Here is a 115343-nt window from a genome sequence, read left to right as displayed (position 1 = left end):
GAAGTCAGGACGCGGCCCGCGGTTCTTCAAGCGCAGTGGTGACGACCTGACGCTCAAGGACGCCGAGGGGCACAAGCACCGGGCCGTCCTGGAGCCCGTCGACGCGGACAACGTGCACGAGGAGGGCGCCTTCATCCTCGGCTACTGCAAGAGCTGTGACTGGACGGGCCCAGCCCGTCGGGCGCGTGACAAGGCCCGCAAGGACGCCCTCGCCCACGTCGACGAGTGCCCGAGCAAGGGCAAGGTCCGGCTCGGCGTCAGCGGCGACGACCCGCGCTGACCCCGCGCTGACCCCGCGCCGGCCCGGAGGGCCGCTCCGTCGGTTCGGTCGAGCAGCACCGTCCGTTCACCCGGCGGCACTAGGTTCGGCAGGGTGGCGGTCCGCGTAGGGCGGCGGCCCGGACGAGGAGGGCGCGTGGTGGATCCCCTGCTGGCCGGCGACCGCGCACCGGCGCCCCGGACCCTCGTCGACGTCCTCGCCGACGTCACGGCGCGCCACCCGGACGCCCCCGCGCTCGACGACACCCGGACGGTCCTGACCTACACCGAGCTCACGGAGCGGGCGCGGCGACTGGCCGTCGAGCTCGCCGCAGCGGGCGTATGCCGTGGCGACCGGGTCGGCGTGCGGGCGCCCTCGGGCACGGCCGACCTCTACGTCGCCGTCCTCGGCATCCTGCACGCGGGCGCGGCCTACGTGCCCGTCGACGTCGACGACCCGCCCGAGCGGGCCGACCTCGTCTTCTCCGAAGCAGCCGTCACGGCCGTGGTGGGCGCGCGTCGACAGGTCACCGTGCCGGCGGACGTCAGGGCGTCGCGGCGCTCTGCGGGCCGCCCTCCCCGCGGCGCGCTCCCGGAGGTGCGCACCGACGACGACGCGTGGGTCATCTTCACGTCCGGGTCGACCGGCGTGCCCAAGGGGGTCGCCGTGTCGCACCGCTCGGCGGCGGCCTTCGTCGACGCCGAGGCGCGAATGTTCTTGCAGGACAGCCCGATCGGTCCGGGCGACCGGGTGCTGGCCGGTTTGTCGGTGGCCTTCGACGCCTCGTGCGAGGAGATGTGGCTCGCCTGGGGCCACGGGGCCTGCCTCGTGCCCGCGCCGCGCAGCCTCGTGCGCACCGGCATGGACCTCGGTCCGTGGCTCGTCGCACAGGACGTCACCGTCGTGTCGACGGTGCCGACGCTCGCGGCGCTGTGGCCGCCCGAGGCGCTCGAGCCGGTGCGGCTGCTCGTCTTCGGGGGCGAGGCCTGCCCGCCCGAGCTCGCCGAGCGGCTCGTCACCCCCGAGCGCGAGGTGTGGAACACCTACGGGCCGACCGAGGCGACCGTCGTCGCGTGCGGGGCGCGTCTCGACGGGACGGCACCGATCAGGATCGGTCTGCCCCTCGACGGCTGGGACCTCGCCGTCGTCGGCCCGGACGACCGGCCGGTCGGTGTCGGCGAGACGGGTCAGCTCATCATCGGCGGGGTCGGTCTGGCCCGGTACCTCGATCCGGCCAAGGACGCCGAGAAGTACGCCCCGATGCCGACCCTGGGCTGGGACCGCGCCTACCGCTCGGGCGACCTCGTCGTGAACGACCCCGACGGCCTCGTCTTCGTCGGTCGCGCCGACGAGCAGGTCAAGCTCGGCGGACGGCGCATCGAGCTGGGCGAGGTCGACGCCGCCCTGCAGGCGCTGCCCCACGTCTCGGGCGCGGCCGCGGCCGTCAAGACGACGACGGCCGGCAGCCAGGTCCTCGTCGGCTACGTCGTGCCCGACCCTCCGGAGGCGTTCGACCGGACCGCGGCGCTGGCTCGCCTGCACGAGGAGCTGCCCTCGGCGCTCGTGCCGGTCCTCGCGGTCGTCGACACGCTGCCCACGCGCACGTCCGGCAAGGTCGACCGGGCGGCCCTGCCCTGGCCGCTTGCGGGATCCGCGGACGACGACGAGCCGAGCGACCTCTCGGGCACCGCCGCGTGGCTCGCCGCACAGTGGACGGCCGTGCTCGGCACGACGGTGCGCTCTGGCACCGCCGACTTCTTCGACAACGGCGGCGGGAGCCTCTCGTCGGCGCGCCTCGTGTCACTCCTGCGCGAGCGCTTCCCGACCGTCACGGTGGCCGACGTCCACGCCCATCCCCGGCTCGGGGCGCTGGCCGAGCTGCTCGACACGATGGACTCCGCCGACGCGTCACGGGTCGACCGCACCGTCAGGCGCATCCCGCGCCGGACCCAGCTCGTGCAGACCGTCGTGTCGGTCGTGCTCCTCACCGTCAAGGGCCTCCAGTGGCTCGTCGGGCTGGCGACCTTGACCGAGCTGCTCCGGCTCTCGGGCCTCGCACCCTGGTCGGTGCCCGTCTCGTGGTGGGCGCTCGGCGTGGGCTGGGTGGCGTTCATCACCCCGCTCGGTCGAATGGGTCTGTCCGCGTTGGCTGCTCGCGCGCTGCTCGCCGGCGTGCGCCCGGGCGCCTACCCCCGCGGCGGCAGCGTCCAGCTGCGCCTGTGGGCGGCCGAGCGCTTCGCCGACGCCATGGGAGCCATCACCATGGCCGGAGCCCCGTGGATCATCTACTACGCACGCATGCTGGGAGCCTCGATCGGACCGGGTGTCGACCTGCACAGCGTGCCGCCCGTCACGGGCATGCTGACGATCGGCGCGGGGGCGAGCATCGAGCCCGAGGTCGACCTCTCGGGCTACTGGATCGACGGCGACCTCGTGCACGTCGGCCCCATCCACATCGGGCGCGAGGCCGTCGTGGGCGCCCGGAGCACCATCGGGCCCGACGTCCACATCGGGCGCGACGTCGTCGTCGAGGCCGGCTCCACCGTGCTGAGGTCGGTGCGTCCCGGGCGTGTGGTCACCGGCTCGCCCGCTCAGCGCGTCACGTCACCCGTCCGCCCGGGCTGGCCCTCCGCCCGACCCCCCGAGGCGCGGGCCTGGCTCGCCGTCTACGGGCTCTCCGGCGTCGTGCTGTCGGTCCTGCCGTTCCTCGCGCTGCTCCCGGGCGCGCTCCTCGTCGGTGGCGCGGTCGGGCGGGCCGAGGCCGGCGCCGCCGTCGTCGCGGCCTACGCGGCCGTGCCCGCCGTGACGGTCATCGCCCTGTTCACCCTGGCGGCGGCGACGGTCGTCCTCGTCCGGCTCCTCGCGATCGGTCTGCGCGAGGGCTACTTCCCCGTGCGGAGCAGGGTCGGCTGGCAGGTGTGGGCCACCGAGCGGCTGCTCGACCAGGCCCGCACCCTCCTCTTCCCGATCTACGCCAGCCTGGTGACGCCGTCGTGGCTGCGGGCCCTCGGCGCGAGGGTCGGCCGGGACGTCGAGGCCTCGACGGTCCTGCTGCTCCCGTCCATGACGTCCGTCGCCGACGGCGCCTTCCTCGCCGACGACACGCTCGTGGCCGGCTACGAGCTGGCCCACGGCTGGGTGCACATCGCGCCCGCCAAGGTCGGCAAGCGAGCCTTCCTCGGCAACAGCGGGATGACCGCACCGGGTCGTCGCGTGCCGAAGCACGGTCTCGTCGCCGTCCTGTCGGCCGCGCCGCACAAGGCCAAGGCCGGGTCGAGCTGGATCGGCAGCCCGCCGGTGCGGCTGCGTCGACCGCCACAGGGTTCCGACGGCGAGCGGACCTTCGCGCCGCCCTTGCGGCTCAAGGTGATCCGCGGTCTCGTCGAGCTCTGCCGCGTCGTTCCGGTCATGGTGACCGTCGCCATCGCCGTCAGCGTCCTCGTCGCGCTCCAGTGGCTCGTCGGGCTCGTCGGCCTGGGCTGGGCCGCAGCTCTCGGCGGTGTCGTCCTCGCCGCCGCGGGCGCCGTCGCGGCCACGGTGACGACCGTCGCGAAGTGGGTCGTCGTCGGTCGCATCGGCGCCGTCGAGCACCCGCTGTGGAGCTCCTTCGTCTGGCGCAACGAGGTCGTCGACACCTTCGTCGAGATGGTCGCCGGGCCGTGGTTCGCCTGGACCGCGACCGGCACCCCGGCCATCAACGTCTGGCTGCGAAGCCTCGGGGCCCGGATCGGGCACGGTGTCTGGTGTGAGACCTACTGGCTGCCCGAGGCGGACCTCGTGACCCTGGGCGACGGTGCGACCGTCAACCGGGGCTGCGTGCTCCAGACCCACCTCTTCCATGATCGAATCATGAGCATGGACACGGTCACGCTCGAGGACGGAGCCACGCTCGGCCCCAACGGGGTGATCCTCCCCGCAGCCAGCATCGGCCGGTCCGCCACCGTGGGCCCGGGCTCGCTCGTGCTGCGTGGCGAGGCCGTGCCCCACGGCACCCGCTGGACGGGCAACCCGATCGCGTCGTGGAGCGGCCAGGGCCTCGCCGTCGAGGAGGTGGCCCGCACCGCTCCGGAGCCCGGGCCGGTCCCGGCCGACGCCCCATGAGCGGCAGCCTCGCCCACCAGGTCCACGCGCCCACCGACACCTACACGCCGGACCGCGGCGACCCGGCATACGTCGTCACGCACTACGACCTCGACCTCGACTACAAGGTGTCGACCAACCGGCTCGCGGGCCGCGCGGTCCTCGACGTCACCGCGGTCGAGGACGTGCGCCGGGTCGTCGTCGACCTCGTCGGCCTGCGCGTGCTCAAGGTCGCGGTCGGCGGGCGGCCCGCCAAGTGGGTGCACCGCGGCCCGCGCGTCCTCGTCACCCCTCCCGCGCCCCTCCCGCGCGGCTCGCGCACGCAGGTGATGATCACGTATGCCGGCACGCCCGGCCCCACGCGCACGCTCTGGGGCGACGTCGGCTGGGAGGAGCTCACCGAGGGCGCCCTCGTGGCCGCCCAGCCGAACGGCGCGCCGACGTGGTTCCCGTGCAACGACCACCCGAGGCACAAGGCCACCTACCGCATCGCGTTCGAGTCCGACTCGCCCTACGACGTCGTGGCGACCGGGACCCTCGTCGAGACCCGGGTGCGCGGGTCCCGCACCCGGCGGGTCTTCGAGCAGCACGTCCCGATGGCGACCTACCTCGCGACGGTCCACGTCGGGCGCTACGTCCGGCGGGCGCTCGCGCCGGCCGACATCCCGATCACGGTGCTGCTCCCGGCCCTGCACGAGCGGCCGGTCATGCACGACCTCGCGCGGCTTCCCGAGATGACCCGTCTCTTCGGGGCCCTCTTCGGGCCCTACCCCTTCGCGGACTACACCGTCGTCGTCACGGCGGACGACCTGGAGATCCCGCTCGAGGCGCACGCCCTGGCGACCTTCGGACCGAACTGGCTCGACGGGCGCCGACGGCACGAGCGGCTCGTCGCCCACGAGCTCGCGCACCAGTGGTTCGGCAACAGCCTCACCCCGCAGGCGTGGGCCGACATCTGGCTCAACGAGGGCTTCGCCTGCTACGCCGAGTGGCTCTGGGGCGAGCACGCCGACGGCGTCCCGGTCGGGACCAGCGCCGGGAACCACTGGTCGCTGCTCGCCCGGCTGCCGCAGGACCTCGTCCTCGGCGACCCCGGGCCTGACCTCATGTTCGACGACCGCGTCTACAAGCGCGGCGCCCTGACCCTGCACGCACTGCGGCTCGAGGTCGGCGACGACGTCTTCTTCGACGTGCTGCGCGACTGGACCGAGACCCACCGGCACGCGTCGGTGTCCACCGACGAGTTCGTCGACCTCGTGGACGTGCACGTCCGACGTGCCCACGGCGGCTCGCGCGGCAGCTCGGGCGGCGGTCCTGGCGTCGGGGCCGACACGGCGGCCGCGCGCGCGGCCGACCTGCTCGAGCAGTGGCTGTGGGGCACCGACCTGCCGCGCCTCGAGCCGGCAGCGCAGCAGCGCTGAGTCGAAGGGCACGACCCCTCCCCGGCAGCGCCGGTGGCGGCTCAGTGGTGGTGGACCTCGAACCGTCCGACCTCCGACCCGAGGGCGACCGCGGCAGCGCATCCCGGGGGCGCGTCGACGTCCACGACCGTGACGGACGGCATACCGGGAACGACCTGCGTGGGCTCGCCCGCACGGGGGGTGACGAACGACGCGGGCTCGACGCGCAGACCGACACCGAGGGCCTTGAGGCAGGCCTCCTTGCGCACCCACGCCGTGGCGCCGTCGACGGCGCCGTCCCTCTCCGAAGGATGCAGAGCCACCTGCCCGAACCCGGGGAAGGCCGCCCCGGAGACGTGCTCCACATCCACCCCGAGCGGCCCCGACCGGCTCAGCCCGAGGGCGACGACGGACCCCGAACGGCTCAGGGACACCTGGACCCCGGGCTCGTCGACGAGGACCGGTCGACCGTGCTGACGGCCGCAGTCCGGGCAGGTCCGGTCGAACCCGAGCGACTCCGGGGGCCGGCCCAGCAGGGCGCCGACCTGCTGCCGCGCCAGCACGTGCAGGACCGCGTAGGCGCGCGCCGAGGGGACGTCCACGAGACGGGAGAGGCGCTCGCGTTCGTGCTCGTCGAGCACGTCGGTGTCGTCACGCGAGGGGGAGCCGACGGCCGTGTCGCGCACCCAGAGGTCGACGACGGCGTCAGCCATCCGTCGCCGCGGCCGGCGTGGGACCACCACCACCCGTGTCGTCGCGCACGGCGAACGCGAGGCGGTCCCGAGCCGCGTGCTCGACGAGCACGGGCACGAAGTCGCGCACCGGACCTGTCAGCTCCGAGTGGGCGAGGCGCACCGCCGCCTCGACGACGTCGGCGTCCAGCTGCGGGAAGTGCTCCTGCAGACGGGCTCTGACGTCGGTCAGGGCCCTCATCTCGTCGGCACGGTCCACGAGACAAGAATCGGGACGCCGCGCCCCTCGCGCAAGACCTGACCACGACTCGGTCGGGCTCGTGCCGCCCAGGACCCCGGAGAGGACGGAGACAGGTCGGACGGACGGGCGGGCGGGCTGGCGGCCGGGGGCTGCGGGGGGTCAGACGCGTCCGCTCCCCCGCAACGCTCGGCCCTGGCCTCCCTGGCCTCCCTGGCCTCCCTGGCCTCCCTGGCCGCCCTGACCGCCCTGACCGCCCTGTCCGCCCTGCACGAGCCAGCGCAGCTCGCTGCGGTGCTCGAGCCCGAGCTTGGCCAGCACCGAGGCCATGTGGGTCTTGACCGTCGCCGTGCCGATGCCGAGCGCCGCCGCGATGGCGGCGTTGCCCGGGTCACCGTCGGGTCCGGTCACGATCTCGACGACCCCGCGCTCACGCGGCGAGAGCCGGTCGAGCGGGTCCGCACGCGGCTCGGGGGTCCGCGGGTCGTGCTCGGCGTGGCCGCCGAGGCGCGTGACGAGCGCTGCCTGGATCTCGAAGCAGCGGCGGCTGAGCCGGGCCAGCGCTGCCGCGCGCTCATCCGCGTCGTCGATCCGACCCACGACCTGGATGTCGGCCGCCATGGCGGTCAGGGCCGCCGCCGTGCGGTTGACCGCCGTGAGCGTGCCGGCCCGGCCGGAGTCCTGAAGCTCCGGGTAGACGGCGGCGAGGTTGAGCCCCCGTCCCGGTCTCGTCGCGTCGATCCGGTCCCGGACGACGGCGGCGAGCCACGTCAGGGCGTCGACGACCTCGTCGGTCATGGTGTGCGGGGTGTCGGACAGCGCCCCCAGCACCCCGACGACGCCGTCCTCGGTCAGCATCGGCACCATGACGGCATCGGCGGAGGGCTCACCGTCGCCGAAGCGCACGCCTCGGTTGAGCAGTGCCCCGTCGTCGTCCTGGTAGCGGTACGGCCTCTTCGACGCGACCACCCAGGCGACCACCCCCGCCGGGCCGTAGGTCATGGTCCCCGCCTCGGCATAGCTGCCGTTGCTGAAGAGGTACGGGTAGGAGATCCGGCGGTCGGCCTCGCGCAGCAGGGCCACGTAGAAGTCGTCGAGGACGGTGATGGCGCCGATCGCGGCGCGGCAGGCGTCGTAGACCGTGAAGACGTCGGCACGATCCGCCTCGTGCATGACCTGGTCGGCGAAGCGCAGGGCTCGGATCGTCGGGTCGCTCAACACCATGGCCTGGCCATCCCTCCGCTGATCGGTCTGCTGCCGCCGCTGCCGGGCGAGCGGGGCCACGCTAGTACGTCCCCGTGGTCCGCGTGGCCCTTCCTCCCGACGTCGCCGCCGGCGAGCCTCCCCCTGAGGATGACCCCAGAGGTCCACCTCAGGGGGATGCCCACTCACCATTGCGAGACGGCACCATGACAGGGCCGACTGCTGGCTCGAGCCCCAGATGTGGGATGACGGGGTCTCGGACCGCAGTGGCGGTGTGCGTGCCACAGGGGGGCATGCCGCCACCGGCCCCGTCTCGCCCCAACGCGGGCGAGTCACGACTGCCCCGGTTCTCGGCCCTCGGGGAGGGGCGCCGAGGACCGGGGCGTTGCCGTGTCCCACGACGCCGTGCCGCTCGGCCGCACGGCCGCACGGCACGGTGGGGACCTTCGCCCCTGCCACCGGGCCTCGTGGTTCGCGAGGCTGGGGGCAGGAGGCAGCCATGACGTCACCGAGCAGCAGGCGGCCCGCTCGTCGGTCCAGGTCGCGGGCGGTCCCCGTCGTCCTGGCGCTCGGGCTCGTGGCCGCAGCGTGCAGTCTCGGCTCACCCGGGGGCATGGTCGTCGGGTCCGGCGACGCCGGCTCCGAGACACGCAGCGTCGCGGCGTTCACCGAGGTCAGCGCCGGCGCCGGGATCCAGGTGCGTCTGGCCACCGGCCCCCGGGAGGTCGTCGTCACGGCCCAGCCCAACATCCGCGCCATCACCCGGACCGAGGTCTCCGCCTCACGCCTCACCGTCGACACGACGAGCGGCTACGTGTCGACGCAGGGTCTCGTCGTCGCAGTCACCGTGCCCGCCCTGACCAGCGTCGAGCTGTCGGGCGGTGCGAGCGCGTCCGGACGGGTCGGCACGCCCGAGGCACTCACGGTGCACCTGACGGGCGGGGCCCGGGCCACCCTGTCCGGGACCACCGACACCCTCACCCTCGCCGCCAGCGGTGGCTCGCTTCCCGACCTGGGCGACCTGCACGCGACGAATGCGGCCGTCGACCTCAGCGGCGGCGTCGTGGGCTCGCTGACCGTCAGCGGCACCCTGACGGGCACGGCCTCCGGGGGCGTCGTGCTCACCCTGACACGCCGCCCGACGAACACCCGGGTCGAGACCTCCGGCGGCGCCGTCCTGCGCCAGCCGTGACCCCCCGGACGGTCGTCGTCGACCGCCACGCGGTCTCGACCGGAGCCCCTCGATCGCGCTCAGGCCGGCGGAGAGCCGGGGGGAACGGGCGCGTTGAGGTCGAAGCGGATCCCGACCAGACGGATGAGGAAGCACGCGGCTGCGCCCACCGACGTCACGACCCAGACGCCCGCGCCCGTCCCCGGGCCCACCTCCGCTCCCACGACGGTGATGGCAGCCCCGACGAGTGCAGGGACGGCATACAACCCGCTCGTCAGCACCGTGGGCACCCGGCCGATCATGACGTCGCGCACCGTGCCGCCCCCGACGGCGGTCACGGCTCCCAGGATGACGGCCTGGAGCGGCCCCAGGCCCGCGCCGAGCGCCTTCGTGGCCCCCGCCACGGCGAACAGGCTGAGGCCGACGGCATCGAGCACGTCGACCGCGAAACCGACGCGGTCCAGGCTCCGCCCCAGCACGAACGCGACGAGCGCGCCCGCCGCGGCGACGACGAGATAGCGCCAGTCCCGGAACGTCGCCGGCGGCAGCGAGTCGATGATGACGTCGCGGATGATCCCGCCGCCCAGGGCCGTCATCATCCCCAGGGTGAGCACTCCGACGATGTCCAGTCGCGCGGCGCGGATGGCCGTGAGCGCGCCGTTGAGGGCGAAGACCGCAGTGCCGGCGAGGTCGACGATGAGCAGGGCGCCGGCGCCGGTCATCGAGACTCCTCCGCAGCGCGTGCTCTCGCCATCTCGCCACGGTACTGCTGGGCCGGTGGCCCACAGCCCTGCTGGGTAAGTTCGAGGGAGCAGGGCTCACCGGGAGGAGCAGCGATGAGCGCGACGGATGAGGTGCTGGGCGGGCTCGAGCGCACCCGGGCCTGGCGGGAGGACTTTTACCGTGACCTCCACGCCCACCCCGAGCTGAGCGGGCAGGAGTCGCGCACCGCAGAGCGGGTCGCGGCCCGGCTCGCGTCCTGGGGCTTCGAGGTCCACCGTCCGGGCGGCGGCGTCGTAGGCGTGCTGGCCAACGGGAGCGGCGCGACCGTGCTGGCGCGCGCCGACATGGACGCCCTGCCCGTGACCGAGCGGACGGGCCTGCCGTATGCGTCGACCCGGACGACGGTCGACGCCGGCGGAGCGACCGTCGGGGTCTCCCACGCCTGCGGTCACGACGTGCACGTGACCTGCCTGCTCGGCGCCGCGGAACTGCTCGCCGGACGTCGTGACGTGTGGAGCGGGAGCCTCGTCGCCCTCTTCCAGCCGGCCGAGGAGACGGCTGCCGGGGCGAAGGGGATGCTCGACGACGGGCTCTTCCGAGTCGTTCCCCGTCCCGACGTCGCCCTCGCCCAGCACGTGCTCGGCCTCGAGGCCGGCACGATCGGGACGACGGTCGGACCGGTGATGTCCGCCGGCGACAGTGTGCGGATCACCCTCTTCGGCAAGGGATCCCACGGGTCCATGCCGCATCTCAGCGTCGATCCCGTCGTGCTGGCGGCATCGGTCGTGCTGCGGCTGCAGACCATCGTCGCTCGCGAGACCAAGCCCGGGGAGTTCGCGGTCGTGACGGTCGGAAGCAGCGTCGCCGGCACCAAGAGCAACATCATCCCGGACCGAGCGGTGCTGCTGCTCAACGTGCGCACCTACGACGACGCCGTGCGCCGGCACGTCCTCGAGGCGATCGAGCGCATCGTGCGCGCCGAGTGCGAGGGCGCGGGTTCACCCGAGCCACCGACGTTCGAGTACTACGACCAGTACCGCCTCACCTCCAACGACGCCGACGTCGCCGCGCGGGTCGGCGCGGCCTTCGCCGAGCACTTCCCGGGTCGGGTCGTGGACCTCGGCCGCGTGACGGCAAGCGAGGACTTCAGCCGCATCCCCGATGCCGTGGGCGTGCCCTACTTCTACTGGGGCGTGGGCGGATTCGCGGCCGGCAGCGACGCGCCGCCCAACCACTCCCCCTTCTTCGCACCCCTCGTCCAGCCGACTCTCGACACGGGCACGGCAGCCCTCGTCGTCGCCGCCCTCTCGTACGTCGGGCCCACACCGGCGGGAACGCCTCGTCGACGGGACACCGAGGGAGAGGCTGCTGGGGCGTGAGTCACGACGCCCCCCTCTCCACCTAGGCTCGACCCCGTGAGCTCCTTCGTCTACGCATCGGCCCGGACCCCCTTCGGCAAGTTCAACGGCAGCCTGTCGGGCGTCCGGCCCGACGACCTTGCGGCGCATGCCATCTCGTCCCTGCTGTCCCGTGTCCCCGGCCTCGACCCTGCGCAGATCGACGACGTCGTCTGGGGCAACGCGAACGGCGCCGGTGAGGAGAACCGGAACGTCGGCCGCATGGCCGCACTGCTCGCGGGCCTGCCGGTGAGCGTCCCGGGCACGACGGTCAACCGGCTCTGCGGGTCGAGCCTCGACGCCGTCCACTCCGGCTCGCGCGCCATCGAGACCGGCGACGCCGACATCGTCCTGACCGGCGGCGTCGAGTCGATGACCCGCGCGCCCTGGGTGCTGCCCAAGCAGTCCCGGCCCTTCCCCGCCGGTGACGTCACCGCCGTCTCCACGACGCTGGGCTGGCGCCTCGTCAACCCGAGGATGAACCCGGAGTGGACCGTCTCCCTCGGCGAGGCCAACGAGCAGCTGCAGCAGAGGTTCGGCATCTCCCGCGAGCGCCAGGACGAGTTCGCGGTGCGGTCGCACCGGCTCGCCCACGAGGCCTGGGAGGAGGGCTTCTACGACGACCTGGTCGCACCCGTGCCCGCGCCCCGCGGCGCCGAGCCGCTGGCGCGGGACGAGGGCATCCGGGAAGGCAGCTCGACCGAGAAGCTGGCAGGACTGCAGCCGGTGTTCCGGAGCGACGGCACCATCACGGCCGGGAACGCCTCACCGCTGAGCGACGGCGCCTCCGCCGTGCTGCTGGGCTCAGAGGCCGCAGCGGACACCATCGGCGTGGCGCCACTGGCACGCATCGCCGGCCGGGCGGCATACGCCCTCAGTCCGCAGGACTTCGGCTACTCACCCGTGGAGGCGGCGAACCTCGCGCTGCGACGAGCGGGCATCGGCTGGGAGCAGGTGGGCGCCGTCGAGCTCAACGAGGCGTTCGCGGTCCAGTCGCTCGCCTGCCTCGACGCATGGCGGGTCGATCCCGACATCGTCAACACGCGCGGAGGGGCCATCGCGATCGGGCACCCGCTCGGTGCGTCCGGGGGACGCATCGTCGGGACGTTGACCAAGGTGCTTCGGGAGCGGGGCGAGCGCTGGGGGGTCGCGGCGATCTGCATCGGCGTCGGGCAGGGACTGGCCGTCGTCCTCGAGAACGTCGACGCGGGCTGAGGAGACAGGGGGCTGAGGAGACCGGGGGCTGACGCGTCCGACGGGCGACCTCGTCGCTCAGGCCGACAGCGGCGACCGACCCACCCGGCGCCGTCGTGCGGTCGAGAGGAAGCGCTCGAGCAGCCGCCAGTCGTCCTCCTCGTCGAAGCCCCCAGGTCCACCGGCCCCTCGACCGGGTGGGACGAGGCTCGTGCCGTCGGGTGACGAGATGACCAGGTGCAGGCGGACGACCGCGTCCACCAGCGCCGCCAGGGGATCGTCGTCGACCTTCCTGACGCTGTCGAGCAGCCGCTCGAAGGTCTCGCGGACGCCAGGTCCCGGGGTGCAGCCCAGCTCCGCGGCGAAGATCCGTCGGCACTCGTCGTACGCCCGGAGTCCCTCGGCGTGGAGACCGCGTCGTCCGCAGCACTCCAGGACCACCCGCCAGGCCTTCTCGTCGAAGGGATCCCAACCGATGGCCCGCCGCGCCCACCGGTGGGCGCGGTCGAGGTCACCCGCGGCGAGAGCGGCCTCGGCGGCCTCGTCGAGGACGTGCAGCAGCTCGGTGCCGAGGCCGACGCGCGCATCGTCGACCCAGTCGAGGTGCTCGTCCGGCAGCAACGTGCCACCCACGACCTCCAACGCCTCGGCATAGTGACGCACGGCTTCGGCACCCTTCCGGGTGCGCGCGCCGGCACCGAGGTCCCGGAAGCGGTGCACGTCGACCTCGATGCCCGTCAGCTCCAGGAGGTAGCCGCCCGGCACGGTGCGCACTGCGGTGCCCAGTCCGGGTGACACGGCATCGAGGCGCTTCCTCAGCAGGCTGACGTACCCCTCGAGCGTGCTCATGGCACCAGCCGGTGGCGAGTCGCCCCAGAGCAGGCCGACGAGACTCGCCTTGCACACGGCCTGCTCCCGGCGGAGCAGCAGCGCGACGAGGATCTGTCGGGGCTTGGCCCCGCCCAGCTGCCTCGGGCCGGCGGAGCAGCCGCCGGCCGTGACCCGCAGGCCCCCGAACATCTGCACCCGCACCCGTGCCGCTGATGACGCCCGAACCTCTTGTCCTGCACTCTCTTCCACCGGCGCCACCGGCGCCACCGGAGCCACCGGAGCCACTTGAGCCACCGCGTGCGGCTCTCTCACTGACCGGACGGACACCCCTGCCCGTCCCTCCCCGATCGTGAATTCCATGTCAACCCTCCCTTGACCCGTCCATGGTGGGCCTCGGGGCGGCGGGGTTCGACCTCCACGTGTGGGGAGCAGCGGACCCGAAGATTGGGGGTGAGCAGTCACCCTACTTCGCGAACGCCGGGCTCGTTCATCTGCTAGTCATCGTCGACCCGGCGGCGTCGGAAGCCTGGACCAGGTCGAACCATCCCTCCTGGGTCGCGGCGAGCCCGATGACGGTGACGGCCAGCACCGCCGTGACGACGAGACGGCCCACGTGGTCCGACAGCCGGGGCCGGCGCGCGAGCTCCGCACCCCTGCGCAGGAGGACGACCGCGAGGACGACCGCCGCCAGCTCCAGCACGCCGGCCGCGCAGTCCGGGAGCCCCACCGGTTCGGGGACACCGGGCTCCGGGCCGAGGGGCAGCCCCCACACCCGCGACCACACCCACACCGCGACCGGACCCGCCGAGACGGCGAGGACGAGGAGGAGGACGCCCCGACGGGGACCCCGTAGCAGCACGGCCGCCGCCCCCGCCTGGAGCGCGGTCAGGACGATGAAGAAGGCTCCCGCTGCCGGCCATTCGTCGAGGTGCTCGGGGACGACCGCGACGTGGATGAGCGCGCCCCCGACCAGCGTCGCGGCGAGCAGGAGCCGGACCTCGGCCCCGGCCGCGACGGGAGTGGTGCGCAGACGGCGCAGGGGGCTCACGGCATACGGCGCACGTCGGACCGCGGCACCGTGGACACGTGCCCGAGGACGACCGCGACGGGCGGCGTCCAGGCGCCCACCGCAGAGCATGGCGAACCAGGCCACGACGCCGAGGTTGGTCAGCAGCAGCAGCCCCGCACCGAGCCCGGTCGCCCGCACCTGCAGCCACATCGTGTCCTGTCGCAGGCGCTCCAGACAGTCCACCCGGCAGTCACCCCGCATCGTCGCCATCATCTGCAGCTCGCCCGACTGGACGTGGTAGTCGTAGGCCGCCCCGGCGGCCATGACCACGACCGCGACGAGCGTCGCCGCGAGGACGACGAGCCCGCCGGTCGCGAGCAGGCCGGCGCGTGCGCCGCCGCCTCGTCGGGACCACCGCAGGGCGAGGGCGAGGGCGCCGATGACCGCACAGACGTAGAGCGGGACGAGCACGGTCGACTGGTGCCACCACGTCGTGAACGGGCCCTGGCCGCGGCCGACCGCGCCGACCGCGCCGCGCATCGAGGTGACCCAGAAGCCGTCCGCGTAGGCGATGACCACCGCGACCGGGACCACCGTCGCCCAGGGCACGCCGGGACGGTGGGTGGTCGTGGCCTCGGCTGCGAGCGTGGATCGCGTGGACGTCGTCATGGGAGCACCTCTTCTTGCTGGACGGGACGAGACCCGGCGGGGCGACACTCGACGGGACCCGAATCGACGGACCGGGAGCGGCTCGCGCACCACCTCGAGCACGGGCGTGACCCGGCGCGCGGACTCCTACGGGGTGATCTCCCAGCCGAACATCATGGCGTGGTCCTCGTGGGCCAGGTTGTGGCAGTGCGCGACGTACGGCCCGACGAAGTCGCGGAAGCCGCGGTAGACGATGACGGACTCTCCCGGGTCGAGCGCCGTCAGGTCCTCCCTGGAGACGTCGTCGGGGTGGCCCGGACTGCCCTTGGTCGCGTCCTGGCCGTTGCGCATGACGACCCGGTGCTCCTCCATGTGCAGGTGGAACGGATGCACCCAGCCACCGCCGCCGTTGCGGATCTCCCAGAGGTTGAAGCTGCCGACCTTCTGCTGGGCGAGCGGGGTCCTGCCCGCGGGGTTCTTCAGGCTCACACCGTCGTGCGACGGGTCGAAGGGAGTGCCGTTGATGAGCCACTCCACGTCCGCCGACGAGCTGCCGCGCTCGACCTCGAAGATGAGCCGGTTGTCCAGCATGCTCTGCCAGTTGCTCGGCAGCGGTGGGAGCTGACGCAGCAGCTGACCGGGCTGGGGCACGAGGCTGTTGTCGGGGACGTCGTCGCCGATGACGAACTTCAGCACCGGCACCTTGTACTTCGGGTCCGGGGAGAAGCGCGACGAGCTCGCCCACATGCGCCCGTTCGGCATCTTCATGACGTTGGTGAGGTAGATGACGTCGCCCTTGGTCGTCGGCGTGCCGTCCTGGTAGCGCGTGAAGTCGACGATGACCTCGCGCCGCTTGGCCGGCCAGAGCTCGAACGAGTCCCGCCTCAGCGCGAACGGCAGCAGGCCTCCGTCCGAGGCGATCTGGGTGAACTGCATGCACTGCTGGCCGTCGGGGATCCGGTACTGCCCCTCGAGCTCGTCGCCGCCGTAGCCCAGTGACGCCGAGGACTTCGGCCCCTGGGTCGAGGCCATCAGCTTGAACTCGTAGATGCGGGCGATCGACGCGTCGAGGAACCGGAAACGGTACTTGCGCCGCTTGACCTCCATGACGGGGTATGCCGTGCCGTTGACCGTGAAGATGTCGCCGACGAAGCCGTGGTTGGGGAAGTGCTTGTAGAACGTCTTGCCCCACCACTCGGGGTGGGTGGCCGGGTTCTTCGCGGCGGGGAACTCCCCCATCCCGTCGTGGACGTCCTGGTGCGTCGTGACCCCGTCGTCGAGGCGGCAGTCGTAGAACGCGAGCGGGACGTCGTAGTCGACGTCGAAGGACCCGTCGGGGTTGTCGTGACGCACGCCGGGCAGCCTGAGGCCCCGGGTCTCGTCGCCCATGTCCGTGCCGTTCTTGGGGTCGTAGATAGGGTAGAGGCCGACCATGCCCTTGTAGACGTTCGACCCGGTGTGGTCCATGCGGTGGTCGTGGAACCAGAAGAAGCTCTGCTTCTCCCGGTCGTCGCCGCCGGCCGGCCAGTTGAGGTAGAGGTTGTCGCAGAACGTCTTCGGCCCGTAGCCGGTCGACTTGGGACCGTAGGTCATGCAGTAGTGCGGGTTGCCGTCGCTCTCCGGGGCGGTGTGCCCGTTGTGCAGGTGGGTGAGGAACGACCAGTCGGGCGATCCGAAGTCCTGGCGGTCGAGCCCGAGCGGGTTCTCGTCGAGGTGGTTCTCGAAACGGACGAGGCACGGCTTGCCGTACTCCGCGTTGATGCGCGGACCGGGGAAGGTGCCGTTGAACCCGTAGATGGTGCTCATCGGCAGCCAGCGCTTGGTGCCGGCCGCATACCTCGCCCCGAACGCGTCGAAGGAGACCGTCGGTCTGCCGTCGGCGTCGATGGGCAGCACCTGCGAGGTCGTGAACGAGTGCGTGCGGAGCAGCAGGTCGATCTTGTACACGATGGGATCGGGGTAGCCGATCTTGCTCGGCCAGATCTGGTGCTGCTCGCTCCCGAACGAGTTCTGTTGTCCCACACCGGGGCCGGGCGGCTTAGCCCAGGTGCTGAAGGTCGACACCGGGACCGGGGCGAGGGCCTTGGGAATGGGCAGCACGTCCCTGAACGGCGAGAGGATCAGCGGGCTCGTCGGAAAGGCCTCGACGTAGAAGAGCAGGTCGCCCAGAGTCGTCGACGACTCGGCGAAGGCGCCGTCGGGCGAGAGCAGACCCTGCTCCGCGAGGACGGACCCACCGAGCCCGCGCGCGGCGAGCAGGGCCGCGCCCAGGCCTCCCGCCGCCCCGAGACGCAGCACGGTGCGTCGACCGATCCCCCCTGCGTCGGGTACTCGCGGTTCCTCCGCTGAAGGCGTGAATGCGTTCATGCCGGCTCCTCAGGTGACGACCGTCGAGGCTTCCCCCGGCGGGGGAACGCCCATCGACGTCCAGCTCGAAATCGACTGCGGCCCAACGACCCACAGATTGCGGGGCTCGGCCTCAGGCACCATGGTGGGGAGCAGTGCTCGGGCAAACCTCGGGGTCGTCACGGGCTGTCGACGCCCGCCGGTGCACTCGGGCCTCGAGCGCGAGAAGACGCATATTCGTGAGACAGCGCCGACGTCGTGCCTGATACTGACCGAGAGACAAGCTCCTGGGGGGAGGTGCTCATGAAGACGTCACCGTGCGTCGACAGCGCCCAGACATCCGTGCTGGTCGTCGATGACCACCGCGTCGTCGCGGACGCCATCGGGATGGCGATCAACGGTCAACCGGACATGCACTGCGTGGCCACGGCCCACGACGCCGCCCAGGCCCGAGCGCTCGCCAGGCACTGGAGGCCGGACGTCATCATGATGGACGTCAGGCTCGGCGGCGACGACGGGATCGACCTGGCGGCCGAGCTGATCCACGACGCCCCGAGTGTCCGAGTCATCGTGCTCAGCGCCTACATCGACCAGGCGCTGCTGACCCGGTCGCTCAACGCCGGCGCCTGCGCCCTGCTGCCGAAGGACGGCTCCCTGGACCAGATCCTCGGCGCCCTGCGGTCCTCCACCCGTGGGGGGTTCGACATCGACCCGACGGTGCTGCGGACGCTCGCCCGTTCCCGGGCCGACCACCACGGGGCGCCGGTGCCGCGCCTCACCCCGCGCGAGGCTGACGTGCTGCGGAGCCTGGCCGACGGCGCCGACGCGGTGATGATCGCCAAGGCGCTCGGCATCTCCGTGCTGACGTGCCGCGGCTACGTCAAGACCCTGCTCCGGAAGCTGCACGCGCACTCGCAGCTCGAGGCCGTCGTCACGGCCAACCGGCTCGGGCTCATCTCCACGACCAAGCATGGCTAGCCTTCGGCGTCGAAGCGGAGAACTGCCCACCGCCCCACGGCCGATCGTGCGCGAGGCGATCTCGCGGTTCACCCTGTGGACCCTCGTCGCGTTCCTCATCGTCACGGTCGGCGCGGTGCTCGTGGCTCGTGCCCTCGCGGCCGACCTCGCGCTGCGCGAGGCGAGCCTGCGGGGACGGACCTTCGCCCTCAACGTCGCGGCGCCCTTCGTCGACCGGGCGGTGCGCGCCCGGGATCGCGAAGCCACGGCAGGGCTGGTGACCGTGGTCCAGGCACGGCTGCGCGACGGCTCACTCGTGCACGTGAAGCTCTGGTCCGTCGACGGCGAGGTCATCTGGTCGGACGAGCAGGCGCTCATCGGCCGCACCTACGCGATGGACGACGAGGTCAAGGCGCTCTTCGGCACCCAGCAGGTGTTCGCCGACCTGTCCGACCTGACGAAGGTGGAGAACGCCGCGGAGCGGGCCTCCGGACAGCTGCTCGAGGTCTACGTCGGCGCCTTCGACGCCGAGAACCACCCCATCGTCATCGAGTCCTACTGGTCCACGGAACGGCTGGAGAGCGACACGAGGCTGGTCCTGATGCGCCTGACCGCGCTCACCGTCGGCTCCATGCTGGTCCTCACGCTCTTCCTCCTCCCACTGGCGGTGTCGCTCGCCCGTCGGGTCGACCACGCCCGGGCCGAGCGCAACCGCATGCTCCGGCATGCCCTCGCCGCCTCGGACCTCGAGCGACGTCGGATCGCCGAGGAGCTGCACGACGGCGTGATCCAGAACCTCGCCGCCCTCGGCTACGCGCTGCCACTCATCGCCCGCGAGCTGCCCGAGAACTCGACCCGGGCTCGCGAGATGCTCGCCACGGCGGCCCCGAGCCTCCAGGGGGACATCGCTGCGCTCCGAGGTCTCGTCAGCGACCTGTATCCCGCAGACCCCTCCCGCAGCGGACTTCTCTCCGCGCTGGACCTCCTCGCCACCCGCGCCGCCGAGTCGGGACTCACCGTCGACGTCGACGTCTCGGAGGACTACGCGTCCGTGTCGAAGGAGGCCATCCAGCTGACCTACCGCGTCCTTCGGGAGGGCCTGCGCAACGTCGTCAAGCACGCTGCCGCCTCCCGGGCGATCCTGACCGCCCACGTCGACGGTCGGGACGTCGTCGTCACGGTCAGGGACGACGGCGTCGGCCCGCCGGCGATCCTTGATGCCGCAGGCCATTTCGGCCTGCGCCTGCTGGAGGACACGCTCAAGGACGTGGGTGGGTCGCTCACTCTCGCACGGCTCCCGGACCGAGGAGCCGAGCTCGTCGCGCGCTTCCCCCAGAACTTCCAGAGCGCGTTTCGGTCCTGACCCGCAGCCCGGCGCCGCCGGCTCAGTCCGGACCATCCGTCGCGCGACCGTCCCAGGCGCGCCGAACCGCCTCGAGAACCGTCGCGGGGACGGCGTCCTTCACGACGTAGTCCGCCGCGCCCGCCTCGAGCGCAGCCAGCCTGCTCTCCTGCGACGGCTCTCCCGTGAGCACGACCACCCGGGTCCGCGGGAGCTCCCGAACGATACGACGCGTGGCCTCGACGCCGTCGAGACCCGGCATACGGATGTCCATCAGGACGACATCGGGACGCGTCTGCCGCGCGACCGTCAACCCCTGTTCGCCACTCGCGGCGGCCCCGCAGACGTGGAGATCGGGCTCGAGACTGAGCAGCGAGGCGAGGCCGATGCGCATGATCTGCACGTCGTCGACGATGAGTATCCGGACCAAGTCCCCACCACCTTCGCGGCTGTTCGGTTCGTGGCCCTGTCCACGCGGAGCGACAGATGACGGGGCCGCGCCTTCGAGACGCTCTCGATGACACCGACCCCGAGTCCTCCCCATTCTCGCAGCATCCTCTCGGGGCCACGACGACCCACAGGAGGGGTGACGTACCCCCAAAACTGGGGGTTTGACCGCAATGACCACCGCGTGGAAGGCACGTTCCACGCCGTGACCCAGGCCAGGTGGGGCCACGTAGCACGTCCCCGGGCGTCGCGCAGACGGAAGGACGGAGCGGCATCCCCCCAATTCTCGGGGAGGGCGACCCCCCACGGTGGCGCATGTCGCCCGGTCAGGTCGAACCGACCATGGAGTCACATCCCGGAGGGGGATCCTCGTGACGCACGGAGATGACGTTTCGACAAGCACACCGAATCGCCGTGCCCGCCGAGCCTCTTCCCACCTTCACCTGCGACGCCGGTGAAGGAGTCCATCCCACGCCAGCGCGTGCCAGCTCAGCAGAACGGACGGAGGACGGCAATGTTTGATCAACCCGGAGGTGCGCCCACCACGCGCTTCACCAGCAGACCCGGGGCGAAGGGTGGCGGCACCCGACGTCGCCGCCTCGTCTCCGCCCTCGCTGCGATCGGACTCGCTGCCGGCCTCGCGCCGGTGGCGAGCCTTGCCGCGACCGGGGCCGTCGCCCCGCTCGTCGCCCCGGCGGTCAACCCGGTCGTGGCCTCGAGCACGCAGTTCGACATCACGGGCTTCCTGCAGTCGGCCACGCTCGACACGCCCTCCGACCCGCACTCGGGCGGAACGCTCACGGTCAACGGCCACTCCGTCGTCGTCCCGAAGGAGACCATCGTCATCCTCCCGGCGAGCGCCCTGACCTGGCAGGAGCTGTTCACCCACGCACCCGCACCGTACGGTCCGAGCCAGACCGGGCTGGCGCTCGGCGACTCCCCGAAGCCCCTGACCACCTATGAGGTGCACGTCGTGGGCAACCGCGTCATCAACAACAGCGGTGACCGCTACATCGCCGGCCTCGTCCACATCGCTCAGCAGGACCTCAACTCGGGAGCCGGCTACGTCAACTTCATCGACTACGGCACGGGCGAGATGGAGGTCGGCGGGACGCCCGGCATCGCCGGCACCGGCACGCGGGTCCGCATCAACGACCCCGCCGTGGCCCCGTCCACGACGTCCGGCCGCTACGGCCGGGCGATGTCCCCCGACGACCGCTTCCAGGTCGACCAGGACAACCCCACGATCCTGGCCGAGACCGGGTTCCCGATGTGCATCCCGCGCAGCGCTCCGACGCCGACGAACGACGACCCGCTGTGCCCGCAGGCCAACCGGCCCGTCTACACGGGAACCGACACCTCGGGGATCACCCCGCAACCCGCCCTCCCTGCACAGGGCGCGGCCTACACGTTGTTCCGGATGGACTCGCCGGCAGACGTGGACGCCAACACCTGCGCTCGCGGCACCTGCGCCGACCCGCGCAAGCAGGCACCGTTCGAGATCGGTGACTACGTCACCTTCGCCGGCAACCTCGTCCAGGACGGTGGCGCGAACGGCGGCCAGTACATCTCCGCCCACACGATCGTCGCGAGCCTCGGCATCTACACCCAACCGGGCATCGACCCTGCCTACGTGTCGGTGGACGTGTCGCTGATCGGCACGGGCGGCCTCACCGTCTTCGGAGCCGGCGAGGCGGCCGTGCGCACCCGGTTCGAGGGCATGACCACCGACGAGTCGCGCATGATCCGCCTCTACGGCATCGACATCAACCCGGTCACCGGTGCGACGAGCGACCGCGAGTGGGGCACGATCATGCCCGACCCCGGCCCTCCCGGTGGTGCGGTTCGAGGACGCTGGCGGTTCCGGCCCCCCTGCACGGCGACGGTGGCCACGCAGAAGGCCTGCACGCCGCCCCCCGCCGGCCAGTTCATCCCACCGACCCGTGAGGTGCGTGCCGTCGTCGACGGTCTCTCGGAGTTCCTCCCGGGCACGATCAACGCCAACCCGGCGAGCCAGGTCCCCGGCACCCCCGGCGCCAAGACCGCGGCCAACGGCATCTACTACGGGCAGTACCACGCCCCCATCGGCGAGTACATCTTCCCGGAGAACGTGCCCGGCACGCCTGTCCCCGAGAACAACTTCAACGCCATCCCGTTCCTGGCCTACGGCGGCTACACCTCGCTGACCGGCGTCAAGGCAGGAGTCCTGTCGCCGTGGCCGAGCAGCGTCGCCGCGCCCGCAGTCGTCTGCGCCACGCCCACGATCAACGGAGCTCCCTACTCGGTCGCCAGCGGCGCCACCATCCCGCTGTCGGGCAGTGTCACCAACGGTGCATCGAGCCCCGTCACCCTCCAGTGGACCGCCGGGACAAGTCCGGGAGGCACGGATCTCAACGGCGCTCTCACCGGCGCCACGACGACCACACCGACGTTCAAGGCGACGGGACTCGCGGCGGGCACCTACCACCTGACGTTCACGGCCTCGAACACCTGTGGCGTCGCGTCCACGGCGACCACCATCACGGTGCAGCCGGCGCCCCCGCCGACGATCGCCCCCATCCAGAACCAGACGGTGACGGCCGGCAACCTCGTGACGCTGACCGCGTCCAGCAGCTCCCTGCCCGCGCCGACGTGGAGCTGGAGCCAGACGTCAGGCCCGGGCAACCCGGCCCTGACGCAGACACCGGCCGCAACCACCGCCGCGGGGACCTCGCAGCTGAAGTTCACGCCCACCGTCGCAGGCACCTACGCCTTCACGGTCAAGGCGACGAACGCCAACGGCTCGTCTCCCGACACGACGGTGACGGTCACCGTCACGGCTGCGGTGCCGACGAACGTCACCCTGACGCCCGTCGAGTACCGCACGACGAAGCAACGGCTGGTCGTCACCGCGACCTCGACCGACACCACGGTGAGCTCGATGCGGCTCCTGCCGTACCTGACGGAGACGGGCACCATGTTCGACCCGTCCACGTTGGGCGCAGCGAACCTCACGGTCTCGCTCGTCGCGCCGGGCTCGTTCACCGTGACGGCTGTCGGTGCTCCGCCACCGGCCTGCAACCTCGGCGGGACCTATGCCACGCCGTGCGCGCAGACACCGCTGACGGTCAAGTCCCTCAATGCCGCAGGCACGGTGATCGGCACGAGCCCACCGTCGCGGCTGGACAAGATCAGGCAGTAGTCGCGGAACGGCAGCTGTCGGGGTAGCCACCCCCCGACCCCGGCACCTGCCACGCCGTTGCTGCCAGGGCGCTCCCGGCCCTGGCAGCAACGGTCGTGCACGCAACGGTCGTACACGGGGGGCGACCGACCGGAGGAGGCCGGGATGCACCGTGGGGCGCGGATCCGCCCGCTGGCTGCCCTCGTCGCCGGGGTGGCCTCAGGGGTGCTGTGCACGCTGGCGTCTGGCTGTGACGCCGCGGTGGTGGCACCCCAGCCCGTGGCCGCCGCCGCGAGCGCTGCCGGCCCACACGCGTCGGGCCTGGCATCGCGGCCACTGTCCCGGCCTGCGACCTCGCCGACGACCGGGCCGACGACCGGGCCAGCCACCCACGCCGGTCCAGGCGTGGACCACCTCGAGGTCGACAAGTGCTGGACGAACGCCACCGCCACCACGGGTGGGCAGCTGCTGATCAGCGCGAGAAGCTCGGACCCCGCAGCGCGGCTGCAGGCCTATCGCTCGGACGGCACCCTCATCGGCGAGGTGCACAACGGGGGTGGCCAGCGTTACGGCGGCACCGTCTTCGCCTACGAGCGCCACGACCCGGGACCGGTGACGATCCGGAGCAGCAGGGGCGCGAGCATCACCGTCCCGACGACGCCTTTCCGTCCGGAGAACTGAACTGACGCGTGGACCTGGACGGCCGCTTCGAGACGCCCAGCGTCGCCCGACGGACCGTCGCCCGCGACCCCGAGGTTTGCCAGAGCCGGGTGCGCCACCATCGGGTCAATGGTCGCGACACGACGTCGAACGCCCGTGGAGGGTGGCGGTGCACGACCGCTCGAGGGGGGTTCGATGCTCATCCGACGTTTGCTCTACGTGCTCATCGGCGTGCTCAGCATGCTGGCCCTACTCGTGACCACGGACGGCGTGACGGCGCTCGCCAAGGGTGGCGGCGGCCTCGGCGGGGGTGGCGGCGGCCTCGGCGGGGGCGGCACGGCCAAACCCCCGCCCACCCGTCCGGCGCCCGGGGCCGCAGGCGTCACGCGGTCCTTTCCCGCCCTCGTCCCGCCGGTCTTCACCGGCGACCCGTCGCACAGCGCCCTGCACCAGTTCGACGTGACCGGTTTCATCCAGGATGCGACCGTCACCGACAACTGTCCGGCCGGGGTCGACGCGCTCCACGACGGAGGGGAGCTCCTCGTCAACGGGCTGAAGGTCGTCGTGCCGTGCAACTCGGTGATCCAGATGCCGGCCAGCTCGACCACGTGGCGCGGGTTCGTGGACCCGCCTGCCGACCAGCCGTCCCTGCCGATCAGCCTCGAGCAGCTGGGATCGAGCCCGGGAACCTTCCCCTCGTTCGAGATCCACGTCGTGGGCAACACGGTCGCAGGCCGCTACGTCGCCGGGCTCGTCACGGTCTCGCAGCAGTCCCTCAACCAGGGACAGGGTGTCATCACCAGCATCGACTATGCCGCCGGCCAGCTTCACGTCGGCGCGGCGGTGGGTGCCCCGGACCAGGCGATCGTCGAGATCAACGACCCCGAGGGCCGGTTCGGCATCAAGCACAGCGTCGACGCGCGCTTCCGGGTGGACGACCAGAACCCGACGATCCACGCCGCTACCGGCTACCCCATGTGCATCCCTCGCCGGGCTCCCGTGCGTGACGCCGTGACGAACGCGTTGGTCACCGACAACGACCCGCTGTGCCCGCAGGCCAACCGCCCCGCCCCTGTCGCACACCACTGCCGGGACTTCATCGACGACGGTCTCGGGTTCAGTCTGCCCAAGGGCCTCAACCTCGTGCCGCCGAGCGGCAACCCGGCCTTCTGTGGACACTTCGTCATGCCGCCGGCCCCGGATGCCTCCGGCGGCTCGGGTATGCCGTCCGACCCCGACCCGCGCCAGCAGGCTCCGTTCGAGGTCGGCGACTACATCACGTTCGCCGGGACGCTCCTGCGCCCGGCCGGCACGTCACCGAGCCTCGTCTCGGCGCACACGGTCGAGGCCTCGGTCGGGATCTTCACGAGCCACGGGACGCTTCCGAGCTACCTCGCGATCGGCCAGTTCGGGGTGGGCTCGGCCGACCCGTCCGCCGTCTCGGTGAACGGCGCCGCCCAGGAGACCGTCGACCGGATGTTCCTCACCGCGGAGACGACCGACGTGACGACGCCTGTCGACATCTACTTCCCCGACATCGATCCCCGCACGGGCGCCGTGTCGTACCGGTGGATCACCCCGTTCGAGATGTCCGGTGAGTCGAACCCCGAGATCACCCCGGACGGCCCGGGCGCGCCCATCGGCGGCGGCATCACGACCCAGTTCACCGGTCCCCAGTCGCAGCGGGTGCGCCTGCGGGCCCGCAAGGCTCCGCCGGGGCTGCTGACCTCGCCCACCCGTGACGTCCTCGTGGTCAGCCGGCTGCTCTGCAACCCGGACACGACCGGTACGCCGTCCTCGGTGTCGCAGAACTCGACCTACCACAACATCGCGACGTCGCCGGGCTGCCTGACGAGCCAGGTCGTGGCGAACGGGCTCGCGTCCGGCCGGTACGAGGCACCGAACTTCGACTTCATCTTCCCCGAGAACGTCCAGGTCGGCGACACCGTGGTGCCCAACGACCTGTGGGCGCTCGGGTTCCTCAGCAACGGGGAAGGAGGCCCGCACGGCCAAGGACCGCTCTACCCGCCGCCGTGGTGACCGTCAGCAGGACAGCAGCTCGGCATCGCGTCCGACACGCAGATCGGAGGAAGAGATGAGACTGAGACGGCACCCCGTGACGTCAGCCGCGACGAACGGGCCGCACAGCGAGGCAGGGCCTGCTGCCCCGACAGACCCCGGACGGCTGACCCGCCGGAGCCTGCTCGTCAACTCGGCAGGGCTCGCGGTGGTGCCGATGCTGGCGGAGGCGACTGCGTCGGCGCCCGTCCCCGCCGGGAACGTGTCGACCCCGAGCACTCCGGCGCCGCCCCCCAGACCGCTCACCCTCGCCGGGGGCCGCGGTCACGGAGTCGGCGACCCCCGTGGCTCGGACATCGCCGTGACGACCAAGCGGAGCACCCAGGCACGGTTCGGGCTCATGTTCCCCCAGCTCGAGCCGTTCGCCCCCGACGACGACCTGCTCGTCGCCCTGGCCCGCCAGGTGATCGACCCGCGTCCACCACTCGATGACGTCTCCATGAGCAATGACGGCTTCGACAACCCGTACATCCCCGCCGGCTACACCTACCTCGGGCAGTTCATCGACCACGACATGACCCGGGATCCCACGCCACTGCCTCAGCAACGCGTGGACCCGCACGCCCTGCTCAACTTCGACACCCCGTTCTTCGACCTCGGCTCCGTCTACGGACGCGGACCGACGTCGGACCCGCAGCTCTACGACCCGGACTACCCGGGGATGCTGCGGCTCGGACGAAGCCAGGGCGGCCCGGTCGACCTCCCCCGCGCAGCGGACGGCACGGCATACATCGGCGACCCCCGCAACGACGAGAACCTCATCATCGCGCAGCTGCAGATCGCCTTCATCCGGTTGCACAACCAGTTCGTCGCCGCCGGCAACGGCTTCGCGGCGGCGCAGCGTCTGACCCGGTGGCACTACCAATGGGTCATCGTCCACGACTTCCTGCCCCACATCCTCGGCTCGGGTGTCGTCGAGCAGATGCTCCGGAGCGGTCCGCACGGGACGATTGCCGTCGACAACCGCTTCTACCACCCCGACGACAGCCGCCGCCCGATGATGCCCATCGAGTACTCCGTCGCCGCATACCGCTTCGGGCACAGCATGATTCGTGCGGAGTACGAGATGCACGAGAGCACGACACTGCCCGTGTTCGGCCCCGACGGTGGTGACCTGCGCGGCTCGAGGCCGCTCCCGGGCAACGCCTGGGCGGACTGGAACTACTTCTACGAGATCCCCGACGTCGAGGCGCCGGACGACCGCAACATGACGCGAACGATCGACACGCAGCTCTCACTGCCGCTGAGCAACCTGCCGCCCACGGTCGTCGCCCACATCGACGGGGCGATCCTCTCGCTGGCCGAGCGCAACCTCCTCCGGGGCAAGCGACTCGGTCTCCCGGCCGGCCAGGACGTGGCCCGGGCGATGGGGATCCCGCCCATCCCCAACCAACGCCTCGGCCTCGCCGACCCGCGTTGGGGCGGTCGGGCGCCACTGTGGTTCTACGTGCTCAAGGAGGCCGAGCTCGGCGGGGGCTGTCAGCTGGGACCGGTGGGGGGACGGATCGTCGCGGAGGTGATCCTCGGCCTGCTCGCGCGAGACCGCAACTCCTACTTCAACGCGGAGAGGCCGTGGAGTCCGGCGTCGACCCCCTTCTCGATGGGCGACCTGCTCGTCATGGCCGGTGCCGTGTGAGCCCGTCCTCGCCCGTCGCCCTGCCGCGCACGGGGTGGCGACGTCAGCCTGCGAGGACGGCGGGGCGGGAGCCCTTCCGGCCCCGGACCATCGTGACGAGGCCGGGCACCGCGGAGACGACGAGGATCGCGAGGAGGATCAGACCGAGGTTGTCGGCCACGACGGGGATGTCACCGAGCCAGTAGCCCCCGCCCAGCATCAGCGCGGTCCAGAACGCCGCGCCGAGGACGTTGTGGAGCGCGAAGGTGCGGCGGTCCATGCGCACGACGCCGGCCAGGACCGGCGTGAGCGTCCGGGCGAGCGGGACGAACCTCGAGAGCACCACGGCCCGGGCTCCGTGCCGCTCGAAGAGCGCCCGCGCCCCGGCGAGACGGTCCGGGGACAGGAACCTCGACGTGCGGCCCTGCTCCAGCCGGGGCCCGATACGGCGCCCGACGAGGTAGGCCACCTGCCCACCCGCGACCGCGGCGACGGTGACGGCGAGCACGGACAGCCCGACCGGCAGCTTGAGGGCCCCTGCCGCGACGAGCACCCCCGCGGTGACCAGCACCGTGTCGGCCGGCAGGAGGAAGCCGGCGAGCAGCCCGGTCTCGGCGAACGCCACCGCCATGAGCAGGAGCAGGGCGAAGGGGCCGAGCGGGGTGAGCAGGGCGAGCAGAAGGCCGTTCACGGTGCCACCTCGGTGCGTCCGGGGTCGGATGGCGCCTGGTCCGTGGCCGGGTGTCCGCAGGCCGATCCCTCAGGACGAGCGTGGCCGGTCCTGCTGTGCCGACCCCCGCCCGCCCCTGTGCCGCGGCTGTGGGGAGGGACCCGCGCACGCCACCGACCGGCCGAGCGGACCCGCCTCTCCCGACGGCGCGGGTTCGCCTCTGCGTCAAGCCAGTCCGAGGACCTCCTTGGCGATCCGTGCCAGCGTCACCTGGCCCACGGCCCGGAACGGGTGCAGCGGGTCCGGCGCGACCGACCCCGTCGGGCCACCGAGCTCGGTGTGCGCGAGGGCGCTCATGACCGTGTACGCGTCGTGCGCGCCGTAGCCGTGCTCCTCGGTGAGCACGGCGAAGAGGTCCTCGTAGGCGCGGTCGATCGAGTCCTGGACCGGGTCGCCGAGGCCCACGCACACGAGCTCGTCGCCCGTGTCGATCCGCGGGGCGCGCAGCCCCTTGCCCTTGACGAGGTCGACGCTGACCGTGGCGCGGCCGGCGATCTCGATGGCGACGAAGGAGCTCTCGCCGCGGCTCATGACCGCGTGCAGGTCCCCGATGGCGAGCCTGGCCCCCTCGACCTCGACCGGGAGGTAGACGGTGCTGCCGGGCCGGGCGTCGGTGAGGTCCATGTTGCCCCCGGTCGCGTAGGAGGGCATGACGGTCGACATGACGCCGTCCCCGGGTGCCACCCCGATGCAGCCGATCATCGGCGCGACCGGGCAGCTGACGCGGTCGGTGAGCTGGACCGTGCCGTCGCGCACGGGGACCCGACGCACGTACCACTCCTCGCCCATGGGCCTGGCCAGGGCGCCCGCACCCGGGATGTAGACCGACCAGCCGTGCTCGGCCATCTCGATGTCGTGGATCGTCACGGCGAGCGCGTCGCCGGGCTCGGCCCCGACGACGTGGACGGGCCCCGTCACGGGGTTGATCGTGGCCGTCACCCTCGCGAGGTCGCGCAGCTCCTCCATCTGGGCGTATGCCGCGTCGTCCGTCTCGAAGGTGATGCGCTCCCCGGTGCCGGGCTCGACCGTGAGCACCGGCTCGTGGGATGCCGAGTAGTCGGCCTGGGCGTGGTCCTTGGTGATGAGGTGCGCGGTCATGCTCAACCCTTCGGCTCGGAGGCGGTCTGCAGGTGCGCGGTCTCCACGTCGGCTGGACCCGGGGCCGCGTCGGCCCGGTGCTCGGGCAGGATGCCGATCCCCTTGCGGCTGTAGTAGGCGAGCACGGCGACGCCGATGACGAGCCACACGATGCCACCGATCTTGGCGGCGGGCTCGGCGTTCCAGAGGACGAAGCCGATGATCGCGAAGCCGATGATCGGTCCCACCCAGTGCATCAGGATGTTGGACGACCTGCGGCGCACGCCGTAGTAGGTCACGACCGACACGTGCAGCAGGAGGAAGGCGGTCAGCGCGCCGAAGTTCACGAGCGAGCTGATGAGGCCGATCTGGCCGACGAAGAAGAGCCCGAGGACGAGGGTGATGCCGGCGACGAGGAGGATGGCTCGCTCGGGGACCTTGCTTCGGGTGTTGATGTGCGCGAGGAAGCGCGGGAGCTGGCCGTCGCGGCTCATCGAGAAGAGCAGTCGGGAGGTGGCACTCTGCGCCGCAACGGCATTCGCGATGCCGACTGCGAGCGCGTTCATCGCCAGGAACGCGATCTGCCACCCGTTGTTGCTGATCCGGCCGACGATGTCGAAGAACGCGTTGCCTGCCTCGGCGTCGGGGAAGGAGGTGGTGTCCGGGATGAGCATGCCGGCGAGCCAGGTCTGGCTGACGAAGAAGAACGCGACGAGGAAGAGTCCGCCGATCATGGCGATGCCGGCCGAGCGGTGGCCGCCCTTGCTCTCCTCCGACAGGGTGGCGATGCCGTCGAAGCCGAGGAACGACAGCACCGCGATCGACAGCGCCGTCCCGACGAGCGGCGCGGAGAAGTGGGCGGCGTCGAAGAGGGGTTTGGCGGTCACGTGCGCGCCGCCGGTGCCGTGGGCGATGGCGACGACGGCCATGACGGCGAAGATGACGAGGAAGAGCACCTCGGCGGTGAGGAAGAGCCGGTTGACGACGGCCGTGAAGGAGATGCCGACGTAGTTGATCGCCGTGTTGACGGCGAGGAAGAGCAGGATCCAGGCCCACTTCGGCACGGCGGGGAAGATGCCCGACATCGACTCCGCGGCGAAGACGTAGAGCAGCGTGGGCACGAGCAGGTAGTCGAGCAGGATCGTCCATCCGGCGATGAAGCCGAGCTTGGGGTGGATCCCGCGACCGACGTAGGAGTAGACCGATCCGGCGATGGGGAAGGCGCGGCTCATCTGCGCGTACGACAGGGCGGTGAAGATCATCGCGACGAGACCGATGAGGTAGACGAGGGGCACCATGCCCTTGGCCTCGTTGTAGACCGTCCCGTAGATGGCCCACGGCGCGATGGGCACCATGAAGACGAGCCCGTAGATGAGCAGGTCGGTCGTGGACAGGCCGCGGTTCAGCTCCTGCTTGTAGCCGAACTGGGTGAGGTCTCCCTCACCCTGGACGTGACGATCTGGGGTGGACATGCGTGACCTCCGGGTCGGGTGGGCGCGCGGCGGCGGGGCGCGGGCGAGTCGGTGGGGATCGGTCGGGATCGGTGGGGATCGGTCGTGATCAGTCGTGCTGGCCCAGGAAGGACTCGACGACCTCGAGGAAGGCCTCGGGCTCCTCGACGTGCGGCATGTGGCTGGAGTCGGGGAAGACGTGCGACCGCACGTCCGGGATGCGGTCGACGAAGGGCTCCCACACGGCGGGCATGGCCTCGTCGTGCGCGCCGGCGACCACGAGCGTCGGGACGCGTATGCCGTCGAGCCGGTCGACGACCGACCAGTCCTTGAGCGACCCGACGACGTGGAACTCCGAGGGCCCGTTCATGGTGTGGTAGACGGTCGGCTCGGCCTCGATCTGGGCGAAGGAGTCGGTCACCTCGGGCGGGTTGGGCACCACCCGGCATACGTGCCGGTCGTAGAAGACCTTCTCGGCCGCCGCGTACTCCTCGGAGTCGGTCGTGCCGGCCTCCTCGTGCTCGAGCAGCGTCTGCTGCACGGCGTCCGGCAGCTGGGCGCGGAGCGTGTTGGCCGCCTCGAGCCACAGCGCCATCGAGGCCGGCGAGTCGCAGATGGTCAGGCTGCGGATGCCCGTGTCGTCCGCGAGGACGACCTCGGGGCCGAGCATGCCTCCCCACGACTGACCGAGCAGGTGGAAGCGCCGGTCGATGCCGAGCGCCTGCACGAGGTTGCGCAGCTCGTCGACGAACAGCTGTGGTGTCCAGAAGTCGGCGGGGGCCTCGGGCAGGTGGGTGCTGCCACCACAGCCGAGCTGGTCGTAGTGGATGACCGAACGCCCTTGGCACGCAAGGTTGGCCATGGTCAGCGTGTAGTTGTGGGCGGCGCCGGGGCCGCCGTGGAGCACGACGAGGGGCGCCCTCTCGGCGTCGGGGTCCAGCTCGCCGGTGACCCGGTACCACGTCCGGTGCCCCCTGAAGTCGACCTCACCCTCGGTCGTGGGGTCGGGGAAGCGCGCGTCGCGCGTCGTTGCCATGGATCCTCCTCGGTGACCGGACACAGTCGACCATGCAAATGGTCTGCTGACAAGACCTTTCTCGCCGGGACGCCTAGACTCCTCCCGTGGACAGTCATCGGGAGCCGGGGGACGACCGGGAGGCCGTCGCCCTCCTCGGTGGCGAGCCGCGCACCAAGGCCACGACCCTCACGGACCGGCTCGTGACGGCCATCGCCGTCGGGGAGTACTCCCCCGGTGAACGCCTCCCGTCCGAGCGCGACCTGGCCGCCTCCCTCGGCGTCAGCCGGCAGACGGTGCGCCAGGCGCTCCAGCAGGTGACCGAGCTGGGACTCATCGAGACCCGCCGCGGCCGGTCCGGCGGTGCCTTCGTGGCGCAGGTGTCGTGGGAGGACGTCGCTCCCGACGTCGCCCGTCGCACGCTCGAGACCGAGATCCCCCGACTGCTCGACCTCTACGACTACCGCTGCATGGTCGAGGGCATGATCGCGCGAGCCGCCGCGGAGCGTCGCACCGACGGCGACGTGGCCGCCCTCGAGAAGGCCCTCGAGGAGTTCCGGGCGGCCACGTCGATGACCCAGGCGCGCAACGCGGACCGCCGGCTGCACGGGCTCGTCACGGCGGCCGCACGCAACCCGCACCTCAGCTCGCTCAGCGCCCACCTGACTGCCGCAGCCACCCTCGGCTTCGGCGTCGAGCCCTACACCCCGGAGTTCTACGACGAGGCTCTGGCCCAGCACACGGAGCTCGTCGGGCACGTCGTGCGCGGTGACGCCGAGGCCGCCAACCGCAGCGCCCAGCACCACTTCACCCTGACGCTCGAGACGATGCAGGCCGGCCTGCGTCGCGCCCAGGGCTCCTGACGCCGCCGACCCGGGCCTGCTCCCAGCGCGGCCCGGCCGCGGATCCAGTCGTCGTCACCGGGATGCAGTCCCGCGTGGGCGCTGGTCCCCACCGCCCCTGGCGCGAGACCTACCCGGGTTGGTGGGACCACTCGAGCCGCTCGGTCAGCAGTGGGAGCCCATGGGTCACTTCCCGGTCTACCAGGTCCTGCTGCGCGGCCCGACGAAGATCGAGTACCTGTTCCTCAGCGAGTCCCAGCATCCCGTTCCGTCCCCGGCTCCCAGCGCAGAGACCCTGGCGTCGATCAACACGCATTCTGGGACTGGATCTGGTGGATCACCACCAAAGGCAGCGATCGCCCGGTTCGACCTCGTGTCGGAGCATCTGACCCAGCTGCACGCCCACCTCCTGCGACCCATGGGTGTCGAGACACCTCCCGCCGACATCGCGGCCGCCGTCGAGGCCTTCGTCTCGAGACGAGACGCGCTGGAGCAGACGTTCGGCGTCTCCGTCGACCGCGCTCTCGAAGAGGAGGTCCGTCGCAGCATCGACCGCGTCCTCGCCCCCGGCAGTCGAACTGACGCCTCTCCGGCGCGGGGCCGTCTGACCGCCGGACCCCATGGCCAGACGGCCGGAGGGCCCCCGACTGGCAGCTCTGCTGTTCGGGGGCCTTTCCGAGCAGGTGGCTGGTGAAGGATTCGAACCTTCGTAGCTCTCGCGACGGATCCACGGTCCGCAGGTGACCGTGGCATCAATGCTGTTCAGCGAGTTGCACTGTCGTTCATCCGACGGTGTCGCTCGGGCCCTCATGACGTGCGTCAGAACGGGCCGAGGATCTGGGTATCGAGAGGCCTTCCGGACGTGAGGCAGGTCATCGGACTCGCCGCTAGCGCGCGAAGGTGACGTGGATGGTGCCGCTCTCTGCGGTCTCCGAACTGACCGTGTAGGACTCCTCGAGCCTGCGAAGGTCGGACCAGAGTCGAGGACCGGTGCCGAGGAGTACCGGCGCGATGGCAACGTGCAGGTGGTCGACGACTCCGGCTCGCAAGAACGCGCGCGCGGTCCCGACTCCTCCGCCAACCCGCACGTCCAGTCCTCCCGCGGCATCGAAAGCCTCAACGAGGACACGTTGAATGCTTCCGCCCCGGAAGTGGAAGACAGTGCCACCCTCCATCGGGATGGAGGGCCGCGGCGCCGTGTGCGTCAGGACGTAGACCGGGGAGCCGAACGGTGGGCGGTCGCCCCACCAGCCCTTCCAGTCAGGGTCGGGGTTGGCGTGGAGCCCGAACATCCCTGCGCCCATGATCTCTGCGCCGACACCCTCGAACTGGGCCGCCGCATACCGGTCGTCGACACCAGTGGTGCCGCCACCGCTGGTGTCTCCGAAGACGCGTTCGCGCATCGTCCGGGTCGCGACATGCGCCTCGGTCAAGAGGTTCCAGTCGGCGCCCATGGGGTGCTCCGGGCTCGGTTCGCCGGCCGTACAGCCGTCCAACGAGGCGAACATGTCGATGCGGACCCGAGTCACAGCTTCTCCTTTGTCGGGTTGCCGACTGAGGCATCTCCCCAGTCGTCGGTCATCACTTCCTGGGCGGAGATCCCGCCGTGAACTCCAGGAGCCAGTGGCAGCACGCTGAAGGAGGACGGTGGACGATCGGGCACGGAACGAAGTGGTCAGTGCGCTCCAACCGCGACGTCGTTCTCACTCCCCGGACTGAGCGGCTCGCTGAGGTCGTGCGACGTCAGCGCGAAGTGGGACGAGCGGGATCTCGCGGTTGGAGTAGTGGGGAGCCTCGAACGCGTACTCCTTCTCGGCCCAGTAGCGGAGCGCGCGATACAGCGTGGCGTACTGACCTCGGGCGTAGGCGCCGGGGGTGACCCACCAGGAGATGTCGACATCGCAGTCGAGCAGCTGCTCGGTGAGCGGGGTGCGACATCCCAGCGGTGCCAAGTAGCAGCAGCCGACGTAGCCGCCCGCCTGGTCGTAGACAGCGTAGGTGAACGAGGTCTGCTCCCGGAACTCCTGCTCGTGCCAGACGAGGTCGACGTAGTTGTGGTCCTCGCTGACCGGCTCGGTCGGCCAGCCGCCACCGCGTGTCCTGCGAATGAGCTCGATGCTCTGGTTGATGCCGCGAACGTCATCATCGAGGTCTGCGCGGCTGATCGCGCGCGCCTCGAGCTCTTCGAACCAAAGCCGCGACGGAGCCGCAAAGCCCGGCGGAAGTCGTAGCGGCTTGATGAATCGGGCGTAGTTCACGACGGTTCCTTCCTGTCATTGGCGCATCCTCGTGCCGTGCGCCCCGGAGGTCGACCAGGTGTACTGATGCCCTGGTTGCGCACCGCTGTGGAACACACAGCGCCAGCACCCGTCACTGAACGTTGTTCGTGGTCGGAGCCGTTGGCAGCTCATTCAGCGTGCGGTAGCGCATGATCGCCGCGCCGCTGTCGAAGATGCGAGCGGAGTCGAGGGTGAGTGCCAGGTCGCATGAGACGTGGTCGAACAGCCGGGGCCCGGACGCGAGGACGGCGGGGTGGATGATGAGGAAGTACTCGTCGACCAGGCCCGGCGCGTCGGCCAGCGGGCCGAGTGTCTCCGGACCGAAGCAGGCGATGATGTCGGTGCCGTCCTGGTTCTTGAGCTCCTCGAGGTGACCGACGGCGTCCCCCGACCTCACCTCCCGACGCGTCTCTGGAGCGTCCTCGAGCGTGTGTGAGAGCACTACCTTCCTCATGCCGCCCAGAAGGCGAGCGAACTCGAGGCTGGCGGGGCTCTCGAGAACCTCGACGTCGGGCACGGTGCCTGCGGCCACCTGCTCCCAGTAGGGCACGACAACCTCGTACAGCCTGCGAGACATGGCCAGGGTGTCCGCGCGGGCGTACGTCTCGTTGACGTATGCCGTCTCTTCCTCACCCCACGCGAACGGCTGCCAGAACCGTCCGTCCGCGTGGCTGATCCGGCCGTCCAGGGTGACCTGCATGAGGACGATGAGCTTGCGCATGGAACTCTTCCTTCCTGGGTTTTCTGGTGGTCGTCTGATCAGGAGCATCGCCAGGGCGCGGTTGCGGACACCGAGCGCCGGGCGGACCCGGCTGGGGTGAGCGCCGGACACGTCCGGTGCTCATGGATCGAGTCTGCCGAGGCAGCGGTACAGTCAGGAGGTCCATTCGTGGGCTGACGGAGTAGACCATTTGGTTGACTGGACCCATGCCCGTCTCCTGGGGCCGCCGTGGGCCTGACCTGACGATGACGTTGGATCGCACCGGCGCGCCGCTCCTCGTCCAGATCCAGGAGCAGCTGCGCGCCGCCATCCGCGATGGTCGGCTCACGCCGGGCGAGAGACTGCCGTCCACCCGACGGATGGCCGAGCACCTGCAGGTCTCGCGCGGCACGGTGGTCGAGGTCTACGAGCAGCTGGTCGCCGAGGGGTACCTCGACGCGGTCGTCGGATCCGGTACTCGAGTCACTCAGTTCCCGGAGGGAGACCGACGTCGGCAGCTGCACCCGTCCTCGGCGCCACCGGCCACGTCCGTGGTCCGGTTCGACTTCGAGTACGGGATCCCGGACCTCAGGTCGGTGCCCCTGAGGGACTGGGTCTGGGCCGTCGGGGAGGCCACCAGGACACTGCCGACCGCCGGACTCGGGGACGAGGAGCCTGCTGGTTCCCCTCACCTGCGCGAGGTGATCACGGCCTACCACCGTCGCATCCGTGCCGGATGCGCCACGGCGGACAGCGCCATCGTGGTCGGCGGCTTCCGTCAAGGGCTGGCGTTCACCCTGGGGGTGCTCGCGCGCACGGGCGTCGGCGCGATCGGCCTCGAGGATCCCGGGCCACGTGAGCACGATCGGATGGCCGAGCGAGCCGGCTTGGCGGCACTGCCCATCCCGGCCGATGCCGAGGGCCTCGACGTCGCTGCGCTGCACAGGACCTCCGCGCGGGCGGTCCTGGTGACGCCGGCGCATCAATGCCCCGCGGGAGTCGCTCTCAGCCCGGCCCGGCGACGCGCCCTCATCGCGTGGGCCGACGAGGTCGACGGCGTGATCCTCGAGGACGACTACGACGCCGAGTTCCGCTACGACCGACACCCTGTCGGGTCCCTGCAGGGGCTGGCACCCGAGCGGGTCGTCGCTCTGGGCTCGGTCAGCAAGACGTTGGCTCCAGCCATCCGGATCGGCTGGCTCCTTGCGCCGCATCGCTTCCGGGACGTGTTGATCGAGGAGAAGCAGCTCAGCAGTCGCGGGGCCCCCGGCTTGGACCAGGAGGCGCTCGCGCTGCTGATCGAGTCCGGCCGCTTCGACCGTCACCTGCGGCGCATGCGCGAGCTGTACCGAGGGCGCCGTGACGTCCTGGTTCGCGAAACCACCGCCCTCTTCGGTCCCGCGAGCCTTCGGGGCCTTGCCGCAGGTTGCCACGCTGTGCTCTCGCTGCCCCCCCCGATGTCAACGAGGATGCCGTCGTCGAGGTCGCTCGAACGCTGGGGGTCCGCGTCAGCGGCCTCGGGAGATACCGACTGACCCCATCACCTGCCGATCCTGCTCATCTGATCGCGTTCGGCAACCTCACCGAGGGCCAGCTCGTCTCCGGCATCCACGCCATCGCCGAGGCCGTACGCCGTTGCAGACAGACAGCGGACCCGGTCATACCCCTCGACGTCGGTGGCTCGGCGTAGCTTTCGTCGGGTGACACCGAACAGGACTCGAGCACCCCGCGTCGTGATGATGTGCGGCCCGGGTGGTGCGGGCAAGAGCACCTACGCCAAGCGCCTCGAGCGCGAGGGCTGGACGCGTCTGTCGTTCGAGGTGGAGTTCTGGAGTCGCGGAATCACGACGATGCCCTCCACCCGCGTCGTGGCCGCGGTGGCCGCAGACCTGAAGGCCCGGCTGCTGCGCCATGTCGTAGCGGGAGACGATGTCGTGCTCGACTTCGGCTTCTGGTTCCGGCGACAACGCGATGAGTTCCGCGCGCTGCTCGCACCCCATGCCATCGTGCCCGAGACGGTCTACCTGGCAACGACTCTCGAGACCATCCTGAGCCGAGTGGGTGACCGGCATGGCAGGTGGGCGGATGACTGGCCGCTCACTGAGCAGTCAGCAACGGAGTACTTCGAGCGATTCGAACCTCCGACGCCCGAGGAAGGACCGCTCGAGGTGGTCCGCTGGTCCGGCGACGGCGTCACGAGCGCCCGCCGGCCACCGACTCGTTCAGAGCCGGCCGTGTCTGACGCGTGCTCTGGCCGGTGACGTCAGCACGACAGCGCGTCCACGACGTACGACCCGGCATCCGTCGGCGCCATCCGGGGCCGGACACCGAGGACGAGCAGCAGAAGGGCCTCCGACCGACGTTTCCGCTGGTCAGAGGCCCTTCTGAGCACTGGGTGGCAGGTGAAGGATTCGAACCTTCGTAGCTCTCGCGACGGATTTACAGTCCGTTTCCATTGGCCGCTCGGACAACCTGCCTTGGTGCGTCTGGAAGGATAGCAAGAGATCGGGCGCGGCCCGAAATCGGGGCCGGGGCGATGCCTTCGCCGTGTCCCCGGACGCCCGTGCACCCGCCCGACGGACCAGACAACAGCATGCGGAAGGACCCCACCGATGGCCGACTCGTCGTTCGACATCGTCAGCAAGTTCGACAAGCAGGAGATCGCCAACGCCGTCAACAGCGCCAGCAAGGAGATCGCCACGCGCTACGACTTCAAGAACGTCGGCGCCACCGTCGACCTCGCCGGCGAGGTCATCAAGATGAAGGCGAACACCGAGGAGCGCTGCCTCGCAGTGCTCGACGTCGTGCAGACCCACCTCGTCAAGCGCAAGGTCAGCCTCAAGCACCTCGACGTCCCCGAGGCGGGTCCGCGCCTCTCGGGCAAGGAGTACCACCTGGACGCGCCCCTCAAGGAGGGCATCTCCCAGGAGAACGCGAAGAAGATCAACAAGCTGATCCGTGACGAGGGCCCCAAGGGTGTCAAGAGCCAGATCCAGGGCGACGAGCTGCGCGTCTCGAGCAAGTCCCGCGACGACCTCCAGGCCGTCCAGCGGATGCTCCGCGAGGCCGACCTCGACGTGGCGCTGACCTTCACGAACCAGCGCTGACCGGCCGGGTCCGCCTGCGCGACAGGCGAACCCACAGCTCAACATCACGGATGCCGTCCACTGCCGTGGGCGGCATACGTGCGTTCAGGAGGGGCGGGCGAGGTCGCGCAGGTCCGGGAACACCTCGACGGCGAGGGCCCACCAGAACAGGTGCCCGCACAGCCCGGCATACTCCTGCGGCGTGACCCAGCGGGTCTCGTGGATGCCGTCGTCGCCGTCGTTGAGGGCGGGCCGCACGTCCTCGAGACGGGCACGGAAGACCTGCAGGTAGGGCCGCGACGAGCCGATGACGTTGTCGTCGGTCCGGGGCGTGAACCGTTCGTAGCCGCAGGGGAACACGTCTCCGAGGCGTAGCCGCAGCCCGGTCTCCTCGAAGGTCTCGCGCACGGCGTTCTCGATCGGTGTCTCGTCGGCCTCGCGCCAGCCCCCGGGCGAGCCCCACTCGTCGCGACGCACGCTGTGCACGACGGCGAAGTCCCCGCGTCGGTCGCGCACGAAGACCATGGCAGCCATGACGCGCTCCTGCGCCATCGGCTCGTCCGAGGCGACGAGGTCGACGTCGCTGGCACCGTTGGGGAACGGGACGTCGAGGATGCGCCGCACGCCACGGTCGCGCTTGCGCTTGCGCAGCCGCAGGCCCGACGCGTTGAGCCGCCGGGCGAGGTCGACACCCGTGGTCGGCGTGGCACCCGCCTCGACGACGTCCTGCCACCGGCCCTCCGGCACGTCGTAGTGGTCCCCGTCGAACGAGCGCGGGTGCAGGCCGGCTGCCCGCGCGACCACGTGCAGCTCCGCGTAGGAGGCGTCGCTCACGAGGTGGGCGAAGAGCCGACCGTGGGCGGGCCAGATCGGCTGGTCGATCCACACGGTCATGGCTCGCAGCCTAGGCCAGCCCGACGACGCCTGCCGCGCCCTCCCCTGTGGATGACGCCCTCAGCCGCTCCCGGGCCCGACCTAGCCTCGAACGCACGTGGCCACCGTCCGGTCGGCCCACCGATCGAGGAGGAGACCCATGTCCCGTTCCGTCGTTGACACCGAACGCATCGCCGCCGCGGCGGCCGACATCAACCGGCTCGCCGACACCATCACGTCGAGCACCTCCGAGCTGCGGGGACGGCTCGCCGGCATGGGCGCCGACTGGCAGGGCCCGGCGAAGGTCGAGTTCGAGCGCGTCATGCACGACTACCAGCGCATCCAGGCCCAGATGACCGAGGCGCTGGCCGACGTCGGCCGGCTGACCCTCAAGGCGTCGTCGGCCTACGCCGAGCACGAGAACGCGACCCGCGCCCTCTTCGCGCGCTGAGCCCGCCGAGCTCGCTCGCGCCCGCACACAGGCCGAAGGGCGGCTCCCCCGTGAGGAGGAGCCGCCCTTCGAACGGTGTCGTGCAGTGCTGCGACGAAGCAGCGGTGCAGCGAGCAGGTGGGCTCAGAAGCCCATGCCGCCCATGCCGCCCATGTCGTCGCCACCGGGCATGGCCGCAGCGGCCTTCTCGGGCTTGTCGGCGATGACGGCCTCGGTCGTGAGGAACAGCGCCGCGATCGAGGCTGCGTTCTGCAGCGCCGAGCGCGTCACCTTGACCGGGTCGATGATGCCGGCGGCCAGCAGGTCGACGTACTCACCCGACGCGGCGTTGAGGCCGTGGCCAGCCTGCAGGTTGCGCACCTTCTCCGCGACGACTCCACCCTCGAGACCGGCGTTGATGGCGATCTGCTTGAGCGGGGCCTCGGTCGCGACGCGCACGATGTTGGCACCGGTCGCCTCGTCACCCTCGAGCGCGAGCTCGTCGAGCGCCTTGGCAGCCTGGATGAGGGCGACGCCACCACCGGCGACGATGCCCTCCTCGACGGCAGCCTTCGCGTTGCGGACGGCGTCCTCGATGCGGTGCTTGCGCTCCTTGAGCTCGACCTCGGTGGCCGCGCCCGCCTTGATGACGGCGACGCCACCGGCGAGCTTGGCGAGGCGCTCCTGGAGCTTCTCGCGGTCGTAGTCGGAGTCCGACTTCTCGATCTCGGCCTTGATCTGGGCGATGCGGCCCTCGATCTGCGAGCGGTCCTCGGCGTCCTCGACGATGGTCGTCTCGTCCTTGGTGACGACGACCTTGCGAGCCTTGCCGAGCAGGTCGAGGGTGGCGTTCTCGAGCTTGAGACCGACCTCCTCGGAGATGACCTGGCCACCGGTGAGGATGGCGATGTCGGTGAGCATGGCCTTGCGGCGGTCGCCGAAGCCCGGAGCCTTGACGGCGACGGACTTGAACGTGCCCTTGATCTTGTTGACGACGAGCGTCGCGAGGGCCTCGCCCTCGATGTCCTCGGCGATGATCAGCAGCGGCTTGCCGGACTGCATGACCTTCTCGAGCAGCGGGACGAGGTCCTTGATGCTGCCGATCTTGGAGTTCGCGACGAGCACGTAGGCGTCGTCGAGGACGGCCTCCATGCGCTCGGTGTCGGTGACGAAGTAGGCGGAGATGTAGCCCTTGTCGAAGCGCATACCCTCCGTCATCTCCAGCTCGAGGCCCATGGTGTTGGAGTCCTCGACGGTGATGACACCTTCCTTGCCGACCTTGTCCATCGCCTCGGCGATGAGCGCACCGATCTCCTCGTCGGCCGCCGAGATGCTGGCGGTCGAGGCGATCTGCTCCTTGGTCTCGATCTCCTTGGCCTGCTCGAGCAGGCGCGCCGTGACGGCCTCGACGGCCTTCTCGATGCCGCGCTTGAGCGCCATCGGGTTGGCGCCGGCGGCCACGTTGCGCAGGCCTTCCTTCACCATGGCCTGGGCGAGCACGGTGGCCGTCGTCGTGCCGTCACCGGCGACGTCGTCGGTCTTCTTGGCAACTTCCTTGACGAGCTCCGCACCGATCTTCTCGAACGGGTCGTCGAGCTCGATCTCCTTGGCGATGGAGACACCGTCGTTGGTGATCGTGGGGGCGCCCCACTTCTTCTCCAGCACGACGTTGCGGCCCTTCGGGCCGAGCGTGACGCGGACGGCGTCGGCGAGGATGTTCATGCCCCGCTCGAGACCGCGGCGCGCCTCTTCGTCAAAAGCAATGGTCTTGGCCATTCGGGTGGTTCCTCCCACACGAAACGTTGGTGGTGGACCGCACGACGCCCGCGACGGACGGGACCGGTCTCCCCAGCTTCATGTCGCTGCGAACCCAGCCCCTCGGCATACGGCCCATTTCTGTCACTCCCATGACGAGAGTGCTAACGCCATTATTGGCACTCTCGGGGTGAGAGTGCAAACGTTCCGGCACGTCCGGGACGGTGGGTGCCGTCCGCTCGGCTCAGGCGCCGGCGGGCGGCGTCAGTGCGGCGGCGATCCGGGCGGCGTGGTCGGCCGACTCCTGCTCCGACGCGTACGTCGTCCGCGGCCAGAAGAAGCCGCGCAGCCCGTCGCCCTTGGTGCGCGGCACGACGTGGACGTGCAGGTGGGGCACCGACTGGCTCACGACGTTGTTCATCGCGACGAAGCTACCCTGGGCCCCGAGCGCCGCGACGACGGCGGCCGCGAGGCGCTGGGTCGCCCCGAGCAGCGTCGCGTGCAGGTCGGCCGGCAGGTCGAGCAGGGTGTCGACGTGCTGCCTCGGCACGAGAAGCACGTGCCCCTTGAACACCGGACGCCGGTCGAGGAAGCCGACGAGGTCCGGCTCGTCGAGAACGACGTCCGCCGGGGTGTCGCCGGCGACGATCGAGCAGAAGACGCAGTCCATGTCGTCAGGCTCCCACGCGCCACCCACGGGGTGGACCGGGTGCAGGCGCCTAGTGGCAGAAGATCAGCAGGACGCAGCCGCCGCTGCTCGACGTGGGCGAAGGGGTCGGGCTGGGCTGCTTCGTGTGCGTCGGCGTGGGCTTCGGAGCCGGGCTCGTGGGAGTCGGGCTCGGCGGCGCCGTGGAGCTCGGGGCCGCGGTGGCGGGCGGTGGGGTGGCCGTGGTCGGCGACGGACCCGGAGCTGCGGTCGTCGGCACTGACGACGTCGGGGCCGAGCTCGGCGCCGACGCGGGGTCGACCACGGCGGTGCCCGTCGGGCGGCCGTTCGTCGACGTGCCCGGCGCCCCGGGGACCGCCGTCGCGCTGCCGGTCCCGGTGGACGACCCGCTGGACGTGCCGGCCGACCCCCATCCGTCGTCGGTCGGGGTGTTGCCCCAGCTCCCTCCGGGCAGCCCCGGGAAGGCGCCGGAGGCCATCGCCTCGTCGCTCCAGCTCGGTCCGGACCAGTAGGCGACCGCACCGGTCGTGACCAGGGCCAGGCCTGCGAGAACTGCCGCGACCATGAGCTTGCGACGGGACTTCGAGCCGGGTGCGGAGGTGCGGTACTCGGTCGACATGGGTCACCAACGTAGACGAATCAGGCGTCGAGCGCCTGTTCGCGACCGGGCCGGCACGGGGCCGCTACGGTGGATCCATGCTCGTCGAGACGTGGATCACACCGCAGCAGCCTGCATGACCGCGCCCGGGTCCGAGGCGGGTCACGACCTCTCGTCGGGCGGCTTCGTCGAGGTCGCCGACCGCGTCTTCGTGGCCCGCTACCGCCAGTGGGACGTCAACGTCGGACTCGTCCTCGGGCGCCACGGAGCCGTCGTCGTCGACACACGGGCGAGCGACGTGCAGGGCGCCGGGGTGCTGGCCGACATCCGCCGTCTGGGCCGCGACATCGAGGTTCGTCACGTCATCAGCTCGCACGTCCACTTCGACCACACCTTCGGCAACGCCGCGTTCGAGACGGCGATCGTGCACGCGCACGACAACGTCGGACGCACGACCCACACCGCAGCCGAGCAGATCAAGGCCGCCTTCCGGGCCGACCCGGGCCCGGCACCGGAGTTCGGCTACACCGAGACCGACGCCGCCGAGGTCATGGCCACCGTCGTCCGTGGTCCCGACCGGACCTTCGGCTCCAACGCGACCATCGACCTCGGTGACCGCGTCGTGACGATGGCGTATGCCGGCCGCGGCCACACCGACGGCGACGTGGCCGTGCTCGTGCCCGACACCGACGTCATGTTCCTCGGCGACCTCGTCGAGGAGAGCGCACACCCGTCGTTCGGCGACGACTGCTGGCCGCTCGAGTGGGCCGACACCCTGACGTCGCACCTCGTGGAGGTGTCCGGTCGCACGGTGGTGGTGCCGGGCCACGGCCGCCCGGTCGACGAGGACTTCGTGCGGCGCCAGCGCGACGAGGTCGCCTCGGTGGCGGCGGTCATCCGCGAGCGCCGGCTCGGTGGTGTCTCGCTCGAGGAGGCCCTGCGCGACCCGGATGCGCGCCTGCCCTACCCCCTCGACCACCTCGACTCCGCCTTCCGCCGCGGCTGGGACCACCTCACCCCACCCACCACCTGACCACCCGGCCGCTGCCCGCGACGAGCCCGCCTCAGCGCCCCAACGCGGACGGGAAGGCGTCGGACCACGACCGGAGCGCCAGGCCACCGTCGTCCGAGCGGTCGACCGACGTGGCCGCGAGCAGCGCGTGGACGACCGCCCGGGCGACGCAGTCGGCGCCGGCCTCCATGAGCAGGGTCTGCTCGACGGGGTCGGGGGCGGGCCGCTCGCCGGTCGCCAGCGTGAAGAGGGTGTCGCCGTCGAAGAGCGTGTGCACCGGCCTGAGGGCGCGGGCGAGCCCGTCGTGCCCGACGCCGGACGCCTTCTGGCACTGCGCCTTGGTCAGGGTGGCGTCGGTGGCGATGACGCCGATCGTCGTGGCGAGACCCGGCCGTCCGGCACCGGCCGGCTCCGCCTCGAACCTGGCGCGCGCCGCCTCGAGCTCGACGGCACTCGGCCGGCCCACGTGGGCCAGCTCGTCCCCGAGAGCCAGGCCCACGGCATACGGAATCCCCGTGGCGGGGTCGACGGCCGACCCGACCGCGTTGACGGCCACGAGCGCGGCGACGGTCGCGCCCGACTCGAGCACGATGCTCGCGGAGCCGATCCCGCCCTTGAAGCCACCGACCTTCGCCCCGGTGCCGGCCCCCACGCAGCCCTGCTCCACGGCGTCCGCCGACGCCGCGGCGTAGGCCGCCCTGCCGTCCTCGGCGCGCGGACGGTGACCCCAGGTGCCACCCCGTCCCAGGTCGTAGAGGATCGCAGCCGGGACGATGGGCACCACCTGCCCCGACTCGCCCACGGGCCACCCGATCCCGTCGTCGAGCAGACCGTCCATGACCCCGTCGGCGGCCGCGAGACCGAAGGCCGAGCCCCCAGCGAGCACGACGGCGTGGACCCGGTCGACGAGGTTGCGGGGGTCGAGCACGTCGGTCTCGCGGGTGCCGGGCCCTCCGCCGCGCACGTCGACCCCGGCCACGGCTCCGCTGGGCGGCGCGGCGACGACGGTGACGCCGGTGAGCCAGCCCGGCTCGTCGCGCGTCCAGTGACCGACGCGCACGCCGGCGACGTCGACGAGGGAGTTGGTCGGCCCGGGCGTCGGCCCGGCACCGGTCACTGCGGGTCTCGGAGGTCGAACTCCATGAGCCGGCCGGGCGAGCTGAAGCCGAGCCGCTCGTAGAACTCCTGGGCGCGGTCGTCCGGGGCGTTGAGGCGGATCCACTTCACGTCGGTGGTGCGCGACCACTCGATCATCGCCTCGGTCAGCGCGCGACCGACCCCGCGGTCGCGGCAGCCGGGAGCCACGAAGAGGCCCCCGACGTGCAGCCACGACACGTCCTTGCGGCCGGGCCAGGGCAGCGCGCGGATGCGGCGGGTCTCGAGGATGCCGGCGTGCTCGCCGCGGCTCTCGGCGATCCACGTCGGGCGGTCGGGACGCTCGGCCAGCCACGCGTCGACGAAACGGTCGAGGTAGCCCGGCTCGGACGGCATACCGAGCTCGCGGGCGAACTGCAGGTGCAGCGCGGCCACGATGAGGGCGTCGTCAGCCGACGCGCGACGGATCGTCACCTCGGCCATGAGGGAAGTGAACCACGGGGGCGCTCGAACGGCGCGCAACCCGGCGGGACCGGCCGGGCGGACGCGCAGGGCGGCTCAGGGTGGAGCTCAGCAGGTGGGACGGCTCAGACGTTGATGCCGAGGCGGCGGGTGGTGCGCGCCCGCTGGCGGCTCGCGCGCATGCGGCGCAGACGCTTGATGAGCATCGGGTCGGCCTCGAGGGCCTCCGGGCTGTCGAGGAGGGCGTTGAGCACCTGGTAGTAGCGCGTGGAGCTCATGTCGAAGAGCTCCTTGATGGCCTGCTCCTTGGAGCCGGCGTACTTCCACCACTGGCGCTCGAACGCCAGGATCTCGAGGTCGCGCGCGCTGAGGCCGTCCTCGGACTCGTGGCGGTGCGGCTGCGCCGTGGCGTGTTCTGTGCTCATGTCCCCGTCTCGCTGCAGTCGTGCTGCGTCTCGCGTCGTGCGTTGGCTCCGGTCACACCCTAGACCGAAATGACAAGGGTGTCATTCAGCTGCGGCGTGGCGCGGCATGTCGTCGGGGCCGGCTTGGTAACGGGTGGAACACCGGTCACACCAGCCCCTCCAGACCCATCCGTGGCCCCGGCTGGACCTCGCATCAGGCCGGCGTCGACCCCGCGTCAGGCCATCGTGTCGAGGATGGCGTTGACGTCCTCCTTCGTCGTGTGCGGGTTGACGATGGCGAAGCGCGTCAGCGTCTCCCCGCGGAAGGTCGTCGGCACGACGAAGGCGAACTCCTCCCCCAGCAGCCGGTCGGTCCAGGCCTGGTAGTCCTCCGGGCCCCAGCCGAGCCGCCGGAAGACGACGACCGAGAGGTCGGGCTCGCGCACCGCCTCGAGGTAGTCGCGCCGTCCGATCTCGTCGGCGGCGAACCGCGTCACCTCGAGCGTGCTCTCGATGGCCTCGACGTAGGCGTCGGTGCCGTGGACGGCGAGGGAGTACCAGAGCGGAAGACCGCGGGCCCGGCGCGTCAGGCCGATCGAGTAGTCGGTCGGGTTCCACTCGGCCGACTTCGTGATGACGTCGAGGTAGCCCGCCTCCTGGGTGTGGGCCAGCCGCGCGAGCTCGGGCTCGCGGTAGATGAGGGCGCAGCAGTCGAAGGGCGCGAAGAGCCACTTGTGCGGGTCGACGATGAACGAGTCGGCGTGCTCGATGCCGTCGAAGAGGTAACGCACCGAGGGCGCGGCGAGCCCGGCGCCGCCGTAGGCGCCGTCGACGTGGAGCCAGAGGCCGTACTCTCGGCACACCTCGGCGACCGACGCGAGGTCGTCGACGACACCGAAGTTCGTCGTGCCGCTCGTCGCGACGACAGCGAAGAAGGTCTCGGGCCCGTTCTCCTCCAAGGTCTTGCGCAGCTCGTCACCCGTGAGGCGCAGCTGGTCGTCGACGTGCACCCCGCAGACTTCGGCGTCCATGACCGCCGCCATCGAGACGACGGACGAGTGGGCGTTGTCGGTGGCGGCGATCCGATAGGGACGCGCGCCGGTGCCCGCCTGCCTGGCCTTCGCCCGGGCCGTATGCCGTGCCACGACGAGCGCCGACAGGTTGCCCACCGTGCCGCCGGGCACGAAGACGCCTCCGGCCGACTCGGGCAGGCCCGCGAGGTCGCTGATCCAGCGCAGCGCCTGGTTCTCGGCGTAGACCGCGCCGGCTCCCTCCATCCACGAGCCGCCGTAGATCGACGAGGCGCCGACGACGACGTCGAAGGCCGCGGCCTCACGCGTCGGCGCGCACGGGATGAAGGAGAGGTAGCGCGGGTGGTCGGTGGAGAGGCAGGCCGGCGCGAGGGTGTGCTCGAAGAGCTCCATGGCCCGCGTCGAGCCGAGACCCTCGGGGGTGATGGTCTGGCCGGCGGCCGACTGCAGGTAGTCCTCCGTCTGCGCCCCGTCGAGCGGGATCGGGTCCATGAGGAGCCGTTCGCGGGCGTAGCTGAGGACCTTGTCGACGGCGACGTGGTCGGCGTCCTTGTCGAAGCTGTGCACGCACAGATGCTAGGCCCTGCGACCCGGTGCCTTCGACCGTCGGCCGGTCGCGTGACGGGTGGGGCGGGTGGTCAGCCGAGGAGGGCGGTACGCAGCTCGTCGGCCGTCGAGGCGACGACCGTCGGGCGCACCCCGTGGAGGGCGTCCGGCTGTCCGGCGCCCCACGTGACCGCCACGGTGTCCATGCCCGCGGCCTTGCCTGCGAGCACGTCGACGACGGCGTCCCCGACGTAGACGGCGTCGTTGGAGCCGCGGCCCATCCGGTCGAGGGCGAGCAGCAGCGGCGTGGGGTCCGGCTTGTGCCGCTCGGTGTCCTCCATGGCGACGAGGACGTCGACGTGCTCGCTGATCCCGAGGATGTCCATGGCCTGCTGGGCCGACTCGCGCCGCTTGGACGTGGCGACCCCGACGTGGACGCCGGCGGCGCGCAGGTCGCCGAGGACCTCCACCACGCCGTCGTAGCCCCGGATGAGCCGCTCGGTGTTGTCGGCGTTCCACGTCAGGTACGTCGCGTAGAGCTCGTCGGCGTGCTCGGGCGAGTGGTCGCGGAAGGCGCCGATGAGCGGCCGTCCGATCCACGAACGGATCACGTCCGGGTCCTCCTCGTGGCCGAGGATGGTGCGGAACGCGTGCTGGTACGACTCGACGATGAGGTTGATCGTGTCGGCCAGCGTGCCGTCGAGGTCGAAGACGGCGGTGGACCAGCGGGGAGAAGTCACCGGCCGAGCCTAGGGCAGCACCGGGTCCAGCCACCGCCCTCGTCTCATGACCCGGGTCGGGTGGACGGCGTCGTCGACGACGACGAGGTCGGCCCGTGACCCGGCCGCGAGCGAGCCCCGGTCGGCCAGCCCGAGTGCGCGGGCCGGGGTGCGTGTGGCGGGGCGGACGGCATACGCCATCGGGACGCCGCCGGCGACGACCCGGGCGACGATGTCGGCGACGTGGCTCGTGCCGCCGGCGATCGAGCCCGGCGTCGTGCCGTCCGGGTCGCGCGCGAGGCGCGCGACGCCGTCGTCGACGACGACCGAGAGGCCGCCGAGGACGTAGCTTCCGTCGCCCACCCCGGCGGCAGCCATGGCGTCGGAGACGAAGGCGACGTGGTCGACGCCGACGAGGTCGAGGACGGTGCGCACCGTGTCGTCGGCCAGGTGCGCCCCGTCGGCGATGAGCTCGACGGTCACGGCTCCCCTGGCAGCCGAACGCATCAGTGCCGCGACGGCGCCCGGGTTGCGGTGGTGCATGGGGTCCATGCCGTTGAAGAGGTGCGTGCCGAGGTCGGCTCCGGCCGCGACGGCCTCCTCGACCTGGGCGTAGGTGGCGGTCGTGTGGCCGATCGCGGCATGGATGCCGGCCGAGGTGAGCCAGCGGACGAGGTCGAGCCCGTGCGTGCGCTCAGGGGCGAGCGTCATCTGCCGGATGTGGCCGCGGCCCAGGGCGATGAGGCGCTCGACCTCGGCGAGCGCCGGGTCGCGCAGCAGGGTGGGGTCGTGGGCGCCGCAGCGCGCCTCGGCGAGCCACGGGCCCTCGAGGTGGATGCCGTCGACGACGCCGTCGTCGGCGAGCTCGGCGAGCATCGCGACGCCCCGTTCGAGGTCGCGCGGGCTCATCGTGACGAGGCTCGCGAGGAGGCTCGTCGACCCGGCGCGGTGGTGGTGCTCGGCGGCCGCGACCGCGGCGTCCTCGCGCAGGTCGGTGAAGGCCGTCCCGCCGCCGCCGTGGCAGTGGACGTCGACGTATGCCGGCACCATCGTCCCGCTCACGCGCTCGGCCGCGTCGGCGCCCTGTGGGGGCTCCGCGCCCGCGGTGAGAGGGGTGAGGGCGGTGATGCGCTCGCCCTCGACGCGGACGAGGACGTCGGGCAGCACGGCGTCGTCGACGAGGGCGGGTCCGCGCAGTGTGAGGTTCATCGGGGTCGATTCTGTCGCACGGCGGGCGGGGGTAGCGTGAGGCCGTGCCAGCCCGACCCCTCAGCGACCTCGTCCACCCGACGTGGGTCCCGGCGCTCGAGCCGGTGGCCGACACCATCACCGAGATGGGTGAGTTCCTGCGCGCCGAGGTCGCGGCCGGCCGCGGTTACCTGCCCGCCGGCGACCGGGTGCTGCGGGCCTTCTCGCTGCCGCTGCCCGATGTCAGGGCTCTCGTCGTCGGCCAGGACCCGTACCCGACGCCGGGCCACCCGGTGGGGCTGAGCTTCAGCGTCGCGCCCGACGTGCGCCCGGTCCCCCGCTCGCTGCAGAACATCTACGCCGAGCTCGGCACCGACCTCGGGCTGCCGACGCCGGGCAACGGCGACCTGACACCGTGGTTCGAGCGCGGCGTCATGCTGCTCAACCGGGTGCTGACCGTGCGGCCCGGGGCGAGCGCCAGTCATCAGGGCAAGGGCTGGGAAACCGTGACGGCACAAGCGATCTCGGCCCTGGTCCAGCGCGGCGGCCCGCTCGTGGCGATCCTCTGGGGACGTCAAGCGCAGTCGCTGGCCCCGATGCTCGGCGACGTGCCGCGCATCGAGTCGGCCCACCCGTCGCCGCTGTCGGCGCGCTCCGGCTTCTTCGGCTCGCGGCCCTTCAGCCGCACCAACGACCTCCTCGCCCAGCAGGGCGCGGCACCCATCGACTGGAGGCTGACATGACCCAGCCATCGCCCGAGGCCTCGAAGCCCTCGGTGTGGACCCGCTTCGTGGCGATCGGCGACTCGTTCACCGAGGGCATGTGCGACGACGACCCGACGTTCGGGCACGACGGCGAGTTCGCCGGCTGGGCCGACCGCCTCGCGTCGCACCTGTCGGAGATCGCCCGCACCGAGGGGGTGGACTTCGGCTACGCCAACCTCGCCGTGCGTGGGCGCAAGCTCGCCGACGTCGTCGGCCCGCAGCTCGAGGACGCCCTGTCGCTGCAGCCCGACCTCGTCAGCATCGTCGGCGGCGGCAACGACATCCTGCGGCCCAAGGCCGACCTCGACAGCCTGGCCGCCCGGCTCGAGGCCGCCGTCGCGCGCATCCGGGCCACCGGCGCCGACGTGCTCATGGCGACGCCCGTCGACCCGGCCGACGCGCCGCTCGTCAAGGCGACTCGGGGCCGGGCCGCGATCCACACCGCGAACATCTGGAGCATCGCCCGACGCAACGGTGCCCACGTCATCGACCAGTGGGGCCTGCACGCGCTGCGCGACTGGCGCATGTGGAGCGAGGACCGCATCCACATGACGACCGAGGGCCACCGCCGGGTCGCGCTCGCCGCGCTGGAGGCGCTCGGACACACGCCGGCCGAGACCGACTGGGCCACGCCCCTCGAGCCCGCGCCCCCGATCGGGCGCCGCGAGGCCCTGCAGGCCAACGCCCAGTGGGCCAAGGAGTACGTCGGCCCGTGGGTGCACCGCCGCCTCACCGGCCGCAGCTCGGGCGACCACCGCCAGGCCAAGCGCCCCGACGTCGCCCCGCTGGACCCGTCGTAGGGCCCACCACCCGCCGACGTATGCCGTGTGCGCGGGCCGGCGTGACGGCATACGGACGCGTCGGCGAGGACGACTGACTCCCCTTCGTCGGCCGGGGCCTGCGCCTGAGCACGGTCGCGAGGGTGCGCCACCGCGAAGGGTCGTCGCTCGTCCCTCCTCCCCCTGTGGAGAAGCCCGGCCGGCGCGCGACCGTCTTTGCCACGCTCGGCGTCATGACCACCCGGTGTCGACCTCGACGGGGCCGCACGACGGCCGATGTCGTCGCCGCCCTGACGCGTCTCGGCGGCATCTGCTCGTGGCGCGAGCTGCGGCGGGCGGTGCCGTGGCGGCTCATCGGACCGGCTGTCGAGTCCGGGCTCGTGCGGCGGATCGGCCACGGCAGCTACGCGTTGCCCGCCGCCGACGACGGTCGGGTGGCCGCCCGGCGGATGACCGGTGTCGCGTCGCACCGGACCGCGGCGCTGCACTGGGGGTGGAAGGTCAAGACCGTGCCGCGCCTGCCCGACGTCACGGTCCCGGCACGACGCAAGCCGCGCGCGAGCACCCGCGGTGGCGCGACCGTGCACCGTCGCACTCTCGCTCCCGGTGATGTCGTGGACGGCTGGGTCACGACGCCGGTCCGCACCGTCCTCGACTGCTGCCTCGACCTGCTGTTCGACGAGGCCCTCTCGGTCGTCGACTCGGCGCTGCGGAGCGGCCTGCCGAGGCGCGCGCTCGTCACGGCCGCCGGGGCGCTGGGCCCGCGCCTCCGGGCTCGCGCCCTGGCCGTCGTGAGGCAGGGCAGCGCGCAGGCGGCCAACCCGTTCGAGTCGGTGCTGCGCGCCATCGCCCTGGGCGTCGGTTCCGACTGGGACCCCCAGCACCGGATCCGCTACGACGACTTCTACGCGCGGGTCGACCTCGCCGACGAGCACCTCGGGATCGTGCTGGAGGCCGACAGCTTCGAGTTCCACAGCGAGCGGGCAGCCATGTCGCGCGACACCGAACGCTATGACGAGCTCGTCTCGCGCGGGTGGCTCGTGCTGCGCTTCACGTGGGAGCAGGTCATGCTCCGGCCGGCGTGGGTCGCGCAGGTCATCGAGCGGACGGTCCGGCGCCGCGTCACCGAGCTCGGGGCGGACCGGGGACGGCCGACGACCTCTCGCGGCTCGGTCGCCGCGGCCTGAGCACCGCAGGACCGTGGTCGATGGGCGAGAGGGAGTCAGTCGTCCCCGCCAGCCGAGGCCCGAGCGCACGTATGCCGTCCCGCTGGCTCAGCGGGACGGCATACGTTCTCGGGTCGGCGGGGTGTCAGACGGAGGCGGCGAACGCCTTCTCGAAGATGTCGAGGCCCTCGGAGAGCAGCTCGTCGCTCGCGGCGAGCGGCGGCAGGAACCGGAAGACGTTGCCGTAGGTGCCGCACGTCAGGGTGACGAGGCCGTCTGCGTGACAGGCCTTGTTGACGGCGCCGGTCAGCGCGGCGTTCGGCGTCAGGTCGCCGGGGCCGTTGACGAGCTCGACGGCGAGCATGGCGCCGCGGCCGCGGATGTCGCCGATCTGCGGGTACTTCTCGGCGAGCGCCTGCAGGCGCGGGACGAAGAGGGCCTCGACCTGCTTGGCGCGGCCGCAGAGGTCCTCCTCCTTCATCGTCTCGATGGCGCCGAGGGCGGACGCGCAGGCGACGGGGTTGCCGCCGTAGGTGCCCCCGAGGCCGCCACCGTGGATCGAGTCCATGACGTCGGCGCGGCCGGTGACGCCGGCGAGCGGGAGGCCGCCGGCCATGCCCTTGGCGGTCGTGATGAGGTCGGGCACGACGCCCTCGTGCTCGCTGGCGAACCAGTCACCGGTCCGGCAGAAGCCGGTCTGCACCTCGTCGGCGATGAAGAGGATGCCGTTGTCGGCGCACCAGTCGGCGACCTGCTTGACGAATCCCGGTGCGGGGACGATGAATCCGCCCTCACCCTGGATCGGCTCGAGGATGACGGCGGCGAGGTTGTCCTCCCCCACCTGCGCGTGCACCTGGCTGACGAACGCGTCGAAGCTCTCCTTGGCGCAGTCGGCAGGACCGCCCGGCCAGCGGAAGGGGTAGCTCATCGGCGCGCGGTAGACCTCGCCGGCGAACGGCCCGAACTTGTGCTTGTAGGGCATGTTCTTGGCCGTGAGCGCCATCGTGAGGTTGGTGCGGCCGTGGTAGGCGTGGTCGAAGGCGACGACGGCGTTGCGGCCGGTGAAGTGGCGCGCGACCTTGACGGCGTTCTCGACGGCCTCGGCGCCGGAGTTGAAGAGCGCGGTGCGCTTCTCGTGGTCACCGGGCGTCAGCTCGTTGAGGGCCTCGGCGACCTCGAGGTACTCCTCGTAGGGCGTCACCATGAAGCACGTGTGGGTGAAGTCCTGCACCTGGGCGGTGACGCGGTCGACGACCCGCGGGGCGGAGTTGCCGACGGTCGTCACGGCGATGCCCGAACCGAAGTCGATGAGCTGGTTGCCGTCGACGTCGACGAGGATGCCGCCGCCGGCACGCTCGACGTAGACCGGCAGGCCGGTGGAGACGCCGGCGGACACGGCCGCCGTCTTGCGGGCCTGGAGCGCAGCCGACTTCGGGCCGGGGATCGCGGTCTGCAGGAGCCGCTGCTGGGGGACGTTGCTCATGGGGGTCAGTATGCCGCCCGGCCGGGCCCGGACGGAACCCGGGTCGCACGCCCCGCACCTTCGCATTCCGCACCTGATCGACGCATTCGGTCGCCGAGTCCGTGGCAGAACCATGGGTTCGCGACCGAACGCGTCGTTCGGCGGGGGCGAGGCTGCGTCAGGCGGCCGGGCGGAGCACCCGGTAGCGCAGGTGGACGGCCTCCGGGGTGGCGCTCGTCTCGAGCAGCTCGAGCCGGAGGTGACCGACGTCGAGGCCGGCGAACATCGGGGTGCCGCTGCCGAAGAGGACCGGGGCCACGTGGAGCGACACCTCGTCGACGAGCCCTGCGGCAAGGCACTGACGGCCGAGGTCGGCCCCGCCCATGACGGTGACGGTGCGACCTGCCGCCGCCTCCTCGGCCTGCTCGACCGCGGACTCGATCCCGTCGGTGACGAAGGTGTAGACGCCACCCTCCGGCACGGCGCCGGCGTCCGGCGCCTCGTGCGTGACGACGAAGACCGGACGGCGGGCCACGCCGGACGGCCCGTCGGCGCCCCACGACGGGATCGAGTGGTCGTAGGTGGTGCGACCGGCGACGACGGCCCCGAGGCCGCTGACGGCGCGCTCGAGGTAGTCGCGGTCGACGAGCCAGCCGTGCAGCTGCTCCCCGCCCGGCCCGAGCGGCTCCTCCACCGTCTGCGGGGCCGCGGTGACGAAGCCGTCGAGCGACAGGCTGATGTCGAAGACGACGGTGCTCATGATTGCTCCTGGATCGTTTGGGGCGGAGACCGGCGGCGCACCCTGTCGTCGCGCCGCCGGTCGGTGGGTCAGAGCTCGACGCCCTCGCCGAAGCGGCCGCGGGCCTCGTGCGGGATGAGGGGCTGGTCGGCCCGGACCTTGAGCTGCTGGACCGCCCACGAGTTGCCGTCCGGGTCGGTGAACCCGAAGAACGTCCCGCCGTCGCGCGGGTCGATCGTCTGGATCTCCGAGCACTCGACACCGCGGCCGACGAGCTCGGCCCGGGCCGCCTCGGCGTCGGCGACGACGAGCTGGACGCCGTGGAGCGAGCCGGGGGCCATCCCCCGCTGGGACGGCAGGTCGCCGACGACGATCGAGCAGCCGGAGCCGCGTGGCGTCAGCTGGGCGACGTGCATGTGCTCGTTCTGCGTCTCGTGGTCGAGGTCGAAGCCGACCTGGTCCCGGTAGAAGGCGATGGCCGCGCCGAGGTCGCTGACCGGCACGATGACGACCTCGAGGGTCCAGTCCATGCCGGTCACCCCTGCGCCGCGGAGGAGGTCGTGCTGGAGTCCGAGGATGCGCCGGACGCCGCCTCGGCGACGAGCTCGTCGAGACGCTCGTAGCCCTCCGACATCCCCTTCTCCATGCCGCTCTCGACCATCATGTCGCGCCCCTCGACGGTGCGCCCGACGCTGCGGCCCTCGAGCCGGCAGCGTCCGTCACCGAGGTCGACGAACCGCATGAACTCGATGGCGACCTCGTCCGGCGCCCCTTCGAACTCGAAGGTCTGGACGGCGAGGTCGTTCTCGCGGACCGTGTGGAAGGTGCCGCGGAAGCCGTAGACGTCGTCGCCGTGCCGGTGGGTGTAGCGATAGCCACCACCCGACGTGAAGTCCCAGCGCTCGATCTGCATCTCATAGCCCCGCGGGCCGAGCCACTGGCGCACGAGGTCGGGGTCGCGGTGGGCGTTGAACACGGCCGCGACGGGGGCGTCGAACTCGCGCGTGAAGTCGATCCACGGCACGCCGGCGGGGATGTCGAGGGTGAGTGGGTTGGTCATGGCTGCTGCTCCTTGTCGGTGTTGCGGGCGGGTGCTGCTGCGGAAGCGGGTGGGGAGGTGCGCTCGAGGACGGCGTCGAGCGACCGGAAGCGCTGCTCGGCTGCGAGCCGGTAGCGGTCGATCCAGGCGGTCAGCGCCTCGAGGCGCGCGGCCTCGAGGTGCACCGGGCGGCGCTGGGCCTCGCGGGACCGGCTCACGAGACCGGCCAGCTCGAGCACCTGGATGTGCTTGCTGACGGCCTGCTTGCTGATCTCGAACGGCTCGGCGAGCTCGTTGACGGTCGCGGCGCCCCGACTGAGGCGGGCGACGATGGCGCGCCGGACGGGGTCGGCGAGGGCCGCGAAGGCGCGGTCGAGGTCTACGTCCGAGACGGGCGAGAGCATCATGGTCAACTAACTCCTTGATCAACTAACACGTTGATTAAAGCCGCGACCGGCCGCCACGTCAACCCCTCTGTGGGGCATGACGCGCCACAGGTCCCCCGACGGCCGCTGCGGTTCGCCACGGGCCCGCCCCCCAGCCCGCCACGCACCCAAGACCCGGATCGCAGCACAGCCGCGCGCGCGGCATACGCACGCATCACAAAACCGCAGATGCGGGTGTAATGTCGCGCCCATGCCGCACCTGCGAATCACTGAGGCAGCCGCGCTGCTCGGCGTCTCCGACGACACGGTCCGTCGCATGGTCGACTCGGGACGCCTCGAGGGCGCCACCGACGACGCCGGCCGCCGCACGGTCGACGGCGCCCAGCTCGCAGCCGTGGCGCAGGAGCTCGCGCATCCGGCTGCGGTCGGCGCCATCGGGGGCGCGTCCGCCCGCAACCGGATGCGCGGCATCGTCACGGCCATCACGCGCGACACGGTGATGGCCAAGGTCGAGCTGCAGTGCGGCCCGTTCCGCATCGTCTCCCTCCTGTCGAGCGAGTCCGTCGACGACCTCGCCCTCGAGGTCGGCTCGGTCGCGGTCGCGAGCGTCAAGTCCACCCACGTCGTCGTCGAGGTCCCCGCATGAGCACCCGCTCCCCCCGCCGCGCGCCCCGCACGCTCGTCCCCGCCGTGGCCACCGGGCTCGCCGCCCTGCTCCTCACCGCCTGCGGCACCACGACGCCGTCGACCACCGCCACGGGCCAGCCGGCCGGAACGGGTGGCGGGCCCTCATCCCTGCAGGGCACCGTCACCGTGCTGGCCGCCGCCTCGCTCACCGAGTCGTTCGACCGGCTCAAGCACGACTTCGAGGCGGCCCACCCCGGGGTCACCGTCGAGACCTCCTACGGATCGAGCGCCACGCTCGTGCAGCAGGTGAACAACGGTGCCCCGGCGTCGGTCATCGCGCTCGCCGGCACGGCCGCGGCCAAGCCGCTCGACGCGTCGATGGTCAAGGACACCAAGACGTTCGCGACCAACGTCCTCGAGATCGCCGTCCCGCCGGGCAACCCCGGCAAGGTCACCTCGATCGACGACCTCTCGAAGCCGAGCGTCAAGGTCGTCCTCTGCGCCGACACGGTGCCGTGCGGCAAGGCCGCGAAGGCGACCTTCGCCAAGGCCCGCGTCGTGCCCAACGTCGTCAGCCAGGAGGTCGACGTCAAGGCGACGCTCGCCAAGGTCAAGCTCGGCGAGGCCGACGCCGCCGTCGTCTACCACTCCGACGTCGTGGCCGCGAAGGACGCCGTCAAGGGCGTCGAGATCCCCTCCCAGGTCAACACGAGCCTCACCTATCCCGTCATCACGCTGTCCGACGACGCCGCGACGAAGGCGTTCGTCGCCTACCTGCTCAGTGCCCAGGGGCTCGCGACGGTGCAGTCGTTCGGCTTCGGCGCGCCCTGAGGTCGTGTCGCGCGGCCACCGGCAGGATGACCTGACATGAGGTATGCCGCCGGCTGGCGTTCACGCGTCGCCCTCGGCGTCCCAGCGGGGCTGGCCCTCCTGCTGCTCGTCGTGCCCCTCGTCGCCCTGCTCCTGCGTGCCGACTGGGCCCGCATCCCGTCCGACCTCGCGACGCCGACCGTCCTGCCCGCACTGCGGCTCTCGCTGACGACGACGTCGGTGACGGCGGTGCTCTGCCTGCTGCTCGGCACTCCCCTGGCGTGGTTCCTCGCCCGGTCGGACCACCGAGCGACGAGCTGGGTGCGAGCCCTGCTGACCGTGCCGCTCGTGCTCCCGCCCGTCGTCGGCGGCGTCGCCCTGCTCATGACGTGGGGGCGCAACGGGGTGATCGGACAGCACCTGACGCCGTTCGGCATCCAGATCCCCTTCACGACGGTGGCCGTGGTGCTCGCCGAGACCTTCGTCGCCATGCCCTACTACGTGCTCGCCGTCGAGGGCGCGATGCGCGGCCTCGACCCCCGGCTCGAGTCGGTGGCCCGGACCCTCGGCGCCAGCGACCTGCGCTACCTGCGCACCGTCGGCATCCCGCTCGTCCTGCCCGGCATCGCGAGCGGCCTCGCCCTCGCCTGGGCTCGGGCGCTCGGCGAGTTCGGCGCGACCATCACCTTCGCCGGCAACTTCCAGGGCCGCACCCAGACCCTGCCCCTGCTCGTCTACGTCGAGCTGGAGCGGGACCCGCAGGTGGCGATCTCGATCAGCATCATGCTGCTGGCCGTCAGCGTGCTCGTGCTCGGCGTCCTCCGTGGCCGGTGGCTGCGATGACCCCGCCGGGCCTGCGGCGCGACGGGCTGGACGCGCGGGTTCGACTCTCGCGCGGTGCGATCGAGGTCGATGTCGCCCTCACCGCCGAGCCCGGACAAGTCATCGGGATCCTCGGCCCCAACGGGGGCGGCAAGACCTCGACGGTGCTCGCGCTCGCCGGGGTGCTGCCCCTCGCGGCGGGGCACGTCGAGGTGGGCGGTCGGCTCTGGGACGACGGACGTCGCCGCCTGGCGCCCGAGCAGCGCCAGGTCGGCCTCATGCTCGCCGACAGCCTGCTCTTCCCCCACCTGCGCGCCCTCGACAACGTCGCCTTCGGCCCACGCAGCCGAGGCGTGCCCCGACAGCAGGCCCGACAGCGTGCGCGCGCCGAGCTCGAGCGGGTCGGCCTGGCCGACCGCGAGTCGGCCAGGCCGGGCGAGCTGTCGTCCGGCCAGCAGGCGCGCGTGGCGCTGGCCCGCGCCCTCGCCACCGACCCCGCCCTGCTGCTGCTCGACGAGCCACTCGCGGCACTCGACCCGGACACCCGCGCACGCACGCGCAGCGACCTGGCAGCGCGGCTCGCGGCATACGACGGGGTGACGGTGCTCGTCACGCACGACCCGCTCGACGCGCTGACGCTCGCCGACCACCTCGTCTTCGTCGAGGACGGCAAGGTGAGCCAGACGGGCACACCGGCCGACGTGCTCAGCGAACCCCGAAGCGCCTACGTCGGCACCGTCGTCGGGCTGAACCTGTATGCCGGACAAGGCGACTCGCACGGACACGTGCGCACCGCGGACGGGGGGCTCATCGTCACGACCAGCCCGACCGAGGGTCCGGTGTGGGCCACCGTGCCGCCGAGCGCCGTGTCGTTGCACCTGCACGAGCCGGAGGGTTCACCGCGCAACGCGTGGCGGCTGCGCATCTCGGCGGTGACGATGCAGGGGCAGTCGGCCCGGGTCGGGCTCGTCGGTGGCGTGCCGCTCACGGCGGAGGTGACCCTGGAGTCGGTCACCGCCCTGGGCCTGCAGGTCGGGCACGACGTCTGGGCCGCCGTCAAGGCCACCGAGGTGCGCACCTACCCCCGCTGATCTCACCCACGTGAGCCGGAACGCCGAAGGGCGGATGGAGCACGGATCTCGTCCGCACCCCATCCGCCCTGGCCCCCGTCAGCCCGTCATCGGGCCGACGGGTCCCGAGCTCAGCCCAGCGTCACCGCGGCGTCGTCGATGACGAAGGACGTCTGCAGCGAGCTGTCCTCGGCGCCGGTGAAGCCGACCGTGACCGTCTGGCCCGCGAGCGAGGAGACGTCGAACGACTTGAGGACGTAGCCCGAGGCCGCGTTGGCGTTCGAGAGCGTCGTCAGCGTCGTCGAGCCCGCCTTGACGGTCAGCGTGTCGTAGGCCGTCGAGCCCGACTCGGCCGTGTCGATGTGCACATAGAACGACAGGGTCGCCTTGCACCCGGCGGGGATCGTCACCGACTGCGTGAGCGTGTCGGTGTGCGCCGAGCCGTAGCCGTCGAGCCAGGCCTTCCAGCTGCCCGAGTGCGCCGGCTCGCTGGTCGAGCTGTCGACGACTCCGGTGCTCGCGGCCCACGGTGCGGCACTGCCGGTCTCGAAGCCGGGGTTGCCGAGCAGCTGACCGCTGCACGAGGTGCCCGACGTGCCGATGGTCCAGGTGAAGGTGGCCGACCCGCTGGCGATGGTCGTGTCCTTGGCCGACACCGTCACGCTGTAGGTGCCTGCGGCAGAGGGGGTTCCGCTGATGAGGCCGGTCGAGCTGTTGATCGACAGACCGGTCGGCAGGCTCGTCGCGGAGTAGGTGAGGGTCTGGCCCGACGCGGAGTCGCTCGCCTGGATCTGCAGGCTCTTGGCCGTGCCGACGGTGCCGGACTGGTTGCCGGGGTTGGTCACCGTCACCGTGTTGCTCGTCGTGCCGCCCACGGTCGGGTGCGAGATGTCGCACCGGTTCGTGTCGTTGGACCACGTGGCCTGCTCGGCGTAGGAGCCGTTGCCCATGGCCACGTTGCCGGCGCCGCCCGCGGAGCCGGGCGCGATCCACGCGCACTCGTCCGCGTTCTCCTGGCCGTTGTAGGTGGCGTTCCCGGTGTGGTTCGTCCAGCCGCCGGCGGGGTTCTGGTCGGTGACCGTCTCGGCGTACTCGTGGCCCTCGACCATCGTGTAGCCGTCGGTCGTGCCGGCGCTGCCGGAGTTGACGAAGTTCTGGCCGCAGCTCGAGCCCTGGTCCATGACGTACGGCATGTTCGTGAAGGCCACGTCACCGACGCCCGAGGTGACGCTCACGTCGCCGTTCCAGTCGTGCCAGGCGCAGAAACCGCCCGTCTTGTAGTTGTCGGGATTGAGGCCGGTCGCCGAGAGGACGACGTACTGCGCGTAGCGGTTCGAGGCGGAGGTGGTGTTGCCGAAGTGGCTGGCCGCCTTGACGGCCTCGGTGCCGAGCTGCGTGCCGGTCGCGGCTGCAGGCTCGGCGGCGCTGTTGTCGTACCAGACTCCCGCGAGGGCGCCGCCGGTCGGGTAGCCGACGTGCGCCGTTCCCGAACCGCACGAGGTCGCGCCACTGGCGACACCCGGGCCGTCGCAGTACTGGGTCATGACGCCGGACCACTGCTCACCGCCGGTGCCGAGGCCCTTGAACATCTGCTGGAGGCGGCCCGCGCCGCCCGCTGCGTCACTGGAGAAGGTGAGGTTGCCGTTCGAGTCGGTGCCCTGGCTGCCCCACTGGGTGCCCCAGAAGACGAGGTAGACCTTCGGCTTGCCGCTCGTGACGCCGATGCCGTCGACCGCACCACCGTAGGAGAGTGTCTGCGTGCCGGTCGCGGCCGTCGACTGGGTCTGCGCCCACTGCTTCATCCGGGCGTTCGTCGCCTTGGTCGGCACGACGCCGTGTCGGTAGGAGTGGCCCGTCTGGGGCGAGTAGGGGTTCGGTGCCGTGCGGTGGGCACTGCCCGCCGGCGAGGCCCCTGCGGTGGGTGACCCGGCGACGGCGGCCGCAGCGGCGAGCGCCAGGGCCGAGACGGCCAGACGGGCGAGACCCCGGCGGCGCGTGTGGTTGGACAGCATGTGGATCCTCTCGAAGGGTGTGACGAAGGACCGGAACCGAGTGGCGCGCAGGGTCGGCGTGACACGGCTCAGGGAACTGCCTCCGACCGGTGACCCGGACGGCGCTTGAAAATGTAGGGGCGCTGGGAGCCGTTGCGGTTCAAGGGATTTCAAAGATCCCGTATCCGGAGCGCCATGACTTGGACGCCAGTTGACCCACCTGCACGACCGCTGGATCCCCCCTGTGTGCCGGATGTCATTCGCATGGGAGGACGCCGGGTCCAGGATGGGAGCGGATCCCTCTCGGCCGGCTCGGGCGGGGCCGACAGCCCGCCTGCCGTCTCACTTTTTGGACGAGATGCTCGGACGTCCTAGTATCTAGCCATGCCAGCGACGAGGCTGATGCCGACCGACGAAGCCACCGACCTGATCGAGCTGACCCGCGAGATCTGCCGCAAGGACCTCGCCCCGAAGGTCGACGACGCCGAACGCGCCCACACCTTCCCCGAGGACACCTTCCGCACCCTCGGACGTGCGGGTCTGCTGTCGCTGCCCTACCCCGAGGAGTTCGGCGGCGCCGACCAGCCCTACGAGGTCTACCTCCAGGTCGTCGAGGAGATCGCCTCCGTCTGGATGAGCGTGGCCGTCGGCGTCAGCGTCCACAGCCTCACGGCATACCCCGTCGCGACGTTCGGCACCCGAGCCCAGCAGGAGGCCCTGCTGCCCGGGATGCTCTCGGGCGAGCAGCTGGGCGCCTACTGCCTCTCCGAGCCCCTCGCCGGCTCCGACATCGCGTCGATGACGACACGCGCCACGCGCACCGGCGACGACTGGACGCTCAAGGGCACCAAGGCGTGGATCTCGCACGCCGGCCACGCCGACTACTACACGACCTTCGCGCGCACGTCCGACGACGGCGGCAAGGGGCTGTCGACCTTCATCGTCCCCGGCGACGCCGCGGGCCTCACCTTCGCCGAGCCCGAGCGCAAGATGGGGTTGCACTGTGATCCCGTCGCGCAGGTCATGTTCGACGGGGTGCCCGTCGAGGGCGCACGCCTCATCGGTCGCGAGGGCGACGGCATGAAGACGGCCCTGTCGGCCCTCGACGCGGGCCGGCTCGGCATCGCCGCGGCCGCGACCGGCCTGGCCCAGGCCGCCCTCGACGCCGCCGCCGACTACGCGTCGGAGCGCCAGCAGTTCGGCCGCCCCATCGGCGACTTCCAGGGACTCGCGTTCCTCCTCGCCGACATGGAGGCGGCGGTGACCTCTGCTCGCGCCACCTACCTGCACGCGGCCCGGCTCAAGGACGCCGGTCGTGGCTTCGGCAAGGAGGCCGCGGTCGCCAAGCTCGTCGCCACCGACGCCGCGATGAGGGTGACGACCGATGCCGTCCAGGTGCTCGGCGGCGCCGGCTACACCGAGGACTTCCCGCTCGAGCGCTACATGCGCGAGGCCAAGGTGACCCAGATCTTCGAGGGCACCAACCAGATCCAGCGCCTCGTCATCTCGCGCCAGCTCCTCGCCCGCTGACCCATTCTCTCGAAAGGCTCTGTCATGCAGCTGAACTCGTCCACGGTCGCCGTCGTCACCGGTGGCGGCTCCGGCCTCGGTGGGGCCACCGCGCGGCGCCTCGTCGCCGACGGCGCGACGGTCGTCATCATCGACCTCGAGTCCTCGACCGCCCCGGCCCTCGTCGACGAGCTCGACGCGCAGCGCGCGGGCAGTGCGGTCTTCGTCGCTGCCGACGTGCGCGACGAGGCACAGGTGCAGGCGGCCATCGAGCGCGCCACGCAGCTCGGCGAGCTGCGCATCGCCGTGAACTGTGCGGGAGTCGCAACCCCCGGCCGTGTCATCGGCCGCGGCGGTCCACTGTCGCTCGACACGTTCAGGACCGTCGTCGAGATCAACCTCGTCGGCTCGTTCAACGTGCTGCGGCTCGCCGCTGCCGCCATGCTCACCAACGAGCCCCTCGACGGCGACCGCGGCGTCATCGTCAACACGGCGAGCATCGCGGCGTTCGACGGCCAGATCGGCCAGGCTGCCTACGCCGCGAGCAAGGGCGGCATCGTCGGACTCACCCTGTCGGCCGCTCGTGACCTGGCGGACAAGGCGATCCGCGTCATGACCATCGCCCCCGGCACCTTCGAGACGCCCATGCTCGCCGGCCTTCCCGGCGAGGTGAAGGAGGTCCTCGAGAAGCAGGTGCCGCACCCGTCGCGCCTGGGCCGCCCCGAGGAGTACGCCAACCTCGTGCGCCACATCGTCGACAACCCGATGCTCAACGGCGAGGTCATCCGCCTCGACGGCGCCCTGCGTATGCCGCCTCGCTGAGCCACGCGGGACACCCGGGCCATCCGGGTCATGCGGGACCCGTCGCTCACGGACGACTCCGGGAGATGATGGTCGGGTGAACGAGCCCGGCGGTGACCTCGTGATCGCGGCCGGTCCGGGTCTGCGGCGGGGCCTCGTCGTCCCCGCGGTCGAGCTCGTCGAGCGGTTCAGCCGCTCCTCCGGCCCCGGTGGTCAGGGCGTCAACACGGCGGACAGCAGGGTCGAGCTCGTCTTCGAACCGGAGGCCTCGAGCGCGCTGACTCCCACGCAGCGCGAGCGCCTCGTCTCCGCCCTCGGCGGACGGCTCGTGGGCGGCCGGATCACGGTCGTCGCGTCCGAGCACCGGTCCCAGCTGCGCAACCGCGCTGCGGCGCGCGAGCGGCTGGCCGCCCTGCTCCGCGACGGCCTCGCTCCCCCGCCGCCGGCGCGCCGGGCGACGAAGCCGACCCGTGGCTCACAGCGACGCCGTGTCGAGGGCAAGAAGCGCCGGTCGCAGGTCAAGTCCGGACGGGGTCGAGTCCAGCCCGAGTGACCGCACGCCGGTCCTCGGTGGCCCGCCGACGGTGCAGGCGGGTCAGGCGTGGGGTGGCGGCAGCACCGTCGTGTCGACGACCGCGTCCACGTCGATGGGGCCGTAGACGTGGGGGAACGTCTCACCGGTGGTCGGGTCACCGACCTCGTGCACGACGCGGGAGGAGAGGCGGGTCTCGTCGATGTGGAGCAGCACGAGCGGCTCGGTGACATCGGCGTAGAAGCGCGACCGCACGACCGGCCACTGCCGCTCCGACGACGCGTGCACGAAGCCCTCCTCCGCGAGCGAGCGGCCCCGCGTCGATCGGGTGTAGGTGCCGTCCGCGAGCGCCTGCTCCCAGTGGGCCTGTTCGGCGAGGTGGTAGATCATGGCGCGCGACGCTACCAACACTGCTGCGGCCGCGGTGAGGTGCGTCTCAGGTCGCGCCCGGCTCGCCCCGCGCGAGGGACGCTGGTGGTGTGGACCGTTGCGGACCAGCCGTTCTCGGCCGCACGCACGGCGGGAGGTCCAGGGCGCATGACCAGGACGCAGGAGCCACGGGACGGCTCCGACCTGCGCTACCCGCCGGATGTCGCCACCCTGCGCGGCCACGACTTGTCCTTCGTCGACACGGGCGAGGGGCCGGCGATCCTCTTCATCCACGGCCTGCTCGGCTCCCACGAGAACTGGACGCACCTCGTCGACCGCCTCGACACCGACCACCGCGTCGTCATCCCCGACCTGTTCGGGCACGGCGCCTCCGCCAAGCCCGTGGGCGACTACTCGCTCGGCGCGCACGCCGCGATCCTGCGTGACCTCATCGACCATCTCGGCATCGACCGGGTCACGCTCGTGGGCCACTCCCTGGGTGGAGGGATCGCCATGCAGTTCTGCTACCTGTTCCCCGAGCGGGTCGAGGCGCTGGTCCTCGTCTCGACGGGAGGGCTCGGCCGCACCGTGAGTCCGCTGCTGCGCTCGGCCACCCTCCCCGGGGCCGAGCTCGTGCTCCCGGTCATCGCGTCGAGCTGGGTGCGCGACCGCGTCGAGACGGTCGGGCGGGCCGTCCGCGGTCTCGGCTGGCGCCCGAGCGCTGACGCCTCGGCGGCCTGGAAGGGATTCACGTCGCTGTCCGACGCCGAGAGCCGCCGCGCCTTCCTCGCGACGACGCGTGGGGTCATCGATCCGGGCGGCCAGACGGTCAACGCCCTCGGGCGCCTCACCACGGGCGAGCACATCCGGACGCTCGTCATCTGGGGCACCCGGGACCGGATGATCCCCGTCGGCCACGCCGAGCGGGCTCACGAGATCTTCCCCGGGGCGAAGGTCGTGCTCTTCGAGGGCGCCGGCCACTTCCCGCACCTCGAGCAGCCCGACCGCTTCGCGAGCGTCCTCGAGGCCTTCGTCCACGAGTGACCCTCCACCGCTCCCCCGCGCCGGAGCTGCACGCTGTCGTATGCCGTGTGGTCGACTACGCCGGCTATCCGCGGCCGCCTGCGCGGCGGAGCGCCGCGGGGTCCACGACGACGACCCGGCCCCGGTCGAGGGCGACCGAGCCGGTCGACTCGAGGCGACGCAGTACCCGGTTGGCAGTCGGCCTGGTCACCCCCGCGAGCTCGGCGAGCGCCGTCTGGTTCAGCGTCACGGCCACCGGCGAGCGCTCCTGTGCACCAGTCGAGTAGATGCCGCACAGGGACACGAGGCTCCGAACGACCCGGAGCTCGGCCGGCGTGTGCAGGGCCTCCATGAGGGCGTCGGTGAGACGGCTGACGCGCGCCGCGAGAAGTCTCACGAGGAGGCGGCTGACCTCCGGGCGTCGCGAGCACAACCGCTCGAAGTCGGCGAAGCGGAGGGCCAGCGTCACCGTGGGCTCGACAGCCTCGACCGTCGCCGTTCGCCGCCCCCCTCGCACGATCATGGCGAGCTCTCCGAAGGCCTGGCCCGGACCCATGACGGCATATGCGAGCCGGTCGCCGTGCTCGGAGGAGCGCTGCGCCACGACGCGCCCCTCGATGACGAAGTGCACGGCGTCTGCGAGGTCCCCTTCGTGGAAGACGACCTCACCCGCCGCGTACGAGTGCCGGTGCATGCTCGCGAGGATCTCGCGGCGCTCGTCCGCTTCGAGCTCCGAGAGCAGTCCCACCTCGACGGTCACGGCGGGCATCCGTCCCTCGCAGCGTGTCGATCTGCACGCTCCGGGTGTCGCCGCGCGCACAGACGACCGGCCCGTCGGGCGGGATCGTCGTCGGTGAGCACATCCGCAGGAGGGGGCGCACCGAACCCCCTGACGAGGAGAGGCATTCCGATGACGACGACGACAGGTCGACGGGTCCACCCGGACCTCGCGCACCACCACCCGCGCGTGACCCGGCTGCCGCACGGCGGGTGGACCTGGGGGTGCGACTGCGGCGGCGCGTCCGCGCGGTCGGTCGTGGCCCGCCTGACCTGGCACCAGGCATATGTCGGAGCCCTCATCCACTCCGCCTCCATCGCACCCTGAGGGCTCATCTCAGACCCTCGCCGAGGCGCACCCGGAGGGGAACCGGGAGCGGCACCAGCGACGCACGCGCCGCGGCGAGCAACGCCGACTCCGCCCGGTCGAACACATCCTGGGCGGAGTCTGGCGTGTCGCCGATCGCGGTCATGCCGACGCGGCCGCACTCGGTGATCGAGCTGATCATGTGGAAGACGACGCCGGACTCGCGCGACGGGTCGAAGTGCAGTCCGGCCCGCGCGACGAGGTCGAACAGGTCGTCGATCCCGAGCCCGCGAAGAGACTCGTGCTCGAGGTGGTCGGTCGCCACGAGGTGGCGCTCGGCCCCGGACGGCGTGCGGAACCGTGCCTCCTCGTGGACGTAGACGCCGCCGGTGAGGAACTGGAGCGTCAGGAACGGGTGCGTCGTGCCGCCGCGGCGCAGGTTGATCTCGATGGCGTGCGTCCGCCAGTCGTCTCCCTGCCGGACGACGACGAAGTCGAGGGCGAAGCGGCCGACGACGCCCTTGGCCGCCAGGACACGGCCCACCTTCTCCGCCTCCCTCGTGATGTCCGTGGCGTAGGCACGGTCGGCCGGGAACCGCGCGCCGAGGTAGCTCTGGCCGGTGGGTCCTCCGAGCACCTGGTCGTGCGTCGAGAGGATCTCGAGCTCCCCCAGGGGGGTGACCCGCAGCTGCACGCTGGGGCTGCGCACCTCCTCACCCACGATGCGCTCCTCGACGATCCCACCCCGCTCCTCGAGCCGGCGCAGGTACGCGTCGATCGCGACACGTCGGTCCTCGAGCTGCATCGTCATCACCCGCTCGGCGACGAGCCCGCGCAGACCGGAGTCGTCGTCGGCAGCACCGACCCGTCCCGCGACCAGGCCCGTGAGATCGACGAGCGCGTTGCCCGAGCCCGAGACCCCCTCGTCGAGCTTGACCATGGCCCACCGTGCGTCCGGGCGCGCTGCACGTAGGGCGAGGAGGGCATCGACCACGTCGTCGACGGTGTGGACGTCCTCGGCGCCGAAGGGATGGTCGGTGCCGGCCTCGGCGAACACCCTGCGGCATCCGGTCTTGGTCCCGAGCGGATAGAGCCGCGGGTCCGGCGCGTACATGGGGATGCCGAGCAGGAGCGAGAGGTCCCGCTCGCGCGAGGTGCTGTTGTACGGGAGCAGGTGCGAGCGCTCGCGGTCAGGCACCAACGAGGCGATCCGGGCCAGCAGCCGTGGGCGCTCGAGCAGCTTGTCCACGAGGGGCGTCGGCGACGAGTCGCCCACCGCCACCAGGGTCAGCCGCGCCCGGGCGTGACTGGGGATGACCCCGGGAAGCAGCGAGAGGTAGTACTCGATGACGTGGTCGTGGATCGGCATCGACGTCACGTAGACCATCCGCAGCTGTGGCTGGCGCAGGAGCAGCAGGAGGAAGAGGAAGCGCTCCTCCATCGCCTGGTTCAGCGCCCCGGCAGAGGGTCCGAGCCGCTCGATCGTCATCGACGGCACGACGACGACCGACTCGAGCGGGTCCCCGCGGCGCATCAGGCGCCACACGTCCGGCAGCCGGTCCTGCAGGTCCGAGAAGAGGCGGCCGCGGGCGTCCTCGTCGAGGTCGTCGAGTGCCGGCCGGGCCGACGGTTCTGTCTCGTTCACGGGTTGGCCTCCTGCTCGACGCTGCCGAGGACCTCGTGGACCTCGAGGGGACGGGAGATGCCGCGCAGCTCGACAGGACCGAGCGAGCGCGTCCGGAAGCTGTCGTCGAGGCCGGCCAGCACCCGGGGGCTGACGAGGACCTGCCGGCTGGCTGCCGCGGCACAGAGCCGGGCTGCCACGTTGGTGACGGTCCCGATGGCGGCGTAGTCCCACCGGCCCTCGAAACCGACCCGGCCGAGCGTCGCGTAGCCCTGGGCGATCCCGACACCGAATCCGAGGTTATGGCCCTGGCGCCGCCACTGCGCGGCGAGCCCGTCCACGCGGTCGCGCATCCGAAGCGCCATCCGCACGGCCCGTCGCGGTGCGTCGGCGCAGGGCGGCGGGTCGTTGAAGAAGACCATGAGCCCGTCCCCGGCGAAGTGCTCCAGCGTTCCCTCGTAGGCGAACACCAGCTCGCCGAGCGCGGCGTGGTACTCGCGGAGCACCGCCATCGTCTCCTCCGGTTCCGAGGTCTCGGCGAACGCGGTGAAGCCACGCAGGTCGGTGAAGACGGTCGTGATGTCGCGGCGGTGGCTCTCGAGGAAGGACTCGTCGCCCGACTCGACGATGAGGCCGGCGATCTGCGGCGAGAGGAAGCGGCGCAACCGGTTCAGGCGCTCGAGGTCGGAGACCTGCTCGGCCACCCGCGACTCGAGCTCGGCGTTCCAGCGCTCCAGGGCGACGGTCTGCTCAACGACGGTGTCGTGGAGCCGTTTGACCCGGGCCAGCGAGCGGACGCGAGCCATGAGCTCGGCCTGGTCGAAGGGTTTGGTGACGAAGTCGTCGGCACCCACCTCGAGCGCGAGCAGCCGTTGCCGGCTCCCGCTCGCGGTCACCATGACGACAGGGAGCATGGCGGTCCGCGGGTCGGCCTTGATCCGCGCGCACGTCTCGTAGCCGTCCATGACGGGCATGAGCACATCGAGCAGGACCACGTCGAACGGGCACTCGGCGAGGGCGAGGAGGGCCGACGCTCCCGACTCCGCCGAGTGCACCACGAAGCCGTGCGGCTCGAGGACCGCGTGCATGAGCTTGCGGTTCTGCTCGAGGTCGTCGACGACGAGCACCCGCACTCCCGTGAGCGGGACCAGGGCGCCCTCGGCCCGGACGGTCATGATCGCTCCTCGCCTCGACGCGGCAGGTGACGGCGCACCTGGGCCGGGAACTCACGGACGCTGATCGGCTTCTCGAGGTAGCCGGCGAAGCCGGAGTCGAGGGCCCGTTCGCGGTCACGCTGCATCGCGAAGGCGGTCAGGGCGACGACCGGGATGTGCGCCGTCGCCTCGTCGCCACGGAGCAGCTCCAGGGCGGCGAACCCGTCGATCCCGGGGAGCTGGAGGTCCATGAGGATGACGTCGGGCAGGGTCGACCGCGCCTGCTCGACCCCCTGCTCACCCGTGGAGGCGACGACGACGGTGAAGCCGGCATACTCGAGCACGTCACGGGCGAGCTTGAGGTTTCGCGTGTTGTCCTCGACGAGGAGCACCACGGGCGGTCGGCTCATGGCCCTTCCTCCGGCGCGGGGTGGGCGGCAGCCACAGCCGCGAGGCGGCGCGCGAGGCCCGGCAGGTCGATGCCCGCCTTCTCCGCGACGAACGCGATGCGGCCCTCGAGGCGCGAACGGTCTTGCGAGGTGAGGGTCTTGGCGGTCAGCACGACGATGGGCGGACCGTCGGAGTCTCGGTCCGGGCGCAGCTCGTCGATGACGGCGAAGCCGTCGACCTGGGGCATGAGCAGGTCCATGACGACGACGGACGGGGAGACCGCCCGCACGAGGTCGGCAGCCCGCTGGCCACCCTCACACGTGTGCACCTCCCAGCCGAGCGGTTCCAGGGTGCTGCGCACGAGCTTGAGGGCCAGCGGGTCGTCGTCGACGACGACGACGCTGAGCCCGGCGGCTGCGTCGGGCGCCGTGGTCGGTGGCAGCAGCCGGGTGACGGCGGCGAGAAGGTGGTCTCCGCTGACGGGCTTGACGAGGTACTCCGTGGCGCCGAGCGCGAAGCCGCGACCACGCTCCGGCTCGACGCTGACGACGACGACCGGCACGGCGGCCGTCGCCGGGTCGCTCTTGAGGGCCGTCAGCACCTCCCAGCCGTCCATCCCTGGCAGGTGGATGTCGAGGATCACGGCGAAGGGGTCCATCGTCCTCACGAGCTCGAGTCCCAGCTCGCCGGAGGGGGCACCGACGGCGCGGAGCCCCGCCGCCCGCAGGTGCAGGCCGACGAGCTCGGCGGAGCGCAGGTCGTCCTCGATGACGACGACGGTCGGGCCGCTCGCCAGATCCTCGTCGGTCCAGCCCGCGTCCTCGGGATACGGCTCGGTGTTCAGCTCGGTGTTCAGCTCGGCACTCGCCTGCGGGATGGACAGACCGAACGTGCTGCCCTCCCCGGGGCTGCTCGTGAGCCACAGGCGACCGCCGTGGAGCTCGACGATGCGGCGGCTGAGGGTCAGGCCGAGACCGGTGCCCTCGCTCGACGACGCCGACCGCTCGCCCTGCTGGAAGGAGTCGAAGATGCGCTCCTGGTCAGCCGGGTCGATGCCGATGCCCGTGTCGGTCACGGTGATGGCGACCTCCTGACCGTCGCGCCACGCCCGCACGTCGACGCTGCCCCCGTCGGGCGTGAACTTGACGGCGTTGCTCAGCAGGTTGAGCAGCACCTGCTTGAGCCGCAGCTCGTCGGCGGTCACGGTCCCGAGCCCGCCGTCCGTCTCGAGCGTCAGGCGTATGCCGTGCAGCGCGGCGCGCTCGCGCACGAGCGAGAGGGCCTGCACCACGACGTCGTCGATGGGGAAGGTCGTGAGGTCCAGCTCCATGCGGCCGGCCTCGATCTTGGACAGGTCGAGGATGTCGCCGAGCAGGGCGAGCAGGTGCCGGCCGGCCGCGAGGATGTCCTGGAGGTAGTCCTCCTGACGCTCGTTGAGCTCGCCGAACATCCTCTCGAGCAGCACCTCCGAGAAGCCGATGACGGCGTTGAGCGGGGTGCGCAGCTCGTGCGACATGCTGGCGAGGAACTCGGACTTGTGCCGGCTGGCCTGCGCGAGCTCGACGCTCTGGCGTTCGAGCTGCTGGTAGAGGCGCGCGTTGGTCAGGGCGACGGCCGACTGGCTGGCGAAGGCCGCGAGCAGCTCACACGTCTCGTCGCTGAAGGACCCCGTCGTCTTGCGCCGCACGACGAGGGCACCGACGACCCGGTCGGGACGCACGAGCGGGATCGCCACGAGCGAGCGCCACCCCGAGTCACGCAGCACCGCCAGGTGCGGGTCGTCGGACGCGGGCTCGGCGTCGAGGTCGGGGATCTGGAGCACCTCGCGGCTGCGCGCGGCACGGCCCACCCACGTGCGGTCGATGTGGATCTCCGCGCTCCGCAGCGAGCCGATGACGTCCTCGCTCGTCCCGTAGGCCGTGCGCACCCGGAAGAGTCCCGTCGCCTCGTCGAACTCCATGAGCGAGCCACCGTCGGTGTCCGACAGCTGCACCGCGTGGCTGACGATCGTGGTCAACACCTCGTCCGCGACGAGCGTCGAGCTGATCGCCTCCCCCACCTCGGCGAGCGCCTCGAGCTGGTCGACCTTGCGGGCGAGCTCGGCCGACCGGCTCTCGAGCGCGGAGAAGAGCTCGACGTGCCGGAGCGCAAGAGCCGCCTGCTCGGCGAACGTGGACAGGAGCTGCTCGGCAGCGTCGTCGAAGGGCGCGACCTGGGTGCGCCACACGTTGAGGGCGCCGACGACCTGGTCGCCGACGACCATCGGCGCGCCCATCATCGTCCGGTAGCCGCCCACCCGCTGGAAGTCGGTGCGACGGTAGTCCGGGTCGGCGAGGACGTCTTCGATCTGGTGCACCCTCCGGTCGATGGTGACACGGCCCACCAGAGTCGCCCGGTCGCGGACGATCGGGTGTTGGGAGACGAAGTCGACGAACTCCGGCGTCAGGCCGCTCGACCGCGCGAGCACGTAGGAGTCGGCCTGCACGAGGTAGATCTGCGCCACCTGAGCGCCAAGGAGCCGCCGGGCGCTGTCGACGACCGCATCGAAGACCTCGTCCCGGCTGGCGGCGCCCCCCGTCGTCGAGGCCGTGAGGACCTTGAGGATGTCGCTCGTCGCCCGCAGCTGCTCCTGCGTCGTCGCCAGCCGGTCGGCAAGCCCGTGGGCACCCTCGACCGTCTCGTCGCCGGCTTCCATGAACCCGCTCATGCGAGTCCCCCATCGTGCTGTGAGTCCCTGTGCTCCCCCACCCGAGTGTCCTCCTCATCACGACCGACCACCCCGGAATCCCGGGACGCCCTCGGGCCACGCGCCCATGCCGGTGGGCGGGGCCGCTCAGGCGGCTGCGGGCGGCTCCGGGCGATCTCCGTTCGGCTGACTTACACCCACGGAGGGTGAGGTGCGGGCGGCGAGGACCTACCTACGCTCGGCGACGGAGCGTCCCGGGGGAACGGGTCCGCTCGCCCGGCTACGGAAGGACACCCATGCCCCACACCAGCAGCGCATCCGCCCCGGCGCCCGACCTGATCCGCAAGGCGGTCGCCGAGGCCGTCGGCACCTTCGTCCTCGTCTTCTTCGCCGTGGGCTCGGCGGTCTTCGGCAAGGACACCATCGGCGCGGTCGGGATCGCCCTCGCCTTCGGTTTCGTCCTGCTCGCCCTCGCCTACGCCATCGGCCCGGTCTCGGGCTGCCACGTCAACCCGGCCGTGACCCTGGGCGTCCTCCTGCGCAGGGGCATCACGACGACGGAGGCCGTCTACTACTGGATCGCCCAGCTCGTCGGCGGCATCGTCGCGGCCGCCCTGCTCAAGCTCATGGTGTCCGGCTTCGGCGGAGTCAAGGACAACACCGGCGCCCTCGGCACCAACGACTGGGGCGAGACGATCTCCGCCGGCGGCACCTTCGTCCTCGAGGTCCTCCTGACCTTCCTGCTCGTGCTCGTCGTCCTGCTCGTGACGAACCGGGCCGCCGCACCGGGCTTCGCCGGCCTGGCCATCGGGCTCGTGCTCACGGTGATCCACCTCGTCGGCATCCCGCTCGACGGCACCTCCGTCAACCCGGCCCGCTCGATCGGCCCGGCCCTGTTCAACGGCGGCGACTCGCTGACGCACGTCTGGATGTTCATCGTGGCTCCGCTCGTCGGGGGCGCCGTCGCCGCCCTGGCCGCGCCGTTCTTCGAGACGGCCGTCTCGACGGGCGACACGGACCCGACGGGCGCCGATGTCCCGGCGTGACCGGCTCCGGCGACTGTCCAACGTTGACACCCCAAGCTGCTCCATGATGAGTCCATGAGCGACGCATCGCGGGGCCGGCGTGGTTCGACGAGGTCGACGGGTCGCGCGACGGTCCGGTGGGTGGCGGCCCTGGCCGTCCTCGCCTGGCTCGCCGTCGGTGGCGTCGGAGGTCCCCTCGTCGGGCGACTGTCGGAGGTCGCGACCAACGACAACGCGAACTTCCTGCCGCCGTCGGCCGAGTCGACGGCGGTGAGCAAGCTCGTCCAGCGGACCACCGACACGCAGACGCTCCCCTACCTCGTCGTCGTGGAGCGCACGAGCGGGCTCACACCCGCCGACCTCCAGGCCGTCCAGGGCTGGGTCGCCGGCATACCTGACCTCAAGCTCGCGGACCCCACGCGGACCGTCGGCGAGTTCCTCGAGGCGCCGCCGACGGCCGCCATCCCCAGCCAGGACAAGCAGGCCGCCCTCGTCCCCGTCGCCTTCCTCGCCGACCAGGCCGAGGTCACGATCAAGGGCGACACGGCGCTGTATGCCGTCGCGCAGGCCCTGCGTGAGTCCGCGGCTTCGTCGTTGGGCGCGTCGGGTCTCACGGTCCACGTCACCGGCGCGGGAGGGTTCTTCGCCGACTTCATCATCGCCTTCAGCGGCATCGACGGCATCCTGCTGCTCGTCGCCCTGGGCGTCGTCTTCCTCATCCTGCTCATCGTCTACCGCAGCCCGATCCTGCCGTTCGCGGTGCTCATCACCGCGATGTTCGGCCTGTCGCTCGCCGCGCTCGTCGTGTTCCCGCTGGCGAAGAACGGCGCCATCAGCCTCAGCGGGCAGAGCCAGGGCATCCTGTCGATCCTCGTCGTCGGCGCCGCGACGGACTACGCCCTGCTCCTCGTCGCCCGCTTCAAGGAGGAGCTGCACGACGAGGAGTCGACGTGGGCGGCGATGAAGAGGGCGTGGCGGGCCGCCCTCGAGCCGATCGCGGCGAGCGCGGCCACCGTCGTCCTCGGCCTGCTCTGCCTGCGGCTGTCGGACCTCGGCAGCACGAAGGGGCTCGGGCCCGTCGGCGCGCTCGGCATCGTCGGGGCGTTCGTCGCCTCCCTGACGTTCCTCCCGGCGGTGCTGCTGCTCATCGGGCGGCGCATCTTCTGGCCGCAGACCCCGCGGGTCGACCACGTCCACAGCGCCGACGCCGTCGGCACGCGCGGGGTCTGGGGTCGCGTGGCGGGACTGGTCGGGCGTCGCCCGAGGCGCACGTGGGTGATCACCCTGCTCGCCCTGCTGGCCTGCGCCGCCTTCCTCCCCACGCTCAACGCCCGCGGCATCGCCCAGTCGGACCTGTTCCTGACCAAGGTCGACTCCGTCACGGGTCAGGAGGTGCTGGCTCGGCACTTCCCCGCGGGCTCCGGGTCGCCGGTGCAGGTCGCGGCGCCCGAGAGCAAGGCGGATGCCGTCGTGCAGGTGCTCGGCGCCACGAAGGGCGTGAGCAACCCGCAGGTCGGTCTCGTGCCCGGACAACCGCCCAAGGTCGTGGACGGCCAGGTCATCGTGCAGGCCACGCTCGACGCGGCCGCCGACAGCGTGGAGGCCGAGGGCACCATCGAGACGCTGCGGGCCTCGCTCGACAAGGTCGGCACCGACGTGCTCGTCGGCGGGACCACGGCCACGAACCTCGACGTGCGGCTGGCGAGCGAACGCGACCTCAAGCTCATCATCCCGACCATCCTCGGGGTGATCTTCGTCGTCCTCATGCTCCTGCTGCGCTCGGTCATCGCCCCGCTCGTCCTCGTCGCCGCCAACGTCCTGTCGTTCGCCGCGACGATGGGCGTCTCGGCGATCGCGTTCAACCACGTCTTCGGCTTCCCGGGATCCGACCCGTCGACGCCGCTCTACGGCTTCGTCTTCCTCGTCGCCCTCGGCATCGACTACTCGATCTTCCTCATGACCCGCGTCCGGGAGGAGTCGCGCACGAGAGGCACGCGGCCCGGCATCCTCGTCGCGCTGGCGGTGACCGGTGGGGTCATCACGAGCGCGGGCATCGTTCTCGCGTCGACCTTCTCGGCGCTCGCGGTGCTGCCGATCCTCTTCCTCGTGCAGATCGCCTTCATCGTCGCCTTCGGAGTGCTGCTCGACACCCTCGTCGTGCGCAGCCTGCTGGTCCCGGCAGTCTCCTACGACCTCGGCGACCGCATCTGGTGGCCCGTGGGCCCGCCCCGCTCGGGGCGCCACGCGCCGGGCAGCGAGCCGGTCACCGACATCCACGCCCGCCTGGGTGACACGACTCCGGGGTGACCCGCCGCCACCGGTCCGGCCGGGCGGCGGGTGACCGGAGAGCAGGTCCACGACTGCGAGACGGCGCGAGGGCCCCGGGGGCACGATGGGGCATGACCTCATCGACGTCCCCCGCCCTCGAGCGGCGCCCCCGGCTCCTCGTCCTCGACGTCAACGAGACGCTCTCGGACATGACGCACCTCGGCGACCGGTTCGTCGAGGTCGGGGTGGCGCCGTACCTCGCCGCGCCGTGGTTCGCCGGACTGCTGCGCGACGGTTTCGCCCTCACGCTGACGGGCCACAACCCCGCCTTCGCCGACGTCGCGCGGTCGTCGCTGCACACGGTCCTGCACGACAAGGCCAACGTCGAGGCGGCGACCCGGCACATCATGGCCGGCTTCCTGGCGCTGCCGCTGCACGGCGACGTGCGCGACGGGGTCCGCGCGCTGACCGCACTCGGCCTGCGTCTCGCGACCCTGAGCAACGGGTCGGCCGAGATCGCCGAGAGCCTCTTCGAGCGCGGAGGCATCCGGGACGCCTTCGAGCGGGTGCTGTCGGTCGAGGACGCACCCGCGTGGAAGCCGGCCGCGTCGGCCTACGCCTACGCGCTCGAGGAGTGCGACGTCACCGCGGGGGACGCGATGCTCGTCGCCGTCCACCCGTGGGACGTCCACGGCGCCAAGGCTGCCGGCCTCCGCGCGGCCTGGATCGACCGCACCGGCGCGCCCTACCCCGAGGCGATGTATGCCGCCGACGTCGTCGCGCGGTCGCTCCCGGACCTCGCCGCCCGGCTCGAGGCCCTGCCTGCTGCGACGTGACCACGAAGTGCCGTCGCCTCGTTCGGCGGACTCGACGGGGTCCCTCCCGCGCCTACGCTCGCGGGGTCACGTGGCTCGATCACTGGGCAGTCGTCCCACCACCGGCGGCGCCAGGAGTCGGACGAGGTCGTCTGGCCTGTCGATGACGCCCTGAACGTCAATGAGCGCCGCGCGCGGAGCCGACCCGGCATCATGGCTCACGCTGGCGCGTGGCCATCTGCAAGCCCACGAGAGGAGAACGTCGTGAACACCGACATCGACACTCAACACCGGGTCCCACCCGATGAGTCGTCTCGCGTGTGGTTGCGTGGTTCGATGTGTGTGCCGGTCCCGCCGGACCAGTCGCTGCCCCACGACGGGCCCACCGCGATGAGATACGGCGACGACGACCCCGGGGCCATGCTCGAGTGGTCCTGCGGGGACATGGGCGCCGCGGGGGTGAGAGGGTGATCGATCACGTGGCCTCGATGCGGCAGGCGGCGGAGGTTCTCCCGGCCGATGTCTTCGCCTACTTCGCGGCAGGTGCCGGCGCCGAGAGGACGCTCGAGGGACAGGAGCAGGCATGGGACGACCTGCTGTTGCGTCCCAGGGTTCTACGGGATGTCTCTGCCACCTCGTCGGCGACGCAGGTGCTCGGTCACCCCGTGGCCGCACCGGTGCTCGTCGCTCCGACGGCCGCTCACCGGCTCGCACACCCCGACGCCGAGGTCGCGGTGGCGCGGGCGACGAAGGCAGCGGGCAGTCTGCTCGTCCTCTCGATGCGCGCGAGCAGCCGGGTCGAGGAGGTGGCGACCGCTGCCGGCCCCTTCTGGCAGCAGCTCTACGTGCTCCAGGACCGGGGCGTCACCGACGAGATCGCTCGACGTGCCGCGGCCGCAGGTGCGCGGGCCCTGGTCGTGACGGTCGACACGCCCCGCGTGGCCCGCAAGCGCGTCGGCTTCCCGGCGTCCTTCCCGGGGACCGGCATCATCGAGGCCCTCGACCACCGCGACATCGCCGACCCGCGTCTGATGCAGGCCGAGGACGTCAGCCCCCACGACCTCGAGCGGCTGGCCGGGACAAGCGGACTTCCGCTCGTGGCAAAGGGCGTTCTGACCGCCGAGGCGGCTCGGGCTTGCGTGGCTGCTGGCGCTTCGGCAGTCATCGTGTCCACGCACGGCGGACGTCAGCTCGACGGGGTGGTGCCGGCCCCGTTCGCCCTGCCCGAGGTCGCCGAAGCCGTCGGTGGCGACGTCGAGGTCTACGTGGATGGCGGGGTGCGCACGGGCTCCCACGTCCTCAAGGCCCTCGCCCTCGGCGCCCGGGCTGTACTCGTCGGGCGACCGGTCATCTGGGCCCTCGCGAGCGAAGGGTCCGAAGGCGTGCGACGGCTGCTGACCGAGATGACCTCGGACGTCGAAGAGGCGCTGGCACTCGCCGGGTGCACGTCGTGCGCGGACGTGGGGCCCGACCTGGTGCGCTGGCAGAACGCGCGATACTCGCGCCCGGGTGTGTGACGGTCCTGCCTCACGGCTCGCTCCGGCCCTGTCGCGCAACGGTCGACCGCCTTCGCTCGCGGGTGCCCGCGAGGGCACGTCGTGTCAGGATGCTGCGCATGTCAGGGCGCGCGCTGAGCTTCGGGACGGTGGCGACGGCATACGAGAGGTTCCGTCCCGGCTATCCGTCGTCGCTCGTCGACGTGGTCATGGCCTACGCACGGCGACCGGTCCCGACCGCGCTCGAGATCGGCGCGGGGACGGGCAAGGCCACCAAGCTGTTCGCCGCGCGGGGTGTCCGGGTCACGGCGACCGAGCCCGACGCCGCGATGCTCGCCGAGCTGCGACGGCACGTCCCGTCGACGGTGAAGACCCGCCAGTCCACGCTCGAGGCCCTGGACTGCGACGAGCGCTTCGGGCTGGTCTACGCCGCGGCGGCGCTGCACTGGACGCAACCCGAGGGCCGCTGGTCTAGGGTCGCCGCGCTGCTGGAACCGGGCGGCGTCTTTGCCTCGTTCGGTGGCCCCGTCCGGCTGGCCGACCCGTCCGTCGAGGAAGCGCTGCGGACCGCCCGCGAGCCGTTCCTCGACAGCGACGAGGTCCCCTCACCCGACGGGACCCCGTCGGGTGAGCGCCTGCAGTGGCCGGGCACCGAGCTCGATGGGTCGGAGTGGTTCACCGACGTCGAGCAGTCCGTGGTCGGGCGGCGGATGAGCCTGGGCGTCCACGACTTCGTCGGCTACCTCTCGACGGTGTCGGCCTACCTCGAGCTGCCGGCCCGGGACCGGGAGCAGGTGTTCGACCGGGTCACGCGGGCGCTGCCCGAGACCGTCGAGATCTGCGCGGACGTCACGATCCACCTGGCACGTCGTCGCTGAGGTCGGCGAACGCCTGCTTGGCCCCGCGGTACCAGTCCATCGACCGCTTCGGGTGGCGCCGGCGTCCCTTCATCTCGTCGCGAGCGGCCTGGTGGGCGGCGTCCCCGGCCTGCTCCGCCTCCTTGAGGTGACGGTCCTGGGCCTTGATGACGTCGTCGGCGTTGTCGCCACGGTGCTCGAGGTCGCAGGGGCCTCCGAGGTCGCGGCAGGTCATGGTCTTCATGGTCGGGTTCAGCTCCTTGGCGATGGGGTGTGCTGACCTGATGACGATCATGGCGAGCGGAATGTGACGGGAGCCGTGCCCCGGGGCCGCCGCAGCTCAGAACGTGACCGTGGCACCCATCGACACGGTGCGGTCCTCCGGCAGGTTGAAGTAGCCGGTCGGTGAGGCCGCGTTGTGGGCCAGCGCGAGGAAGAGGCGCTTGCGCCACCGGGGCATCGTCGGCTCGTCGCCGCGGTCGAGCGAGATGCGGGACAGGAAGTAGTAGGCGTCGTCGATGTCGACGTCCACCAGCTCCTGCGCGCGGGCGATGCCCAGCGCGCGCGGGACGTCCTGCTCCTCCTGGAAACCGAACCGCAGCGTCAGGTGGGTGATGGCGTCGTACGGGTCGCCGAGGTGGTCGAGGACGACCCGCTCGGCGTCGGGCACGAAGGGGACGTTCTCCGAGGAGATGCTGACGATGAGGACGAGCTCGTGCAGGACGTGGTTGAAGGTCGCGTTCTCGCGCAGCGCCAACGGCGTCGAGTCCTTGCCCGGGTGCAGGAACACCGCGGTGCCCGGCACCTTGGCGACGGGGTTGCCGTGGAGCCACTCGATGAACGGCTCGAGCGGGCCCTCCATCTCGGTGCGGCGGTCCGTGACCAGCCCGCGGCCACGCTGCCACGTGAGCATGACCGTCGCGACGAGCACCGCGATGACAAGGGGCAGCCAGCCGCCGTGGAAGATCTTCGTGAGGTTCGCGCCGAAGTAGGTCAGCTCGAGCAGCCCGAGGGGGATGCCGAGCAGGAGCAGGCGACGGCGGTCCCAGCCCCAGGCGGCCTGGGCGTAGATGTGGAAGAGCGTCGTCGTGATGAGGAAGGTCCCGGTCACGGCCAGCCCGTAGGCCGTCGCCAGCCGCTCCGAGGAGCCGAAGAGCAGCAGCAGGGCGATGACCCCGACGAAGAGCGTCCAGTTGACCGCCGGGACGTAGATCTGACCGCGCTCGCGCTGGGAGGTGTGACGGACCGTGAGCCGAGGCAGGTAGCCGAGGCGCTCGGCCTGCCGGGACACCGAGTACGCCCCGGAGATGACGGCTTGCGAGGCGATGACGGTCGCCACCGTCGAGAGGATGACGAGCGGGAAGCCCAGGGCGTCCGGGGCCAGGTGGAAGAACGGGCTCGCCGCCGTCCGCGGGTCCCCGAGGATCAGGGCGCCCTGACCCAGGTAGTTCAGGGTGAGTGCAGGGAAGACGACGAAGAACCATGCGCGCCGGATCGGCGTCGGACCGAAGTGGCCCATGTCGGCATACAGCGCCTCTGCCCCCGTGATCGACAGCACGACGGCCCCCATGGCGATGAACGCGATCCCGGGGTGCTCCACGACGAAGAGCACGGCGTAGTGCGGCGACAGGCCGGCGAGGATCGAGGGGTCCTTGACGACCTGCGCCCCGCCCAGCAGCGCGAGGACGACGAACCACAGCGCCATGACCGGTCCGAAGAACCGTCCGACGAGCTCGGTCCCGAACCGCTGCCCGGCGAAGAGGAGCGTGATGATCACTGCGCCGATGGGCACGACGAGGTGCTCGACGCCCGGTGTCGACACCGAGAGGCCCTCGATGGCGGACATGACCGAGATCGCCGGGGTGATGACGCTGTCGCCGTAGAAGAGGGAGGCCCCGAGCACGCCGAGCAGCATGACGAGGCCGTACCGCCTGCCGCCCGGCCGCACCGCGGTGCGTGCGAGGGCGGCCAGTGCCATCACGCCGCCCTCGCCGTCGTTGTCGGCCCGGAGGATGAACACGACGTACTTCACGGAGACGACCAGGGTCACCGACCAGAAGACGAGTGAGATGACGCCGAAGACGTCTCCCGCCGAGGTGGCCACCATGTTGTGGTCGACGGAGAAGACGGTCTGCAGGGCGTACAGCGGCGACGTGCCGATGTCCCCGAAGACGACGCCCAAGGCACCGAGTGCGAGCCCTGCGACGCCGCGACGTGAGCGTTTCGGTACGTGTTCCACGAGCAGCAATCCTCGCAGCACTCCGGCGTGGACACGTCATCGGGAGAGGGGGCGGGGCGTCAAGATCGCGTCAAGACGCGCGGAAGGACACGCGGAAGGACGCGCGGCACGGCGAGCGTCGGGCGCGAGCCGCGGGCTGATCGACGGGCCGCCCGGACGGCCCGGACGGCGCATCGGCCCCGGGCGGAACCCGCGCGGGCCGACCCCGACAGGGAGGACAATGGAGCCACTACCGGGCTGCCCGAGGAGGTGGCGGGACCGTGACCGCGTGCGGCTGCTCCGAGACCCATGACCGGGAACGGATCGTGCTGACGGGCGGACCCGGCGCAGGCAAGACCGCCGTGCTCGAGATGGTGCGCCACACCCTGTGCCGGCACGTGCTGATCCTGCCCGAGGCCGCGACCGTCGTCTTCGGCGGCGGGTTCCCCCGCCGGGAGGACCGCGAGTCGCGCCGCGCCGCGCAGCGGGCGATCTTCCACGTGCAGCGCGAGCTGGAGGTCACGGGTGACGTCCCCCGCCCGGCGGTCGTGCTCTGCGACCGCGGCACCGTCGACGGGCTCGCCTACTGGCCGGGCCCCGCCACGGACTTCTGGGCCTCGACGGGGACCACGGCCGGGGAGGAGTTCGACCGCTACGACCTCGTGGTCCACCTGCGGACACCGACCGTCGGTTACGACCACGCCAACCCGTTGCGGGTCGAGACCGCAGCGGCGGCCGCCGCGATCGACGCCCGCCTCGAGAAGGCGTGGCGCGGACACCCGCGCCGGGTCCTCGTCGAACCGACTGGGGACTTCGTGGACAAGGCACGCTCGGTCGTCGCGATCCTGCTCGCGGAGCTCCCCGCCTGCTGCTCCCGCAACCTCGAGTCCTCGCTGAGGCGCCCGAACCACCACGCCCCGGTCACGCCGCCGCCGGATCCGCCGCCGGGGCCATAGGCACGTGGCCGGCGTGAGCGGAGCCGGTGGACGCGGACCCGGCAGCGCGCGGGATCCCGCGTCGCGAACCCGCCCGAGCCCCGCCCGCCGGATGGTGTGGAATGGATGCCTACCGCCGCCCTGAACCGTCACGGCTCCGGGTCGTTCGCGTGAAGGGAGAAGTCGGGTGCCTCGAGGGGTCGCTGAGCTGGTCGACCTGCTGTCGGCTCGTGGGGAGGCGCTCGAGGCTCTCGTCGCCGACGCCGGCCGGCTCCGTGACGAGGGACTGCGTCGGGCGGGGCGCGAACGGGTGGTCACCTACTCGCCCAAGGTGTTCATCCCCGTCACGACGCTGTGTCGGGACCGGTGCCACTACTGCACGTTCGTCGACACCCCGGCCAAGCTGGCCACGAAGGGCCTGTCCGCCTACCTCTCCGAGGAGCAGGTCCTGGCGGTCGCGCACCAGGGGGCCGCCCTGGGGTGCAGGGAGGCCCTGCTGACGCTGGGCGATCGCCCCGAGGACCGATGGGGCGTGGCTCGCGAGTGGCTCTCCGAGCACGGCTTCGCCTCGACGGTGGACTACGTCGGCCACCTGGCCCGTCGGATCACCGCCGAGACGGGGCTCCTGTCCCACCTGAACCCGGGGGTGCTGAGCCTGGCCGAGCTCCAGGCCCTGCGCCCGACGGCGCCCTCCATGGGGATGATGCTGGAGACGACGTCGCGCGAGATCTTCGAGCGACCGGGAGGGGCGCACTTCGGCTCTCCGGACAAGGACCCCGAGGTGCGCCTGGCCGTGCTCGAGGACGCCGGACGCGCCCGGGTCCCCTTCACCACCGGCCTGCTCGTCGGCATCGGTGAGTCCCTCGAGGACCGCGCCGAGTCGCTGATCGCCCTGCGCGACGTGCACGAGCGACACGGTCACGTGCAGGAGGTCATCATCCAGAACTTCCGCGCCAAGCCGGCGACCGCGATGCAGGACGTCGACGACGCCGGCGCCGACGAGTACCTCGCGACCGTGGCCACCGCGCGTCTCGTCCTCGGAGCCGACATGCGGATCCAGGCCCCGCCCAATCTCAGCGACCCCGCCGAGCTGGCCTCCCTCCTCGCGGCAGGAGTCGACGACTGGGGCGGGGTGAGCCCCTTGACGGCGGACCACGTGAACCCCGAACGGCCATGGCCCCGCCTCGACGACCTCGAGCGGCTCACCCGCGAGTCGGGCTTCACCTTGCGCCAACGGCTCACCGTCCACCAGCCGTACATCGACGACCGCGACCGCTGGATCGACTCCGGGCTGCACGACGTCGTGCTCGCCGCGAGCGCCACCACGGCGTCGCACCGACCACGCCCGGTGGCTGCCGTGCGCAGTCCACGGGCCGTCGCCGGGGACCCGGTGGGCCGGGCCGCTGCCGACCCGACCGGCCTGACCGACGCCGACTACGCCGCGCTCCTCGGGGCCCGCGGCGACGAGCTCGACCGGCTCGCGGCCCTGGCCGACGACCTGAGGCGCTCGGTCGTCGGTGCGACCGTGAGCCTCGTCGTCAACCGCAACCTCGGGTCCGACGTCTGCGCCGACCCGGACCTCGTCGAGCGCGTCGCCACGGACGCCTGGGACCTCGGGGCCACCGAGATCTGCATCCAGGGCACGGCACCGGGCCACGCCCCCGACGACGTCTACGAGCAGCTTGCCGCGGCCGCCAAGCGCGGCGCCCCCGACATCCACCTGCACGCGTTCCGGCCGGCAGACGTCGTCGACGGAGCGCGCCGGACCGGCCGCAGTCTCGACGAGCACCTCCGGGCCCTCGCCGCAGCCGGGGTCGACACCGTGCCCGGCACCGGGGTCAAGCTCCTCGACGAGGCGTACCGCGCGCGGGCGTTCCCCGGCGACCTCCCGGTCGACCGGTGGCTCGAGGCCATCCGGGCCGCCCACGGCCTAGGACTCCGGTCGACGTCGGTGATGTTCTACGGCCACGGCGAGACCCCCGCCCAACGAGTGGCGCACCTGCGGCGCCTGCGTGCGCTCCAGGCCGAGACCGGTGGCTTCACCGAGTTCGTGCCGATGCCCCTGCCCGGTGCGACCGTGGACCAGGACGACGCGCGCGCCGTCCACGCCGTCGCCCGGCTCATGCTGCACGGCAGCATCAACCACCACCAGGCCCCCTGGACCCGCCTCGGTCTCGAGGGCGCCGTCGCCGCCCTCCGCTCCGGCGCCGATGACCTCGGAGGCACCCTCCTGGACGGTCGCGTGCTCCCCGAGGCGGGAGTCGAGTTCGGGCGTGAGCTCCCGGTCGAGACTGCGCGTCAGCTGGCGCGCACGCTCGGTCGCACCCTCCGGCTGCGCACGACGACGTATGCCGGCACCTCGGCCCGGTGAGGACGCGCGGGTGAGGGTGCGCGTCGCGATCGTCGGAGCCGGCTTCGCCGGTCTGGGAGCAGCGCTGCGCCTGCAGGCCGAGGGCGAGGACTCCTTCGTCGTCCTCGAGCGGGCCCCGGCCGTCGGCGGCACGTGGCGGGACAACACCTACCCCGGGGTCCGCTGCGACGTCCCTGCCCACCTCTACTGCTTCTCCTTCTTGCCGAACCCGTCGTTCTCCAGCCGCTTCGCGCGGGGTGGTGAGATCCGTGACTACCTCGAGCGCGCTGCCGAGCCCGTCCGCGAGCACCTGCGTCTCGGCACGAACGTCGAGTCGGCCGTCTGGTCCGGCACGGGCTGGCACCTCACGACCTCCGCGGGACCTGTGAGTGCAGACGTGCTCGTGCTGGCCGCTGGACGGCTCACCGCGCCCCGACTCCCGGAGGTGCCGGGCCGGTTCGCAGGCCCGGTCTTCCACTCGTCCGCGTGGGACCACTCGGTGGACCTGGACGGTGCCCGCGTCGCCGTTGTCGGCACCGGCGCGTCGGGCATCCAGCTGCTGCCGGACGTGGCTGCCCGTGCGCGGTCGGTCGTGGTCCTGCAGCGCAGCGCGCCCTACGTCCTGCCGCGCGGTGACGTCGCGTACGGCGCGGTCGAGCAGGCCCGCTTCGCCGAGCAGCCCGACGTGCTCGCTGCCCTGCGGGCCGACCTGTTCGCCGAGGCGGAGCGGCTCTACGACGCCAGGGTCGGCGACCTCGGGGCCCGACAGGAGGCGAGGGCACGCGCCCTGCGGCACCTGACCGACCAGGTCGGCGATCCCGCCCTGAGGGCCCGGCTCACCCCGCGCCACGAGTTCGGCTGCAAGCGGGTGCTCTTCTCCGACGACTACTACCCTGCCGCCGCGCTGCCCCACGTCACGGTGCAAGGACCGCTGTCCAGTTTCGAACCGGACGCCGTCCTGACCGACCGCGACCGCCACGAGGTCGACGTGGTCATCCTGGCCACCGGCTTCCACACCACCCGCCAGCCGTATGCCGGTCTCGTCCGGGGCAGGACCGGCAGCACGCTCGACGAGCACTGGGTTGCCGGGATGCAGGCCTATGCCTCGACCGCCGTCCACGACTTCCCGAACATGTACATCCTCGACGGTCCCAACGCGAGCCTCAGCCACAACTCCGCCGTGCTGATGATCGAGGCGCAGATCGACTACGTCCTCGGCGCCCTGCGCCAGACCCCACCCGGCGTCGCCCTCGAGGTGTCGGCCGCCGCCGAGGACCGCTACGCGCAGGAGATGGCCGTGCGGAGCGTCGGCAAGCCCTGGACCTCCGGCTGCTCGAACTGGTACACCGACCCGCGCAACGGCCGCCAGAGCCTGCTGTGGCCCGGACGGGCCACGGAGTTCCGCGAGCGGTTCGCCACGTTCGACCTCGCCCCCTACGAGCGGCGGACGGTGGCCGCAGCCGCTCGGGATCGACGCGGCGGCGCGCGACACGACGGGCCCGTCGGAGCGGAGAGCCGGGGAGCGGCCTCGCACCCCTGACCGCCCGTCGGTCCGGACCCGGTGCACGTGGCGTTCTCCAGTGCCTCATCGCCAGTGTCGTGGATGATGGCGTATCCGACGTTCCGGACCGAAGGGCTACAGCGGTGCCCCAACCTTTGACTCCAGCGCACGACAACCGGAAGAGGCGCGCACGTCTCGCGGCGGTGATGGCGGCGCTGGTAGCCGTGTTCGCGAGCTCCATTGCAGTGCTCTCACGCCAGGCCTGGCCAACCTTCTGGGCTGTAGCCGTGGCCTTCATCACCGTTGAGATCGGGCTTCTCGTCAAGATCTCGCGTCTGGCCGACACGTAGAGCCGGTCCGCGCAGAAGCGACGTGCCGGATGTCACGAGGTTCGCGTGGCGCTCGTCTCCGGGACGTGAGACCGGGCCCCGCCCGCCGCCGAGCGTGGTGCACCCGTCGAGGTCAGCGCGCGGTGGTGGTCGATGCCGGCCGTCCGCCGGCGCCGGCGTAGGCGAGGGCGACGGTGGCAGCCACCCATGCTGCGGCGCCCCAGACCCAGAACCCGTGCCCCGCCCACACGCACAGCACGAGGGCGATGACCTGCACGATCGTGAAGACGAACCGGAAGTCGCCGTACCGGCGGCGAAGACCGATCGCCAGCCCGAAGAACATGGCTGCGACTGCGCCGGCGACGCCCGCGACAAGCAGTGCCAGGTCCGACCCCAGCATCGCCATGCCGTTGGTGCTACCGGTGTTCGCGCGCGGGCCGAGCAGCACCGCGGCGCCCAAGGTCCCCATCAACAGCGCGGCCGCCCCCTGGAGGGTGACGACCACGACGACGGCGCGCGCGGCACCCGGGCGGATACCGCGGCCGACCGGTTCCGTCGTGGCGGGTACGCCGGTCCAGTGCAGCTGGACGATCGCGCGGACCATCGCGACGAGCGCAAAGATCAAGGGCAGCGTGAACAGCCTCCCCTCGATGCGGGGTGCTGCCGCGAGGATCGCGCAGTCGACCACCACGGTCGCCGGCACCGCCCAGCTGGCCCACGGCCTGGACCACGGCAGGACCGCGGGCACCAGCAGATACCCGAAGGGCACGACCACGATGCCCAGCAGTCCGAGCACACCCCAGGCGGGGCCCACGAGTGCGGCCACGGTCACGAGGGGACCGGTGATCAGCAGTGCACCCTGCCCAGCGGTGGGACGCCACGTCGCGGCGGTCATGACGAGCGCGAGCACGCAGGTCGTTAGGACGTAGGGGGCGGCGTAGGTCATACGGACGGTCTCCTGGTGTCGAGTCCTGCGGTGCGTCCGACGGTGCCGGCGCGCTCGAGGGTGGTGGCAGGTTGCCGGTCGGCCCCGCCCGGACCGCCCAGTGTGCCGGTACCGACGCTCCTCGCGTTGAGTGTGCGGACTTCCCCACGCAGCAGGAGCGTGAACACGGCATTGCCGAGCGGCCGGACGAGAGCATGGACGACACTGACGTTCACACCTAGGGGGTCTGATGGGCGCACGAGCAGCAGCGCTGCTGGCGGTGGTTCTGGCAGCGGGGGCACTGGCGGCCTGCGGGACAACGGCTGCCGGGGTGGCCACCGGCGGCAGCGACACCCTGGGCACAGGAGGCAGCACCGGCCCCCCGCGCGCTTCGAGCACACCGACCACGTCGATCGCACCGCGGGTCGGCGGATCGACGTCGAACCGGCTGGGCCCGGTCTTGGCGGGGATCGACCCGGCGAAGCTACCCGCCACCGCCACGGCCGTCGCGACGGTGCTCGGGAGGCTACCCCCGACGCTGGACGGGCGCCGCGTGACCAAGCGCACCGCGACCGCGGTGGACTACGCAGACGGGACCGGGCTCGAAACGCAACCTCTCATGGAGGCGGCCGGCCAGGGCATCACCATGGCGCAGTTCTGGCCCCACCTGGTAGCCGGCCACCCCGGCGACTTCACCGTGACGAGCCACAGCACGCCGGGCGAGCCCCTGCTCTGGCTCACCGCCGAGGGCGAACCGCCGTACCAGGCGGTCGTGGCGGCGGTGGCATCCACCACCGGATCGTGGGTGTTCGAGGTCGAGGCGCCGTCCGAGAAGGCCGCGAACGACCTCCTCGCCGCCCTGCGAGCCGCCTTGGCCTGACGAGCGACACCGATGCAGTGCGCCCCGACCCGCCTCAGTGCTCCGTGACCTCGCCACGGCCGAGAAGGGTGGGGCGGAGCGGTGGACTCGATCGGGGGCGGGACTCGCCCCACGCATCCCGAAGGTCAGAGAGTTGGCGAGGGGACTCGAACCCCTAACCGCCTTTTGGGTCCGGCTCTGGTGGCCCTCGTTGTCTTCGCGAAAGTCCTTGGCGCTGAGCGTGTTCGAGGCCTCGATCTCTTCCATCGCCTGCCGGGTCTGCTGGTCACTTCGACTCGAAAGAGGTGGGCAAAGAGGTGGGTGGCGCGAATGGCTCCGTCAACCACGCGGGTCTGCGCAGTGACGCGCACTTGGCGAGTCACCAAGGTGCCGCGCAGAAGGCGCTTCAGCAATTCGACCCCGCGGGCTGTCTCGGTCACCTGGCGCTCGAGGTGGGCAGTGGTCCCCCGTGGGTCTGCGCCCGAGCGGCGACGGTCGGGGCTTCCCTCGTCCAGGCACCTGAGTCCTGGCCGCGGATCGTCGAGCCGGCCATCGAGAGGGATGCCGCCCGGCCGGGCTCCGCCATGTCTTCGTAGGAAGCGTGCGGTGGGGTGCGCGAGGACGGCGCGCCAGCGCCGCCCGCAGCGCGGGGTCCCTGCCGCGGGTCCCCGCGCCTTTCTGCGCCGAAGGCGCAGCTTGAGCCAGTACAGAAACTCCTCACCGGATCGCACCTCAGTTGTTTGTCCTGTCTCGGGTGATGCTTGACAGTCGTGTATCAGCTGATGCTTGACGCCGGCCGTTGTCGGCCACGCTGTTCGTCGGTGCTCCGTGGGCAACGACGAGGCAGGGAGGCCGGGATTGGCACTGGTAGTGATGTCGGTGGTCGAGCTGCGGCTGGACGCGGTGCGGGCGGTGCTGGGTGGCGCGAGGGTCACCGAGGTGGCTGCGCAGGCCGGGGTATCGCGTCAGAGCGTGCACACGTGGGTGGCGCGGTACCTGCTCGAGGGAGTATCGGGGCTGGCGGACCGGTCGCACCGGCCACCGGGGTGCAAGCACCAGACGCCCGGGTCGGTCGAGGTACGGGTGGCAGAGATGCGCCGCGAGCATCCGCGGTGGGGTGCCAAGCGGATCCGGATGGAGCTGCTGCGGGCACCGGGCCCGTGGTCGAGTGAGGGGTCGAGCGAGGGTGTGGTGGTGCCGTCGACGGCGACGATCAACCGGATCCTGCGGCGCAAGGACCTGGTGACGCCGCGGCCGCGGAAGCGTCCTCGGGACTCGTACGTGCGGTTCGAGCGGCCGGGTCCGATGCAGCTGTGGGGGATCGACATCGTCGGCGGGATCGCGCTGGTCGACGAGGTCACCGGGGTGGTGCGGGAGGCGAAGATCGTCACCGGCGTCGACGACCACTCGCGGTACTGCGTGATGGCCGCCGTGGTCGACCGGGCCACCGGGCGGGCGGTGTGCCTGGCGTTCGCGCAGGCGCTGGGCTGATATGGCGTCCCCGAGGAGGTCATCACGGACAACGGCAAGCAGTTCACCGACCGGTTCGGCACCCACGGGCCACGCAACGGGGAGGTGTTGTTCGACAAGATCTGTCGCCGCAACGGGATCCGGCACCGGCTCACGGCCCCGGCCTCCCCGAACCAGAACGGGAAGGTGGAGCGGTTCCATGGCACGTTCCGCCCGGACTTCCTCGACGAGGCCGGCCCGTTCACCTCGGTCGAGCAGGCCCAGGCCGCCGTCGACGCGTGGGTGCACGGCTACAACACCGACCGGCCGCACCAAGCCCTGAACGACACGCTGCCCGTGACCCCGGCGGAACGGTTCGCCGCGGTGCCGACCGAGGCACGCGAGGTGCTGCCGTTGTGGCTGCCACCGGCCCTGGACGCGGTCACCGAACCGGCGCGACCGCATGAGGACCACTGCGCCACAGACGAGTCCGCAGTGGAACCCCCGGTAGCACCCCCGGTAGCACCCCCGGTGGCACCCACCCTGGGCAGGCAGCCCGGTGATGCGGTCGAGCTGGAGCGGGTCGTGGGGCCGTCGGGGAACCTGGCGATCCGCGGGCAGCAGTTCTGGCTCGGCCCGGCCCGGGTCGGTCAATGCGTGAGGTTCTGGATCGACTGCGACATGGTCCACCTGAGCATCGGCGGCACCCGGGTGAAGACGGTCCGCTCCCACCTGTCCATCAACGACCTGGCCATCCTCGTGGCCCACGGCGCGGTCCCTGCCGGTCCACCACCGCTGCCGTCCACGCTCGAACCCGATGGGGTGGTCGAGCTCGAGCGTGCCGTGTCCCGCTTCGGCAGCATCAACCTGGGCGGGCGGAAGGTCCTGATCGCCGAGATCCTCGGCGGCCGGCAGGTCGGGATCCGGATCGAGGGCCAGACCCTGATGGCGTTCGACCTGGACACCCGCGAGCTGCTGCGCACCAGGGCGAACCCGCTCCCGCTCGAGCAGTTGCGAGGCCTGCGTGGGGTCCGCCCGGCCGGGCCGCCGCTCCGGCCCTCGACCGAGCCGGTCACCGTGCAACGGCGAGCCTCCACCGAGGGAGTGATCGTGGTCGCCGGGCAGAAGCTCGCCATCGGCCGGGCCTACGCGCACCAGACCGTGACCGTCCACGTCGCCGAGAGCACCGTGACCGTCGAGGCCGACGGTGAGACCCGTGTCTTCCGTCGGACCAGCACCAAGCCCGTGCGTAGCATCAAGGGCCAGCGGCCACGGACCGCTACCTCGGTTTCCTAGCCGGAGTGTCAAGCATCAGGTGACACAGATCCGTCAAGCATCAGGTGAGTCAAGACACGCACCTCAGTTGTCGGATCTCATCGATTCCAACACTTCGTCCGATTCCGTCTGAGGCGATAGACGCTGGCTCCACCCGATGGCCGACCCGCTGCCATCCGGGATAGCTCCACTGGCGCGGCGCAGACGCTCTAAGACCCCGAACGACCCGTCTTCGGCACCATCGACGGCGACTTCCGGGATCCCCGCAACGTCAGCCGCGTCCTCGAGCAGGCGCGCGATGCGGTCCGCTGGGACTCTTGACCGCGCACGCCGGCCGCAAGACCACCGCCGCCGGTCTGGAGAGGCGCGACCGCCGCATGAACGCCGACCGGCTCGGGCACACGCGGGTGTCGATGTCGCGGGACGTCCACCTCGGTCGTAGGTCTCGCTGCCGCAAGCTCTCGTCGCCATTGAACCAGCCGATGCCCCGACGATTCTGCCCGAAGGTGAAAGGATGGGCGAACGGTGGATGACCGGGTGCGGGGCCTATCGACACATGTTTGTTTGGTCAGAAGAGCGGGGGCTCGAACCCGTAACCCCCTGACGCCGCTTACACCGTTCCCCTACCGGCTCCTTCATTGCGGGGATGTCTCACCACGTCCGCGCCGCCCTCAGGTCGCTACGGACACGTCCGCTTGATGAGCGTGGTCAGGCGACGGTGAAAAGCGGCGTCCCGGGCCAACCGGTCGGTGAGACCCGTCACCTGAGTTGCCGTGAGGCCGGGGTAGCTCGGCGTCGCCGCGTACGCATCGGCCATGGCCTTGGGGTTCTGGTAGGACGAGCCCTGGACGCTGCAGAAGTGGGCGGCGGTGATGGCCAAGAATGTCTGTGACGCGTCGGGGGCGACCGTCTCCCGCTCCGCCGGACCCTGGCGGGTGGCCCCGCAGCCGCTTACGAGGATCACGGCGGCTGCGGAGGCGGTGACGACGAGGTGCTTGATCGCCATGGGCTCGCTCAGTTGACGCTCAGGGTCAGCGTGCTGTCGAGCGAGCCGCCAGCCCAAGAGGCGATCGTCGGGATGGAGTAGGTGCCCCGGGCGAGCTTGGTCGCATCGAACCGGATAGCGGCGAAGTCAGTCCCACCGGCCGGCAGCGACGTGTCGTTGGACAGGCCCGACGTGACGCCGTCACTCGGGTAGACCACGCTCAGGCCCACGGGGAGGGTCTTCGCCTGAAGACGGAAGTTGTCGACACCCGCCCGATTCGCCGTGAACGACAGGGGCACCCAGGCCACGCTCCCGGCGGCGATCACGGCAGAAGTGGTCCTCGCGGTGACGGCCGGACCGCTCGGCGTGGACACCGGCAGGGTCACCTTGTACGTGCTCGTCCGGACCGTGCTCGTACAGGTGGGCGGCGTCGCGATGTTCGCCTTGCCGTTCTCACCGTGGTCGTCACCGGACGTCGCGGCCATCGTGTAGCGAGCCGTGACCGTGACGGTGACCGCCTTCGTGGTCGTCGTCGGGACGGACAATGAGAGCGCGGTGAAGTCGATCGCCGACGGCTCGAGCCCTGTGCCCTTGTAGAACGAGCTAGAGCTCTTGGTGTTGGTGGGATAGTCGATGGTCGCGCCTGTCGAGGTTGCCGTGACTGCGACGTTGCAGACCTTCGTACCCGTGGTCCACAGCAGGCTCCCCCAGGCGTTCTGGCCGGGAACAAGTGACGGCAGCGAGGAGGTAAGGAGTTGGAGTCCGTTGGCGCCCTCGTCGTCCCCTTGGCCATTGGCGTCCTGGGCGTAGCTCATGGCCGCTGACGGCAGCGGGCGCTCCGCGGCCTTCGCCGGACCCGCAGCAGCCAGGGTCGTGCTCAACGCTCCCACCACGCCCAAAGCCAAGAGAACCCTCGAGCCAATCGTCATCGTCGTTCCTTGCATCGTGCCGAAACCCTTTGGTCAAACCCGGGTAACCGGGTGCGTTACCGGCCGAGAGGGCCGCTCGAAACAAAGCCTGCCTCTCAAATCACAACAAAAACCACCATATGGAGCAAGAAGTCCGCAAGAATGACGTCACTACGTTGCGCCCTCCGACGTGGGACACCAACCGCATTGTCATCGTGGGACACCGGCAGGCCCGGACCGTCCGAAGCGCTGAGAGCAAGAACTGTCTCCCCGGCCCCTCCGAAGAACGATCTAGGTGTCGGCTTCTTTTGGAGCAATCCTCCGCGGCCGGCATCAGGTCGGCAAAGTTGATGGCCAAGGCCGTTCAGGGCCAGCGTCCCCACGGTGACCCATCGAGCTTTTAGAAGGCCTTCGGGTCCGCCCCCACGCGGCACCCGACGGCCTCGGGATGGCCAGGTCGGCCGTGCCCCAACCCTCGCTGTCGCGGATCTCAGCAACGTCCGCGCCGACCACTCCGGTCGCCAACCCCTCGCGCAGAGCAACAGCATCGCCACGTCCACATCGCTCAGGGACCGTTGCCGCTTCTTGACGCCCGAACAGGAGCTGCCGTAAAGGTCCTGCGGGCTCTCGGTGGCGACCGGGCCAGCGTTGCCGGTCAGCGCCGTCTTGACTCGCGTACCGTTGCGCGGGTTCGCCCGTTCCGGCCTACGACGGGGGTGCTTGCCATAGCCGGCATGCTCGATCATCTCCGTTCGAGGACAGGCTTGGTGTCCTGCTTGGGATGGCCTTGAACAGCCCGTCCCGACCGGCCAGATCATCTGCCTGGCGCGAACTGCGTCGGCCAGCTCGCGCACCGCCGCGGGCTCCACCTAGCTCAGGTGTGAACGCTTCCGTGCCCTCCCTGCGCAGTGGCTCACCTCCACCGATGTCTCGATCACCGTGCGACCACTCCCGGTGACCACGTCAGCGCTTCGGGCCAGTTGCGCCCGAACTCGGACAGTCTCCAAGAGGAGCCATGCGCTTGTCGGGCTGGAGCCTCAGACGCCCGCCAGCTCGCCGTTGCGGTGCGCCGGCGGGGTCCCGCGGGTGCCGCCAACGTACCTGCGGATCTCGTCCCCGCACTGCGAGCAGCGCCAGCCGGTCTCGCGCTTGAGGTAATGGTGCCCAGCCGTGCGGCAGATGCGTTTCGGGCCGGCCTCGCCCCAACCGGTGCTGCTCTCGCGAGCAACCGGTCGATTCGCCCGGACGAAAGCCCTCGCGACAATGGAGGCGAAGGCCATTGCCAGCAGCACGAGTGGCCACGCCGCAACGAGGTCGGCGATGCTTGCGTGCGAAGTCTGCGAGAACATGTAACGACTCTCTCCCACGCACCGCAAGACTCCGCGGCGCAACCTGCAAGCGAGACGCAAGAAAAGCGCAATTCAGGAGGCAGGGTTTCGGATTCCCTGATATGTCTTTTCGCTGGCAGGTGCCGGTGGGTCGCCGACACGCTCAGGGCCAATGATCGTCTTCGAACCCCGCGCACGGACCCTGCCGGGTAAAGCCGATGGACGTTTAGCCTTGATATCGGCAGCGACGGGTGCGACCCGCCCCCTGATCGACGGCTGAAGCGACAATCTCCGTGAGCGCGCGGGGGGGGTGACCAGCGTGCAGGACTCGGCAGAGCTTTACCGGTTGGCGCGGGAGCGAGCATGTGTCGATCAAGGCGACCGGTCGTCGGCTCCGGGCTCTCCCTGGAAACCCAGAGCCTCCATCAGAACCAGAACGGGACAGATCTTTGGGACACAGCGCCATGATGGAATCGCATTTGGATCTACTTGGTCATCGTCGTAGTGGAGGCGTTCGACTGCTGTGTGCCGCCAATGTCGTTGGCATGGTCGACGATGACGGCGCCAGGGTTGCCATTGCCCGTGGCCCCGTTGACGACGACCGGTCCGCCGTTGATGAGGAACGTGGAGCCGCCGTTGAAGTCGATCGTGGCGGACTTGGCGTAGATGCCACCCGCGACGGCGGTACCGCCGTTGCCCTGCGCCGTGATGGGGTTGGTGTTGTTACGGTCGTAGATGATCGCCAACCCAGAGGGCCAGCCTGGGGGAGCCCCGCTCGGAGACCCAGTGGGAGCGGTGAGGTTGTCGATCGTGCCGTTCTTGACGTCAAGCATCCCCGAGGGGCTTTGGAAGTACAGCGTCACGCCGCCGCTGCTGGTCAGGGTGGAGTTGTTCTTCATGCTCCAGGAGCCGGTGATGGCATAGGCGCCCGGTTGTAGCGTGCAGACGCCCTTCGGTATCGGGAAGGCGCCGTAGATGCCGGGTCCGTCCGTGCACGGGTTGGACTTAGGGCTCAGCCCGGTCGTGAGGAGGGGCATCTGGAGGGACCCGAGCGGGTCCGGGATCTGCGGCTCCGTCTTCCATGCAGGGGAGAACTGACCGCCGCTGGCCGTGCCGGCTAAGCCGATGCTGTTTGCAGTCCACATCCCGTTAGGACCGGCGGAGAGGCTCCCGTTGAGGTGGATGCTGCCGCCGTTGACCTGGTAGTCCGCATTGCCGGTGCTCATCTGCCCAGTGCCGAGGAAGCACAAGGAACACGCTCCGACTGTGGTGGTGACTATCTGAAGGCTCGCCTCTGCTTCTCGGTCCACGTTGAGGTGGTCGGTGCCGGTGACCATCTGGCCAAGTCCGAGCGGCGAGGTGGTGGTGACGTGGTAGTCGAGCGTGAGCACGCCGGTCGCGCAGGAAGGGACCAGATTGACGTCGGGTGAGCCGGGCAGATTGGCCAGGCGGAGCTGGTCTGCAGCGGAGTTCGCGCTGTCCATGAGGCCGGCGTCAGACATGAGGCTGGCGCACGTGCCGGACTGCCCGACGAAGACCTTGCCTGCGGCCATGACGGCAGCGTCGGCGGCGCCCTGCGCCTGCTGCTTGTTGAGGTAGGCCATGCCGAAGTCGGTCACCATCGCAGCGCAGATGCACATCGCCACGATGAAGAAGGTGACGATCAAAGTGACGGCACCGCGCTCGTCGCGTCGGTTCAGGAGAACTCGCAACGGAACACCCCCTGACCAATCAGACGCTTGGTGTTCCCCATGCCTGGCACCGGCAATAGGACGTTGGCGTCGTACGTCAACGTGACGTAGATGTTGTCGGTGGGCTGTGAGCCGGTGCAGGGCTTGGCGGTTGACGTGCCACATGCGTTGGTGGCGGCGGAGGAGGTGGCACCCCGCGTGACGGTGACTGCGCCCGCGGTCAGGGTGACGAGCGGCTGGGCGGAGTCGAGGGCCTGGCTGACGACGTCGGAGCAGGTGCGGTTGCTGTTGTTGACCACGGCATAGCGTGAGGCCTGGCGCGCGGCGTTGCTCAGGGCGAGATTCTGCGCGAACAGGAGCCCGAACACGATGATCCCGAACAGCAGCAGGAACAGCACGGGCGCGAGCAACGCGAACTCCACCGCAGCCGCTCCACGGTCACGTTGCAGCACCGGGGTAGCCGAATGCAGCGAATGCTCGCGGATCCAGCACCACACATCCCGGGGGCGATCGCGACCTGGGAACCGGCTGGAGCGCGAAGCCCTGCTCTCATGCGACAGGACACGCCTGCAGCTCTCCGTGCAGCCAGCACCCCTCTTGTCGGTGACCACCCTGACTGCCTCCTCGGCAGCAGGCATCGACCCGGTGATCATCATTTCCCCCAATCACGCCCGGAGAGCCACCTCACCAGGCAAGAGCACGATATCTCGGAGCCACCAGGTCGTCATCGAAATGCGAAGTTTGCCGCGACTGTCGGAATGGGACACGTGTGCCATCCGGACGAGGCGAAACGACATGCCTCAATCGGAAACCAGACACCACTCGGCCGGTGGGGCGCCAAGCCGCGACTCCAGCCGTCCTGTCTGGCGGCCACGGAGGGTCACCATCCCATGCTGACCCTTACACCCACCTCCTACCTTGCGGCGGGCGGACTCGACCTTCGGCGTCCGGTGAGACTTCGCCCACGGAGACTCGGCGTGTTTCTTCGTCTTCCGGCACCCCGGCCGTGGACTCTGGAAGTGCGGATACACCCACACAAAAGACCTGAACTGACAAATTCGCGGGCTTGATGCCCTGGGGGTCGGCTCCCCACCCCGGCCAGAGGCCATCCACACGAATAGCCGCCACACACGACACGAAAATTCTCGTCCGCCATCTTCTTCGTCATCACCTGACGTGACCTGGCGTGTGCGCGGCTCCCCGCAGCGCCGGCATCTTCTTCTCGATCGTTTCTGGGCCGCCCTTTCGGACCGGGTGTGCCGTGCAGCGGGAGCCGCAGTACCTGCACGCCACACCCAACCGGACCGCTAGGAAAGGGGGTGACCGACATGACCCGGGAAACACGAGACCGCGTCTGGGACGCCGTCCCTTTGCGCTCAAACGAGCAGACTGGCGGCGATCGGGTCGGGGACGGACACCCGCTCGACCTGGACCACCTCGACCCGGCCACCGAGGCGCAGGTGCTGGCCCGGTTGCTGTCGCGGGACTTCGACGCCTGGTCCGAGGCCGCCTCCCGGGTCGGACACTGCGCCAGACCGATTCGCCTGCACGGCTCGTCGCAGACCGTCGACACCCGCACCGGTGAGGTCGTGTCCTCGTTCTCGTCGACCGACACTCCGCTCGGGGTCCTGCACGTCCGCTGCGGGAACCGTCGCGCCGCCGACTGCCCCGCCTGTTCCCGCGTCTACGCCGCCGACACCTTCCACCTCATCCGGGCCGGGGTCGTCGGCGGCAAAGGCGTCCCCGACACGGTGTCGGAGAACCCGCTCGTCTTCGCGACCGTCACCGCGCCGTCGTTCGGCCCAGTCCACGGCACCCGCAACGGGCGCCGCTGCCGCCCCTACCGGGCCAAGGACCAAGCAGACCGGTGCCCACACGGCCGGTCGACCGTCTGCCACGCCAGCCATGCCGAGGGCGAGCCGATACTCGGGCAGCCGCTGGCGGCGACTGCTACGACTACCCCTCGCACCTCGTGTGGCAGTGGTGGGCACCCGAGCTGTGGCGACGGTTCACCATCGCCCTGCGCCGCACCCTCGCCCGGATACTCGGGATCAGCGCGCACCGGCTCGCGAAGATCGCGACCGTCCAGTTCGCCAAGGTCGCCGAGTACCAGCTCCGCGGCCTCATCCACTTCCACGCCCTCGTCCGCGTCGACGGCAAGACAACCAACGACGACTCGCACGCGCCAGCCCCGCCCGGCATCACCGCCGCCCTCCTATCGACCGCGATCGAGACCGCAGCCGCGTCGGTGTGGTTCGACGCCCCGCCGCTGCTCGGCGGTGACCTCGTCCGACGGCTCCGGTTCGGCAGCCAGGTCGACGCCCGACCCGTCCGCGACGCCCACCGGACCGACGATCCGGAGAAGCAGCTCGAGGCCGAGCAGGTCGCCGGCTACCTCGCGAAGTACGCGACCAAGTCCGCCACCGACTCGACCGACGCGACCAGCCCGCACCTGCACCGGCTGCGTTCGACTATCGCCCAGACCGTCGACCGGCAGCGCTTCGAAGCGGCCGCCACCGACGCACCGATGGCTGAGCATCCCTACGCGCTGCTCGGCAAGTGGGCGCACATGCTCGGCTTCCGCGGCCACTTCTCCTCCAAGTCCCGCCGCTACAGCGTCACCCTCGGACGGCTGCGCCGCGCCCGCGCCCGGTTCCAGCGCCGCCTCGCCACCGCCAGCCGCGAGGGGCGCGCCCTCGACGTCCGCGACCTCGACGACCTCCTCGCCGACGACGACACCGAAACCATCCTCGTGGTCGGCCAGTGGACCTACGCCGGATCCGGATGGGACACCGACGGCGACGCCGAACTCGCCAAGGCCGCTGCAGCCCGCGCCCGTGAGTACGCACAGGAAAGGCAGCCCAGCGCACGGAAGAAATCCAACTGAGAGAGGCAGATTGAAGTGAAGACGATATTTGTTCCGCTACTCAAGGTGGCGGAAGTTGCTGAGTACCTAGGGGTCCCGGTCCAGACGCTTTACGACTGGCGACTCCGCCATCGCGGCCCAAAGGCAGTCAAGGTCGGACGGCACCTGCGCTACCGGCCCGAGGATGTCGAGGCCTGGCTGGACGACCAGACGGCTGCCTGAGATGCCTCGCGAACGGCTGAGGCCGGGCGAGTGGGGTGAGATCACCACCTCACGGGTCTCCGCCGATCCGGTCCGCCATAGGGCCCGGGCCCGGTTCCGCGGGGAGGACGGGAGGAAGCGCGTCATCGAGCGCCACGGTCGCACTCGCCGTGCCGCGGTCGAGGCCCTGACCGACGCCCTCGAGGCGCTCGCCCGCCTCGGCGGAGGCAGCGGCCTCGCCCGTTCGGACCCCTTCGAGCTGGCGGCCAAGCAATGGTTTGACGAGATGGCGCAGCTCGTCGAGGCCGGTCAGCGCTCCCCCGGCACCCTGGAGACGTATCGCCGGGTGCTCGATGGGCACGTTCTGCCCGCATTGGGTGCACTGCGGCTGAGCCAGGTCACCACACCCACGGTCAACCGGGTCATCGTCGACATCCACACCCGAGTCGGTCCCTCGACCGCGCGGACGTGCCGTTCGATCGTCTCGGGGATCATGGGCCGTGCTGTGCGCCACGGTGCAGTGGCGACCAACCCGGCGCGAGAGGTCGAACGCCTTCGTGTCAGGCCGCAGCGTCAACCTCGCGCGCTGACGGTCGAGGAGCGCACGCAGTGGTTCGTTGGGGTGGCTGGCAACCAGAAGGCCATGGAACGCGACCTACTCGACTTGTCGGCGTTCCTCCTCGCAACGGGCCTCCGCATCGGGGAAGCGTTGGCGGTCACATGGGCCGAGGTCGACCTCGATACGGCCACGATCAGGGTCTCGTCCACCCTCATCCGCGTCACCGGTCGAGGCCTGCTCCGCAAGGAGACGAAGTCGGAGGCGGGTCAAAGGCGCCTGCGACTTCCGGTCTGGTGCGTCACGATGCTCCATCGACGGGCTCAGACGCTCTACGACCCCGAGCGCCCCGTCTTCGGCACCATCGACGGCGGCTTCCGAGATCCCCGCAACGTCAGCCGTTTCCTCAAGGAGGCGCGTGAGACTGTCGGCCTGGACTGGGTCACCGCGCACGCCTGGCGCAAGACCACCGCCACTGTCCTCGATGAGATGGGCGCCACCGGCCGGATGATCGCCGACCAGCTCGGGCACACGCGAGTGTCGATGTCGCTCGACGTCTATCTCGGTCGCGGTCTCGCTGACCCGCGAGTGCTCGCTGCGCTCGAGTCCGCCGGCCCCCTCAGGGCCCTCCCGGCACGCGAAAAAGGTGGGCAAAGAAGTGGGTGACCGGGTGGTGAGCCGAGCGTCAAGCACGTTTGTGCCGGTCAGAGAGCTGGCGAGGGGACTCGAACCCCTAACCGCCTGTTTACAAGACAGGTGCGCTACCAATTGCGCCACGCCAGCACGCCCGCAGCTCGTGAGCAGCGGACGGGCGAAAGCGTAACCGAGCCCCGCGGCATACGCCCAAACACCTGACCCGACAACGAGAAAGGACGGCCCCGCGCAACCCAGGGGTTGGTCGCGCGAGGCCGTCCGGCTCAGTTGTATCAGGAACTCACGGGAGACGCAGCGTCTGACCCACGAAGATGAGGTTCGGGTTGGTGACGCTGGCGCCGTTGGCCTTCCACAGCGCCTTCCAGCCGCCCGAGACGTGGTAGCGCTGGGCGAGCTTGCCGAGGGTGTCACCGCTGCGCACGGTGATCGCGGCACCCTTGGCCGTGTTGGCGTGGGTGGTCGCCGGCTTGGCCGCGTAGGTCTTCTTCTTCGAGACCGTCTTCTTGGGCGCGGGCTTCGTGGCCGTCGTCGCCTTGGTCGTGATGGGGGTACGCGTCGTCGAGCGCGACACGGCCGCCGTCGAGGCGCCGCCGTTGGAGCGGGTCAGGCCGGCACGCTTCGAGCAGACGGGCCACGCGCCCGGCCCCTGCGAGGCGAGCACGCGCTGGGCGATGGCGATCTGCTCGCCCTTGGTGGCGAGGTCGGCACGCGAGGCGTAGGCGCCGCCACCGAAGGCACGCCACGTGCTCGACGAGAACTGCAGACCGCCGTAGTAGCCGTTGCCGGTGTTGATCTGCCAGTTGCCGCCCGACTCGCACGCGGCGACCGAGTCCCAGACCGAGGCGGCCTTGGCCGACCCGGCGGTCGTGATGCCACCGACGATGGTGGCCGCTCCGGCGATTCCGACTCCCGCAAGGCGCTGCTTGACCGAGATCTTCTTGGTCGCAGCATGCTTGGACATGTAGTGCATGGGTGTTCCTTCCTGACGCGCGCCTGCGGGGTTAGCTGTCGGGTTGGGGCGTCAGGTGCCCCGTCGCATGTGCGACTTCACCCCCAGGCCAGATCTCGTCCTCATTGACACGTGCTGCGCACGTGCACTCACTGGCCACACTGGGTCCCCCGTCCTCGCCCGGCCCACGGGTGTGGGCTACATCCCTGGCTGGCGAGGCTCGGCGCGCTCAGGGAACGGATTATGTGGGTGTCCATGTGAAGTTGTGGGGAGCGTTCGTGTGGAGCCGGACGCGACGAAGCGAACCGGGAGCCGATGCTGCCACTCCCGTTCCGACCCGAGGGTCGGGTGCCGCCGAGCACTGACGGTACGTGAGGTTTCAACGCTGCACAAGGCAAGTCGAGACACTTCCGTGATCTTTTTTCCAGCCCGCGGAAGGACTGATGCGGTATCACCACAGGACCCGCACAGAAGCCCCCGACACGCCGCACAGCCGGTCTGCAGGAGGAGGGCTGACCTCGCCCCTGGCCGGCGACACGGGGGTCGGCCGAGGCGACCAGCGCCAGTGGCGCTCAGAAAGGGTTGCCGGAGAAGGGGTTCCACGTGACGCTCGCCCCGTTCTGCAGCGCGAGCAGCGCCGCCACGGCCCCGAGCACGACGAGGAGCCCCGCCACCACCTGGGTCGCGACGCCGGCCGGCACGAGGCGGCGCGCGATCGAGCGTGACCCGCGCCGGAGCGACGCGCCGCCGGGTCCCCACCAGAGCATGAGCAGCCCGAGCGCTCCACCCACCGCGAGCGTGACGGGCGTGCCGGGCCCGATGCCGGTCCCCTGCGTGCCGGCGAGCAGGAGCGCGCTCGCGAAGATCCCGGCCAGCGCCACGGCCGCCGGCAGCAGCATGCCGACCACCGTCGCGATGATGCCGACGACGAGGTGCCAGGGGCTCGAGACGACCGCGAACGGCACGTCGCTGCGCCGGCGCCCGAAGTCGTAGCGCCGCAGGACGAGGGCCGTGACGGAGCGGTCGGTGGCCCGCGCCAGCACCGACAGGACGGCGAGCACCACGAGCGCGATACCGGGCCATGCCATGAGCGAGCCGACCCAGGCGATCGCGGCGGTCGCGAGCAGACCGGTGCGCATGGGGCGCCCGATGCGCGGGTCGCCCTCCCGCTGCGGCGCTGGCTCGTCGTCGTCCCACTCCCCGTCGGACCAGTCGCCGTCGGGGGCGGGCTCGTCGTCCCAGTGGTCGTATGCCGTGGGGTCGGGGTCGGGTGCACGCGGGCCGGTCGGGGGCGGGGCCCACCGCGCGGCCGTGTCGGTCACGGGGTGCACCGCCGTGGCGGCGACGGGCGGGAGCACCGCCGTGCCACCGCCCTGGACGACCTGGGTGTCGCCCGGGACCGCAGCGGCCCGACCGTCGTCCCACGGGCCCCCGCTCGGCGTCGGCACCGTCGCGGCGTGACCGGCGGCGTAGAGCTCGAGGGCGGCGATGACCTCGTCGGCGTGCGGTCGCTGCCTCGGGTCGGGTGAGAGCGAGGCCCGCAGCAGCGGGACCAGACGCGGGTCGACCCCGTCGAGGTCGACGTCACCCGCGCGGACCCGGGTGAGGACGGCGTCCATGCGGGCGCGGCCGAACGGCGGGCGTCCCGACGCGGCATACGTGATCGTGGCTGCCCAGCCCCACCAGTCGGTGGCGTCGGTGATCGCGGCACCCTCGACGAGCTCGGGCGAGAGGTAGCCGGGCGTGCCCATGACGAGGCCGCCGACGGTGTGGCGCACGTCGTCCTGCAGGTGCGCGATGCCGAAGTCGATGAGCACGGGGTCGCCGTCCTCGAGCAGGACGTTGCCCGGCTTGATGTCGCGGTGGACGACGCCGCACGCGTGGATCGACCGGATCGCCTCGGCGATGCCACGGGCCAGGCGCAGCAGGTCGGTCGGAGCCAGCGGCCCGTGGTCCTCGACGACCTCGTCGAGCGCCGGACCGGGGACGTACCGGGTCACGATGTAGGGGCGGGGCGCCATGACGTCGGCGTCGATGACGCTCGCCACCCGGGCGTCGCGGATGCGCGAGAGGGTGTCGACCTCACGGGAGAGGCGTTGCCGGGCGTCGGCATCGTGGGCGACGTGCGAGCGCAGGACCTTGATCGCGACGGCACGGCCGCGCTGGTCCAGGGCGAGGTGCACGACGCCCATGCCACCCTCGCCGATCTCCTCGATGAGGCGGTAGGGGCCGATGCGCTGCCGACCGAGCGGGCCGGGACCGGGCCGTCCGGCCACGGGGACGCCGCCCGTGCGCGCGCCGGGCCGCGGGGCAGGCACCCGCTCGGTCCGGTCGTACGCAGTCATGCCCCTACGGTAAGCGACGGGTGGGCCCCCACCCCAACGTCGCCGTCGCGAGCCGCGGAGTGTCCTGCGATGTCACGGAACATCCCGAGATGTCCGGCTCATCCGACGGCGACGGATCGGGTCAGCTGCTGATGTAGTCACGCAGCTGGTCGCGCTCCGACTGCAGCTCGGACAGCCGGTGCTTGACGATGTCACCGATGCTGACGATGGCCGCCAGCCGGCCGTCCGCGTCGACGATGGGCACGTGCCGCACCCGCAGCTCGGTCATCGTGCCGGCGAGGTCGGCGATGTTGTCGTCGACCGTGCCGGTCGTGACCTCGCTCGTCATGATCTGCGAGACCGGCACGTCGAGCACGCTGGGGCCGGTGCCGTGGAGATGGCTGACGACGTCGCGCTCGCTCACGATCCCGTCGACGCTCGAGCCGTCGGTGCTGACGACCACCGCACCGATGCGGTGCTCCGTCAGCAGGTCGAGCAGGCTCGAGACGGTCTCGTCGGGCTTGATGGTGACGACCTCGCTGCCCTTGTTGCGCAGTACGTCGGAAACCTTCACGGCGACTCCTTCACCTCGGCGCGATGCCCTCCGGCGGCCGACCTGCACCGACGGAGATGCCCTGACTCGACCCTAGAACGGGACCGCACCGGGCGCCACCGTTCGCTCGTTAGAGTGAGACCGATCGCGCCTCGCAGCGTCACACGCCCTCAGGTCGGGTACGTCGTGGGCCGTGCCCACCCCTCGAGCAGCAGGAGTTGATCGCGTGCCGACCCCTCGGCCGACCTACGACCTCGTCATCGCCGCGAACCGCCTCCCCGTGGACAAGGTGATCGCCGACGACGGGGAGGTCGAGTGGCGACGCAGCCCCGGAGGCCTCGTCACCGCCATGGAGTCGGTCATGCGGTCCCAACCCGGCGCCTGGGTCGGTTGGGCCGGGGACGCCGGCGAGGCGCCTGAGCCCTTCGACGAGGACGGCATCCACCTGCACCCGGTCCCGCTGTCGACCGAGGAGGTGCGCGACTACTACGAGGGCTTCTCCAACGACACGCTCTGGCCGATCTACCACGACGTCATCGTCCCGGCGACCTTCCACCGCGAGTGGTGGTCGAGCTACCAGACCGTCAACCAGCGCTTCGCCGAGGCCGTCGCCGAGGTCGCGGCCGAGGGCGCCACCGTCTGGGTGCAGGACTACCAGCTGCAGCTCGTCCCGACGCTGCTGCGCAAGCTGCGGCCCGACGTGCGCATCGGCTGGTTCAACCACATCCCGTTCCCGCCCGTCGAGCTCTTCGCGCAGCTGCCGTGGCGGGCCCAGCTGCTCGACGGCCTGCTCGGGGCCGACTTCCTCGGCTTCCAGCGCCAGGCCGACGCGCGCAACTTCGTCCGCGCGTGCCGGCAGCTTCTCGGCGCGCAGACCAAGCGCGACCGCGTCACGGTCGAGGGCTCCCGCCGTCAGGTGCGCGCCGCAGCGATCCCGATCTCCGTGGACTTCAACGGCCTCGAGGCGCTCGCGAAGCGGCCCGACGTCATGGCCCGGGCGCGCGAGATCCGTGCCAGCCTCGGAGACCCCGAGGTCCTCATGCTCGGCGTCGACCGCCTCGACTACACCAAGGGCATCAGGCACCGGCTCAAGGCCTACGAGGAGCTGCTCTCCGAGCGGCGCATCGGGCCCCCCGAGGTCACCCTCGTGCAGGTGGCCACGCCGAGCCGGGAGCGTGTGGACGCCTACCGCATCCTGCGGGGCGAGATCGAGCAGACCGTCGGACGGATCAACGGCGAGCTCGGCAAGATCGGCGCCCCGGCCGTGCACTACCTGCACCACTCCTACCCCCGCGAGGAGATGGCGGCCCTCTTCCAGGCCGCCGACGTCATGCTCGTGACCCCGCTGCGCGACGGCATGAACCTCGTCGCCAAGGAGTACGTCACGTGCCGCCACGACCTCGGCGGGGCCCTCGTGCTCTCGGAGTTCACCGGCGCCTGGCACGAGCTGCACCAGGCCTTCGCCTGCAACCCGCACGACATCGAGGGCCTCAAGCAGACGATCCTGCGCGCCATCAACACTCCGGCCAAGGACAAGCAGCGCATCATGAAGGCGCTGCGTCGCCGCGTCTCCGACCACGACGTGCAGCGGTGGGCGGCCCGCTACCTCGCGGCCCTCGCCGCGGCGCCGGACCTCCCGCAGGCCGAACCCCGCAACCCGCCGACGCCCCACGAGGTCGAGACGCCGCTCATGCCCTCCCCGAGCGAGCACTCGGCCGCCGGCGCGAAGGGGTCACCGTCGTGAGCGCGACGCTCGCCCCCACCGACGAGGCGCTCGAGCGCGTCGCGTCGGCCCCGACGCTCCTCGTCGCGACTGACTACGACGGGGTCCTCGCACCGTTCGACGCCGACCCGATGAACGCGACACCTGTGCCTGGCGCCATCGACACGCTGCGCTCCCTCGCGGGCCTGCCGGGGGTCCATGTCGCCGTCGTCTCGGGACGTGACCTCACGACCCTGCGCACGCTGACCGAGATCGGCGAGGACGAGCCCATCGTCCTCATCGGCAGCCACGGCGCCGAGTCCTCGAGCGCAGCCGTACGCGAGGCCATGGAGGCCGCCGCCGTCACCCCGGACGACGAGGCCACCCTCGCCGAGCTGCGCTCCGACATCGAGGCCCTCGTCAAGGAGAGCCACCCCGACGCCCACATCGAGCTCAAGTCGGCCGCCGTCGTCGTCCACGTGCGCGGTCTGCCGCGGGAGGTCGGCGACGCCGCGATCGCCGACGCCCGACGCGTTGCCCTCGACCACCCCGGCGTCAAGGTGCTCAAGGGCAAGTCGGTGCTCGAGCTGTCGGTCTCGCACGCGGACAAGGGATCTGCCGTCACGGCCCTCGGCCGCCACGTCGACGCCGTCGCGCGCGTCTACCTCGGCGACGACGTGACCGACGAGGACGCCTTCACCCGCATGCGCCGTCCCGAGGACCTCACGGTCAAGGTCGGCACCGGCTCGACCGCGGCCCGCTATCGCGTCGACGACGAGCCCGCCGCCGCGGCCCTGCTCACGCGCTTGCAGCAGCTCTGCTCGACCGCCCACGCAGCGAGCTGAACGGGCGGACGGCGCCACCCGGCATACGCCGGCCTCCCCCTCCTCCGCCCCGGCGGAGTTCTCGCGGCCGCTTCGCCCCGAAACGCCTCCCCTTCTCCGCCCCGGCGGAGCTGTCGCGGCCGCTTCGCCCCGACCCGCCTCCGCTTCTCCGCCCCGGCGGAGTTGTCGCGGCCGCTTCGCCACGAAACGCCTCCCCTTCTCCGCCCCGGCGGAGCTGTCGGGGTCGCGGGTGCGCAGGCTGGCGTATGCGGTCGGGCCGGGCGGGCGCGCGGGCTCAGTGGCGTCGGACCGCGCCCGTCGAACCACGCACCACGAGCTCGGGACGGAAGACGTACTCCGCACGGGGAGAAGGCTGCCCGGCGATCTCGTCGAGCAGGGCCCGCACCGTCGCCGCGCTCATGGCGTTGACGCTCTGGCGGACCGTCGTCAACGGCGGGTCAGTGAAGGCGATGAGGGTCGAGTCGTCGTAGCCGACGACGGAGAAGTCTCGCGGCACGCTGAGGCCCCGCTTGCGCGCCTCGCGGATGGCGCCGAGCGCCATGAGGTCCGAGCCGCAGACGACCGCCGTGGCACCGCGGTCGAGCAGACGCCCGGCCGCCGTCGCGCCGCCCTCGACGGAGAAGAGCGAGCGCTCGATGAGGTCGTCGACGTCGGGCCGCCCGGTCAGCTCCTGCATGGAGTGCCGGAAGCCGGCGATCTTGCGGATGACCGGCACGTAGCGGTCCGGACCGACGGCGAGCCCGATCTCGCGGTGCCCCAGGCTGACGAGGTGCTCGAGCGCGAGCCCCATCGAGGCGACGTCGTCGTTGCTGATGAACGGCGCGTCGACACCCTCGATGAAGCCGTTGACGAGGACGAGCGGCAGGTTGCGGTCACGGAGCGCGATGTAGCGGTCGGGGTCGGTCGTGGTGTCGGCGTGCAGGCCGGAGATGAAGATGATCCCCGCGACGCCCCGTTCGAGGAGCATCTGGACGTAGTCGTCCTCGTGCACTCCCCCGGCCACCTGCGTGCAGAGCACCGGCGTGTAGCCGTTCTGGGCGAGCGAGTTCTCGATGATCTGCGCGAAGGCCGGGAAGATCGGGTTGGTCAGCTCCGGGACGATAAGCCCGACGAGTCCGGCGCTCTTGCGGCGCAGGCGACTCGGGCGGTCGTAGCCCAAGACGTCGAGCGCCGTCAGCACCGCCTGCCGGGTCGACTCGGCGACCCCCGGCTTGCCGTTGAGCACTCTCGAGACCGTGGCCTCGGAGACGCTCGCCTGGTCGGCGATGTCGCGCAGTCGTGCCTTCACTCGTCACCTCCCCCTTCGTCGCACGTGGCGCGGACCGTCGTCGGTGGGGCGCCACGTCCAGATGCGGACAGAAGGCCCCGAGGCGCTCAGTGTGACAGCCCGCTTGCCGACCTTGATCGCGGGTCCGTAGAGCGGCGAGCCGGACTCGATGCCGGCCAGGTGCCGCGGCGCGAGGACGACCGGCTCGTGGGCCGCGCGGGCGATGTGGACCAGTGCCACCTCGTCGAGCGTCTCGCGGAGGTAGACCATGGCGTCGCCCTCGGCGTGCACCCACCGCATACCTCCCCGGCGCAGGGCGACCGACCGACGGCGCGCGTCGATGAGTCCGCGGTAGACCGCGAGCGTGTCCGCGTCCCAGTCGTCCTCGTCCCACGGCATCGGGCGTCGCCCGTCCTCGCCGAAGGTCCCCTCCATGCCGATCTCGTCGCCGTAGGTCATCATCGGCATCGACGGGAAGGTGAAGAGCAGGCCGGCGGCCGCCTCGACCGACCCGGGGCCGACGAGGGTGCGGATGCGCGGGACGTCGTGCGACCCGACGAGGTTGAACGAGTGGACGAGCGACTGCCAGGCGATCCGCGAGGTGAAGTCGCGCATCGTGTCGACGACCGCGCCGGCGTCGAGGAGCGGCAGCGGCACCGGCGCCGCGAGGAAGCGGGGGTCCTTGGGCTCCTGGCGCAGCCACGTCCACGCCGGCTTGCAGAAGCCGGCGTAGTTCATGACACCGTGCCACCCGTCACCGGGCATGTCGGGGGTGTAGTCGTGGAAGTGCTCCCCGACGAGCAGTGCGTCCGGCGCGACCCGGCCCATGACGTCGCGCATCTGCCGGGCCACGTCGTGGTTGACGTCGGTGGCCCGCCAGCGACCGGTCATGTTGGCCACGTCGACGCGCCACCCGTCGAGGCCGCCTGAGCGACCGAGCCACTTGCGCACGACCCCCTGCGGGTGCTCGAAGATGCGGTGGCGCAGGGCCTCGTTGAGGTGGTTGAGCTTCGGCAGGGAGGGCACGCCGAGCCACGCGACGTAGGTGCCGTCCTCCCAGATGTAGTAGTCCCGCTCCGGGGTGTTCCTGCCGCCCGGGCCGGCCGCCTTGAGGAACCACTCGTGGGCGTCGCCGGTGTGGTTCGTCGTGAAGTCGCCCATGACCTTCATGCCGCGCTCGTGCGCCGCCCGGGTCAGGCGCCGCAGCGCCTGGGCTCCGCCGAGGAGCGGGTCGATCTGCTCGAAGGACGACGCGTCGTAGCGGTGGTTCGAGCGGGCCGGGAAGAACGGCGTCATGTAGACGACGTCGACGCCGAGCGACTCGAGGTGGTCGAGGTGCTCGGTGATGCCGTCGAGGTCACCGCCGTAGAGCTGGTGGGCGACGCCCGTCGGGCTGAGGTCGACCGGGTCGGTCCAGGCGGCCGGGATCGCCCACTCGGGGGTCTCGTGCCGGTCGGCGGCCTTCGAGCGCGCGAAGCGGTCGGGGAAGATCTGGTAGACGACGGAGCCGAGGGCCCACGCGGGCGGCGGGGCGGCGTGCGCCACGAGCCGGAAGTCGCTCGAGTCGGGCACGTCGCGCTCGTGGATCCCGGTTCCGTTGAGCCACAGGTACTTCGTGGGACCACCGGTCAGCAGGAAGCGGTAGTTCGTGACCGGGTTGTGGCAGGTCAGGGTGGCACGCCACCAGTCGTCGGCCGCCGTCGTGCGGACCTTGCGCGCGACGGTGAAGGTCGCCTCACCGTCCGGGGCGGTGCGCACGTGCACAGCCCTGACGTCGGCCTCGATCGGGACCCGGACGAGCACGTCGACGCTGTCGCCGAGGCGGGGCGTCTGGTTGGAGACGTACCGCCCCGACCCGTCGTGGTGCGGCTGGCTCAGCCACGTCTGCTGGCGGGTCGGGGCAGCGGTCACTTCACGGATCCCGTGGTCAGGCCACCGACGAGCTGCCGCTGGAAGGCCAGGTAGAGGAGCATGACGGGGATCGAGCCCAGGAGCGCGCCGGCCGTGAACCGACCGAACAGGGTGTTGGCGTCGTTGCCGAGCGTCATGCCGTAGAGCCCGACACCGAGCGTCTGGTTGTCGACGTCGGTGAGGAAGACGCTGGCCAGCATGAACTCGCCGTAGAGGCCCACGAAGACGAGCATGAAGACCGTGACGAGGATCGGCATGACGAGCCGCAGCGTCATCGTGAAGAAGATGCGTGCATGGCTGGCCCCGTCGACGATCGCGGCCTCGTCGAGCTCACGTGGCACCGTGTCGAAGTAGCCCTTGAGCAGCCACACGTTGGCACCGAGCGCTCCACCGAGGTAGGCCAGGATGAGGCCGGTCACGGTGTTGAGGCCGAAGGCCGGGAGCACGTCACCGATGCCGGCGAAGATGATGTACGTCGCGACGATGGCGAGGAGCGCCGGGAAGAACGTCGTGAGCAGCAGGAACATCATCCCGCCGCGACGACCCTTGAACCGCAGGCGCGAGAAGGCGAACGCCGCGCACGCGCCGATGAAGACCGCCCCGAGCGCCCCGACGAACGAGATGATCATCGAGTTCTTGTACCAGGTCCAGAACGGGCGCGAGCTGTCGTTGAACAGGTCGGTGAAGTTCTTCGTCGAGAAGCCCGACGGCCACAGGCTCGCCGTGTTGAGCGTGCCGCTCGGGTTGGTCGCGGCCGAGTAGATGAAGAGGATCGGGAAGAGCGCCCACATCAGGGCGATGATCCCCAGCGCGTGCCGCCACCATACGGAGCCGCCCGCGCCGCGACGCTTCGGGGACGGCGGCCGGGTGACACCGGTCTCCTCGGAGACGCGGGCGTCCATCCGCGGGTCAGCAGGGACAGGAGCGTTGACGGTCGACATCAGTTGACCTCCTCGAGAGCCTTGGTGCGACGGAAGCCCGGGATGCTCATCAGCGCCACGAGCAGGAAGATGATGACGGAGACCGCGGCTGCGAAACCGTAGTTCGGCGCGCTGCCCGAGAAGGCCAGCCGGAACGCATACGTGATGAGCAGGTCGCTCGAGCCGATGCTCGTGTCGGCGCCGTTGAACGGGCCGCCCTTGGTGAGCAGGTAGATGAGCCCGAAGTTGTTGAAGTTGAAGGCGAACGACGCGAGCAGCAGCGGGCCGACGGCGACGAGCAGCAGCGGCATGATGATCGAACGCAGCGTCCGGAAGGCGTTGGCGCCGTCGATGGTCGCCGCCTCACGCACGTCCTGCGGGATCGACTGCAGGGCACCGGTGCAGACGATGAACATGTAGGGGAAGCCGAGCCACAGGTTCGTGATGAGGATCGCGGCCTTGGCCCCGAACGGCGTGCCGAGCCAGTCGATCCCGAGTCCCAGGGTCTGGTTGATGATGCCGTAGTCCTGGTTGAACATGCCCTTCCACACCAGCGCCGTCACGAAGCCGGGCAGGGCGTAGGGAAGGATGAGCAGGGATCGGTAGATCGCCTTGCCACGCAGTCTCGGGTCGTTGAAGAGCAGCGCGATGAGCATCCCGAGCAGGAACGTCGACAGCACCGAGACGATGGCGAAGACGACGTTCCAGATGAAGATGCCGAGGAAGCCGCTGCGGATCGTGTCGTCGGTGAAGATCCGCGTGTAGTTGGCGAACCCGACGCTCTCCTTCCAGCCCTGGGGAAAGCTCATGGTGGGGTCGGCCACGTTGACCCAGCGGGCGTCCTTGGGCGCGTAGACCGTCGGTGGCTGCGTCGAAGCGTCGGTGAGCTTGTCGGCCTTGGCGTCGTAGGTCACCGTCGCGCGTCCCTCGAAGGCCTCCGAGAGGCCGACCGGCTTGATGCCGCCGCCGTCGCTCGTCGGGATGGCGATGGCCGAGAGGTCCTTGCTGCGGGCGTTGGCCTGGCGAGCGTTGAGGACGGTGTAGCCGGGAGCCTTGGTGATCTTGCCGATCGAGGTCTTCTCGACGCCGGTGGCGGGCAGCGGCTGCAGGCCGGCCTTGTCGCCGACGTACATCGACCCGTCGGGCTTGGTCAGGAGCAGGACGAGGTCGGCGGTGGCGGGGTCGCCGCCCTCCTTCGTCGCGATCGACATCTTGTAGCGCGGGGTGTCGGCGACCTCACGCACCGACTGGGCGATGATGTCGGTGACCGACTCCTCCTTGCTGTAGAGGTGTCCGTCGCCGTAGTTGGTCGTCGAGAGGCTCGCGGTGTAGAGCACCGGCCAGAGCTGGAAGAGGGTCATGAAGAGCAGACCCGGGACGAGGTACTTCAGGGGAACGGACCGGCGGGTCGCGTAGACCGCGAGGATGCCCATCCCCACGAGTCCGGCGATGACGACGGCCATCGTGTTGCCTGCCTGGGCGAGCTTGGTGGCGATCCACAGGATGCCGGCCATCGTCGCGACGATGAGAACCCACTTGATCGCGAGCGCGAGGGGCTTGGTCATGTGACACGTCCTTTTGCGCCGGACCGGCGCCGTTGCCGTAGATGCACGAAGGGGAGCCCCTCAGGAGCTCCCCGGTGGCCCGATCCCGGGCCGGGGGGTTCCGGGCCCGCCATGACGGCGGGACCCGGAACCCTCTCGGACCGAGGGAGCTCAGCCCTTGGCGATGTTGGCCGCGATCTCCTTGGCCGCAGCGTCGAGACGCTCCTTCGCACCAGCCTTGCCGGCGATGATGTCAGCGGTCGCCTGGCCGAAGGGGCCCCAGACCGAGTTCATCGCGGGGATGTTCGGCATCGGCTTGCCACCGAGACCGGCCTCGTACCACGCCTTGACGTCGGGGTCCGTGGCGGCAACCTGGTCGTAGGCCTCCTTGAGGGCCGGCGGACGCTTGCCGACCTCGAAGAGGGCCAGCTGGACGTCCTTGCGCGGGATGTAGTTCGTGACGAACTCCTGCGCGAGGGCGGCGTTCTTGGCCTTGCTCGAGACGTAGAACATCTGGACACCGAGGAACGGCTGCATGGCGCCGCCGCCCGTGAGGCTGGGCAGCGGGGCGATGCCATAGTTGATACCGGCGTCCTTGGCCTTGGCGACGCTCCACGGGCCGGAGATCATGAACGGGGCGGCCTTCGTGTCGAAGAGCGCGTCCTGGTTCGTGTCGTCGACGTTGGTCGAGAGGACCTTGGCCGCACCGAGCTTGGCGAGCTCCTCGCCACCCTTGACGGAGCCGGCGCTGTTGACGATCAGCTTGTTGGGGTCGTAGTCGCCGTTGGACTTCGTGGCGAAGATGCCACCCTCGGGGAAGGCCGACAGGTACGGGTAGGCGAAGTACGCGTTGCCGACCTTGGAGACGAACTGGCTCAGGACCTGCTTGGCCTTGCCCTCCTTGACGAGCTTCTCGCCGGTGGCGACGAGCTCGTCCATGGTCTTGGGCGGGTTCGGGACGAGGTCCTTGTTGTACATGAGGCCGATGTTCTCGATGGCGTAGGGCACACCGTAGGACTGGCCGTTGAACTTCGTGGCAGCGATGGCGCTCGGCAGGAACTTCGCCGCGACGTCGGGGCTGAGGTTGACCGGGGCGACCGTCGAGTTCTGGACGAGCTCGCCGAGCCAGTCGTGGGCACCGACGATGACGTCCGGGCCCTTGCCGACCTTGGTCGCGTCCTTGAACTGGGCGCGGGTGTCGGTCGAGATCTGGACCTTGACCGTCACGCCGTTCTCGGCGGCGAACTGGTCGGCGTACTTCTGCACGGCCTTGGAACGGTCGGCGTCGGTCCAGATGACGAGGTCGACGTTGGCGTCACGGACGGGAGCGGCGGTGCCACTCGGCGTCTCGGGGGTGCCGGAGGTCGTGGCCTTGCTCGTGCCGGCGGCACCGGTGTTGGACGGGGTGGTGGGGCTGGACCCACCGCAGGCGCTGAGGGCCAGGGCGGCAACACCCGTGACAGCAGCAGCGCCGAGCGCACGCTTGTGCATGGATTCTCCTTTGAAGCCAGGTGGCACACGCCGCCACCGGTGCCCCGGAATCTAGCAAGAAGTTGCAGACGGCGGCCACTTGCTTGCAGCAAGTTTTTGCAACGTTCTGGACACGGCCGCGTCGCGACGTCGATCGGCGACCCCGGGCACGGCTCCGGACCCGCTGTCGACGCCCACCCGACACCGGTCCGGCGCACCGAGGGAGCGCCGAGGGAGCATCGAAGGAGCGCCGAGAGAGCATCGACGGCGCACCGGGGGTGGTCCGGGGGTGGTCCGGGGGTGGTCAACCCGCGACGCATGGGACATGATGGCGAGGCCTGCTCAGCCGGGCAGGCACCTTTACAACGGATCGTCCGGCACGTTCCTGCCGGTGAAGGAAGGCAATGAAGCCATGGCAACAGTGACGTTCGACAACGCGACGAGGCAGTACCCGGGCAACCCGGTCCCCTCCGTCGACAAGCTCAACATCGAGATCGCGGACGGGGAGTTCCTCGTCCTCGTCGGTCCCTCCGGATGTGGCAAGTCCACCTCCCTGCGCATGCTCGCCGGCCTCGAGGAGGTCAACGGCGGCCGCATCCTCATCGGTGACCGCGACGTGACGAACCTGTCCCCCAAGGACCGCGACGTCGCGATGGTGTTCCAGAACTACGCGCTCTACCCGCACATGACGGTCGCCGACAACATGGGCTTCGCGCTCAAGATCGCCGGCGTCGACAAGGCCGAGATCCGCAAGCGCGTCGAGGAGGCCGCCAAGATCCTCGACCTGACGCCCTACCTCGACCGCAAGCCGAAGGCCCTCTCGGGTGGTCAGCGCCAGCGCGTGGCCATGGGTCGTGCGATCGTGCGCTCGCCCCAGGTCTTCCTCATGGACGAGCCGCTGTCCAACCTCGACGCGAAGCTCCGCGTCCAGACGCGTACGCAGATCGCCTCGCTCCAGCGCCGCCTCGGCGTCACGACGGTCTACGTCACGCACGACCAGGTCGAGGCCATGACGATGGGTGACCGCGTCGCGGTGCTCAAGGACGGCATCCTCCAGCAGTGCGACAGCCCGCGCCGCATGTACGACCACCCGGCCAACGTCTTCGTCGCCGGCTTCATCGGCTCCCCCGCCATGAACCTCATGAACGTGGCCGTCACCGACGGCGGCGTGGACCTCCACGGCCACACCGTGCCGATCTCGCGCGAGGACCTCTCCGGTGTCGGCAAGGACGTGACGCTGGGTGTCCGTCCCGAGGACCTCGAGCTGAGCTCCGACCAGTCGGGCATCCCCGTCACGGTCGACGTCGTCGAGGAGCTCGGCGCCGACGCCTACATCTACGGCTCGACGGAGCAGAAGCTCCTCGAGGCCACGGGCGAGAACGCCGGCGCCGTGCCGTTCATCGCCCGCGTCGACGGTCGTCGCCCCCCGGAGAAGGGCGAGAAGATCTACCTCAAGCCCAAGGCCGGCCACGTGCACGTCTTCAACTCGGAGTCGGGCCTGCGCGTCGGCGACTGACCCGACGCGCCTCCGGCGCGGACAGCGTGTGCATGCCGCTGGGCCGGCACCCCTCGTGGGTGCCGGCCCAGCGTCGTTCGGGTGGGATCCGACGTGCCACCGCCGTGGCGCAACGCTGGACAGGTTCGGGCGCGCGCGACGCCCCAGGCTCTAGGCTCGCGCGTGTGACGACATCGCGGATCGGACGCACGTGGCACACCGTGACGCTCGTCGTGGCCGTGGTCGCCCTCGTGCTGCAGCTGGCCCTCATCCTGTCGGGTGACAACATCCTCGACTCGACCGCCGCGGCCGGCCGGCTCGAGCAGACACGGCGCTACTTCTCCTACTTCACGATCCAGTCCAACTTCCTCGTGGCCGTGTCGATGTGGCTCATCGTCCGCGACCGCACGGGGACCCAGCTGTTCCGGGTCGTCCGGCTCGCGTCGCTCATCGGCATCACGGTCACCGGGATCGTGGCGGCCGTCGCGCTCCCGCCGTCGCCGAACTACACGACGGGGAGCCTCGTCTGCGACCGCCTGCTCCACGTCGTGGTGCCGGCGCTGGCGTTCGTCGGCTGGGTCGCCTTCGGGCCCCGCCACCGGGTCACGCGGCAGGACCTGCTGCCCTCGCTCAT

General features: G+C 71.1%; 98 protein-coding genes, 2 tRNA genes, 2 pseudogenes and 1 riboswitch (2 of these 103 running past the window's edge). Of the genes and pseudogenes, 48 read left to right on the top strand and 54 right to left on the bottom strand.

Features of this window, described 5'->3' with window-relative positions; genetic code table 11:
• From TAE01_RS09085 to TAE01_RS09075, 3 genes are all read left to right on the top strand, one after another.
• A protein-coding gene (locus TAE01_RS09085; protein WP_222594102.1) for a hypothetical protein crosses the window boundary here: on the top strand, positions 1–280 show its 3' portion. 5 nt of this gene lie to the left of the window's left edge; the window shows 280 of its 285 coding nt (coding positions 6–285); its start codon lies beyond the left edge, outside the window; it ends in the stop codon at positions 278–280.
• Positions 281–415: 135 nt separating this feature from the next.
• On the top strand, positions 416–4360 hold the full coding sequence (locus TAE01_RS09080; RefSeq protein WP_147065619.1) for a Pls/PosA family non-ribosomal peptide synthetase: 3945 nt from the start codon (positions 416–418) through the stop codon (positions 4358–4360).
• Entirely contained in the window at positions 4357–5760 is a 1404-nt protein-coding gene (locus TAE01_RS09075) for a M1 family metallopeptidase (protein ID WP_147065617.1), read from the top strand. Before TAE01_RS09080 ends, TAE01_RS09075 begins: the two co-directional genes overlap by 4 nt.
• A gap of 41 nt (positions 5761–5801) precedes the next feature.
• Here TAE01_RS09075 and TAE01_RS09070 read toward each other — a convergent pair whose 3' ends face one another.
• From TAE01_RS09070 to TAE01_RS20505, 3 genes are all read right to left on the bottom strand, one after another.
• Positions 5802–6452: a 4'-phosphopantetheinyl transferase family protein gene (locus tag TAE01_RS09070; RefSeq protein ID WP_147065615.1), complete on the bottom strand. Its 651-nt coding sequence runs from the start codon at positions 6450–6452 to the stop codon at positions 5802–5804.
• On the bottom strand, positions 6445–6690 hold the full coding sequence (locus TAE01_RS09065; RefSeq protein ID WP_147065613.1) for a three-helix bundle dimerization domain-containing protein: 246 nt from the start codon (positions 6688–6690) through the stop codon (positions 6445–6447). The genes TAE01_RS09070 and TAE01_RS09065 overlap by 8 nt, the downstream gene beginning before the upstream one ends.
• Before the next feature lie 141 nt (positions 6691–6831).
• Positions 6832–7893 (bottom strand): helix-turn-helix transcriptional regulator, encoded by a 1062-nt coding sequence (locus TAE01_RS20505; protein ID WP_186815120.1) that lies wholly within the window; start codon positions 7891–7893, stop codon positions 6832–6834.
• Between the two features lie 478 nt (positions 7894–8371).
• On the opposite strand from TAE01_RS20505, the gene TAE01_RS09055 reads away from it, so the two are divergent.
• Positions 8372–9064 carry a GIN domain-containing protein gene (locus TAE01_RS09055; protein WP_186815119.1) on the top strand — a complete coding sequence of 231 codons (693 nt, stop codon included), beginning with the start codon at positions 8372–8374 and terminating at the stop codon, positions 9062–9064.
• 59 nt (positions 9065–9123) lie between these two features.
• Here the strand turns inward: TAE01_RS09055 and TAE01_RS09050 are convergent, their stop codons facing one another.
• A complete protein-coding gene (locus TAE01_RS09050) occupies positions 9124–9765 on the bottom strand; it encodes a trimeric intracellular cation channel family protein (protein ID WP_147065608.1) in 642 nt (213 codons plus the stop codon).
• 114 nt (positions 9766–9879) lie between these two features.
• On the opposite strand from TAE01_RS09050, the gene TAE01_RS09045 reads away from it, so the two are divergent.
• Together TAE01_RS09045 and TAE01_RS09040 are read left to right on the top strand one after the other, a co-directional pair.
• The gene (locus TAE01_RS09045; protein ID WP_147065590.1) at positions 9880–11145 is read left to right on the top strand and encodes an amidohydrolase; all 1266 of its coding nucleotides are present in this window, start codon (positions 9880–9882) and stop codon (positions 11143–11145) included.
• Positions 11146–11181: 36 nt separating this feature from the next.
• Complete coding sequence (locus tag TAE01_RS09040; RefSeq protein ID WP_147065588.1) at positions 11182–12378, top strand: thiolase family protein; 1197 nt, start codon at positions 11182–11184, stop codon at positions 12376–12378.
• Positions 12379–12435: 57 nt separating this feature from the next.
• Here the strand turns inward: TAE01_RS09040 and TAE01_RS09035 are convergent, their stop codons facing one another.
• The 3 genes from TAE01_RS09035 to TAE01_RS09025 all read right to left on the bottom strand — a co-directional run bounded on the left by TAE01_RS09035 (position 12436) and on the right by TAE01_RS09025 (position 17212).
• Positions 12436–13377 (bottom strand): AfsR/SARP family transcriptional regulator, encoded by a 942-nt coding sequence (locus TAE01_RS09035; protein WP_186815118.1) that lies wholly within the window; start codon positions 13375–13377, stop codon positions 12436–12438.
• Between the two features lie 298 nt (positions 13378–13675).
• Positions 13676–14866 carry a hypothetical protein gene (locus tag TAE01_RS09030; protein WP_147065584.1) on the bottom strand — a complete coding sequence of 397 codons (1191 nt, stop codon included), beginning with the start codon at positions 14864–14866 and terminating at the stop codon, positions 13676–13678.
• A gap of 126 nt (positions 14867–14992) precedes the next feature.
• Positions 14993–17212, bottom strand: coding sequence for a multicopper oxidase family protein (locus TAE01_RS09025; protein ID WP_147065582.1), 2220 nt, complete (start codon positions 17210–17212; stop codon positions 14993–14995).
• 282 nt (positions 17213–17494) lie between these two features.
• On the opposite strand from TAE01_RS09025, the gene TAE01_RS09020 reads away from it, so the two are divergent.
• Positions 17495–18169: a response regulator gene (locus TAE01_RS09020; RefSeq protein WP_147065579.1), complete on the top strand. Its 675-nt coding sequence runs from the start codon at positions 17495–17497 to the stop codon at positions 18167–18169.
• Positions 18170–18215: 46 nt separating this feature from the next.
• On the top strand, positions 18216–19511 hold the full coding sequence (locus TAE01_RS09015) for a sensor histidine kinase (RefSeq protein WP_147065577.1): 1296 nt from the start codon (positions 18216–18218) through the stop codon (positions 19509–19511).
• 22 nt (positions 19512–19533) lie between these two features.
• Here TAE01_RS09015 and TAE01_RS09010 read toward each other — a convergent pair whose 3' ends face one another.
• Complete coding sequence (locus TAE01_RS09010) at positions 19534–19920, bottom strand: response regulator (RefSeq protein ID WP_186815117.1); 387 nt, start codon at positions 19918–19920, stop codon at positions 19534–19536.
• 531 nt (positions 19921–20451) lie between these two features.
• Between TAE01_RS09010 and TAE01_RS09005 the strand changes: the two genes are divergently transcribed.
• The 4 genes from TAE01_RS09005 to TAE01_RS08990 all read left to right on the top strand — a co-directional run bounded on the left by TAE01_RS09005 (position 20452) and on the right by TAE01_RS08990 (position 27472).
• On the top strand, positions 20452–23118 hold the full coding sequence (locus TAE01_RS09005; RefSeq protein WP_147065573.1) for a PKD domain-containing protein: 2667 nt from the start codon (positions 20452–20454) through the stop codon (positions 23116–23118).
• Between the two features lie 384 nt (positions 23119–23502).
• A complete protein-coding gene (locus tag TAE01_RS09000) occupies positions 23503–23778 on the top strand; it encodes a hypothetical protein (protein ID WP_147065571.1) in 276 nt (91 codons plus the stop codon).
• Positions 23779–23952: 174 nt separating this feature from the next.
• Positions 23953–25797 (top strand): hypothetical protein, encoded by a 1845-nt coding sequence (locus TAE01_RS08995; protein ID WP_147065569.1) that lies wholly within the window; start codon positions 23953–23955, stop codon positions 25795–25797.
• 76 nt (positions 25798–25873) lie between these two features.
• On the top strand, positions 25874–27472 hold the full coding sequence (locus TAE01_RS08990; protein ID WP_186815116.1) for a peroxidase family protein: 1599 nt from the start codon (positions 25874–25876) through the stop codon (positions 27470–27472).
• Between the two features lie 43 nt (positions 27473–27515).
• Here the strand turns inward: TAE01_RS08990 and TAE01_RS08985 are convergent, their stop codons facing one another.
• The 4 genes from TAE01_RS08985 to TAE01_RS08970 all read right to left on the bottom strand — a co-directional run bounded on the left by TAE01_RS08985 (position 27516) and on the right by TAE01_RS08970 (position 31745).
• A complete protein-coding gene (locus TAE01_RS08985; protein ID WP_147065565.1) occupies positions 27516–28142 on the bottom strand; it encodes a DedA family protein in 627 nt (208 codons plus the stop codon).
• Positions 28143–28346: 204 nt separating this feature from the next.
• On the bottom strand, positions 28347–29279 hold the full coding sequence (locus TAE01_RS08980; protein WP_147065563.1) for an acetamidase/formamidase family protein: 933 nt from the start codon (positions 29277–29279) through the stop codon (positions 28347–28349).
• Between the two features lie 2 nt (positions 29280–29281).
• The gene (locus tag TAE01_RS08975) at positions 29282–30730 is read right to left on the bottom strand and encodes an APC family permease (RefSeq protein WP_147065561.1); all 1449 of its coding nucleotides are present in this window, start codon (positions 30728–30730) and stop codon (positions 29282–29284) included.
• An 88-nt stretch (positions 30731–30818) separates the two neighbouring features.
• Complete coding sequence (locus TAE01_RS08970) at positions 30819–31745, bottom strand: proline iminopeptidase-family hydrolase (RefSeq protein WP_147065559.1); 927 nt, start codon at positions 31743–31745, stop codon at positions 30819–30821.
• A gap of 86 nt (positions 31746–31831) precedes the next feature.
• Between TAE01_RS08970 and TAE01_RS08965 the strand changes: the two genes are divergently transcribed.
• Positions 31832–32587, top strand: coding sequence for a FadR/GntR family transcriptional regulator (locus TAE01_RS08965; RefSeq protein WP_147065557.1), 756 nt, complete (start codon positions 31832–31834; stop codon positions 32585–32587).
• An 866-nt stretch (positions 32588–33453) separates the two neighbouring features.
• Here TAE01_RS08965 and TAE01_RS08960 read toward each other — a convergent pair.
• The 3 genes from TAE01_RS08960 to TAE01_RS08950 form a co-directional block, all read right to left on the bottom strand.
• The gene (locus TAE01_RS08960) at positions 33454–34095 is read right to left on the bottom strand and encodes a dihydrofolate reductase family protein (protein ID WP_147065555.1); all 642 of its coding nucleotides are present in this window, start codon (positions 34093–34095) and stop codon (positions 33454–33456) included.
• Between the two features lie 174 nt (positions 34096–34269).
• Positions 34270–34824: a GNAT family N-acetyltransferase gene (locus tag TAE01_RS08955; protein WP_147065553.1), complete on the bottom strand. Its 555-nt coding sequence runs from the start codon at positions 34822–34824 to the stop codon at positions 34270–34272.
• 112 nt (positions 34825–34936) lie between these two features.
• Positions 34937–35566 carry a dihydrofolate reductase family protein gene (locus tag TAE01_RS08950; RefSeq protein ID WP_186815115.1) on the bottom strand — a complete coding sequence of 210 codons (630 nt, stop codon included), beginning with the start codon at positions 35564–35566 and terminating at the stop codon, positions 34937–34939.
• Positions 35567–35772: 206 nt separating this feature from the next.
• Here TAE01_RS08950 and pdxR point away from each other — a divergent pair, with 206 nt between their 5' ends.
• Both pdxR and TAE01_RS08940 read left to right on the top strand, forming a co-directional pair.
• Positions 35773–37080, top strand: coding sequence for a MocR-like pyridoxine biosynthesis transcription factor PdxR (gene pdxR / locus TAE01_RS08945; protein WP_246111233.1), 1308 nt, complete (start codon positions 35773–35775; stop codon positions 37078–37080).
• Positions 37081–37245: 165 nt separating this feature from the next.
• Positions 37246–37806 carry a P-loop nucleotide/nucleoside kinase family protein gene (locus TAE01_RS08940; RefSeq protein ID WP_222594100.1) on the top strand — a complete coding sequence of 187 codons (561 nt, stop codon included), beginning with the start codon at positions 37246–37248 and terminating at the stop codon, positions 37804–37806.
• A 135-nt stretch (positions 37807–37941) separates the two neighbouring features.
• Here the strand turns inward: TAE01_RS08940 and TAE01_RS08935 are convergent.
• A tRNA-Tyr gene (locus TAE01_RS08935) sits at positions 37942–38022 on the bottom strand.
• 135 nt (positions 38023–38157) lie between these two features.
• Here TAE01_RS08935 and TAE01_RS08930 point away from each other — a divergent pair.
• Positions 38158–38652, top strand: a complete 495-nt coding sequence (locus tag TAE01_RS08930; protein WP_147065549.1) for a YajQ family cyclic di-GMP-binding protein — start codon at positions 38158–38160, stop codon at positions 38650–38652.
• Between the two features lie 84 nt (positions 38653–38736).
• On the opposite strand, the gene TAE01_RS08925 is transcribed toward TAE01_RS08930, so the two are convergent.
• Positions 38737–39525: a DUF4031 domain-containing protein gene (locus tag TAE01_RS08925; RefSeq protein WP_147065548.1), complete on the bottom strand. Its 789-nt coding sequence runs from the start codon at positions 39523–39525 to the stop codon at positions 38737–38739.
• Between the two features lie 139 nt (positions 39526–39664).
• Between TAE01_RS08925 and TAE01_RS08920 the strand changes: the two genes are divergently transcribed.
• Positions 39665–39955, top strand: coding sequence for a WXG100 family type VII secretion target (locus TAE01_RS08920; protein WP_030193707.1), 291 nt, complete (start codon positions 39665–39667; stop codon positions 39953–39955).
• A gap of 123 nt (positions 39956–40078) precedes the next feature.
• Here the strand turns inward: TAE01_RS08920 and groL are convergent, their stop codons facing one another.
• Complete coding sequence (gene groL / locus TAE01_RS08915; protein WP_147065546.1) at positions 40079–41710, bottom strand: chaperonin GroEL; 1632 nt, start codon at positions 41708–41710, stop codon at positions 40079–40081.
• Positions 41711–41933: 223 nt separating this feature from the next.
• A complete protein-coding gene (locus tag TAE01_RS08910) occupies positions 41934–42359 on the bottom strand; it encodes an HIT family protein (RefSeq protein ID WP_147065544.1) in 426 nt (141 codons plus the stop codon).
• Between the two features lie 92 nt (positions 42360–42451).
• Here TAE01_RS08910 and TAE01_RS08905 point away from each other — a divergent pair, with 92 nt between their 5' ends.
• Both TAE01_RS08905 and TAE01_RS08900 read left to right on the top strand, forming a co-directional pair.
• Positions 42452–42868, top strand: coding sequence for a hypothetical protein (locus TAE01_RS08905; protein WP_147065542.1), 417 nt, complete (start codon positions 42452–42454; stop codon positions 42866–42868).
• 222 nt (positions 42869–43090) lie between these two features.
• A complete protein-coding gene (locus tag TAE01_RS08900; protein WP_147065539.1) occupies positions 43091–43987 on the top strand; it encodes an MBL fold metallo-hydrolase in 897 nt (298 codons plus the stop codon).
• A 31-nt stretch (positions 43988–44018) separates the two neighbouring features.
• Here the strand turns inward: TAE01_RS08900 and TAE01_RS08895 are convergent, their stop codons facing one another.
• The 6 genes from TAE01_RS08895 to TAE01_RS08870 all read right to left on the bottom strand — a co-directional run bounded on the left by TAE01_RS08895 (position 44019) and on the right by TAE01_RS08870 (position 49432).
• A complete protein-coding gene (locus tag TAE01_RS08895) occupies positions 44019–45083 on the bottom strand; it encodes a P1 family peptidase (RefSeq protein ID WP_147065537.1) in 1065 nt (354 codons plus the stop codon).
• Positions 45080–45544, bottom strand: a complete 465-nt coding sequence (locus tag TAE01_RS08890) for a GNAT family N-acetyltransferase (RefSeq protein ID WP_147065535.1) — start codon at positions 45542–45544, stop codon at positions 45080–45082. Before TAE01_RS08890 ends, TAE01_RS08895 begins: the two co-directional genes overlap by 4 nt.
• Positions 45545–45648: 104 nt before the next feature.
• Positions 45649–45966 carry a nucleoid-associated protein NapA gene (napA, locus tag TAE01_RS08885; RefSeq protein WP_486388993.1) on the bottom strand — a complete coding sequence of 106 codons (318 nt, stop codon included), beginning with the start codon at positions 45964–45966 and terminating at the stop codon, positions 45649–45651.
• Between the two features lie 197 nt (positions 45967–46163).
• The gene (locus tag TAE01_RS08880) at positions 46164–47525 is read right to left on the bottom strand and encodes a pyridoxal phosphate-dependent decarboxylase family protein (protein WP_147065532.1); all 1362 of its coding nucleotides are present in this window, start codon (positions 47523–47525) and stop codon (positions 46164–46166) included.
• Positions 47526–47596: 71 nt separating this feature from the next.
• Positions 47597–48244, bottom strand: coding sequence for an HAD family hydrolase (locus TAE01_RS08875; RefSeq protein ID WP_147065531.1), 648 nt, complete (start codon positions 48242–48244; stop codon positions 47597–47599).
• Between the two features lie 9 nt (positions 48245–48253).
• Positions 48254–49432: an N-acetylglucosamine-6-phosphate deacetylase gene (locus tag TAE01_RS08870; RefSeq protein ID WP_147065529.1), complete on the bottom strand. Its 1179-nt coding sequence runs from the start codon at positions 49430–49432 to the stop codon at positions 48254–48256.
• Positions 49433–49476: 44 nt separating this feature from the next.
• Between TAE01_RS08870 and TAE01_RS08865 the strand changes: the two genes are divergently transcribed.
• From TAE01_RS08865 to TAE01_RS08855, 3 genes are all read left to right on the top strand, one after another.
• Entirely contained in the window at positions 49477–50154 is a 678-nt protein-coding gene (locus TAE01_RS08865; protein WP_147065527.1) for a uracil-DNA glycosylase, read from the top strand.
• Entirely contained in the window at positions 50151–50975 is an 825-nt protein-coding gene (locus TAE01_RS08860; protein ID WP_147065526.1) for an SGNH/GDSL hydrolase family protein, read from the top strand. Before TAE01_RS08865 ends, TAE01_RS08860 begins: the two co-directional genes overlap by 4 nt.
• 212 nt (positions 50976–51187) lie before the next feature.
• The gene (locus tag TAE01_RS08855) at positions 51188–52141 is read left to right on the top strand and encodes a DUF559 domain-containing protein (protein WP_147065524.1); all 954 of its coding nucleotides are present in this window, start codon (positions 51188–51190) and stop codon (positions 52139–52141) included.
• Positions 52142–52265: 124 nt separating this feature from the next.
• On the opposite strand, the gene gabT is transcribed toward TAE01_RS08855, so the two are convergent.
• The 5 genes from gabT to TAE01_RS08830 form a co-directional block, all read right to left on the bottom strand.
• Positions 52266–53603, bottom strand: a complete 1338-nt coding sequence (gene gabT / locus TAE01_RS08850) for a 4-aminobutyrate--2-oxoglutarate transaminase (RefSeq protein ID WP_147065522.1) — start codon at positions 53601–53603, stop codon at positions 52266–52268.
• A 157-nt stretch (positions 53604–53760) separates the two neighbouring features.
• On the bottom strand, positions 53761–54342 hold the full coding sequence (locus tag TAE01_RS08845; protein ID WP_147065521.1) for a dihydrofolate reductase family protein: 582 nt from the start codon (positions 54340–54342) through the stop codon (positions 53761–53763).
• Positions 54343–54410: 68 nt separating this feature from the next.
• Positions 54411–54851 carry a VOC family protein gene (locus TAE01_RS08840; protein ID WP_147065519.1) on the bottom strand — a complete coding sequence of 147 codons (441 nt, stop codon included), beginning with the start codon at positions 54849–54851 and terminating at the stop codon, positions 54411–54413.
• Positions 54852–54856: 5 nt separating this feature from the next.
• Positions 54857–55381 (bottom strand): SRPBCC family protein, encoded by a 525-nt coding sequence (locus TAE01_RS08835; RefSeq protein ID WP_147065518.1) that lies wholly within the window; start codon positions 55379–55381, stop codon positions 54857–54859.
• Positions 55378–55767 carry an ArsR/SmtB family transcription factor gene (locus TAE01_RS08830; RefSeq protein ID WP_147065516.1) on the bottom strand — a complete coding sequence of 130 codons (390 nt, stop codon included), beginning with the start codon at positions 55765–55767 and terminating at the stop codon, positions 55378–55380. The genes TAE01_RS08835 and TAE01_RS08830 overlap by 4 nt, the downstream gene beginning before the upstream one ends.
• A gap of 229 nt (positions 55768–55996) precedes the next feature.
• On the opposite strand from TAE01_RS08830, the gene TAE01_RS08825 reads away from it, so the two are divergent.
• Genes TAE01_RS08825 through TAE01_RS08810 form a run of 4 tightly spaced genes read left to right on the top strand, consistent with a single transcriptional unit; the run spans position 55997 to position 59096 of the window.
• The gene (locus tag TAE01_RS08825) at positions 55997–56392 is read left to right on the top strand and encodes a TOBE domain-containing protein (RefSeq protein ID WP_147065514.1); all 396 of its coding nucleotides are present in this window, start codon (positions 55997–55999) and stop codon (positions 56390–56392) included.
• Complete coding sequence (gene modA, locus TAE01_RS08820) at positions 56389–57204, top strand: molybdate ABC transporter substrate-binding protein (protein ID WP_147065512.1); 816 nt, start codon at positions 56389–56391, stop codon at positions 57202–57204. The genes TAE01_RS08825 and modA overlap by 4 nt, the downstream gene beginning before the upstream one ends.
• 36 nt (positions 57205–57240) lie before the next feature.
• Entirely contained in the window at positions 57241–58026 is a 786-nt protein-coding gene (locus TAE01_RS08815) for an ABC transporter permease (RefSeq protein WP_147065510.1), read from the top strand.
• Positions 58023–59096, top strand: coding sequence for an ABC transporter ATP-binding protein (locus tag TAE01_RS08810; protein ID WP_147065508.1), 1074 nt, complete (start codon positions 58023–58025; stop codon positions 59094–59096). Before TAE01_RS08815 ends, TAE01_RS08810 begins: the two co-directional genes overlap by 4 nt.
• Positions 59097–59206: 110 nt before the next feature.
• Here the strand turns inward: TAE01_RS08810 and TAE01_RS20865 are convergent, their stop codons facing one another.
• A complete protein-coding gene (locus TAE01_RS20865) occupies positions 59207–61087 on the bottom strand; it encodes a putative Ig domain-containing protein (RefSeq protein WP_147065507.1) in 1881 nt (626 codons plus the stop codon).
• Between the two features lie 363 nt (positions 61088–61450).
• Here TAE01_RS20865 and TAE01_RS08800 point away from each other — a divergent pair, with 363 nt between their 5' ends.
• From TAE01_RS08800 to arfB, 3 genes are all read left to right on the top strand, one after another.
• On the top strand, positions 61451–62596 hold the full coding sequence (locus TAE01_RS08800; protein ID WP_147065505.1) for an acyl-CoA dehydrogenase family protein: 1146 nt from the start codon (positions 61451–61453) through the stop codon (positions 62594–62596).
• A 24-nt stretch (positions 62597–62620) separates the two neighbouring features.
• A complete protein-coding gene (locus tag TAE01_RS08795) occupies positions 62621–63397 on the top strand; it encodes an SDR family NAD(P)-dependent oxidoreductase (RefSeq protein WP_147065504.1) in 777 nt (258 codons plus the stop codon).
• 76 nt (positions 63398–63473) lie between these two features.
• The gene (arfB, locus tag TAE01_RS08790) at positions 63474–63929 is read left to right on the top strand and encodes an alternative ribosome rescue aminoacyl-tRNA hydrolase ArfB (RefSeq protein ID WP_147065502.1); all 456 of its coding nucleotides are present in this window, start codon (positions 63474–63476) and stop codon (positions 63927–63929) included.
• A 42-nt stretch (positions 63930–63971) separates the two neighbouring features.
• Here the strand turns inward: arfB and TAE01_RS08785 are convergent, their stop codons facing one another.
• On the bottom strand, positions 63972–64298 hold the full coding sequence (locus tag TAE01_RS08785; RefSeq protein WP_147065500.1) for a DUF952 domain-containing protein: 327 nt from the start codon (positions 64296–64298) through the stop codon (positions 63972–63974).
• Between the two features lie 147 nt (positions 64299–64445).
• Between TAE01_RS08785 and TAE01_RS08780 the strand changes: the two genes are divergently transcribed.
• Complete coding sequence (locus TAE01_RS08780; RefSeq protein WP_147065498.1) at positions 64446–65321, top strand: alpha/beta fold hydrolase; 876 nt, start codon at positions 64446–64448, stop codon at positions 65319–65321.
• A 64-nt stretch (positions 65322–65385) separates the two neighbouring features.
• On the opposite strand, the gene TAE01_RS08775 is transcribed toward TAE01_RS08780, so the two are convergent.
• On the bottom strand, positions 65386–66069 hold the full coding sequence (locus TAE01_RS08775; protein WP_147065496.1) for a Crp/Fnr family transcriptional regulator: 684 nt from the start codon (positions 66067–66069) through the stop codon (positions 65386–65388).
• Between the two features lie 141 nt (positions 66070–66210).
• Here TAE01_RS08775 and TAE01_RS08770 point away from each other — a divergent pair, with 141 nt between their 5' ends.
• A complete protein-coding gene (locus TAE01_RS08770; RefSeq protein WP_147065484.1) occupies positions 66211–66405 on the top strand; it encodes a hypothetical protein in 195 nt (64 codons plus the stop codon).
• Positions 66406–66409: 4 nt separating this feature from the next.
• Here TAE01_RS08770 and TAE01_RS08765 read toward each other — a convergent pair whose 3' ends face one another.
• Genes TAE01_RS08765 through TAE01_RS08750 form a run of 4 tightly spaced genes read right to left on the bottom strand, consistent with a single transcriptional unit; the run spans position 66410 to position 72259 of the window.
• The gene (locus TAE01_RS08765; protein ID WP_147065483.1) at positions 66410–68029 is read right to left on the bottom strand and encodes a peptide ligase PGM1-related protein; all 1620 of its coding nucleotides are present in this window, start codon (positions 68027–68029) and stop codon (positions 66410–66412) included.
• A complete protein-coding gene (locus tag TAE01_RS08760) occupies positions 68026–69183 on the bottom strand; it encodes an adenylate/guanylate cyclase domain-containing protein (protein ID WP_147065482.1) in 1158 nt (385 codons plus the stop codon). Before TAE01_RS08760 ends, TAE01_RS08765 begins: the two co-directional genes overlap by 4 nt.
• Positions 69180–69572, bottom strand: coding sequence for a response regulator (locus TAE01_RS08755; RefSeq protein WP_147065481.1), 393 nt, complete (start codon positions 69570–69572; stop codon positions 69180–69182). Before TAE01_RS08755 ends, TAE01_RS08760 begins: the two co-directional genes overlap by 4 nt.
• Entirely contained in the window at positions 69569–72259 is a 2691-nt protein-coding gene (locus TAE01_RS08750) for a GAF domain-containing protein (RefSeq protein WP_147065479.1), read from the bottom strand. Before TAE01_RS08750 ends, TAE01_RS08755 begins: the two co-directional genes overlap by 4 nt.
• Positions 72260–72534: 275 nt before the next feature.
• On the opposite strand from TAE01_RS08750, the gene TAE01_RS08745 reads away from it, so the two are divergent.
• From TAE01_RS08745 to TAE01_RS08725, 5 genes are all read left to right on the top strand, one after another.
• Positions 72535–73284, top strand: coding sequence for an MIP family channel protein (locus TAE01_RS08745; protein ID WP_147065478.1), 750 nt, complete (start codon positions 72535–72537; stop codon positions 73282–73284).
• Between the two features lie 54 nt (positions 73285–73338).
• The gene (locus tag TAE01_RS08740) at positions 73339–75570 is read left to right on the top strand and encodes an MMPL family transporter (RefSeq protein WP_246111232.1); all 2232 of its coding nucleotides are present in this window, start codon (positions 73339–73341) and stop codon (positions 75568–75570) included.
• A gap of 92 nt (positions 75571–75662) precedes the next feature.
• Entirely contained in the window at positions 75663–76367 is a 705-nt protein-coding gene (locus TAE01_RS08735) for a haloacid dehalogenase type II (protein WP_147065477.1), read from the top strand.
• Positions 76368–76813: 446 nt separating this feature from the next.
• Positions 76814–77863, top strand: a complete 1050-nt coding sequence (locus TAE01_RS08730) for an alpha-hydroxy acid oxidase (protein WP_147065476.1) — start codon at positions 76814–76816, stop codon at positions 77861–77863.
• A 98-nt stretch (positions 77864–77961) separates the two neighbouring features.
• Positions 77962–78720, top strand: a complete 759-nt coding sequence (locus TAE01_RS08725) for a class I SAM-dependent methyltransferase (RefSeq protein ID WP_147065475.1) — start codon at positions 77962–77964, stop codon at positions 78718–78720.
• Here TAE01_RS08725 and TAE01_RS08720 read toward each other — a convergent pair.
• Together TAE01_RS08720 and TAE01_RS08715 are read right to left on the bottom strand one after the other, a co-directional pair.
• Positions 78692–78994 carry a DUF1059 domain-containing protein gene (locus TAE01_RS08720; protein ID WP_246111231.1) on the bottom strand — a complete coding sequence of 101 codons (303 nt, stop codon included), beginning with the start codon at positions 78992–78994 and terminating at the stop codon, positions 78692–78694. The genes TAE01_RS08725 and TAE01_RS08720 overlap by 29 nt on opposite strands.
• A gap of 45 nt (positions 78995–79039) precedes the next feature.
• A complete protein-coding gene (locus TAE01_RS08715) occupies positions 79040–80938 on the bottom strand; it encodes a potassium transporter Kup (RefSeq protein WP_222594099.1) in 1899 nt (632 codons plus the stop codon).
• 305 nt (positions 80939–81243) lie between these two features.
• Here TAE01_RS08715 and TAE01_RS08710 point away from each other — a divergent pair, with 305 nt between their 5' ends.
• The 3 genes from TAE01_RS08710 to TAE01_RS08700 all read left to right on the top strand — a co-directional run bounded on the left by TAE01_RS08710 (position 81244) and on the right by TAE01_RS08700 (position 85742).
• Positions 81244–81873 carry an ATP/GTP-binding protein gene (locus TAE01_RS08710; RefSeq protein WP_222594098.1) on the top strand — a complete coding sequence of 210 codons (630 nt, stop codon included), beginning with the start codon at positions 81244–81246 and terminating at the stop codon, positions 81871–81873.
• Between the two features lie 166 nt (positions 81874–82039).
• On the top strand, positions 82040–84223 hold the full coding sequence (gene cofG, locus TAE01_RS08705; protein ID WP_186815114.1) for a 7,8-didemethyl-8-hydroxy-5-deazariboflavin synthase CofG: 2184 nt from the start codon (positions 82040–82042) through the stop codon (positions 84221–84223).
• Positions 84224–84233: 10 nt separating this feature from the next.
• Complete coding sequence (locus tag TAE01_RS08700; protein ID WP_246111230.1) at positions 84234–85742, top strand: flavin-containing monooxygenase; 1509 nt, start codon at positions 84234–84236, stop codon at positions 85740–85742.
• Between the two features lie 423 nt (positions 85743–86165).
• On the opposite strand, the gene TAE01_RS08695 is transcribed toward TAE01_RS08700, so the two are convergent.
• Positions 86166–86942 carry a hypothetical protein gene (locus TAE01_RS08695; protein WP_147065471.1) on the bottom strand — a complete coding sequence of 259 codons (777 nt, stop codon included), beginning with the start codon at positions 86940–86942 and terminating at the stop codon, positions 86166–86168.
• A 265-nt stretch (positions 86943–87207) separates the two neighbouring features.
• On the opposite strand from TAE01_RS08695, the gene TAE01_RS08690 reads away from it, so the two are divergent.
• On the top strand, positions 87208–87837 hold the full coding sequence (locus TAE01_RS08690; protein WP_147065470.1) for a hypothetical protein: 630 nt from the start codon (positions 87208–87210) through the stop codon (positions 87835–87837).
• Between the two features lie 837 nt (positions 87838–88674).
• Positions 88675–90561, top strand: a pseudogene (locus TAE01_RS21220) (IS481 family transposase).
• 658 nt (positions 90562–91219) lie between these two features.
• On the opposite strand, the gene TAE01_RS08680 reads toward TAE01_RS21220, so the two are convergent.
• From TAE01_RS08680 to TAE01_RS20680, 5 genes are all read right to left on the bottom strand, one after another.
• Positions 91220–91546: a hypothetical protein gene (locus tag TAE01_RS08680; protein WP_147065469.1), complete on the bottom strand. Its 327-nt coding sequence runs from the start codon at positions 91544–91546 to the stop codon at positions 91220–91222.
• An 8-nt stretch (positions 91547–91554) separates the two neighbouring features.
• Complete coding sequence (locus tag TAE01_RS08675; protein WP_147065468.1) at positions 91555–92454, bottom strand: hypothetical protein; 900 nt, start codon at positions 92452–92454, stop codon at positions 91555–91557.
• Between the two features lie 1016 nt (positions 92455–93470).
• Positions 93471–93782 (bottom strand): hypothetical protein, encoded by a 312-nt coding sequence (locus tag TAE01_RS08670; RefSeq protein WP_147065466.1) that lies wholly within the window; start codon positions 93780–93782, stop codon positions 93471–93473.
• A 464-nt stretch (positions 93783–94246) separates the two neighbouring features.
• The gene (locus TAE01_RS08665; RefSeq protein WP_186815113.1) at positions 94247–95473 is read right to left on the bottom strand and encodes a pilus assembly protein TadG-related protein; all 1227 of its coding nucleotides are present in this window, start codon (positions 95471–95473) and stop codon (positions 94247–94249) included.
• The gene (locus tag TAE01_RS20680) at positions 95458–95904 is read right to left on the bottom strand and encodes a TadE/TadG family type IV pilus assembly protein (protein WP_222594097.1); all 447 of its coding nucleotides are present in this window, start codon (positions 95902–95904) and stop codon (positions 95458–95460) included. Before TAE01_RS20680 ends, TAE01_RS08665 begins: the two co-directional genes overlap by 16 nt.
• Before the next feature lie 876 nt (positions 95905–96780).
• Between TAE01_RS20680 and TAE01_RS08655 the strand changes: the two are divergent.
• From TAE01_RS08655 to TAE01_RS08645, 3 genes and pseudogenes are all read left to right on the top strand, one after another.
• Positions 96781–98339 (top strand): annotated as a pseudogene (locus TAE01_RS08655) (replication initiator).
• Positions 98340–98354: 15 nt separating this feature from the next.
• Positions 98355–98540: a helix-turn-helix transcriptional regulator gene (locus TAE01_RS08650; protein ID WP_307723832.1), complete on the top strand. Its 186-nt coding sequence runs from the start codon at positions 98355–98357 to the stop codon at positions 98538–98540.
• A gap of 1 nt (position 98541) precedes the next feature.
• Positions 98542–99741, top strand: coding sequence for a tyrosine-type recombinase/integrase (locus TAE01_RS08645; protein ID WP_147065460.1), 1200 nt, complete (start codon positions 98542–98544; stop codon positions 99739–99741).
• A 44-nt stretch (positions 99742–99785) separates the two neighbouring features.
• Here TAE01_RS08645 and TAE01_RS08640 read toward each other — a convergent pair.
• From TAE01_RS08640 to TAE01_RS08625, 4 genes are all read right to left on the bottom strand, one after another.
• Positions 99786–99858 (bottom strand) — tRNA-Thr (locus TAE01_RS08640).
• 151 nt (positions 99859–100009) lie between these two features.
• Entirely contained in the window at positions 100010–100699 is a 690-nt protein-coding gene (locus TAE01_RS08635; RefSeq protein ID WP_147065458.1) for a LysM peptidoglycan-binding domain-containing protein, read from the bottom strand.
• Between the two features lie 3 nt (positions 100700–100702).
• A riboswitch (cyclic di-AMP (ydaO/yuaA leader) is annotated at positions 100703–100888 on the bottom strand.
• Between the two features lie 362 nt (positions 100889–101250).
• Positions 101251–103023 carry a serine/threonine-protein kinase gene (locus TAE01_RS08630; RefSeq protein ID WP_147065456.1) on the bottom strand — a complete coding sequence of 591 codons (1773 nt, stop codon included), beginning with the start codon at positions 103021–103023 and terminating at the stop codon, positions 101251–101253.
• Between the two features lie 121 nt (positions 103024–103144).
• Positions 103145–103576, bottom strand: a complete 432-nt coding sequence (locus TAE01_RS08625) for a CBS domain-containing protein (protein WP_147065454.1) — start codon at positions 103574–103576, stop codon at positions 103145–103147.
• Between the two features lie 205 nt (positions 103577–103781).
• On the opposite strand from TAE01_RS08625, the gene TAE01_RS08620 reads away from it, so the two are divergent.
• Together TAE01_RS08620 and otsB are read left to right on the top strand one after the other, a co-directional pair.
• Positions 103782–105299, top strand: a complete 1518-nt coding sequence (locus TAE01_RS08620; RefSeq protein ID WP_147065452.1) for an alpha,alpha-trehalose-phosphate synthase (UDP-forming) — start codon at positions 103782–103784, stop codon at positions 105297–105299.
• Positions 105296–106102 (top strand): trehalose-phosphatase, encoded by an 807-nt coding sequence (gene otsB, locus TAE01_RS08615; RefSeq protein ID WP_147065450.1) that lies wholly within the window; start codon positions 105296–105298, stop codon positions 106100–106102. Before TAE01_RS08620 ends, otsB begins: the two co-directional genes overlap by 4 nt.
• Before the next feature lie 274 nt (positions 106103–106376).
• Here the strand turns inward: otsB and TAE01_RS08610 are convergent, their stop codons facing one another.
• The 5 genes from TAE01_RS08610 to TAE01_RS08590 all read right to left on the bottom strand — a co-directional run bounded on the left by TAE01_RS08610 (position 106377) and on the right by TAE01_RS08590 (position 113235).
• Entirely contained in the window at positions 106377–107390 is a 1014-nt protein-coding gene (locus TAE01_RS08610) for a LacI family DNA-binding transcriptional regulator (protein ID WP_147065448.1), read from the bottom strand.
• A 3-nt stretch (positions 107391–107393) separates the two neighbouring features.
• Entirely contained in the window at positions 107394–109280 is a 1887-nt protein-coding gene (locus TAE01_RS08605; RefSeq protein WP_147065446.1) for a glycoside hydrolase family 13 protein, read from the bottom strand.
• Positions 109277–110221 (bottom strand): sugar ABC transporter permease, encoded by a 945-nt coding sequence (locus tag TAE01_RS08600; RefSeq protein WP_147065444.1) that lies wholly within the window; start codon positions 110219–110221, stop codon positions 109277–109279. The genes TAE01_RS08605 and TAE01_RS08600 overlap by 4 nt, the downstream gene beginning before the upstream one ends.
• Positions 110221–111765, bottom strand: coding sequence for an ABC transporter permease subunit (locus TAE01_RS08595; protein WP_147065442.1), 1545 nt, complete (start codon positions 111763–111765; stop codon positions 110221–110223). Before TAE01_RS08595 ends, TAE01_RS08600 begins: the two co-directional genes overlap by 1 nt.
• Positions 111766–111915: 150 nt before the next feature.
• Positions 111916–113235 (bottom strand): sugar ABC transporter substrate-binding protein, encoded by a 1320-nt coding sequence (locus tag TAE01_RS08590; protein ID WP_147065441.1) that lies wholly within the window; start codon positions 113233–113235, stop codon positions 111916–111918.
• 391 nt (positions 113236–113626) lie between these two features.
• Here TAE01_RS08590 and TAE01_RS08585 point away from each other — a divergent pair, with 391 nt between their 5' ends.
• Complete coding sequence (locus tag TAE01_RS08585; RefSeq protein ID WP_147065439.1) at positions 113627–114730, top strand: ABC transporter ATP-binding protein; 1104 nt, start codon at positions 113627–113629, stop codon at positions 114728–114730.
• Between the two features lie 164 nt (positions 114731–114894).
• Positions 114895–115343: the 5' portion of a Pr6Pr family membrane protein gene (locus tag TAE01_RS08580; protein ID WP_147065437.1), read on the top strand. Its footprint extends 208 nt past the window's final position; the window shows 449 of its 657 coding nt (coding positions 1–449); the start codon lies at positions 114895–114897; the stop codon falls past the right edge of the window.

The organism is Terrabacter aerolatus (assembly GCF_007991735.1).
GTDB classification, from domain to species: domain Bacteria; phylum Actinomycetota; class Actinomycetes; order Actinomycetales; family Dermatophilaceae; genus Terrabacter; species Terrabacter aerolatus.
This window is presented reverse-complemented; position numbering and strand designations above follow the sequence as displayed.

Bases quoted from the DNA above. Each gene is read 5' to 3' on its own strand.
- TAE01_RS09075 (WP_147065617.1), top strand. From the start codon at position 4,357: ATGAGCGGCAGCCTCGCCCACCAGGTCCACGCGCCCACCGACACCTAC.
- TAE01_RS09070 (WP_147065615.1), bottom strand. From the start codon at position 6,452: ATGGCTGACGCCGTCGTCGACCTCTGGGTGCGCGACACGGCCGTCGGC.
- TAE01_RS20505 (WP_186815120.1), bottom strand. From the start codon at position 7,893: ATGGTGTTGAGCGACCCGACGATCCGAGCCCTGCGCTTCGCCGACCAG.
- TAE01_RS09055 (WP_186815119.1), top strand. From the start codon at position 8,372: ATGACGTCACCGAGCAGCAGGCGGCCCGCTCGTCGGTCCAGGTCGCGG.
- TAE01_RS09050 (WP_147065608.1), bottom strand. From the start codon at position 9,765: ATGACCGGCGCCGGCGCCCTGCTCATCGTCGACCTCGCCGGCACTGCG.
- TAE01_RS09045 (WP_147065590.1), top strand. From the start codon at position 9,880: ATGAGCGCGACGGATGAGGTGCTGGGCGGGCTCGAGCGCACCCGGGCC.
- TAE01_RS09035 (WP_186815118.1), bottom strand. From the start codon at position 13,377: ATGTTCGGGGGCCTGCGGGTCACGGCCGGCGGCTGCTCCGCCGGCCCG.
- TAE01_RS09030 (WP_147065584.1), bottom strand. From the start codon at position 14,866: ATGACGACGTCCACGCGATCCACGCTCGCAGCCGAGGCCACGACCACC.
- TAE01_RS09025 (WP_147065582.1), bottom strand. From the start codon at position 17,212: ATGAACGCATTCACGCCTTCAGCGGAGGAACCGCGAGTACCCGACGCA.
- TAE01_RS09020 (WP_147065579.1), top strand. From the start codon at position 17,495: ATGAAGACGTCACCGTGCGTCGACAGCGCCCAGACATCCGTGCTGGTC.
- TAE01_RS09005 (WP_147065573.1), top strand. From the start codon at position 20,452: ATGTTTGATCAACCCGGAGGTGCGCCCACCACGCGCTTCACCAGCAGA.
- TAE01_RS08995 (WP_147065569.1), top strand. From the start codon at position 23,953: ATGCTCATCCGACGTTTGCTCTACGTGCTCATCGGCGTGCTCAGCATG.
- TAE01_RS08980 (WP_147065563.1), bottom strand. From the start codon at position 29,279: ATGACCGCGCACCTCATCACCAAGGACCACGCCCAGGCCGACTACTCG.
- TAE01_RS08975 (WP_147065561.1), bottom strand. From the start codon at position 30,730: ATGTCCACCCCAGATCGTCACGTCCAGGGTGAGGGAGACCTCACCCAG.
- TAE01_RS08970 (WP_147065559.1), bottom strand. From the start codon at position 31,745: ATGGCAACGACGCGCGACGCGCGCTTCCCCGACCCCACGACCGAGGGT.
- TAE01_RS08950 (WP_186815115.1), bottom strand. From the start codon at position 35,566: ATGCGCAAGCTCATCGTCCTCATGCAGGTCACCCTGGACGGCCGGATC.
- pdxR (WP_246111233.1), top strand. From the start codon at position 35,773: ATGCCCGTCTCCTGGGGCCGCCGTGGGCCTGACCTGACGATGACGTTG.
- TAE01_RS08930 (WP_147065549.1), top strand. From the start codon at position 38,158: ATGGCCGACTCGTCGTTCGACATCGTCAGCAAGTTCGACAAGCAGGAG.
- TAE01_RS08925 (WP_147065548.1), bottom strand. From the start codon at position 39,525: ATGACCGTGTGGATCGACCAGCCGATCTGGCCCGCCCACGGTCGGCTC.
- TAE01_RS08920 (WP_030193707.1), top strand. From the start codon at position 39,665: ATGTCCCGTTCCGTCGTTGACACCGAACGCATCGCCGCCGCGGCGGCC.
- groL (WP_147065546.1), bottom strand. From the start codon at position 41,710: ATGGCCAAGACCATTGCTTTTGACGAAGAGGCGCGCCGCGGTCTCGAG.
- TAE01_RS08910 (WP_147065544.1), bottom strand. From the start codon at position 42,359: ATGGACTGCGTCTTCTGCTCGATCGTCGCCGGCGACACCCCGGCGGAC.
- TAE01_RS08900 (WP_147065539.1), top strand. From the start codon at position 43,091: ATGACCGCGCCCGGGTCCGAGGCGGGTCACGACCTCTCGTCGGGCGGC.
- TAE01_RS08890 (WP_147065535.1), bottom strand. From the start codon at position 45,544: ATGGCCGAGGTGACGATCCGTCGCGCGTCGGCTGACGACGCCCTCATC.
- TAE01_RS08870 (WP_147065529.1), bottom strand. From the start codon at position 49,432: ATGAACCTCACACTGCGCGGACCCGCCCTCGTCGACGACGCCGTGCTG.
- TAE01_RS08860 (WP_147065526.1), top strand. From the start codon at position 50,151: ATGACCCAGCCATCGCCCGAGGCCTCGAAGCCCTCGGTGTGGACCCGC.
- TAE01_RS08855 (WP_147065524.1), top strand. From the start codon at position 51,188: ATGACCACCCGGTGTCGACCTCGACGGGGCCGCACGACGGCCGATGTC.
- gabT (WP_147065522.1), bottom strand. From the start codon at position 53,603: ATGAGCAACGTCCCCCAGCAGCGGCTCCTGCAGACCGCGATCCCCGGC.
- TAE01_RS08845 (WP_147065521.1), bottom strand. From the start codon at position 54,342: ATGAGCACCGTCGTCTTCGACATCAGCCTGTCGCTCGACGGCTTCGTC.
- TAE01_RS08840 (WP_147065519.1), bottom strand. From the start codon at position 54,851: ATGGACTGGACCCTCGAGGTCGTCATCGTGCCGGTCAGCGACCTCGGC.
- TAE01_RS08835 (WP_147065518.1), bottom strand. From the start codon at position 55,381: ATGACCAACCCACTCACCCTCGACATCCCCGCCGGCGTGCCGTGGATC.
- TAE01_RS08830 (WP_147065516.1), bottom strand. From the start codon at position 55,767: ATGATGCTCTCGCCCGTCTCGGACGTAGACCTCGACCGCGCCTTCGCG.
- TAE01_RS08825 (WP_147065514.1), top strand. From the start codon at position 55,997: ATGCCGCACCTGCGAATCACTGAGGCAGCCGCGCTGCTCGGCGTCTCC.
- modA (WP_147065512.1), top strand. From the start codon at position 56,389: ATGAGCACCCGCTCCCCCCGCCGCGCGCCCCGCACGCTCGTCCCCGCC.
- TAE01_RS08815 (WP_147065510.1), top strand. From the start codon at position 57,241: ATGAGGTATGCCGCCGGCTGGCGTTCACGCGTCGCCCTCGGCGTCCCA.
- TAE01_RS08810 (WP_147065508.1), top strand. From the start codon at position 58,023: ATGACCCCGCCGGGCCTGCGGCGCGACGGGCTGGACGCGCGGGTTCGA.
- TAE01_RS20865 (WP_147065507.1), bottom strand. From the start codon at position 61,087: ATGCTGTCCAACCACACGCGCCGCCGGGGTCTCGCCCGTCTGGCCGTC.
- TAE01_RS08800 (WP_147065505.1), top strand. From the start codon at position 61,451: ATGCCAGCGACGAGGCTGATGCCGACCGACGAAGCCACCGACCTGATC.
- TAE01_RS08795 (WP_147065504.1), top strand. From the start codon at position 62,621: ATGCAGCTGAACTCGTCCACGGTCGCCGTCGTCACCGGTGGCGGCTCC.
- TAE01_RS08785 (WP_147065500.1), bottom strand. From the start codon at position 64,298: ATGATCTACCACCTCGCCGAACAGGCCCACTGGGAGCAGGCGCTCGCG.
- TAE01_RS08780 (WP_147065498.1), top strand. From the start codon at position 64,446: ATGACCAGGACGCAGGAGCCACGGGACGGCTCCGACCTGCGCTACCCG.
- TAE01_RS08775 (WP_147065496.1), bottom strand. From the start codon at position 66,069: ATGCCCGCCGTGACCGTCGAGGTGGGACTGCTCTCGGAGCTCGAAGCG.
- TAE01_RS08770 (WP_147065484.1), top strand. From the start codon at position 66,211: ATGACGACGACGACAGGTCGACGGGTCCACCCGGACCTCGCGCACCAC.
- TAE01_RS08760 (WP_147065482.1), bottom strand. From the start codon at position 69,183: ATGACCGTCCGGGCCGAGGGCGCCCTGGTCCCGCTCACGGGAGTGCGG.
- TAE01_RS08755 (WP_147065481.1), bottom strand. From the start codon at position 69,572: ATGAGCCGACCGCCCGTGGTGCTCCTCGTCGAGGACAACACGCGAAAC.
- TAE01_RS08750 (WP_147065479.1), bottom strand. From the start codon at position 72,259: ATGAGCGGGTTCATGGAAGCCGGCGACGAGACGGTCGAGGGTGCCCAC.
- TAE01_RS08745 (WP_147065478.1), top strand. From the start codon at position 72,535: ATGCCCCACACCAGCAGCGCATCCGCCCCGGCGCCCGACCTGATCCGC.
- TAE01_RS08740 (WP_246111232.1), top strand. From the start codon at position 73,339: ATGAGCGACGCATCGCGGGGCCGGCGTGGTTCGACGAGGTCGACGGGT.
- TAE01_RS08735 (WP_147065477.1), top strand. From the start codon at position 75,663: ATGACCTCATCGACGTCCCCCGCCCTCGAGCGGCGCCCCCGGCTCCTC.
- TAE01_RS08725 (WP_147065475.1), top strand. From the start codon at position 77,962: ATGTCAGGGCGCGCGCTGAGCTTCGGGACGGTGGCGACGGCATACGAG.
- TAE01_RS08720 (WP_246111231.1), bottom strand. From the start codon at position 78,994: ATGATCGTCATCAGGTCAGCACACCCCATCGCCAAGGAGCTGAACCCG.
- TAE01_RS08690 (WP_147065470.1), top strand. From the start codon at position 87,208: ATGGGCGCACGAGCAGCAGCGCTGCTGGCGGTGGTTCTGGCAGCGGGG.
- TAE01_RS08680 (WP_147065469.1), bottom strand. From the start codon at position 91,546: ATGGCGATCAAGCACCTCGTCGTCACCGCCTCCGCAGCCGCCGTGATC.
- TAE01_RS08675 (WP_147065468.1), bottom strand. From the start codon at position 92,454: ATGACGATTGGCTCGAGGGTTCTCTTGGCTTTGGGCGTGGTGGGAGCG.
- TAE01_RS08670 (WP_147065466.1), bottom strand. From the start codon at position 93,782: ATGTTCTCGCAGACTTCGCACGCAAGCATCGCCGACCTCGTTGCGGCG.
- TAE01_RS08645 (WP_147065460.1), top strand. From the start codon at position 98,542: ATGCCTCGCGAACGGCTGAGGCCGGGCGAGTGGGGTGAGATCACCACC.
- TAE01_RS08635 (WP_147065458.1), bottom strand. From the start codon at position 100,699: ATGCACTACATGTCCAAGCATGCTGCGACCAAGAAGATCTCGGTCAAG.
- TAE01_RS08630 (WP_147065456.1), bottom strand. From the start codon at position 103,023: ATGACTGCGTACGACCGGACCGAGCGGGTGCCTGCCCCGCGGCCCGGC.
- TAE01_RS08600 (WP_147065444.1), bottom strand. From the start codon at position 110,221: ATGTCGACCGTCAACGCTCCTGTCCCTGCTGACCCGCGGATGGACGCC.
- TAE01_RS08595 (WP_147065442.1), bottom strand. From the start codon at position 111,765: ATGACCAAGCCCCTCGCGCTCGCGATCAAGTGGGTTCTCATCGTCGCG.
- TAE01_RS08590 (WP_147065441.1), bottom strand. From the start codon at position 113,235: ATGCACAAGCGTGCGCTCGGCGCTGCTGCTGTCACGGGTGTTGCCGCC.
- TAE01_RS08585 (WP_147065439.1), top strand. From the start codon at position 113,627: ATGGCAACAGTGACGTTCGACAACGCGACGAGGCAGTACCCGGGCAAC.